The following is a 114336-nucleotide window of genomic DNA, read 5'->3' as shown; positions in this document are numbered from 1 at the left end:
ACGAGTTCGGCTTCGACGCGGACCAGCCCGAAGCCGGTCAGCACCGCGAGCGCGTCGACGGTCAGCCGCCGCACGCCGTCCTTGCCCCGGTAGGTCTTGGCCCAGCGCGGGAACCGTTTCAGCAGCTTCGCGGTGGCGTTGCGCAGGTAGTCGGTCGTCCGCGGTTCGTCGAGCACGTCGAGCAGCAGGAGCGCGGCGACCTTGGCGTTGCTGCCGTCGTCCGGGAACCGCTCGTCGGTGGCGATGCCGTCGACGTCGACGAGCAGCACCCCCTCGGCCCGCTCTTCGAGGACGAACCCGCCCTGTTCCGCGGCGCGGCGCAGCAGCTGGCGCCCGGTCGGCGAGCCGAGATACGCGCGCTCCTCGGCGGTGAGTTCGGCGAAGTACAGCACGGGATCGTCGACGAGACGGCGGAAGACCGCATGCCGGAGCCACAGGTTCCGCTGGACGTCGGACGCGTTCGGCGTGTCCTCGTGGCGGCCTGAGGAGAGGCCGTAGCGCTGCTCGTACGACACCGCGTCCAGCAGTTCCTCGAACCGCAGCGCGACGTCGTCGGCGGGCACGGCGAGCTGCGACGGCCCGACCGGGGCGGCGAGCAGGCGCAGCAGCAGTGTCGCGTCGACCCGGAACAGCACCTTCGCCGCGGTTTCGTCCACAAAGGACTCGGCGTCGCCGTCGGCCGTCGCGAGGACGCCGTAGGACTCCAGCAGTCTGAGGACGTCCACGAACGCGATGCGCTCGGCCCTGCTGGTGACGTCGAAGGTGGTGACGAGGTCGTCGGCGGCGCTCGCGCGGGCGACGCGGTCGGCGAGGAGGCCGATGGTGGTCACCGGCACGGTCAGGAGTTCGGCCGCCACCACGCAGAGCAGCACGTAGCGGCGGCGGTCGAACGCCGCGCGTCCGGAGCGCAGGCGCCGGGCCGGACGGGTGGGGTCGGCGGACGCGCGGACCTTGACCAGCCGCGCGTACCCGAGCCGCGGTTCGACGGTGAGCGTCCAGCCGCAGTAGTAGTCGAACCACTGCCGGATGGGTTCGCGGCGGCGGCGGATGAGGTCGAAGGTCTCGGGGGAGCCGCGTTCGCCGATCAGCGGCTTCGCCAGCAGGGCCCGGATCCCGCGCGCGACCTCCTCACGCTCCGCGATGACCAGTTGGTTCGTGAGGCTCACGCACCGCCTCCGGCCGTGCTGATCTCGATCTCGTAATCGGGCCCGCGGAAGACGCCGCTCGTCGTGGTGAGGCGCGCGACCGCGCCGTTGTGCGGCGGCCTCAGGATGATCTCGATCTGACCGTCGGACGTCGTGCTCCGGCGGGTGCCGCCGATGCCGGGGCTGCTGCCGAGCGCTTGGCCCAGCAGGTCCAGCAGCCGCTCGAAGACGGTGTGGTCCAGCTTCTCGAACGCCGAAAGCCGCACGACCCCGCCGGTGTCGAGCATGCTCCACGCCGCCTCGAGTTCGGCCCGTTCCGCGATCGCCTGCTGGACTCGTGCGGCCCGGATCGCGGTGACGTCGCGGACCCTTCCGGTCTTGGTGAATCGCTCGGTGCGGCCCGCGGACCGAAGCAGCTCGGAAACCTCGACCGGGGGCGCGTCGAGCCACGACGCCGTCGTGCTGACCACCTCGGGGTCGGCGTGGGCGAGATGCGCGTGCCGCGCGGAACTGAGCCCGAACATCGTGGACCACAGGCGATGGAGGTCCTCCTGCGCCGGGACGACGGTGAACCACCGCGCCAGCTCCCGGAAATCGGCGACCGCGCTGCTCGCGCGCCGCCGCGATTCGGTGATCCGGTCCAGGACCTGGAGAAGCGTGATGATCGCCCGCCGCGCGACCTGGTGGAGGTCCTCGACCCGCGGCGTCGCGCCGTCTTCGGGCAGGAACCACGCGCGGAGCCCGTCCCAGCGGGCCTTGCGCAGTTCCAGCCAGCGCGGGTCCGGCGCCGGCAAGCCGGCCCCGTTGAGCGCGCGGCGATGCACACGCTCGACGCCGTACTCGTCGATCTCCTTGACGCGGGTGCCGATGGTGTGGGTGTGCTGCTCCAGGTCGTTCAGGAACTGCTGCAGATACGCCACCGTGGACGCCTTGACCTCGTGAAACGTCGAGAGGTCCGCTTCCGCGCGCAGCAGGCGTTGCAGGTCGCCGTTGAACCGCTTCGTGTTGTCCCGGAACGTTTCGAGGTGGCTCTCGATCTCGGCGAGCGTGCTGAACACGCGCCTGTCGGTGCCGTCCTCCAGCTGCCTGACCAGCTCGCCGAGCCGCTCACCGAGCGCGTCGAGCGTCGCCGTCTGCAGCGCCCCGGACCCGGCGAGGACCTCGTTCGCGCGGATGATCCCGGCGAGTGCCGCTTCACCCTGTCGCGTGAGCGAGTACTGGAGATTGCGGCGCTCGTACTCGGACGCCGTCCGGTAGTCGCCCGCGTGATTCTGGACGACGTCGAGGTGGCTCTGGCTCCTCAGCTGGTCCAGCGCCTTGGCGAGGTCCTCGTCGTCCAGCGTCTCCAGCCAGCCGGCCTCTCGCAGCCGCGTGCGGATGTCGTCGATACCGAGCGCCGTCTCGAGCCGCTCGTTCGCCTCACCGAAGACGTGCAGGATCGCCAGGGGAAGCCCGGACTTGCTGCCGTCGGTGAAACGGAACATTTCGGGCGGTACACGGATCGGATCCATGCGGCCTCCGGCGGTGGTGCGTGGAGCTACACGTTAGGGGGTCACCCAGGCGAGTCCGAACGGCCCATCTTTTTCACGCTGTGTACTCACGTCGTGAACAGCTCAAGGTGCACGGTGGTCCCCTCGACGGTGACCTTCCGGACCACGCGGCGACCGTTGACGAGCCGGTCGTCCGCCATGACCCCAGGCGCGAAGTTCGACGCTTCGAGCAGCTTGGGCACGTCCTCCGCCGGAAGGGTCAGGACGACCTGGTACCTCGAGTCGATGCCCCGGTCGTACTTCGTCTCCAGCACCTTCCCGCTCGCGGGCATCGAGATCCCGCCGAATCGGAAGGCGTCCTCGGGTGACGGAGCTGGTTCTGGAGTGGCGCAGCCGGCCAGCAGGAGGGCGAGGACCGCGATCAGGAGCTTCACCTAGCGTGAGACGCACGGTGGGCGTAAGCGTTCCGTCACATCGGCGATCAAAAGCTCTCCGCGGTTGAGCGTTGAGGCCTCCAGTAGCTCGGCGAATGTCCCGAGCATCGCCCGATGCTCGGCGGCGCGTCCGGTGTTCCCGCGCCGTGCAAGTGCTCCGACCTGGCATCGAACAACCCGGGAGTCATGCCTTCGACCAAGGCCGCGGCCGCGCGCAGGTCCGAGCCGATCGAGCACCGGCCGGGAGGCGAGGCCGGCCGCAGCATGAACAGGGCGAGGCACTCCAGCGGTTCGGTTCTCACCGCGTAGCCGACAAAGCTGACCGGGTCCAGTGCGGGGTCCGGCCCGCCCCGCAACCGAAGTCCGTGACCGCCGGAAATCGAGAAGTACGGCACGCCCAATGCGGACACCATGACCGCGGCCGTGCGTCGCGCCGGCTGATCCGGGACTTCCGGTGGGACGGCCACGAGACGGACGCAGTGCCGAAGATCGTCCATCGCTTGCCTCCGCTGGTCGTCGCGTTGTCAGAGTTCGAGACCATGGAACGCGCGTTCTCGCCTCGGCGTGGGGCTGTGTGCTCGATCGGCAAGAAGTTTGCGGAACTGTCAAATTGCGATCCGGGCAACGTCCTACCGATGTGAGGCCCCGGTGCGGGACCATCGCCGGGGAGGTCGCCATGGACGCACTCCACCCGTTTTGGTCGTCACCCGAGGTGCTGCACGCCGCCGCGACGGCCCGGTACGGCTGGTTGGCCAGGGCCGTCCGGCGCGCTCGCCGGCTGACGCCGGCGCAGGTGGCGGGCCACTGTCATCTCTCCCTGAGCACGTTGTCGAGGATGGAGACGGGCCAACGCAAACTCATCGATGTCCATTACTTGCGGACCCTCTCCGAGGTACTCGAAATCCCGCCCCACCTCTTTGGTCTCGCACCCGCATTCACCGGCGCGGCGCAAATGCGCGAGGATGGCACGCCGGTTAATGTCGGCACTGCTATCCCCGGCGGACAGGACGGTGACGAGGCGATGCGGCGACGACAGGTGCTCGCGGGGCTGGTCGGTGTCACGATCGCGGGGGTCTTGCCTGGCACGGCGCGCGCGTCCACAGGCGAGGAATCTTTAGAGGCTTTGTTGCTGGCGAAGTCACAGTGCCCGGCTGTACCTGTGCCTCTGGTCTCGCTTTCCCAGGCGCTCGCCGAAGCGCAGAGAAAATTCGAAGCCTGCGAGTATGCGCATCTCAGCCGAGTGCTGCCTCAATTGATAGCCACCGCACACGCGAGCAAGGACGCGTCCGTCGGGCAAATGCGGGAACGGATGTCCGCGGCACTCTCCAGGGCCTATCTGCTCGGTTCGGAACTTGCGGTCAAACAACACCGCGATTGCGTCGCCCGCGTCGCCGCGGATCGGTCACACTCGGCGGCGGAGTCGAGCGGTGACCCGTTGGTGATCGCCGCGAGTTCCCGGGCCATCGCGATCGGAATGCGGCGGCACGCGCTCAGCGCTCCCGAGAAGATCGACAGGGACGCCGGTCTGAACGGTGCCATCACCATGCTCACCAGGACCGCTCTTGACCTGGGAGCCGATCAAGGCAGTCCTCCGGGGCGGCAACTCGCGTCCTACGGCTCGCTCTTGTGCACCGCGAGCTATTCGGCGGCCCAGAACGGGAACAGCGCCCAGGCCGTCGCGCTCATCGAAGAAGCAGAGGACGCCGCGCGGCGGTTGAAGGCCACCGGAAGCGGAATGGGCAACGCGCAATTCAACGCGACCACGGTCGCCGTCTATCGCATCGGTGTGCACACCACTCTCGGTGACACCGCCCGGGCGCTGACGTACTTCGACTCGGTCGATCCCCGGCGACTGCCGAGCGCCGAGCGGCGGGCACGAGCGTTCGTGGACGGCGCGCGAGCCTGGAAGGACCATGGCGACGTCGAGCAGGCCACGGACGCGTTGACCCGTGCCCGTGACTGTGCCCCTCAAGAGCTCGGCAGGCCATCGGTCCAGCGCCTCATCGCCGCCATGGTCGATTCACCCGGGCGTACCCCGGCCGCCCTCTTCGCGCTGGCCCGTCGGACGTAAGGGTTCCGTCACACTCGGGCGGGGATGACAGGGACGCCCGGACACGTTGTACTGGTTGTCAACGACCAGAGGAGATCAATCGTGACGGAAAAGGCTGTTCTCGCGGGCGGCTGCTTCTGGGGTATGCAGGACCTGTTCCGCCGGCACCCCGGAGTCGTCTCCACCAGGGTCGGCTACACCGGCGGCGACGTACCGAACGCGACCTACCGCAACCACGGCTCGCACGCCGAAGGCATCGAGATCGTCTTCGACCCGGCGCAGCTGTCGTACCGGCAGATCCTGGAGTTCTTCTTCCAGATCCACGACCCGACGACCCGCAACCGCCAGGGCAACGACATCGGCACCAGCTACCGGTCGGCGATCTTCTACACCGACGACACGCAGAAGCAGATCGCCGAACAGACGATCGCCGACGTCGACGCTTCCGGCAAGTGGCCGGGCAAGGTCGTCACCGAGGTGACCCAGGCCGGCGACTTCTGGGAAGCCGAGCCCGAACACCAGGACTACCTGGAGCGCATCCCGAACGGCTACACCTGCCACTACGTGCGGCCGGAATGGCAACTGGGCGAGCGCTGATCGTCGCGCTGCACGTCTCTTCCGTGCACGCTTACGAGGGCCGTCCTTCTGACGGCCCTCGGCCCGATCCTGCTCCGGTCTCGCGCGACCACGTCGAGGTGCGCGCGGGGCTGGGGCTGGTGGGGGACCGGTACTTCAACCATTCCGCACATCGCGAGGCCGCGGTGACGCTTTTCTCGGCGTCTGTGCCTGGTGATCCGCTGCTTGCTCGGCGGAACATCGTGCTGTCGGGGTTCGATGTGGATGCTGTGCCGCGGGGGTCTGTGGTCACGTTGGACTCTGGCGATGGTCCGGTGCGGTTCGAGGTGCACCGGCCCGCTAATCCCTGCGCTTGGATGGACGTCGTTTACCCTCGCGGGACTTTCCGGGCTTTGCGGGGGCGGGGTGGGAAGCGGTGCGTGCCGCTGGATGACGGTGTTCTACGCGTCGGGCCAGTGGAGATTCAGTACATGTGGTCGTGAGTGGTAAGTGTTGTTCTAACCCTCATTACCACTCACGACCCGCACGTCCTGGGCGCCCCGATCACCATCCGGCCGCCGGGGCTGGGAAGATCGGTTGCCGACCGGTGAGAAACGGGATCTAGCGAGTCATTTCCTCCAGGAACTCCTGGGTTTCGGGATCTTCGGAGAAGATGGCGGTGCCGCGCATCCCACGGGTGAGCAGGACCTTGTAGGTGTTCTTGATCAACGCGCCGAAATGCAGTTCATCGGCCTTCCGGACTTCGGTGTCCTTGGAGTTCTCGCGCACTGGGCGCCACATGCCGTCACGACGGACGAGGTCCTTGCCGAAGATCACGCCCGACCAGTCGTACTCGAAGCCCTGAGCGGTGTAGATGCACCCCACCTGTCCGAAACCGCGCTCATCGGTCGCCCAGTAGCTGGCCCCGGGAACGTCCGGCACCGTCTTCTCGCCTTTGGCGTTCCACGGTCGTTTCCATGCTCCGATTTGGACGTCGTCCACCAGACGAAGGCCATCGGAGGTCTTGACCGGATTGCTCCACGGCCAGCAGAAACCGGCCGCGAGCCGCCCGACCCCACCGTGCTGCGCCTGCTGGCGCAGTACCCAGGATTCCAGCGCCTCGGGTGACGAGGCGGTGGTCAAAGTGATGCCGTCGTCGAGTGGCCCCGCCAGTTTGCTCCACGGAATCGGTGGTTCGGCGGAACCGAGGCCGAGCAGCCTGGCGACCCAGGTGTCGTAGGAGACCGAGCCACCACACCGCAGCTGATCGTGCAGCCGGACGACCTCCACCTCGCAGCCGAGTGCTCGGGCAGCGGTGGCGATCTCCTTGAGAGACCCCATTTCACCGGGGCGCACAACCTGGTGCTCGTCAAGAAGGAAGACGGGGACGGTCGCCACGTTGACGAGTTCGTTCACCTGACGATCGGCGCGCTCGCGCCGCTCCTTCTTGGTGAACCTGTCGACGCCCTTCTCGCGGATGCGATGTGCTTCGTCGCAGATCAGGACATCCAGTTCGCGAGGCTCGCTGCCCACGTAGGCGTTGAAGTACTTGAACAAGCTCTGTACCCGGGTGTTGCCACGGCCCGCGTACTTACGCATGGTCATGGTGAAGGACTTCGAGCCGGTCGCGTGGTGGACTCCGAGACCGCGGCGAGCCAGTTCGCCGAGCAGGCTCAACGCGATCACGCTCTTGCCAGAACCAGGGCCGCCTTCGACGATCACGACCGTCCGGGTCTGTGCCGCCCGGGACCGCTCGACCGCGTGCAACACCAGTTCGTACGCGACCTTCTGTTCGTCCAGCAGAACGAACTGCTCGCGATCCCTGATCTCGGCCGCGGCCAGGTCCAGCAACGGTTTGGTGGGACGGTGGGTGAAACCGCTGAACTCGTCGCCGGATTCCACGTTCTTCCGCCTGCCGACCGAGGGATCGAGGACGGCGTTGAGGTGCTCGCCCATCGCCGCTTTGTCGTCCATGGTGAACAGGCGGCTGGCGGGATTGGGGTTGTTCTGAAGCAGACCGGCCACGTCTGTTCGGCGCGCGTTGTGCAGGTATGCCATGCCGTGCACCGCGTGCGGCCGATCCGCGAGCGCGGGGGTGTGGTCCACGAAATACTGGCGGTAACCGTGCACCTGCTGGGCCGGATGAAGATGGTGTCCTGGAAGCCCGGGAACATTGATCACCTCGGACAGGTACGACTCGGCCGTTGACCACTGTTTGAGCTCGATGAACACGAAAGAGCTCTGTCCAGTACGAGGGTGGACACCACATAGCACGACGTCGATCCGCTGCTTGCTGTGCGGCAGTTGATGCTCGAGAAGGACCTCGACGTCGCCGAGGCCGGCGTCCGCGAGATCCGTCAACAGGATGGGCAGGCTCTTCCGCCAGGAGACCACCTCACTGGTCCCCACCCTGCTGTCGAGCGTGAATCCGGCCTGGTCCTTAAGACGGCTGTGCAGGTGTCCCGCACGGGCTTCGATCAAGAGATCGGCCGCGCTACCGCGCGCAAGAGCCACTCGTCCCTCCCCCGGGCGTGTGGGTCGCCCAAGTGCTTCCCAGCTGTCGATCATAACCCGCTAGAGTGACGCTTGCCTTCACGCAAGAGTGTGGAAGGCCAAGTGGCGGTAACGGCCCTGGGGAGGGTGGCTTGCCGGTCAGTAAGACTGCGGATGACCTGCGAGAAGAACTTCGGCACGAACGCATTCTCATGGAACTCGCCCGGCATACGGGAGTCACCTACAAGGTGTCCGAACACCATGGTGAAATCGGTTCGTGGCGGAGAAGCCTTCCGATACTCGCCGAAATGTTGTGCGCCGCCGGCCTCGGTCATGTGCAGGTCCTGCTCGAATACCGGCTTCCGTACAGCCCGAAGCGTGTGGACGCCGTCCTCTGCGGGGTTCATCCGGAAACCAAGAGACCTTCTTATGTACTCGTCGAGCTGAAGCAATGGAGCGACGCGAAGGCGGTTGGCGCGGGCTTGGTGAGAGTTCGCGGCGGGAGGCGGCAACCGTACCTGCATCCGGCTGAACAGATCAGGCGATACTGCCGTCAATTACTCGACTTCATTCCCGCCTTCGCGCGAATCCCCGGACAGGTCAAAGGGGTCGCGTACTTGCACAATGCGGTACGGGGCAAGGACTGGACACTGGACGACTTCGAGTTCGACGACTTCGGTCAGCTCTACACGTCGGACCTCCAAGGCGACCTGGTCGCCGATCTGTGGTCGGTACTCGACACGGATCCGCGTACGGCCGACATGGCGATGGCTGCGGCCCATGAGTTGATCTCCGCGCCACCGGCCCCGGCTCGCAACCTGCTCAAAACGGCCGCCGATGCCTTGTCCGCCAGGGATGACTTCGTTCTGCTCGACGAGCAGCAGGTCGCCTACAAGACCGTGCTGGACGCGGTCGCGGAGGCGGAAACCGGCGACGGTAACCGGCGGAAGAAGGTCGTCGTCGTCAGTGGCGGGCCAGGGTCGGGCAAGAGCGCCATCGCCGTGACGCTCCTCGCCGCCCTCGCGCGGCAGAAGCGAAGAGCACTTCACGCGACAGGCTCGAAAGCCTTCACCGAGACCTTGCGGGAGAAGGTAACCGGCGATGACGAGCGATATGGCGAGATCTTCAAGTACTTCAACGAGTTCGGTTCGGCGCCGGCGGACGCGCTGGACGTCCTGATCTGCGACGAGGCCCACCGGGTCCGAGGCATGCCCGCTCGGCTGCACGGGAAGGTGCGGAGCCAGATCGACGAACTGATCGAGGTGGCCAAGGTGCCGCTCTTTCTGCTGGACGAACACCAAGTAGTGCGTCCTGGTGAGATCGGGACCAAGGGGGACATTCTCGCCATCGCCGACATCAAGGGCTGCGATGTGATCGAGATCAGCCTCGAGGGTCAGTACCGGTGTGGGGGCTCGGCGCGCTTCGACGAATGGGTGGTCCGCCTGCTGGGCCTCGGTTCGGGGCCGCCGGTGGCCTGGTCGGAGCTGGTCGAAGGAAGCGAAGACGAGTACGTGGTCGACTCGGTCGGGTCACCGCATGAACTGGAGAACTGGCTCCTTCGGCAGGCGAAGACCTTCTCGGGCACTGCGAGGATGGCAGCCGGTTTCTGCTGGGATTGGCGGGATCCGGTCGAGGTCGACGGAGAACTGAGACTGGTCGACGACGTGCAGATCGATGGATGGCGCCGTCCGTGGAACACCAAGCGGGGATTCGAGGTTCCAGGAGTTCCGTCCGCTTCCTTATGGGCCTCGGAGCCCGAAGGATTCGGGCAGGTGGGGTGCATCTACACCGCTCAGGGCTTCGAGTATGACTGGGCGGGTGTCATTTTCGGCGACGATCTGGTCATCCGGAACGGGAAGTGGTTGGCCCGCCCCGATTTCTCCTTCGATCGTTCCGTGAAGGACGCCGGAGCAAGTAAGTTCGACCGGTTGGTCCGGAACACCTACAAGGTGCTCATGACGCGTGGCATGCAGGGAGTGTGCGTCTACTCCAAGGACGATGAGACGAACGACTTCCTCCGGAAGTTCTCGAGGTAGCCACGGCGGCCGAAACCAGGGCGGTCGATGAGCGGGGTTCGACTCCGGTCACTCGGATATCGAGGACTGAGAACACCGCCGCGACGGCGGGCAGGATCGGTGAGAGTGCCCCCGGCAGGATTCGAACCTGCGACACCCGCTTTAGGAGAGCGGTGCTCTATCCCCTGAGCTACGAGGGCATGTACTGCCGGGCACAGCCTACCGGGTCACCGGGTCCGGCCGTGCGTGAGGTCAGGTCACGATGCGGCCGCCGAGGTGAAGTGCCCGGAGCACCCGAACGGCGGTTGCCCCCGAGCCCGAGAAGGAGCATGCGGCCGAGAAGAGACACTGGCCGACTAGTGACACTCGACCTGCGGATCCGCGGCCCGGCGGCCAGACTCGGGACCGGCAAACCAGGGCTGAATCGAGAGCTAGATCGACACAGATGACCCGCGAGGGTCACTCGTACGTGTCTGGTTTCGAAACCCTGAACAACAGTAGGTAATCTTCGTTAACGGGACGCGAGACGCCGCTCCCCCGGCTGCCGGAGGGCTTCGTTGATCAAGCTCATGTTCGCCGACGACGAGGAACTGGTCCGTTCGGGCCTGCGTGCCATGATGTCGGGCGCTGCCGACATCGAGATCGTGGGCGAAGCGAGCGACGGGAGATCAGCGGTCGAGGTCGCCCGGCGGTACCACCCTGACGTCGCGCTGCTCGACATCAAGATGCGGTCCCCTGACGATGGCATCCGCGCGCTCAGGGCCATTCTCGCGTTGCCGGATCCGCCGACCGTGGCCATGTTGACCACGTTCGACATCGACGACTACGTCAGTCTCGCGCTCAGGCTCGGGGCCAACGGCTTCCTGCTGAAGGACATCGACCCGGCGGCGCTGCTGCGGGCGGTCCGTGACCTGGCGCGCGGGGGTGCGGTGCTGGATCCGGGGGTCGCGGCGCGCATGGTCCAGTCGCATCGGGACGAGCAGCGGGCCGCGCAGCCGGCGCGCAAGCTGCTCGCGTCGCTGTCCGAGCGGGAGCGTGAGGTCGTCGGGCTGATCGGGCAGGGGTTGTCCAACGCGGAGATCGGCGGGCGCTTGCATCTGTCCGAGGCCACGGTCAAGGGCTACGTCTCGGCCGTCCTGTCCAAGATCGGCGCGGCGAACCGGGTGCAGGCGGCGCTGCTGGCCTACCGCGGCGGCCTGCTCGACCAGTAATGATCCTCACCGCGCTCGAGTTCCTCGGCTTGATCGCGTTCGCGGCTTCGGGTGCGCTCGCGGCGGTGCGGTCCAGGTTGGACGTCTTCGGGGTGGTCGTCGTGGGGCTGACCACCGCGCTCGGCGGCGGGATCATCCGTGACGTCCTGCTCGGGATCACGCCGCCGACCACCCTGCGGACGTGGCCTTATCTCGCGGTCTGTGGCGGGACGGCGCTGGTGGTGTTCGTGTTCCACCCGCAGATCGCGAAGCTGCGGCGCGGCGTGCTCCTCGCCGACGCGCTCGGGCTCGGGGTGTTCGCGACGGCGGGGACCACCATCGCGTTGAACGCGGGCGCGACTCCCTACGCGGCGTGCCTGATCGGGATGACGACGGGTATCGGTGGCGGCGCGGTGCGTGATCTCCTGCTGCGGGAAATCCCGCTCGTGCTGCGGAAGGAGATCTACGCGGTCGCGGCGCTCGCGGGGGCCGTGCTGGTCGTGATCGGTCACGCTCTGCGACTGCCGCCGGGCCCGGTGACGGCGGTAGCAGCTGCTGCCGTGGTGGGGGTCCGGATGCTCGCTTTGTGGCGCAGATGGAACGCACCTGTTGCGAAAGGGCCCGAGACCGGCTGAAACGTCTTCTGGACTGCCGGATTTCCTTTGTTTGTTCTGTGTGTGTTCTTAGGCGAGTCTCAGCACGCTGCGTAAGACTGTCGTCATGCGCATCCTCGTAGTGGACGACGACAGGGCCGTCCGTGAATCACTCAGGCGATCCCTTGAGTTCAACGGGTACCAGGTGGAACTGGCCGGGGACGGCGCGCAGGCCCTGGAAGCGATCATCGCCAACAGACCCGACGCGATGGTCCTCGACGTGATGATGCCGCGGCTCGACGGCCTGGAGGTGGCCCGACGGCTGCGAAGCACCGGTGACGACCTGCCGATCCTCGTGCTGACGGCGCGGGACACGGTGTCCGATCGCGTGTCCGGTCTCGACGCAGGCGCCGACGACTACCTCCCGAAGCCCTTCGCGCTCGAGGAGCTCCTCGCTCGCCTTCGCGCGCTTCTGCGCCGGGCGATCCCGGATCCGCAGGCGGGGCAGAACGCCGAGATCCTGTCGTTCGCGGATCTCACCTTGGACCCCGGGACGCGCGAAGTGCGCCGCGCCGGCCGGGAGATCAGTCTCACGAGGACCGAATTCGCGCTGCTGGAGCTGTTTCTCTCCTACCCGAAACACGTCCTGACTCGCAGCCGGATCCTGGAGGAAGTGTGGGGATACGACTTCCCGACGTCGGGCAACGCACTGGAGGTCTACGTCGGCTATTTGCGCCGAAAGACCGAGGCTGGGAGCGAACCGAGGCTGATCCACACGGTCAGGGGAGTGGGATACGTCCTGAGGGAAACCCCGCCGTGACGGACCCGGTCGAGGTCGCCGACGGATCCGAAAAGGATCCGCGCGGCGACCGCTGGGGCACGCGGCGCTTCTCGCTCCGCGGCCGGGTGACGCTGCTCGCGGCCGTTTCGGTGGCGGGCGCGGTGGCGTTGGTGTCACTCGGCGCGTATCTCGTCGTGAAGGAGAACCTCTACCAGCAGGTCGACGACAACCTGCTGGCCCGCGCGCAGGCCGCGGTCGACTCGCCGCAGGTGCAGACCGAGCTGCAGCAGGTGCCGGGCGCCTTCCTGGCCAGCGCGGACCTGCAGATCGGCCAGCTGACGGTCGGGGAGAAGGTCCGGCTGACCTATCCGCAGTCCGGAAGCCGCCCGCCCTACGGTCCGGACGAGATCGCGGTCGCTTCGGGGACCTCGCCGTTCTCCCTGCGCACCGACCCGAGGACCGACAGCCGGGTCGTCGCGCTCCCGCAGGGTGCGGGGCAGGCGATGGTGCTCGCCCAGTCGCTCGGCCCGACCAAACGCACCCTGAACGAACTCTCCGTCGTCCTGTTCCTGATCGGCGGCGCCGGGATCCTGGTCGCCGCGGCGGCGGGCACGGCGGTCGCGAGAGCGGGCCTGCGACCGGTCGACAGGCTGACGTCGGCGGCGGAACGCGTCGCCACCACGGGTGACCTGCGGCCGATCCCGGTCAGCGGCGACGACGAACTCGCCCGGCTCACGCAGAGTTTCAACACGATGCTCGGCACGGTCGCCGAATCGCAGGAACGGCAACGGCAGCTCGTCGCCGACGCCGGTCACGAACTACGGACGCCGCTGACGTCGCTTCGCACGAACCTGGAACTCCTGTTGTCCGCGAGCAGGCCGGGCGCGCGCACGCTGTCCGACGAGGACCGCAGCGACATCGAGGCCGACATCCGCGGCCAGCTCGACGAGCTGACTCAGCTGATCGGCGACCTCGTCGAACTCGCGCGCCAGGACGAGCCGCGGATCGAGCACGAGCGGGTCGAGATGGTCGACGTCGTCGAGCGCGCGCTCGACAGGGCACGCCGCCGGGCGGGTGAGATCGAGTTCGACGTCTCGCTCCAGCCGTGGGTGCTGACCGGCGACACCAGCGCGCTGGAACGCGCGGTGCTGAACCTGCTGGACAACGCGGTGAAGTTCTCGCCGGAGGGCTCGTCGGTCGGGGTCCGGCTGTATCCGGTCGGCGACGGCACCGCGGTGCTCGAGGTCGAGGACGCCGGGCCGGGGATCGCCGACGAGGACCTGCCGAAGGTGTTCGACCGGTTCTACCGCTCTTCCGAGGCGCGGACCCTGCCCGGTTCCGGGCTCGGCCTCGCCATCGTCCAGCACGCCGCGCAGCGCCACGGCGGCGACGTCTACGCCGGACGCGCGCCCGCGGGCGGCGCGCTGATGACCATGCGACTTCCGGGAGCCCCTGCCTGATGGGTGATTACGACAAGGGTCTCGAACTGCTGCGCCTGCTCGGCGGCGTCGAGGACCCCGCCGTGCTGCAGCTGTTCGAAAGCGTCCAGGCGACGGACTTCGGCGAGGAAGCCGTCGCCTTCGTCTACGGCGGCGTCTACCAGCGTCCGGGGCTTTCGCTGGCACAGCGGCAGCTGGTGACGGTCGCCGCGCTGGAAGCCTTGGGATACGCGGAAGCGCAGCTTCGGTTCCACCGGACAGCTGTGACGAACGTCGGCGGCGAGTTGGACTCCGACGACGAAACGACCAGGCGGCTCAGGCTGATCGCGGTGCACACGGCCAAGGGCGGGGTGGCGCCGGAGCTGGCCGACGTCCTCCGGGAAGCACGGGACGCGGGCGAGCTGCGGGAGGCCATCGAGGCGATCCTTCATCTCGCCGTCTACGTGGGTTTCCCCGCCGCCCTCAACGCGCTCGGCGCCGCCCGTACCCTGACGAGTGATGAGCACCGAGAACGCGCCTGAGCCGCCGCCCCGCCGTCTGCTGTGGACACTGCTGGTGGCCGCGGTCCTGCTGGCCGCCGACCAGCTGACCAAATGGTGGGCCGTCGACGCCCTCACCGACCGGGCGCCGATCCCGGTGATCGGCGACTTCATCCGGTTCCGGCTGCTCTACAACCCGGGCGCGGCGTTCTCGCTGGGTGCCGGTTCCACCTGGATCTTCGCGGTCCTGGCCGCGGCCGCGGTGGTCGCGCTGCTGTGGATCTCCCGCAAGGTCCGCTCGGCGGGCTGGGCGATCTCGCTCGGCTTGCTGCTCGGTGGCGCGACGACGCATCTGGGAGACCGGCTCTTCCGCGAGCCCGGCTTCGCGCGCGGTCACGTCGTCGACTTCATCGACTACAACGGCTGGTTCGTCGGGAACGTCGCCGACATCGCGCTGTTCTTCGGCGCGGTTTCGCTGTTCGTGCTCAGCTTCCGCAACGTGCCGATCGACGGCGTCAAGCAGACGGCGTCGGAGTAACGAGACAGAACTCGTTCCCTTCCGGATCGGCGAGGACGACGAGCCCGTCCTCGGGGTGCGCGAGCACCTTCGCGCCCAAAGCGACGAGCCGTTCGACGTCGTCGCCGGTCAGATCCAGATGCACGCGGTTCTTGGCGATCTTCCCCTCCGGGACCAGGTTGAAGAACAGCCGCGGTCCCGATGGTCCTTCGACCAGCACCGAAGGATCGTCTTCGGGACCGGAAAAGCCCAGCGAGCGAAGGCGTTCAAGCTCTTCTTCGTCATAGGGTGCGACTTCGTAGCCGTCGAGCGCCGCCGCCCAGAAGCGGGCCAGCGAAGCCGGGTGGTGGCAGTCGAAGACGACGTCGCGAAGCCTGGCCATGGCCTCATGGTGACAGGACACTTGGCTCGTCCTGCCATGTTTATTCGTGTAGGATTTTGTGTAGTTGATCCAGGGAGGGTTCTTGCTCGCGCGGCAACGACAGGCGGTGATCCTCGAAGAGGCGCGCCGGACCGGGGCGGTCCGGGTCAGCGACCTCGTCGCGAGGCTCGGCGTCTCCGACATGACGGTGCGCCGCGACCTCGACGTACTCGCCGGTCGCGGCCTGGTCGAAAAGGTCTACGGAGGCGCCACCTCCATCGTCGGCAAGAGCACCGACGAGCCCGGTTTCGAGGCCAAATCCGTCCGCCAGCGCGCGCAGAAGGAAGCGATCGCCGCCGTCGCGGCCGGGCTGGTCCGGCCGGGCACCGCGATCGGCATCTCCGCGGGCACCACCACGTGGACGCTGGCCAGGGCGCTCGACGAGGTCCCCGGCCTGACGATCGTCACGAACTCCATCCAGGTCGCCGACGTGCTGCGCGGCGCGAACCAGCCGGATCGCACGGTGGTCCTCACCGGCGGCGTCCGCACCCCGTCGGACGCGCTGGTCGGGCCGGTCGCCGTGCAGAGCCTGCGCTCGCTGCACCTGGACGTCGTCTTCCTCGGCGTGCACGGGATGGCCGACGGCCCCGGGTTCACCACGCCGAACCTCACCGAATCCGAGACCGACCGAGCGCTGGTCGAAGCGGGCCGCAGGCTGGTCGTGCTGGCCGACCACACCAAATGGGGCATCGTCGGGATCTCCACCATCGCCGGTCTCGAAGAGGCCGACGTCGTCGTCTCGGACGACGGTTTGTCCGACAACGCAAGGGAAACGCTCACCGAGCAGGCGGGTGAGCTGATGATCGCCGAAACGGCGGAGACGGCTGAGGCTGAAGAAGCGTGAAGCGCACGGTAAGGCACCTGGCCGATGGCCGGGAGATCATCTATTTCGACTCGCCTGGAGCGCCAGAGCGCACCGCCGAGGACACCCGTGACCTGCCGCAGGTCGCGGCGGCGTCGGAGATCCGGCGCGATCCGCTGACCGGCGAGTGGGTGGCGATGGCCGCGCACCGGCAGACGCGGACCTACAAACCGCCGGCCGACCTGTGCCCGTTGTGCCCCACGAAACCCGGGAAGCCCAGCGAGATCCCGGAACCGGATTACGACGTCGCGGTGTTCGAGAACCGCTTCCCCTCCTTCGCCCGCAACGTCATCGGTGACACGTCCACAGTGGACGGAGCGGGACTGGTGCCGATCGCGCCGGGCGTCGGCCGATGCGAGGTCGTCTGCTTCACCAGCGATCACGACGGTTCCTTCGCCGCGTTGACGGCCAAGCAGGTCCGCGCGGTCGTCGACGCCTGGGCCGACCGCACCGCCGAACTGTCCGCGATGGACGGTGTCGAGCAGGTCTTCCCGTTCGAGAATCGCGGCGAAGAGATCGGCGTGACGCTGCACCATCCGCACGGCCAGATCTACGGCTACCCGTTCGTCACGCCGAAGACCGAGCGGATGCTCGAGGTCGCCCGCGCGTACGAGGCCGAGCACGGCCGTCCGGTGATGGGCGACGTACTGGCCGCCGAGCGGGAATCCGGCGCGCGCGTCGTGGTCGCGGGGGAGCACTGGACGGCGTTCGTGCCGCCCGCCGCGCGCTGGCCGGTGCAGGTCCAGATCGTGCCGCATCGCCAGGTGCCCGACATCCCGGCGCTGTCGGACGCCGAGCGTGACGAGTTCGCCGACGTCTACCTCGAAGTCCTGCGCCGTTGCGACGGGCTCTACGAGCGTCCGCTGCCCTACATCGCGGCCTGGAACCAGGCGCCGGCGAAACGCGATCGCGAACTCGGCTGGCTGTACCTGGAGGTGTTCTCGGTCCTGCGGTCCAAGGACAAGCTCAAGTATCTGGCGGGTTCGGAGTCCGGGATGGCCGTGTGGATCAACGACGCCACCCCCGAGCAGATCGCGGACAGGCTGCGCGCCACCCGCTGACGGGGCCATACTTCATGTGCGATGCACAGCATTGGCTCAGGAACTTCTCAGGACCATCCCGCAAGGTAGAGACATGACCGAGAACGACCCCAGCGGCCAGAACGCCGAGCAGGCAAGGCCCGCCGGTGCTCAGCCGGACGCGGAGCAGAGCGCGGCCTGGGCCGCGCAGCCCGCCCCGCAGCAGCCTGACGCGACCGGGCTCGGCGGCCACGCCACTCCGCATACCGGAGCGCAGCAGGCCTACCCCCAAGAGCAGTACAACCCGTGGTCACCGCAGGCCCAGCAGACCCAGGCCCACGCGCAACAGCCCCATACGCAGCAGACCCAGGCGCAGCACGCGCCCTACGGTCAGCACGGCCAGCCGGGCCCGTCGGCCTACACGATCCCGCAGCAGCGGCAGACCTCGAAGTCCACTTCGGGGAAGCTGCTCGCCGGGGTCGCGGCGATCGCCCTGGTCGTCGGCGGGGTCGCGGGCGGCACGGTCGGTTTCCTGACCGGTGACGCCGGGGGCGGTGGCTCGGTGAACGCGCTCGACGCGCCGAAGCCCGCCCAGCAGACGGGCAACGTGCCTGCCGGTTCGGTCGAGTCGGTGGCGCAGAAGCTGTCGCCGAGCGTGGTCGAGCTGCAGGTCTCCGGGCGATCCGGGGCAGGCGAGGGCTCCGGTTTCGTGCTCAGCACCGACGGTTACGTGCTGACCAACAACCACGTCGTCGAGGTCGCCGCCAATGGCGGGCAGATCCAGGCGGTGTTCCAGGACGGCAAGAAGGGCGCGGCGACCATCGTCGGCCGTGACCCCACGACGGATATCGCGGTGGTGAAGGTCAGCGGCGTCAGCGGGCTGACCCCGGTGGAGCTGGGCCGGTCCGACGACCTGCGGGTCGGACAGCCGGTGGTCGCCATCGGTTCGCCGTTCGAACTGGCGGGCACGGTCACCTCGGGCATCGTCAGCGCGCTGAAGCGGCCGGTGAGCGCCGGTGGCGGCGGCGACCAGACCACGGTGATGTCTGCGGTGCAGACCGACGCGGCGATCAACCCCGGCAACTCCGGCGGGCCGCTCGCGAACATGGCGGGCCAGGTCATCGGCATCAACTCGGCGATCTACAGCCCGAAGTCCGCGCAAAGCCAGGGCGAGACCGGCGGCAACGTCGGCATCGGCTTCGCGATCCCGATCGACCAGGCGCGCCGCACGGCCGACGACATCATCAACACCGGCCAGGCGACGCAGACCTTCATCGGCGCACGCGTGCAGACGGCGCCGACGGGTGGAGCGCAGCTGGGTGAGATCTCGCCGGGCAGCCCGGCGGAGAAGGCGGGCCTCAAATCCGGTGACGTCGTGACGAAGCTCGACGACCGGATCATTCCGAACGCCGACGCGCTCGTCGCCGAGATCCGCACCCGGGCGCCGAACGACAAGGTCAAGTTCACCCTCGGCGGTGACAAGGTGGTCGAGGTGACCCTCGGCGGCCAGCCGGTCACGCCGAACTAGTCCGAGAATCCCCAGACGCTCGGCCGCAGTGCGCGGCCGAGACCAGCCCCGGCTCGAACCCCCAGCGGGCCGGAACCGAAGGCCACGTGTGACCGGCTGCCAATCCCGGTCACGCGTGGCCTTTTTCGTGGCTTCACCTTCGCCGCGTGAGGTGGGCTGAAGGGGCCCTTCGCCGCGTGGGATGAGGTGAAGGCGTCCTTCGCTGCGTGGGATGAGGTGAAGGCGTCCTTCGCTGCGTGGGGTGCCGTGGCCTGGGGTGAGGTGGGCTGAAGGGGCCCTTCGCCGCATGTGATGCAGGGAAAGGGCCCTTCGCCGCGTCGCATGAGGTGAAGGCGTCCTTCGCTGCGTGGGGTGCCGTGGCCTGGGGTGAGGTGGGCTGAAGGGGCCCTTCGCCGCATGTGATGCAGGGAAAGGGCCCTTCGCCGCGTCGCATGAGGTGAAAGCGTCCTTCAGCTCCGCCGGGCGAGACCGGCCACGAGCACGCCCAGCCAGACGACGCCGAGGGTGACGAGCAGGCCGGTGCCGGTGTCGGAGTCGTGCAGTCCCGGGTTCGTGGCCCCGCCGAAAGGGCGCCACAGCAGCGGCACCGCGAGCAGCGTCAGCACCCCGGTGAGGACCGCCCCCGTTTTGACCGGCGTCTTCCAGCGGTCCGGAAGGACCCCGCTCAGCGCGAGCCCGACGACGCCGACCAGCGGAGCGATCAGCAGGTCGTGCACGAGTGGCCCGCCGGCGAGCCAGCCGAGGGTCCCGAAGACGTCCGCGCGCAAGGGGAACGCGTATTCGGCGAACAGCACCGCGCCCCAGGCGAGCGCGCCCAGTCCGGGCAGGAACAGCAACAGCCGCAGCGTTTTCACAGCGTCTCCAACCGGGTGACCCATTTCGTCTGCAGGACGCCGGGCCGGTTCGGGGCGATGATCCGGCACGGGAAGCCGTGGTCGGCGTCGAGGACTTCGCCGTTGAGTTCCAGCGCCAGCAGGGTGAGGTCGTCGCCGGTGTGCTCGCCGGGCAGTTCGCTGATCCCGTAGATCCCGGCCTTCTCCAGCGAGAACACGCGCACCGGCGTACCGGGCGTGCTTCCGGCGTCCCGCAACAACTCCGGCAGCGAGACCCCGCTCCAGCGCGCGGACTGGCTCCAGCCCTCGACACAGGCGATCGGCAGTTCGGCCGAAGTCCGCGGCAGGGCGCGGAGCTGGTCCAGGGAATAGGTTTTCGTGCCGCCCGGCGTCACCACCGACAGACGCCAGCCCGGGTCGCGGGCGGCGTCCAGGACGCCGGCCGCCGCGGCCGTCCGGTTGACCGGTAAGCCCTGCGGTCCCTTGCCGCTGCGCCAGGACAAGCCGGAAACGTTACGCAGCAACGGAACCGTGGCACCCGCAGTGGCGACCACGGCGACACCGGCGGCCAGCCAGGTCGTGCGGAGGAAGGCACGCCGCGAGGGTTCGGGTTCCGTGGCGAGGGAGCGGCGGACGATGGGGAGTTTCACCGCGACGTGCACCAGGATCGAGCCGATCGCCACCCACGCGACGGCGTAGTGCAGCTGCGGGAAGTAGAACGTCCACGGGTAGTTCTGCGCGATGTTGAACAGGCCGGTGACGAGTTCGAAGAACGCCGCCATCGCGAGCACCAGGATCGAGAGGCGTTCCAGCGCGTGCGCCAGGCCGCGGATCGCCGGGCGTTCGAACAGCTTGGGGTAGACGCTCCAGAGTTTGGCCAACAGCAAGGGAATCGACGCGATCCCGGAGAGCACGTGCGTCCCCTGCGTGACCCGGTACAGCCAGACCGGGCGGCTCGGCCAGCCGAACCACGACGGCGGATGCTGGACGAGATGGCTCAGCAGGCCGGTGACGAAGCACAAGGTGAACGTGACGGCGAGTGCGAGCCCGATCCGGGACGTCACCCGTTCGGCATGCGCGGCGGAGCGGAACTTCATGACTTCTCCAGGCAGGCGAACCAGCGGTGGCCGCGACGGGTGGACCAGGCGACCCGGAACGCGGTCCGGGCGGCGAGTTCGGCGATCGCTTCGACGCCGACCCACGCCCAGGTGAACCAGGCGCCGTCGTCGTCGGGCCGCAGCCGGACCCGGTCCCGGCGGATGCCGCGGCCGGGTGGGTCGAGTTCGACGAGTACGGTCCCGCCGTCGGCGATCAGTTCGGCCACGCGCGACAGCAGCCGCGGGGGATCGCCGCCGATGCCGATGTTCCCGTCGGCGAGGAGGACGTGCCGCCAGCGCCCTTCGCCGGGGACACGATCGAAGACGTCTCGGCGGAGCGCGACGGCGCCCCTGGCGTGCGTGAGCCGGACGGCGGTGGCCGAGATGTCGACGCCGAGCGAGGCGACGCCGCGTTCGGTCAGCGCGGCGGTGAGCCTGCCGGGGCCACAGCCGATGTCGAGGGTCGGGCCCGCGCAGGCGTCGAGGAGGACGTCGTCGCCGTCGCACGGGATGGCCGTCCAGCGTTCCACCGGCAGGTCGACGCGTTCGCCGGTCGCCAGTTCCAGCCAGCAGCGGTGCCCGAGCAGGCCGCGGTCGAAGGCGGTCACCGGACTTCCGCGACCGCTCGGGCGAACCGGCCGTGCGGTGCCGCCGCCGCGACCCGCCGCGCGTCCGCCACGGTGTCCACATCGGACAGTGTGGGCAGGATGCCGGGGTGCAGGCCGACGTCGGTCAGCGCGCGCAGGGTCTCCCGGCCCGTGTCGGCGCGGGACATCGGGACCCCGGCGAGTGCCTTGGCGTGCAGGGGATCACTGAGCCCCAGCGCCCACCAGCCGCCGTCTTCCGCGAGCCCGAGGACGGCGTCCTCGGTGGCCAGTGGTCGCGCGGCCGCGGCCAAGGAGTCCGGGGTGACCTGCGGGGTGTCCATGCCGATCTGGAGGACCGGGAGGCCCGGATGACCCGCCGCCGTGTCGGCGTGGGCGTTGGCGAGGCGGACGTCGAAACCGTTGCCACGCTGGGGGATCACGGTCGTGCGTTCGAGGAGCGCGGCGATCTCCTCGCCGCGCGTGGCCTCGCCGAGCTCGCCGGTCAGCGCGACGACCACCCGTGCCCCGGGCGTCAGCAGCGCGGCTTCGAGCGTGTCTAGCAGGGAGGCGGCCGCGATCCCGGCGGCCTGTTCCGGCGTCGCGGGCGGGCAGAGGCGGGTCTTCGCGAACCCGGGTACGGGCGCCTTGGCGACGATCAGCAGGCAGAACGTCATCGGCTCAACACCCGCCCGAAATCCCTCGCGGCGCGCAGGGTGCCGCGCAGCGAACCGGAGACCTTCGACTTCGTGCCTTTGGCGCGTTCGCCGTAGGACACGTCGAATTCGGCGACCCGCCAGCCGGCACGCCGTGCCTTGATCAGCAGTTCGAGCGGGTAGCCGAAGGCGCGGTCGGTGACGCCGAGGTCGAGCAGCGCACGCCGCCGGACGGCGCGCAGCGGCGCGATGTCATGGACCGGCAGGCCCTTGAGCCGCAACAGGGTCGAGACCACCGCGTTGCCGGCTCTCGCGTGCCACGGCCAGACGCCGGGGCCGGTCGGCACCCGCCGTCCGACCGCCAGATCGGCTTCGACGAGACCGGCCACCAGTACCGGCAGTTCGGCGAGGTCGAGCGAACCATCGGCGTCGGCGAAGCAGACGACGTCCGCCGTCGCCGCCTCCAGCCCGGTGTGCACGGCGGCGCCGTAGCCGCGCCGCGGCTCGTGGACGACCTTCGCCCCGAGCCCGGCCGCCACTTCGGCGGAACCGTCGCTGGAACCGTTGTCGACCACGATCGCCCGATAGCCGTCGGGCAGGGCCGCCAGTACCCCCGGGAGGGCACCGGCCTCGTCGAGACAGGGAAGCACGACGTCGATCCGGTCATCGTTCACGAACAGCACGGTAAGTCCGGGGTGGACGGACGAAAACCCTTGCCGTGCTTACCGAATCATGACGTCCGCGAAGTTCTTACCGAGTGCTGACGGTTCGCTTCCTCAGCCCGCCCGGCGCGGACGACCCGGCTAAGGTGCCTCGTTTCACGGTTTCGCGATCAGCCGAGCCACGAACGCCCCGGCGATCGCGATCAGCACGGCACCGGCGATCCACGGCCACACCGGCATCGCGTCGTCGGTCGCCGGAGCGGCGACCGCGGTTTCGGTCCGCACCACCGGTTCGGCCGCCGCCGTCCCCGCACCCGCCGTGGTGAGCGTGAACGGAACCGAACCCGAAACCGGATGGCCGTCCGCGGACACCACGCGGTACTTCACCGTATAGATCCCGGCCGCCCCCAACGGCCGGAGAGGTGCGGACAGCTTCTCCCCGGTGACGACGGGCGCTCCGCCTTCCCAATGCGAAGAGCCGTCCGGGCCGAGTACGGCCAGTTCGGTGAAGCCGCGATCGAGCGGCTCGTTGAACACCAAGGTGACGGCAGCGGGCGGAGACGCGATCGAAGAATCCTTCGCCGGATCGCTCGAGACGAGCACGCTGTGCGCCATGGCCGGCTGGGCGACGGCCAGCGTCGTGAACAGCACGAGTGCGGCCAGGAAGGCACTGCGCGACCGATTCCGTGCCGATGGCGGGAAAAGCGACATGGTTCTTTCCTCACGAATGCGTCGACGACGGGAATGGGAGCCCATGGTCGGCGACGGAATGGTCGGCCGCGTTGCGGTGGCGGGGGTTCGCGCAACAACCGGGTTAACGAAAACTCACAGCCTTTCGGGAAAGAAGACCCGGAATCGGACACGGCGCGCCCGTGCTTCACTCGAATGGCCGTGCCGATCGGGCATTCGGCCGCCGAACTCACAGCCGTCCGGCCGTACGGAGCCGGGTTACTTTACCTGGGCTTCATGTGACGATCATGCCGGGTAACGCGGCACCTGGTTTTCTTCTGGCCCATCGAGCCCGTTCCCCATTCCCGCTCAATTCTCTCTTTCCGTATGGGAGGAAGCATTCGTGGCCTTGCGAGGAATCGCCCCGCGCCGTGATCAGCTGATCGCGGCCGGCCTCACCGGCGCCGTCGTGATCGTGGTCGGCTACGCCTCGGGCCTCGGGCTGAAACCCGGGACGGCCGCGGGAAGCCCGCCGGTACTCGCCCAGCCCCAGTCCCCGCCGTCCGCCGCCACGCCCTTGCCCGGCGGTGAACCACCCGCTCCCGCCCCGATCCCTTCCCTGCCCGCGGTTCCGGTCACCGACATCCCCGCCCCGGTGGCCCCGCCCGCGCCGCCACCCGGCGGCATCGAGGTCCCGCCCCCGCCGCCCGTCCCGGACCCCGTTCCCCCGCATCCGCATCCGGATCCGCCGTCGACCACGCCGCCCTTGCCGCCGCCGCCCGGTACCGAGCTGCCCGCCTGCCAACCCGGTGTGGCACAACAGGTTCTGGACACCGTGGCCGCGCTCCCGTTGCTCGGCGGGGTCACCGGCGGCCTCGGGGTGACGGGGGCGGACGGGCTCGGTGCGGCCCTGCTCGGGTACTGCCGCGCTCCCGACGGCACGGTCGTCCTCGAGAACCTCCCCGTCCCCGTGCCGGTCCGGTAAGTCATGGTCAAGACCTGGTACGTACTCGCCCGCTGTGTCGACTACTTCGGCATGACCCTGTTCACCGGTGGTCTGTTCTTCCTCGCGTTCCTCTGGCCGGACGGCGCAGCGCAAGGCCGGGCGCGCAAGGTCGTCGGGATCGGCTGGCTGCTCGGCTTCGCCGGCACCGTCGCGGGTCTCGGCCTCCAGGGCGCGTGGTCGGCCCAACGTCCGGCCGCCGATCTCTTCGACTGGGACCTGCTCGGGCAAGTACTCGACACACAGTTCGGCCGCGTCTGGTTCGCGAAGGCGTTGCTGTGGCTGCTGGCGGGGGTCGTCCTCGCGGATCTGCTGCAACGCGGCCGGGCCGCGGCGGGTTCGACGGCCTGGCGGGTCGGCGCCGGAGTGGTGACCCTCGGGCTGCTGCGCACGACCGGGCTGACCGGGCACGCGGTCGAGAGCACCCGGCCGCTGCTCACCCAGATCGCGGATCTCGTCCATCTCGCCGGGATCTGCGCCTGGATCGGCGGACTGGCCGTCCTGTTGTTCGGCGTCCTTTCCCGGCGTGATCCCGGGGAACTCGCCGCCGTCGTGCCGCGCTACTCCCGGCTGGCGATGCTTTCTGTGTTCGCGGTGATCGCGGCGGGTGTCGTCCTCGCGTGGCAGACGGTCGGCAGCTGGCATCGACTGTCCACAACGGACTACGGCAGGACGCTGCTGATCAAGCTGCTCGTCCTCGCGATCGTCCTCGTCATCGCGCAGGGCAGCAAGAGCTGGGTCTCCCGGCGACTGGACTTCGCGGTGGTCCTGCGCGGGGACGCCGCCACCGTCCGCCCCTTCGTCTATTCCGTCGCCGCCGAGACCGCGCTCGTCATCGTGGTCCTCCTCGCGGCGAGCCTCCTCGTCACGGCCAGCCCCGGCCGGTGACCGCCCTACAGAAAGGAGTGTCCTTCATGGACAACCCGGAGCCCAAGAACCCCGCCGCCGAGGCCCCGCCGGTGGTGCCCGCGCGGCGGACCTGGCCGGTGGCGGTGGCGATCCTCGCCCTGGGTGTCGCGCTGTTCAGCCTCGCCACCCTGCGGGGCGGGCAGCAGGCGGACACCGCCCAGACCGCCGACGTCGATCTCGCCGCGTTGTCCAAGCAGGGTCCGCTGGCGGTTCCGCTGTACCAGGGACTTTCCCAGGAGCAGGCGGCACCCGCGGCGGCACCGGCGGCGGCCAAGACGGTCGAGATGATGGGGTACAAGTTCAGCCCCGCGAGCCTTTCCGTCGCCGTCGGCGACACGGTGACGTGGACCAATCACGACACCGCGCCGCACAACGTCGTCATCACCGACGGCCCGGAGAAGTTCACGTCGCCGACGTTGCAGCAGGGGCAGACCTTCAGCCACACCTTCACCAAGGCGGGCGGCTACTCCTACTACTGCTCGATCCACCCGGACATGAAGGCGTCGGTCAAGGTGGAGGGCTCCGGCACCCCACCGACTTCACAGCCGACCCCGACGAGCGCCCCGCCGACCTCGACCAGCAGCACGCCGCCGACGTCTTCGCACTCGATGCCGCCGACCAGCCCCGGCGGGGGCTCCTGTGTGCCCAAGGGAGTGCTCCAGCCGATCATCGACCACATCAAGGCGGCACATCTGCAGACCTCACCGGGCCAGCAGGTGCAGGACATCCTCAACCTCGACCAGTACATCAAGACCCACACGGTGTGGCTGGAAACCGTGCTCGCCCCGGTGCTGGACGGTTCGGCCGACAAGGTCGTCGCCGACACGCTGGCCCCGATCATCGCGCACATCAAGTCCGCGCATCTGGAGACGTCGCTCGGCCAGCAGGTCACCGATCTGCTGAACCTCGACCAGTACATCAAGACGCATACGGTGTGGCTGGAAACCGTGCTCACCCCGTTGCTGAACCAGGCGAGCTGCTGAACCAGGCCGGCCGCTGAACAGGGGGCCCGGCCGGTAAGCGGCCGGCCGGGCCCTTCGCCAGTATCCACGTTCCCCTCCCGCGGAGACGAGCGATGTCCGACACCGAACTCCTGCCCGCCCCGGCCCGGTCCGGCCATCGGCTGCGCCCGGACCGCTGCGTCATCGAGCCGTCGATCAGGTTCCTGCGCTTCCCCTTGGCACGGGGCAGATTCGCCGCGACGGCGGGATACCTGGACATCGCCGAGGAACCGGCGCTCTTCGTCGAACTCGACGTCCCGTCGCTGCGTACCTATCCGCGGCCGCTCCGGCGGCCGATCCTGAAACGCTGTCCGGCCAAGGTGCTCACGTTCACCTCCGACGAACTCGTCGTCGACGAGAGGCGGGTGCTGATCGAAGGGCGGATCGGCGGCCGCGGCCTCGTACTGGAGGGAGATCTGCGCTACGTCGACGAAGAACGGATCGTCTTATGGGCCAAGGGAATCCTGCCCCGGCCGCGGCGCGCGCCCTGGTTCGCCCGCCGCGTCCACGTCGAGATCGCGATCGAGTTCGTCCGATGAGGCGGCTCACCGGATTCGCGTGTGCGGCGATTTTCCTGATCCTGCAAGCCATCTATCTCGCTCCGCCGTCGAAGGCGGCCACGCAGCAGGTGATGATGCAGGACTACGCCTACGGCCCGGCGTCGCTGACCGTACGGGTCGGGGACACCGTCACCTGGATGCAGCACGATCAGGCGCCGCACGACGTCGTCACGACGAGCGCGCCTGTCGCGTTCCGCAGTCCGCAACTTTCGGCCGGGCAGAGCTGGAGCTACACCTTCACGAAGCCGGGAACGTACTCCTATTACTGCTCGGTGCATCCGGACATGCGCGCGTCGATCACCGTGCTGGCCGCGGAGACGCCCACGAAACAACCGGCTCCCGCGCCCCCGAAGCAGACCACACCGGCCCGCCCCGCGACGTCGGCGCCCGCGAGTACGGCGGCGAGCGCACCGCCGTCGAGCACCGCGTCCCAGGCCCCGGCGGCTCCGGCGCCTTCAGGGACCGAGACCACCGCGCCCGCCCAGCCGGTCACCCAGCAGGCGGCGGCGTCGGAACCCTCGCTCGACCCGATGCTGCTGGTCGCCGGGATCGTCACGGCGGTGGCGGTGCTGTGCCTGCTCCTGGTGGCGTCGCGACCGGCGAGATGAGTCTTACCGAGTTCTGACGGACGGCGTCCGCGGGCCGTCGGACGCGGAAAACGCGGTTATGGTGCCGGTGATGTCCACAGTCACCGAGCCCGCCCCCACCGCGTCCGTCCGGAAGGGACACCGGGCCGACCTGATCGCCGTCGGGCTGGCCATGTTCGTGGTGGCCGCCGCGATCGCCGTCGGCCTCCACTACAACCGTCCCGGTTCCGGCGTGGTGATCTACGCCTTCGCGCCGCCGCTGTTCGGGCTGTGGTCACCGCACGTCGGCCCCGGGACGGTCGCCGCCGTCGTGCTCGCGCTCGTGGTCGTCACCAAAGGTCCCTCGCTCGCCGCCCGGCTGCGCTGGCGACCGCTGCTGGCGCTCGGTTACGTGGCCGCGCTGGCGTGGACGTTCTCGCTGGCGATGATCGACGGCTGGACCCGGGGCTTCACCGGCAGGCTCACCACCGAACACGAGTACCTGCACGAGGTACCGGGCATCACCGACATCCCGCGGATGCTGGCCGAGTTCTCCTCGCGCATCCTCGACTACCAGCCGAACTCGTGGACGACGCACGTCTCCGGGCATCCGCCGGGCGCGACGCTGGTCTTCGTCTGGCTCGACCGGCTCGGGCTGCACGGCGGCGCCTGGGCGTCGGCGCTCGTGGTCGTGGTCGGCTGCCTGGTCGTCGTCGCCGTCCCGGTGACGCTGTCCGCCCTGGGCAGGCAGGACGCGGCACGGACGGTCCTGCCGTTCGCCGTCCTGACCCCCGGCGCGATCTGGATCGGTGTCTCGGCCGACGGGCTCTTCGCCGGGGTGACGGCGACCGGGATCGCGCTCCTCGCGCTCGCGGCCCGGCGGCGGATCCTCGCCCTGCCCGCCGGAGTGCTGCTCGGTTTCGGGCTCTTCCTCTCCTACGGCCTCGTGCTGTTGGGCCTGCTCGCGCTCGCCGTCGTCGCGCTGACGCGCCAGTGGCGGATCCTGCTCCTCGCCGCGCTGGGGGTGGCCGCGGTCGTCGCGGCGTTCGCGGCCACCGGGTTCTGGTGGCTCGACGGCTATCACCTGGTGGTCGAGCGCTACTACCAGGGGATCGCCACGCTGCGCCCGTATTCCTACTGGGTGTGGGCGGATATCGCGGCGGTGCTGATCGCGCTCGGTCCCGCCGTGATCGCCGGGACGCGGCGGACGGGCGCGGCGTTCCTCGCCGGACCCCGGCGGTCGTTCCGGGACCCGGTCACGCTGATCGTGGCGGCCGCGGTGCTGACGGTCGCGTTCGCCGACCTGTCCGGCCTGTCGAAGGCGGAGGTCGAGCGCATCTGGCTACCGTTCGAGGTGTGGCTGCTGCCCGCGGTCGCGCTGCTGCCGTCAACGGGACGGCGGTGGTGGCTCGCCGCGCAGGCGGCCACGGCGCTGGTGGTGAACCACTTGGTGCTGACGAGCTGGTGAGAGGGATGCGATGACCGAGCAGGGCCGTGTGCTCGTGGTCGACGACGACGAAACCGTCCGGGACGTCGTCCGGCGGTACCTGGAGGTCGCGGGTTTCGACGTCGACGTCGCCGGGGACGGCACCGAGGGGCTGCGGCTGTTCTCCGCCACCGGCCCGGACCTCGTGGTGCTCGACGTGATGATGCCCGGGCTCAACGGGCTCGAGGTGTGCCGCCGGCTGCGGCAGGTGAGCCAGGTGCCGGTCGTCATGCTGACCGCGCTCGGCGAGGAGGAGAACCGGATCGCCGGGCTCCAGCTCGGCGCCGACGACTACGTCACGAAACCCTTCAGCCCCAAGGAACTCGCGTTGCGGGTGGCGTCGGTGCTGCGGCGGGCCCGGATGCCGAGGCCCGAACCGGCGGCCACCGAACTCGCCGACGGTGACCTCCGCCTGCAGATGACCGCGCGGCAGGCGAGTATCGGCGGCGTCGAACTTCCCCTGACCAGCAGGGAATTCGATCTGCTCGCGTTCTTCCTCGCGCATCCGGGGGTGGCGTTCTCCCGTGCCGATCTGCTGGAGAAGGTCTGGGGCTGGGACTTCGGCGATCAGTCCACTGTGACCGTCCATGTGAGACGGTTGCGGGAGAAGATCGAGAAGGATCCGGCGAAACCCGTCCGGGTCGCCACCGTATGGGGTGTCGGCTACCGGTACGACCCGGTGCGGCCATGATCGGCGCGGGTGAGTCGTTCGGCGAGATGCTGGCGCACGCCTGGCACATCCTGCCGTTCGCCCTGCTGTTCGCGTTGCCGGTGGTGCTGCTCGGCGGGCTGGTGTTGTACCTGCTCAGACGCGGTTCGCTGGCGGGCACGATGACGACCCTCGTGCTGATCCCGGTGCTCGCGACCCTGGTCGCGGTGCTCGGCATCAGCGGGTTCATGTTCACCCCCGCGCTGACCACGATGACGCTGGTCTGCCTGCTGGTCGCGCTGGTGACCGTGCCCGCCGCGCTCGTGCTCGGCCGGGTCATCGCGCGCCGCAGCGTATGGGAGCGCGAAGCACGGGAACGGGAACGCGCGGCCGAAGCGTCGAGGCGCGAACTCGTCGCGTGGATCAGCCACGACCTGCGGAGCCCGCTGGCCGGGATCCAGGCGATGGCCGAGGCGGTCGCGGACGGTGTCGTCGCCGAGCCCGGCGAGGTCGCGGAGTACGCCCGGCGGATCAGCGGGGAGACCACGCGGCTTTCGGGCATGGTCGGCGACCTCTTCGAGCTGTCGCGGATCACCGCCGGCGCACTGGAGCTGACCATGGCGTCCGTGCCGCTGCGCGACGTCGTGAGCGACGCGGTCGCCGCGCAGGCGCCGCTCGCCGGGCAGAAACGGGTGCGGATGGTCGAGCACGCCGACGCCTGGCCGGTCGTCTCCGGAAGCGATCCGGAGCTGGCGCGGATCGTGCGCAATCTGGTGTCCAACGCCGTCCGGCACACCCCGCCGGACGGGACGGTCGCGGTCCAGCTCGGTATCGAGGGCGGCGAGGCCCTGCTGGCCGTCGACGACGGCTGTGGCGGGATCCCCGACGACGAGATCGGCCGCGTCTTCGACGTCGCGTTCCGCGGGACGCGGGCGCGGACGCCCGAGCGCGGCGGGCTGGCGAGCGGTGGCGGGCTCGGGCTGGCGATCGCGAAGGGGCTCGTCGAGGCTCATCGCGGCCGGATCGGCGTCCGCAATCACGGCCCCGGCTGCCGCTTCGAAGTCCGGCTGCCGCTCTCGACGTCCTGACCGTGTCAGTGCCGTGTCACCGCGGTGTCAGCGCGCCCGGCGAACGTAGCGGCCATGACGACTTCAGCGATCACAGCCAAGAACGACAAGCGCCGGGCCATCCGGCGAGTGGGGGTCACGGCGTTGGCGGCGGCGTTGCTGGCCGGGGCGGCCCTGCCGGGGGTGGCGGCCGCGGACACCGCCGGGAAGGATCGCCCGGAGCTGCGGGCGATGGTCCAGGAGATCGCCGCCTCGGGTTTCGCCGGAGCGCAGCTGCGGGTGCACGACGCGCGCGGCGACTGGACCGGCAGCGCCGGGGTGCGCAAGCTGGGCGAGGCCGCGAAACCGCCGACGAACGGACGGTTCCGGATCGGCAGCAACACCAAGACCTTCGTGTCCACCGTCGTGCTGCAACTGGTCGGCGAGGGCAAGGTGGGCCTGGACGCGCCGGTGGCGGACTACCTGCCCGAGTTCGGCCTCGACCGGCGGATCACCGTGCGGATGCTGTTGCAGCACACCAGCGGATTGTTCGACTACACCGGCGCGATGCTGCCCGACGGGACGATCGTGCCGGGAATCCCGTTGCAGGGCAAGGAATTCCTCGACAACCGCTACCACACCTACCAGCCGGAGGAGCTGGTGCGCTTCGGCCTGTCCAAACCGCCGCTCTTCGCGCCGGGGACGGACTGGACCTACACGAACATCAACTACGTGCTGGCCGGGCTCGTGATCAAGAAGGTCACCGGGCGTCCCTACGGCGACGAGATCGGACGGCGGATCCTGCGGCCGCTCGGGATGCGGGACACCCTGGTGCCGGGCACGTGGCCGGGGATCCCGGGGCCGCACGCCCACGGGTATTACCGCTACCAGGAGGCCGGGGAGTGGAAGACGGTCGACATCACCGAGCAGAACCCCTCCTGGGCGTCCAGCGCGGGTGAGCTGATCTCGACCACCAAGGACCTCCACACGTTCTTTTCCGCGCTGCTGGGCGGACGGCTCCTGCCGGCCCCGCTGCTGGCCGAGATGCGCAAACCGCATCCGAAGGGCGGCTACGGCCTCGGGCTGTACGTCCAGGAGTCGAGCTGCGGAACCGTCCTCAAGGGCATGGGCGGCTTCCACGGCTACGGGACGCTGATGGCCAGCACGCCTGACGGCAGCAGGACCTACGAGCTGTCGATGACCTACGGGGACTCCGCGGCCGACCTGGGGCAGGCGTACAACAAGGCGGACCAGATGCTCACCGACAAGGTGCTCTGCGGCAAGTGACCGGGGCCCGGAGGTGAAGGGCGCTTTCCCCGCATGCGACGTGGGGAAAGCGCCCTTCACCGCGTGAGATGAGGGGAAAGGGCCCTTCGGCAACCGGGGCTCAGAGGCGAAGGAAGCCCATGTCCGGGAAGTGGGCCGGTGCGATGATCGCGCCGGTCTCTTCGGCTTCGGCGAGGAACCGTTGCCGGGTGCGGAGGGCGAGGTCCGGGTCGACGTCGCTGAGGAAGCTCACCCGCGTGTCCGTCAGCTGCGCGGGCGTGTGCAGGACGTCGCCGAGCAGCAGCAGGCGTTCGTCGTCCGCGGTGATATCGAGGACGTAGTGGCCTGGCGTGTGGCCGGGAGCGTGCCTGGCCACGATGCCGGGGGCGATCGGGACGTCGTCGCCGCTGATCGCCTCGGTCAGGCCCGCGCCGCGGGCGGTCTCCATGCCGACCCGGCCCCATTCGCCCGTCCCGGCCGGTTCGATCAGGGCCTCCCAGTCGAGCTGCCCGAACACGACCCGCGCGCCGGGGAAGGTCAGCTCGCCTTCCGGGGCGATCCAGCCGATGTGGTCGTTGTGCAGGTGGGTGAGGAAGACCGTGTCGATCTCGCCCACCGGGCAGCCCGCCTTGTCCAGCGCGGCCGCGAGGTCGCCGCCTGTGCCCATCGGCGGGGTGGGATCGCCCTTGGCGGGCGTCATCCCCTGGGGGAAGGCGAATTCACGCGGGCCGAGTCCGGTGTCGACGAGGATCGTGCGCCCGTTGCCGCGGATCAGGTACGCGCCGGTCGGGACGTGCACGGTGCCATCCTCGTCGAGCACGTCCGGGTGGGCGTCCGGGTCGAGACCGGGGAAGAAGGCGAGCGGCAGCCTGATCAGGCCGTCGCCCAGTGCCTCGATCTCGATGTCGCCGACGGTGATGCCCACAAAACCCCCAAGGTCGTTCCACGTTGTCCGCGAACGACAACCGCGCGGAGGCCCGGTCTGTTCCCGGTTTCAGAGGCTTGCCGGTTCCCGCAGCTCAGCGGTGGCGAAGCCGGCGATGCCTTCGGCGAAACCGGTCTCCGCCTTGAACCCGAGCAGCCGTTCCGCGCGTCCCGGGTCGGCGACCACGTGCCGGACATCGGCGGGCCTCGCGCCACCGGCGATCACCGGTGCCGGGCCACCGCACGCCTTCGCGAGTTCGTCGGCGAGTTCGCCGACGGTGTGCGGCTCGCCGGAGCAGACGTTCAGCGGCGTGAGTTCGCCTTCGGGGCCTTCGGTGTGAAGCGCGAGGACGTTCGCCCGCGCGACATCGTGGACGTGGACGAAGTCGCGCTGCTGCTTCCCGTCCTCCAGCACCCGGGGCGCCTCGCCGCGCAGCAAGGAGGAGCGGAACAGCGACGCGACCCCGGCGTACGGGGTGTTTTGCGGCATCCGCGGTCCGTAGACGTTGTGGTAGCGCATCGCCCAGACCGTTCCGCCCGTTTGGCGCGCCCACGCCGCCGCCAGATGCTCCTGAGCGAGCTTCGTGGCCGCGTAGGTGCTTCGCGGCTGTAGCGGGGCATCCTCGGGGACGAGTCGCCGGCCGAGTTCGCTCCCGCAGGTGGCGCAGGCCGGCTCGAAGCGCCCGGCGTCCACATCGGACCGTTCGCGCGCCGACGGCGGGACGATCCCGTGCGTCGGGCACTCGTAGCGGCCTTCGCCGTAGACGACCATCGACGAGGCGAGCACGAGTTTCCGTACCCCGGCGGCGTGCATCGCGGCGAGCAGTACGGCGGTGCCGTGGTCGTTGTTGAGCGTGTACGACGGCGCGTCGGACGGGTCGATCCCGTGCCCGACGACGGCGGCCTGATGGCAGACCGCGTCGACGCCCTCCAGCAACCCCGCGACGAGGTCCGGGTCGGTGATGTCGCCGCGCAGGAACCGGTGGCGCTCGGTGTAGCCGGGCGGGCGCGACGAACCGTGCGCGGTCCTCAGGAGGTTGTCGAGGACGACGACCTCATGGCCCTGATCGGACAGCAGATCGGCGATATGGGAGCCGATGAACCCGGCCCCGCCGGTTACCAGTGTTCGCACCCTCCCGACGCTAGGGGCGATCTTCGGCTTCGGCCCCGCATCCGCCGTTCACGTCAGGGAATCGTCACAACTCGTGGCCCGTGACACCGCGGGAGCGAAGATCAGCCGAAACCGGATACGGTGTGCGTATGGAACGGAGCGCACAACGGCTGGGCCGCGCACTGGTGGTCATCGTGGACGATCGCGTCGCCCATGGCGAACACGAGGACAACACGGGACCGCTGGTCACGGAGCTGCTCGAAGAAGCGGGCTTCATCGTCGACGGTGTCGTGGTGGTCGAGGCCGAGACGGCCGCGATCCGCAACGCGCTCAACACCGCGGTGATCGGCGGCGCCGACCTCGTGATCACCGTCGGCGGCACCGGGGTCTCCCCGCGCGACCGCACGCCCGACGCGACGGCCGGTGTGCTCGACCGCCCGATCCCGGGCATCGGCGAGGCACTGCGCGCGTCCGGCCTCGCCGCCGGCGCGGTGGACGCGGGTATCTCCCGCGGGCTCGTCGGCGTCTCCGGCAGCACGCTGGTGGTCAACCTCGCGGGTTCGCGCGCGGCCGTCCGCGACGGCATGGCGACGCTCTCGTCGCTGGTGCCGTACGTGATCGACGAGCTTTCCGGTCTCGAAGAGGCCTAGCTCTTGGGGGCGGGTCCGGGCTCAGTCCCGGGCTCGTCCTTCTTGTCCTGATGCAGCTTGTCCTGGTGCAGCACCCCTTCCACCTTCTCGGTGACCTTGCCGATCTTGTCCTCGAACCGGCCGCCGGTGACCTTGTTCGCCCCGGCGGAGGCCACCGTGACGCCCTTGGCCGCGACGTCGCCCGCCTTCTCGGCCAGCGGCCCGGCCTTCTCGCGGACTTCGCCCGCGACCTCTTCCGCTTTGTGGATGGCCTGCGCGGCCAGCCCCTTCGCTTTGTCGACAATGCTCATGCGCTGATGGTCCCACTGGTCGGCGGGACCCGCGACCGGTGCGAAAATGGACGTCATGCCAGGTGAAGACGAAGACAAGCGCCCTTCGAAGGCGGCCTCGGAGGCACGCCGCCGGGTCGACGAGATCTTCGGCGACGTCCTGCCGGACACGACCTCCGACGAGCGGGAGCCGGGCCGACGGACCCCGGACTCCGACTCGTGGTACCTGGAGAACCGGCCGCCTCACCACGACCGGTGATCCGGCTCAGCCCTGGCGGTTCTGCTGGGCGCGCAGCAGGTCGCGGATCTCGGTGAGCAGCTCGACGTCGGTCGGCTCCGTCGGACCCGCCTCTTCACCGCGCTTGCGACGCTCCTGGATGTGCTTGACCGGCAACACGATCACGAAGTAGACGACGGCGGCGACGAGCACGAAGTTGATCGCCGCGTTGATCACGCCACCGAAGTCGAGGAACGTGGCGTCGTTCGCGCTGAGGATGTTGAAGCCCAGCCCCTTGGCGGCGTCCGAACCGCCGATGGTGTTGATCAGCGGCTTGATCAGGCCGTTCGTGAACGCCGTCACGATCGACGTGAACGCGGCGCCGATGACCACCGCGACCGCGAGATCGACGACGTTCCCGCGCATCAGGAAGTCCTTGAAACCCTTGAGCAAGACGCTCTCCTCTTTCACCTGGGACGGTGCCGACCGTCCCGTCCGTACCGGGGGGACGCAGGCGCCCGCCGGGGCAGGCGCGAGCTAGCGGAGGGTAACCGTTATGGACCGTTCCAGCGAGGTGGCCGCCACCCGTGTCGCGATCGCGGACGGCAGGGAAAGCAGCACCAAAGGTCCCTTGCTCCCGGCTTTGGGGCTCCTCGTCCCGGCGGCCTCCTGCTCGCCGACGGCCGCCACGACGGCCGCGCTGGCCAGCACAGACGCCTCCCGTCCGGCTTCGGCGGCCGCGACGACGTCGACCCGCTGACCCGGCCGCAGGAGTTCGGCGACCCCGGCGTCGGCGAGTCTCACCGGGACGGCCGAACTTTCTGGATCACCCGTTCCGGGGATGGCCGCTCCCAGCAGGCGGACGTCGGTCAGCGGCTCACCCGGCCGCGCCGCTCCGACGAGCAGCCGCCCCTCGGCCGCGATGGTCTGGCCGAGGGCGCCCTGTGGACGGACGTCCTCCGGGAGGTCGACGAGCTTGAGGTCTCCGGGCCGCAGTAAGGCCCCGGCGGGCAGGTCACGGGCGGCGACCACGGTCGCGGTGCCGGGCGTGCCGCGGGCCGAGGCGGGTAGGAAGAGCGCGACCAGGCCGCTGAGCAGCAGGGACAGGGCGAGCCAGCGGCGGAGCAGCCGCGCGGGCCTGCCGTGGAGTCTTCGCAGGACGGGCAGATCGTGGAGCACGGGATTCCCCCTCGTCGATCGGTGATGATCTCGACGCTAGGGGCCGGTGCCGGACCTGGAAAGAACGAAAACCCCCGGTTGTGGATAACCGGGGGCCTGTGGACAACTCGGGACGTCAGGAAGCGGCGGCGGCCGTTTTCGTCGTACCCGTGGAGGAGGATGCCGGGCTCTTGCTCTCCGACTTCGACTCGGTCTTCGACTCCGACTTGGTCTCGCTCTTGGCCGGGGCCGAGGTCGTGCTGGCCTTCGAGTCGCGCGAGTCGGTGCGGTAGAAACCGCTGCCCTTGAAGACCACGCCGACCGAGCTGAAGACCTTGCGAAGCGGGCCCGAGCACTGCGGGCACACGGTCAAGCTCGCGTCGGAGAACGACTGCACGGCCTCGAAAGCGTGGTCGCATTCCTTGCAGGCGTACTGGTAGGTGGGCACTGCTGCTCCTTCGTGCATTGGCACTCAGCCGACAAGAGTGCTAACACAACACGGTACCGGGGCATTCCGGCGCAGGTCAAACAAGGTTTCCCAAGGTCACATGACGGCCTGGTCACGCTACTTGTCCCGTGCCTGTTCCGGGCCGAGCCGGAATCGGACATGAGCCTGGTCGGTGGCCCCGGTGCGGTGCGCAGGAGGCGAAATCGGCCTCGGCCTGTGTGATTCCGAATAATCTAGCCAGTCTAGATGTTGTATATCTAGAGGGGCTAGATTAGCCTGCGTGGTGAAGGCTATGAAGTACCGGGATGTGCGGCGGGCCCTTCTTGATGAAGGCTGCACTCACAAGTCGACCCGGGGGAGTCATGAGAAGTGGGTTTGCCCGTGCGGTCGGCATCAGGCGATCGTGCCCCACCACAAGAACGTCTCACCCGGTGTCGTGGACGACGTCATCAAGAAGCTCACGTGTCTGCCGGAGGGGTGGCTGCAATGACCGATACCTACATCGTCTTGGCCAAGCGCTGGAAGCGCGGGTGGGAACTTCATATCGACGGCGTCGGTGTCACGCAGGCGGGCACCTTGTCCAAGGCGGAGGCCGTCGCCCGCGAGTACATCGCGTTCGCCCTCGATATCGAGGAGGAGAACTCGTTCGACGTGGACGTCGTTCCCCAGCTCGAAGCCGAATTGGCGGAGCAGGTGAGGTCGGCTCGCGCCGAAGTGCGGGACGCGGAGCGCAGGCAGCGCGAGGCCGCGGCGAAACAACGTGAAGTGGCGAAGAAACTCGGAAGCGCCGGTTTGTCCGGACGGGAGATCGCCGCGGTGCTGGGGATGACACCGCAGCGGGTGAGCCAGTTGATCGGTGGCTCCGGCAGGGCGGGCACCGCGAAGCGCACGGCCGCCGTCGGCAAAGTGACCCGTGTGATCAAAGGGAAGAGTGCGACCGCGGGCGGTTGAGTCGCCGACCCCGCGGCGAAAGGAAGTCGCCATGTCGAAAGACGGCGAGGATCCCTTCGGCGGCAGAAGTCCGACAAGCCATGAGCATATGACCGGCTTGCCCTGGGACGCGTCGTACCGCGAAGGCCCCGCTCCTTGGGACTTCGGCGGACCGCAGCCGGCGGTCGTCGAGGCGGCAGGCCGGTTCACTGGCGACGTGCTCGACGTGGGCTGCGGCTCCGGCGAGAACGCGCTCCATCTCGCCTCGCTCGGTCTCCGGGTGCTGGGCGTCGACGTCGCCGAGACGGCGCTGCGGCGCGCACGGCGAATGGCCGGGGAGCGTGGGCTCGACGCCGAGTTCGCGACGGCGGACGCGCTCCGGCTGGAGCGGCTTGGGCGCGGATTCGACACCGTGCTCGATTGCGGGCTCTTCCATACCTTCGACGCGGACGAGCGCGTCCGGTACGTCAAGAGCCTCGAAGCGGTCACCAAGGGGACGCTGTTCATCCTGTGCTTCAGCGACGAAGGCGAGAACACCGGGCCCCACCCCGTAAAACGGGAAGCGCTGACGGCCCCCTTCGGTCGAGGATGGCGGGTGAAGACCATCGAAAAGGCGCGCGTCCGGACCAGGTTCCACGACGAGAACGGCGCGCCCGCCTGGTTCGCGACGATCGAAAGAGAGCCGTCGGATGAGTGAGTTGCGGGGTTTGCTGGCCGAGGTCGCCGCCCGGGTGGCCGATTACCGCGAAAGCGTGGCCGGGGCGCCGGTCTTCCCGGAGGACACGACCGGTGTCCGGGAGAAGCTCGGTGACCTGCCCGACAAGCCCGCCCCGCCCGCCGACGTGATCCGGCGGCTGGCCGACGCCGTGGAGCCCGCGCTGGTGGCGACCACCGGGCCGAGGTACTTCGGCTTCGTCGTCGGTGGCGCGCTCGACGCCGCGACGGCGGCCGACATGCTGACGACAGGGTGGGACCAGCCCGCGTTCAACAAGGTCACCTCACCGGCCGCCGCGATCGTCGAGGAGGTGGCGGGCGAATGGCTCAAGGACGTCCTCGGGCTGCCGTCCACCGCTTCCTTCGGATTCGTGACCGGCGGGCAAGGCGCGAACACCGTCTGCCTGGCCGCCGCCCGTCATCACGTACTGGCCAAGGCCGGGTGGGACGTCGAGCGCCGCGGACTGAACGGGGCGCCGCCGCTCCGGGTCGTCGCCGGCGAGGGGCGCCACGCCACGATCGACTGTTCCTTGCGCCTCCTCGGTCTGGGCGCCGACGCCGTCGATCCGGTACGCGCGGACGCGCAGGGCGCCATCGACGTCACCGATCTCGAACGGGTGCTCGACGGGCCCGCAATCGTTTGCCTTCAGGCCGGGAACGTGAACAGTGGCGCCTTCGACGACTTCGGGGCCGCGATCCGGATCGCCCATGAGCACGGTGCCTGGGTCCACGTCGACGGCGCGTTCGGGCTGTGGGCCGCCGCCAGCCCCGCATTTCGTCCTCTGGTGGCGGGAGTGGACCAGGCCGACTCCTGGGCGGTCGACGGGCACAAGTGGCTCAACGTCCCCTACGACAGTGGGTACGCCTTCTGTGCCCACCCCGAGTCCCACCGGGCCGCGATGTCGGTCACGGCCGCCTACCTGACCGGGCAGGGAGACGGTGGCGTGCGCGCGCCTGGCGACTTCGTGCCGGAGTCCTCGCGCCGGGCGCGGGGGTTCGCGACGTGGGCGGCGCTCGGCGAGCTGGGCCGCTCGGGGCTCGCCGAGCTGGTCGACCGCTGCTGCGCTCTGGCCCGCCGGTTCGCCGAACGGCTCGAAGCGATCGAAGGTGTCACGGTCGTGAACGACGTGGTGCTGAACCAGGTGCTCGTGAGTTTCGGCGACAAGACGGACGAGGTGGTTGAAGCCGTACAGCGGTCCGGCGAATGCTGGCTGGGCGCGACCACCTGGCACGGGCGGCGGCTCATGCGGATCGCCGTGTCCAACTGGACCACCACGGAAGCCGACGTCGACCGCGGTGTCGCCGCGATTCAAGCGGCTTGGGCGTCCGTGGCGGCCAAGGGGTAGGCGTAGCTCGCCCCGCCGAGACGTCGCGCGGTCGCGTGCAGGGCGGCGTTCGCCTCACGCATCCGTCGCAGCGTCGCGAGATCGCCGGGCGGCGCGGTGCGCTGGACACCGAACAGCACGGTGTACGGATCCCGTGCCTTCGGGACGTGGGGCGCGGCGACACGCGCCGTCGGGAACAGATACAGCAGCACGCTCCCGCCGACGCCGAGCAGCTCCGGTGTCAGGTCCGCCAAAGCGTCACCGAGCACCTTTTCGGCCTGAGCGCCGGGAAGCAGGACGTTCGCCCTCGGATGCGGGTGGTACCACGAACCGGCCGATCGCAGCTGTGCCTCGATCGGCCGGAGCCGGTCGACGAACTCCCGGTAGGTCACCTCGAAGATCTCGGCGGAATCGTGGCGGAGGTCGTCGATCGGCGGCGACTGCGGGGAAACCGCCTCCAGCACGAAACGCCAGCGTCCGTCCGCGTACTGCGCCTGGCCGTCGACGTGCTCGAAACGGAGTTCGTCCACCAGGCGCCGCTGATCACCGAGGTAGGCGCCGAGATCGTGGTAGGTCAGGCGATGCCGCCGGACCGTCGAAGGCGCCCGGGTCAGCGCGACGGTGGCGCGCGTGATGATCCCGTGCCGTCCCTGCGTCCCGCGCACGGCGTCGAAGAGGTCCGCGTTGCCGGTGGGCGAACAGGTCACCAGTTCGCCGTCGGGGGTGACGACGTCGAGATCGTGGACGTTGTCGGCCTGCGAGCCGAACCGGTGACTCGCGCCGCCGAAACCGCCGGTGGACAGCAATCCGCCGACGGAAAGCTCCAGATAGTCCGGAAGTACCGGCGGGACGGTGCCGGTGCGCAGGGTCGCGTCGACGACGGCGCGCCAGCGTGCCCCGGCGTCCACACTGATCCGGTCGGGGCCGAACGGGCGGACCCCGCCGAGTGTCGACATGTCGATGACGATCCCGGCGCTGACCAGGGCCTGTCCGTCGACGGAATTCCCGCCGCCGCGGGCCACGACCGGGATGCGGTGCGTCCGGCCGAACTTCACGAGCGCCGCCACGTCGACCGCGGTGGCCGGGAAGGCGACGGCGAGCGGCCGCCGGTGGACGTGGCCGCCGAAGTCCCGCTCAGCGTCCGCGAGGTCACGGTCGCGGACGCTGAGCGTTCCGGCGAGTTCGGGCAGCGCCACGGCTCCGCGTCCGGGGATCGGCAGCCGGCGTTCGAAATCGTGGTGTGCCACGGGATGCGACCTCCGGTCCGGGGAACGGCCCTCTCCTCGGCAACGACGGTAACGGCCCCGGACGGGGTCCGGCCTCTTCCGGATTGCGAGCCGTTGCGGACTGGCCTACGGGAACGTTCTCCGTCCAGGGTCGTGAGTGGTAATGACGGTTCTAACCCTCATTACCACTCACGACCTACCTGGCCCTTATGCGGCGAGGGCACCCTTCGGCTCCTCGGCGTTGATCTTCTCCCCGCCTCGGTTGATGACGTCCTTCTCGCGCCCGGAAACCACCAGATAACCCTCGGGTGTCAGCCGGACGATGTCGCCGGTGTCGTACCAGCCGCCGTCGACGAACGATCGCGCGTTCAGCTCGGGGGAGCGGTAGTAGCCGCGCGTGGTGTACGGGCCGCGGACCAGCAGTAACCCGGGCTCGCCAGGCGCCACCGGGACGCCTTTTTCGTCCACGAGCCGGATTTCGTCCGCAGGTGAGATCGGCTTGCCCTGGGTGTGCAGGATCAGTTCGTCCGGATCGTCGAGCCGGGTCAGGCACAGAAGTCCTTCACCCATCCCGAAGACCTGCTGCAACGTGCAGCCGAGCTTCGGCCGCACCTGCGCCGCCAGCGAAGGATCCAGTTCGGCAGCGCCGATCTGGATCATCTCCAAAGTGGACAGATCGATGCCCGGTTCCGAGTCCAGGTACTCGATCCAGCGATGCAGGATCGCGGGCACCGCGGACGTCGCGGTGATCCGCTCGCGTTCGATCAGCGGCAACGCGTGGTGCGGGGCCGGAGACGGCGCGATGACGACCCGGCCGCCGGAGAGCAGAGCGCCCAGGATTCCCGGCCCGGTATTGGCGAATCCGTGCCCCAGCGGCAGTACCGCCAGGTACGAGGTGTCCGGGCCGAACCGGCAGATCTCCGACGCCGTCTTGATCATGTAGCTCAGGTCGTTGCCGCTGCGGGGGATCAGCTTCGGCAGCCCGGTCGTCCCACCGGAGAGCAGGAAGGTCGCGACGGCGTCGCCGCCCGGAGCGGCCGCGTCGAGCGCTTGCGAGACCTCGACGGGTTCGTCAGCGACGAACAACGCCCGGAGGTCGATGTTGCCGGGATGGAGATCATCGCCCGCCACGAACACGAGCCCATCCGGCATTACTTCACTGGCGAGCACCTGGTGGTCGAATCCTTTGTGGACATCCGGCACGACGATCGCGCTCGCCTCCGCGTTGGCGATGATGCCCCTGATCTCGTGCGCGCGGAACTGCGGCATCGTCCACACCGGGACGGCGCCGAGCCGTAGACAGGCGACCGTGGTGAGGACGAACTCCCAGCAGTTCGGCAACTGGATGACGACCCGGTCGTCGGCGCCGATACCCGCCGCGCTCATCCGGATCGCCGCGCCGTCGGCCTTCGCCAGCAGCTCACCGAAGGTCAGCCGCACGCCCCCGTCGACAAGGCAGACCTCGTCCGGGTACTTGCGCGCGGTCTCGGCCAGCCACGTCCCCAGCGACCGGCCTTCCCAATAGCCCTCGGCGAAATAGCGGTCCGCGACGCTTCTCGGCCACGGCACGACTCCCGTCCCGGTCGACCGACCCGCTGATGCCGGCATGACTCCTCCTCGATATGGGTCCCGATCGGACACTCCCACGGGCCCCGCACGTGGGCGTCTCGAAGCTTGCGCTCGCACTCGGGGATCGCTCGAGGATCTCGCGCAAGCAGTCGAGGAGATGCCGGAGACGGCCGTCAGGGCAGAAGCTTTCCCTACATAGACGCGCCGGGATTTTGTGTTGTCTCCGATCGGGCGACCTATTTCGAGGAGCGAGGACTTGAGCGAGTACAAAGCACCCGACGAAGCCATTGCGATAATCGGTATGAGTTGCAGGTTCGCTCCAGACCTCGACTCTCCCGAGAAGTTCTGGGATTTCCTCGCAGATGGCAAGAGCACCGTCAGCGACATGCCCGAAAAGCGGTGGAAGGCTTACGCCGCGGGCAGTCCCCAGGCCACGGCCATTCTGAGGGGGACCACGATCCGTGGTTCCTTCCTCGACGACATCGAGGGGTTCGATGCCGACTTCTTCGGCATTTCTCCGCGTGAGGCGGACTTCCTCGACCCGCAGCAGCGATTCATCCTGGAACTGGCCTGGGAGGCGCTGGCGGACGCGGGTGTCCCGCCGCTTTCGCTGCGCGACTCCGACGCCGGTGTGTTCGTCGCCGCGAACTCGAACGACTACGGCCGCCGCCTGCTGGAGGACATTCCCCTCACCGGCGCGTACGCGGTCAACGGCACGACGTTCTACGGGATCGCGAACCGCGTTTCCTACTTCCTCGACGTCCGCGGCCCGAGTATGGCCGTCGACACCGCCTGCGCGGGTTCGCTGACGGCCCTGCACATCGCGGCGCAGAGCCTGCGGGCAGGCGAGACGTCGATCGCGCTCGTCGGTGGCGTCAACATCATGGCCACCCCGGCGCTGAACGTCGCGCTGGAAGGCGCGGGCGCGATGTCGCCGGACGGCACGAGCAAGGCCTTCGACAAGAACGCCGACGGCTACGGCCGCGGTGAGGGCGCCGGCGTCATCGTGCTGAAGCTCCTTTCGGAGGCGGTCCGCGACGGCGACCCGATCCAGGCCGTGATCCGCGGCAGCGGCGTCTTCCAGGACGGCCGCTCCGAGGGCATGATGGCGCCGAACGCCGACGCGCAGGCCCAGATGCTGCGCGAGGTCTACCAGCGGGCGGGTGTCGATCCGTCCACTGTGGACTACATCGAGGCGCACGGCACCGGCACCCCGACCGGTGATGGCGAAGAGGTGGAGGCGCTCGCCGCCGTCATCGGTGCCGTGCGGTCGGCGGAGAACCCCTGCCTGGTCGGCTCGGTGAAGCCGAACATCGGGCACGTCGAGGGCGGTTCCGGTATCACCGGCGTGATCAAGACCGTGCTGGCGCTGCGCAACGAGCAGATCCCGCCGAGCCTGCACACCGAGCCCAACGACGCCATTTCGGCTCCGGACTCGGGTCTGAAACTGGTCGCCGAGAACACCCCGTGGCCCGCGGGCGGCAACACCCGCCGTGCCGGTGTCTCCAGCTACGGCGTCGGCGGCACCATCGCCCATGTCGTCCTCGAAGAGGGCCCCGTGCCGGAGGAAACCCGGCCACGCAAGGACGGCGACGACGGCACGCGGAAGGTCTTCCCGATCTCCGCCATGTCGGAAGCGGGTCTCCGCGGGCTGGCCGGTTCGGTCGCGGACTGGATCGACGCCAACCCCGGCGCGTCGCTCGGCTCGATCGGGTACACGCTTTCGCAGCGGCGTTCGCATCTTCCGCAGCGGGGCACGGTCATCGCCGCCTCCACCGAACAGCTGGCCGAGCGGCTCCGCGCGATCGCCGTCGACGAACCCGCTCCGGGCATCCTGCTGGCCCGCGCGGGGCAGCAGAGCGACGGCGCGGTGTGGGTCTTCTCCGGGCACGGTTCGCAGTGGTCCGGCATGGGCCGTCAGCTGCTCGCCGAGCACGCCGGATTCGCCGCCACGATCGACTCGCTGGCCGGCGTCTTCCAGGAGGAGCTGGGCTGGACGCCGCGGGAGGCCATCCTCGACGGCGGCCCGTGGACCGCGGCACACGTCCAGGCACTGACCTTCGCCATGCAGGTCGGTCTCGCCGAGGTGTGGCGCAGCCGGGGTGTCAAACCGGGCGCGATCATCGGGCATTCGGTCGGCGAGATCGCCGCAGCGGTGGCCGCCGGGACGCTCGACGTGCTCGAAGCCGCCCGCTTCGCCTGCCGCCGCGCGGCCGCGTTGCAGCGGCTGGAGGGCGACGGCGGCATGGTGCTGGCGAGCCTGTCCTTCGCCGACGTCCAGGCCAAACTAGGTGACCGCCCCGACCTCGTCGCGGCGATCTCCGCGAGCCCGACGTCGACCGTCGTCTCCGGCGACAAGGGCGCGATCGCGGAACTCGTCACGCGGTGGCGTGAAGAGGGTATCGACATGCGGGTCGTCGACACCGACATCGCCTTCCACAGCACCCACGTGGACGCGGTGCTCGAAGAGGTCGCGGCCGCGGCGCGGCAGCTCAACCCGCGCACGCCGTCGGTCAGCCTCTACAGCACCGCGCTGACCGATCCGCGCTCCGACGTCGCCCGCGACGGCGATTACTGGGCGGGCAACCTGCGCAACCCCGTCCGTTTCGCCGAAGCGGTCGAGGCGGCGTTCTCCGACGGGCACCGGGTGTTCGTCGAGATCTCGTCGCATCCGGTCGTCTCGCACTCCATCATCGAGACCGCCGAGAGCCTCGGTATCGACGACCTGGCGGGCTGCGCCACCCTGCGGCGCGACACCGACGAGGTCGGCACCCTGCTGCACAACCTCGCCAAGCTGCACGCCCAGGGCGTCGAGATCGACTGGACGTGCGACTTCCCCGAGGGTGAGCTGCTGGGCATCCCGGCCGCGGCGTGGCAGCACCGTCCTTATTGGATCTTCCCCGAGGGTTCGGGTTCCGCGGGTCTCGGGAGCGGGCATGACCCGGAGAGCCACAGTCTGCTGGGTGGCCGGATGACGGTAGCCGGCGCGCCTTCGCGGCAGGTCTGGCAAACCCGGCTCGACATGGACAGTCGTCCGTACCCGCAGAGCCACGGCCTGGTCGGGGTCGAGGTCACCCCGGCGGCGTCGATCATCAACACCTTCGCCCTCGCGGCGGAGGAAGAGGTCGCGCCGGCGCTGACCGACATCGTGCTGCGCACCCCGCTCGCCGTGCAGCCGGCCCGCATCGTCCAGGTCATCAAGGAGGGCCGGTCGCTCACGCTCGCCACGCGGGTAGCGGACGAGACCAGCGCCGAGGACGACGAGTGGATCACGCACACCACCGCCTCGATCGACACGAGCGCGAAGGTGCCGGAGGGCCGGATCGAGTTCGCCACGATCCGCGACCGCCTGCCCAACGGCTCGCTCACCAAAGCCGACGAGATGTTCGGCCGGATGGGTGTCGAGGGCTACGCGTTCCCGTGGGACATGAGCGAGCTGTACTACGACGACGTCGAGCAGCTCGCGCTGATGGACTGCGTCGCGCCGCCCGCGAAGCTGGCGACGAGCTGGGCGCACGTGATCGACGCCGCGCTCACGATCAGCGCGATGGTGGTCTCGCCCGGCCACGCCACCGTGCTGTGGATGTCGCGCGGCATCGAGAAGGTGGCGTGGAAGGGTGAGCCGCCCGCGCGGATCATCGTGCACGCCGTGCGCTCGCCGAAGTCGCCGGAAGACACCGTCGACGTGCTGGTGGCCAACGAGAACGGCGACATCGTCTCCGAGGTCATCGGCCTGAAGTTCGCCGCCGTCGAGCATTTGGGTACCGCGGTCCTGCCGCGCGACCTGGTGCACGAGATCTCCTGGCACGAACTGCCCGAAGCCACGCTGGCCTCGGATCTCGACCAGATCGTCGTGGTGGGCCCGCCCGCCACGACCGGCACCCTGGTCGAGCAGTTCACCGCGGCCGGCGTCACCGCCAGCGCGGTCGAGGTCGCCGTCGACGGCGAACCGCTCGACCTCACGGCGGAACTGTTCGCGAACCCGGGCGCGGTCGTCGTCGCGCCTTCGCGAGCGGCGGAAGGCGAGCGGCTGGAGGACGCGACCGAACGCGCGACGTGGTCGCTCCTCCGCACCGCGCAGCGGCTCGCGGAACTGCGGTCGACGTCGAAGGGTGAGGTCGCGACCCAGCGGATCTGGGCGCTGACCGGCGGCGTCCGCCAGGGCACCGACGAACGTTCCGTCGCGCACGGCCCGTTGTGGGGTGTCGGCCGCATCATCGCCGGAGAGCATCCGGAACTGTGGGGCGGCACGATCGACGTCGAGCACCCCGCGGCGCCGGACCTCGGTGCGCGGCTGATCGAGGTCTTCCGCGGCCCGGCCGGTGACGAGGACGTCATCTCGCTGACCGGTGGAGGCGCGGAAGTGGCCCGGTTGAGCCAGATCACCCGCAGCGCGGACGGTTCCCCGCTGCACTGCTCGCCCTCGGGCACGGTGCTGATCACCGGTGGTCTCGGCGGGCTGGGGCTCGAGGTCGCCCGCTGGCTGGTCGACCGCGGCGCCCGCCGTCTGCTGCTGGCAGGCCGCCGTGGCCTGCCGCCGCGCGTGGAATGGCCTTCGGTGACCGACCCGGACGTGCGGCACCAGATCGACAGCGTCCTCGGGCTCGAAGCGCTGGGTGTCACGGTCGGCGTGCTGGCGCTCGACATCACCGACGAGGACGCGGTCGCGTCGGCGCTGGTGCCCGGCGCGCTGGGTCTCCCGCCGGTGACCGGCGTCATCCACGCCGCCGGTGTGGTCAACGACGCGCTGGTGGACAAGGTCGACCAGGACGGGCTGCGCGACGTGTTCGCGCCGAAGGTCGGGGGTGCGCTGGTACTGCACCGGCTGTTCCCGGCGGGGTCGCTCGACTTCTTCGTCCTGTTCTCCTCGTGCGGCCAGTTCGCCCGCCTTTCCGGGCAGGCGAGCTACGCGGCGGCCAACTCGTTCCTCGACGCGCTGGCCACGCACCGCAACTCGGGCGGCACCCACGACACCATCAGCCTCGGCTGGACGGCGTGGCGCGGTGTCGGTCTGTCGCAGGACATCGCGACGACCATGCTCGAAGCGAACTCCCGTGGCCTGGAAGCCGTTTCCGCGTCGGAGGCGTTCCGGGCGTGGGCGTTCGGTGACCGGTTCTCGTCCGACTACCAGGCGGTGCTGCGGGTGCTGCCGACGCCGCCGCACCAGCGGAAGCTGCCGATGTTCCGCGAACTCACGGTGGTCGACGAGAGCACCGAAGCCAACGCGGGCAACGGGTTCACCGTCGACTTCGCGAACATGTCCGAAGAGGACACTCGCGAAAAGGTCACCGGCGACGTCCGCGAACAGGTGGCGGCGGAGCTGAACCTGGAGGCGGGTGACATCGAGCTGAAGCGGCCGCTGGTCGAACTCGGTGTCGACTCGGTGATGACGGTGGCGCTGCGGGTGCGGTTGCAGCGGCGTTACGGGCTGGACCTCCCGCCGACCATCCTGTGGGCCAGGCCCACCGTGGCCGCGATGGCCGACCACATCCACACCGGCCTCGCCGAACTGGCCGGGGCGGGCGAAAACCAGGCCGAAGCGGCCTGATCTCCCCAGTCGAAGGGCGTGGGTGGCCTCGATGGCCGCCCACGCCCTTCGGCGTCCGTAGTTCCTCCAGAGAGGCGCGCTCATGGCCATCGAACCGATCACGCGATTCCTGCTCGCCGTCGGGGCGATCCTGCTGGTGAGCCATTTCTGCGGGGAGGTCCTGCGAAGGATCGGCCAGCCGCCGGTGCTCGGCGAGATCGTCGGCGGCCTCCTGCTCGGCCCTTCCGTGCTCGGGCTGATCTGGCCTTCGGCCGGGGCATGGCTCTTCCCTGCCGACGTCCTGTCCAGTTTGGACAGAGCGGCGCAGCTCGGTCTCGTCGTGTTCATGTTCCTGCTCGGCTGCGAACTGCGCACCGACCGGATCGAGCGGAAGTCCCTGGTCGGCGCGGTGGTACTGGGCGGGATGGGGCTGCCGTTCGCCGCCGGGATCGGCGTCGCGTTCGCGGCGGCGTCCGTACTGGCGGGCGCGGACGCCCCGAAAGCCGGCTACGTGCTGTTCTTCGCGCTCGCGCTGGCCATCACGGCGCTGCCGGTACTGGCCAGGATCCTGGTCGATCTCGACCTCGACCGGACCGGGCTCGGCGCGCTTTCCCTGACCAGCGCGGCGATCGGTGACGGCATCGCCTGGCTCACCCTCACCCTGATCCTGGTGGGCATCGGGCAGCACGGCGGCGGGAACGTCGTCATGACGGCGATCCTGGCCGTGGTGCTCGTGGTCTTCACGCAGCTGGTCGTGCGCCGGATACTCGGCAGGCTGGTCACCAGGATCGAGTCCGACAAGGTGATGACGGTACTGCTGCTCGTCGGCGCGATCGGTTTCGCCGTGCTGACCCAGATGCTCGGACTGCACGCGTTGCTCGGCGCTTTCCTGTTCGGGACCGCGGTCCCGCGTGATTGCCCCGTCGTCGAGCGGATCAGCGCGCAATTGCGCGGCTTCACCGTCGTCGTGCTGCTCCCGTTGTTCTTCGCGCTGGTCGGGCTGAGCACGTCGATCGGCCTGCTGGGTACGGATCTCTCGCATTGGCTGCTGTTCGCCGGGATCTTGGTGGTGGCCCAGCTGACCAAGTTCATCGGTGCCGGCGGCGCGGCCAGGCTGGCGGGATTGCCCGGCAGACAGGCGATCCAGCTCGGCACGCTGATGAACTGCCGCGGTGTCACCGAACTCGTCGTCGCCACCATCGGGTTGAAATACGGACTGGTCAACCAGCTGGGGTTCACGATCCTGGTTCTGGTCGCCGTGGTCACCACGGCGGTCACGGGACCGTTGATGCGGTTCCTCACCCGCCGGGAAAAGGCGGCCTCGAAGCCGGAGGTCTTCGAGATTGTCGGCAATTGAGAAGACGTACCGCTCCGCGACCGACTGTCACGCTCGGTATCCGAGTCATCAGGAAATCGAAGGGTGGAGGAGCGGTGCAACCACATCCCTGTGACTGCAGCCCGATGTGCGTGTTACGGGCGACCAATCCGATGCGGATCCGGCCGACCCGCACCGGCGGCAAGACCTTCGCCTCGGCATCGGCTTACCGGAAGGCCGAGCCGGGGAGCGCGGATCTCGCGGGCCGGATCGTCCGGTACGTCGTCCTGGCCCACGATCCCGCGGTACCGGACGTCGCCGCCGACTACTGGATGCACAGCGAACGCTTCTACCGTGCCGTGGTCGACCCGCTCGAAGCCGTCATCGGCCACGATCCGGTGTACCGGCGGCTCGTCGCGCGGCCGACCGACACCTTCGCCGAACGCCGGCTCGAAGAGCGTGTCGTCGCGCTGCTCGACGAAAACCCCGAACTGGCCGGAAAACTGGCCCCTGCGGCCGATGCCGCGGACGACAACGTCTACATCAACTACTTCCGCGGCAGGCTCTACGAACCGGAAGCCGGGCCCGCCGGTCTCGACCGGCTGGTCGAACTCGCGAACGGCGTGCGGTCACGGCCGTCCGGCACCGGCGACGAGATCCTCGTCGTCGTCCCACTGTCCGATCGGGACGGCGCGGGCCGGATCCGTAACCTGACCGCCTGCCTGCTCGCGTTGCGCGACCAGACCTTCCCGGCCGACCGGTACCGCGTCACCGTCGTCGAGTTCGACGGGAAACCGCGCTGGAAGCACGTCGTCGAGCCGCTGGCCGACCACTACGTGCACATCAAGGGCGAGGGACCGTTCAACAAGTCCTGGACGCTGAACGTGGGCGTACGCGAAACCCTCGGTGCGGCGAAGACCCTGTGCCTGCTCGACGCGGACATCCTGGTGGACCGGGAATTCCTGGAGCGCAACCACGCGCGTTTCGCCGACCGGCGCGCCGACGCGCATCTGCCGCATACCGAAATGCTGTCGCTGGACGCGCCGTCGAGCGATTGGCTGATCGAACGGCGATGCGGCGAGAAGACCCCGGAGGCGCCGCTGGCCGGGGCACGCGGACTGCTGTTGCGCGACGTCCCCGGCGCGTGCCTGTGGACGCGGCCGGAGATCTTCCACCGCATCGGCGGCTTCGACGAACGCTACAAGGGCTGGGGCGGCGAGGACGAGGACATGCTCTACCGCATCTCCGCGGCGGGCGATGTCACACAGTACGACGACGTCTTCCTGCACCTCGCGCACCGGCGGCCGCCGATGCGCGACGCCGAGGGGAAACCGTTCAACGCGCACGTGGAGGTGGGCAGCTGGACCGGCGAGTCCGGTTTCGGGGACACGTCCGGCGTGGCGAGCGGCGATGAGTAGCGGGGTGGGAATCCACCCGGTGAAGAAAGTGCGGCGGCAACGGATCGCGATCTCGGGGATCTTCCTGATGGTCGGGATCATGCTCGGTTCCTGGTTCGCGCGGGTACCGCAGCTGCGGATCGAACTCGGGCTGAACTTCGCGGAACTGGGTCTGGTGCTGCTCGCCCAGACCGTCGGTGTGCTGATCGCGATGCAGCTGGCGGGTCATCTGTCGAACCATCTCGACAGCCGCGCGGTCATCCGCGTCACGTCCCTTGTCCTGCCGTGGTTCCTGCCGCTCATGGCGGCGATGCCGGGCGCGATCACCGCCGGGCTCGGGATGCTGACGTGGGGTGTCATCGCCGGCCTCCTCGACGTGTCCATGAACGCGCAGGGCGTCGAGGTGGAACGGCGGGCGCGGCGGCCGGTGCTCAACAGCCTGCACGCGGTCTGGGGCATCGGGGCCTTGCTCGGCTCGGGCGGCACGGTGCTGGCGGTGCGCGCGGGGTGGTCGCTGAGTTCGCATTTCTGGGTCGTTTCGGCGGTGCTCGTCGTCATCGCGTTGTCCAGCGGACGCTGGTTGCTGACCGAGGCGCGTACTTCTTCGCCCGCGGAGAAAAAGGAACCGAAGGTCGGTTTCCTGACCGGCTGGACTCGCGCGGTGATCGTCCTCGGTGGCCTCGGCGCGGCCGTCGCGCTGTGCGAAGGCGCGGTGTCCAGCTGGGGTGGCGTTTTCCTGAGCGAGCAACGCGGGGCGGCGGCGAACATCGCGTCGCTGGGCTACTTCGCGTTCATCGTGGCGCAGACCGGGACCAGGCTCGTCGGTGACCGCCTGCACCGGCGATTCGGCGCCGTGGCACTGGTCCGCTGGAGTATGGCGATGACCGGGGCGGGTGTCCTGGTGGCCGTCGCCGTGCCGAGCGTGTGGTTCGGCCTCGCCGGGCTCGCGATGGCCGGAATCGGGCTCGCCGTGGCGATCCCGATCATCTCCAGCGCGGTCGGGCACGGCACGAAGTCCAACACCAGCCTCGCGATCGCGCGGTACAGCACCTTGCACAACGCCGGCGTGCTCGCGGGTCCGGCGATCTTCGGCTGGCTCGCCCAGGAGTTCGGGATCAGTGCGGCGCTGACGTTGCTGTTGGTGCCGCTCGGGGTGATCGCCGCCTTCGCCGCGGCCACGGCTCCCGCTTCGGTACGTGCGGCGGCTTCGACGACGGAGCCGGTGATTTCCCGGGCCGCGTAGAACCGCATTCAGTCCTCTGATGGCGTTCACTCGCGTTCCGGACGCAGGCCAGTGCTGTTACAGCCGCACCATCAGGCACAGCGGCTGCGCGTGAAGGCATCCTTCCCTCGGCTCACCCTCAGTCGCCGTTCTGGGGGCGGACGTCGTCTTTCACTGTGTGGATTTTGTTGCGTTAGATGAATCAAAATCCACACAGTGCCACACGCCCGTCCCTATGCGACCAGATCCGAAAGGGGAAGGAGGCCTTCACGCGTTCACGTACCTGCCACCCGGCCATCGGCACACCTGTAGCAGCATGGAAGAGGACACCTTCCGGGTGGGCTCGGGACACTGGAGCGGACGGAAGAACCACCGGTGTGCGAGGAGAAACAGACGTGACCACGACTGAACGCCCCACTGCAACGCCCGCCGACCAGGCCGCCGTCGCGGCGCTGCCGCAGCGCATCATCGCCGCGTGGGGTGCCCACGACGCCGATGCCTTCGCCTCCGTGTTCAGCGACGACGCCACCATGATCATCACCGGCGTGCACGTCAAGGGCAAGAAGCAGATCCGCGACTTCATGGCGGGCGCCTTCGCCGGTCCCTACCAGGGAACCCAGGTCGTCGGCACCCCGTTCGAGCTGCGGCAGATCGGTCCCGACACGATCCTGCTGCTGACCGAGGGCGGCGTCCGGAGCAAGACGGAGACCGAGGTCAAGCCGGAGAACGTCGTCCGCGCTTCCTGGCTCGCCGTGCGCGAGGACGGCGAATGGCGGCTGGCCGCCTACCAGAACACCCCGCGGGACTGAAGCGATGAGCCACGAGGCCGTCATCGCCGATCTCTCGGCCGAGGCCGGGAGCTTCGAGGACCTGCTGACCGGACTGTCCGAAGAGGACTGGGCCAAGGCCACCCCCGCGGTGGGCTGGTCCATCGCGCACCAGGTCGGCCATCTCACCTTCGTGTACCGCATCGCGGCACTGGCCGCGTCCGCCCCGGAGAAGTTCACCGCGATGACCTCGACGATCGGGGAGCGCGGTGGCTTCGACGCCGTCGTGGCGGCCACCGCCGCCGAGCATCTCGCCGAAGGCCCCGCGGCACTGCTGGGGCACTGGCAGGCGGCACGGAAGGCCGCGGTGGGCGCGCTCGCCGCCGTCCCCACCGAGTCCACGGTGCCGTGGCTGGTCAACCCGCTTCCGCCGACCGTGCTCTGCGCGGCCGGGATGATGGAGGCCTTCGCGCACGGTCAGGACATCGCCGATGCGCTGGGCATCCGCCGCGAGCGGACCGACCGGCTTCGCCGCATCGTCGATTTCGTCGCGCTCACCTGGCAGTTCGGCTACGAGTCGAACGGACTGACACCGCCGTCGAAGCCGTTCCGATTCGAGGTGTCCAGCCCGTCCGGGGAGACCTGGTACGCGGGTGCGGACGACGCGGAGACGGGACTCATCACGGGTCCGGCCGAGGACCTGGTGCTGCTCGCGACCCGCCGTCGCCATCGCGACGACCTCGACCTCAAGGGCGACACGGCGGCGGCCGACGAGTGGCTCGGAATCGCACAGGCCTATCGCGGCCCCAAGGGTGCCGGACGCGCTCCCGGCCAGTTCCAGCACTGAGGCCACCTGGCGGTCCAGCCGGAAAACACCTACTACCGATGAGGAAGACGCATGTCGGACGATTCAGGCCGCGTCGGGCTCCGGGCACTGGCTGATCTGGCGTCCCCGATGGCGATCCGGGTGGCCGCGACACTGAGGGTCGCCGACCACGTCGCGGAGGGCCGGGACACCGCGGAGAAGATCGCGTCGTCGACCGGCACCAACACCGGCGCCATGGATCGGTTGCTGCGGCATCTGGTCACCATCGGGCTGTTCACCAGGGACGACGCGGGCACCTACGCGCTGACCCCGGCCGGTGAACCGCTGCGGGAGGACCACCCGAAGTCGCGGCGGGCCTGGCTGGACATCGCGGGCGCGGTCGGCCGGGGTGACCTCGCGTTCGTCGATCTACTGCACACGGTCCGGACCGGGGAGCCCGCGTACGTGGAGCGCTACGGCACTCCCTTCTGGGACGATCTCCGGTCCGACCCGGTGCTTTCGGCGTCGTTCGACGCACTGATGGGCCACCACATCGAACTCGACAACGACGAGATCGCGGTCTCGTACGACTGGGCGAAACTCGGTCACGTCATCGACGTCGGCGGCGGGAGTGGCGCGTTGCTCGCCACGCTGCTCCAGGCGCATCCCGGACTCCGCGGCACGGTGCTGGATCAGCCGGGCCCGGTTTCGGGCGCGCGCCGGACCTTCCAGGAGCGCGGGGTGCAGGATCGGGGATCGGCCGTGGAGGGCGACTTCTTCGAGCCGCTGCCTTCGGGCGCCGGGGGTTACGTCCTGTCGGCGATCATCCACGACTGGGACGACGAACCGGCCGTCGCGATCCTGCGCCGGTGCGCCACGGCGGCGGGTGAGCACGGTGTCGTGCTGGTGCTGGAGAACGTCGGCACCGACGGCGAATCGCCCAACACCGAGATGGACCTCCGCATGCTCACCTACGTCGCGGGCAAGGAGCGCGGCCTCACCGAACTCCGGTCGCTCGCGGAGCGCGCGGGTCTGGTGGTGCGCGCGGTGCATCCGGTCGGGGACCGGCCGACCGTGTCGATCGTCGAGCTGGTCCGCGGCTGATGTCACGGGTACTGGCGCTGTCGGTGACGGCCAAGGACGTCGTCGCCGACGATGTGGTCGTCCTCGGCCTGGAGCATCCCGGTGGCGAACGCCTGCCCGACTGGACGCCCGGTGCTCACATCGACCTAGTGCTGCCGGGCGGGATCACCCGCCAGTATTCGTTGTGCGGGGACCGCTGGGACGCTCACCGCTACCGGGTCGGGGTCCTGCGGGAGCCGGACGGACGAGGCGGGTCGGCGTACGTGCACGACCGGCTCCGGCTCGGCGACGGCGTCGGCGTCGGCCGACCGCGCAACAACTTTCCTTTGGTACCTTCGGAAAGCTATCTGTTCTTCGCCGGCGGAATCGGTATCACGCCGCTGTTGCCGATGATCCACCAGGCGGAACTGCTCGGCACGGACTGGCACCTGGTGTACGGCGGCCGCCGCCGGGCGTCGATGGCTTTCCTCGACGAACTCGCCCGCTACGGCGACCGCGTCCACCTCGTACCCGAGGACGAACTCGGCAGGCCCGATCTGCACGCCTGGCTGGGTGAGGTGCGCGACGGCGTCAAGATCTACTGCTGTGGCCCGCCAGGACTCATCGAAGCCGTCCGGATCGCTTGTGCCCACTGGCCTCCGACGGCGTTGCGGGTCGAGCGGTTCTCGGCGCGGGAACAGGCACCGGTGCGGGACGCGCCGTTCGAGGTCGTGCTGTCCAGACAGGGAAAAAGCGTTGTCGTCTCACCCGGCGTCACCGTCCTGGACGCCGTGCGCACGGCGGGGGTGCACGTGCTGGCCTCGTGCATGGAGGGCACCTGCGGCACCTGCGAGACCGCCGTCGTCGACGGTGTGGTCGACCACCGTGACGCGCTGCTCACCGACCACGAGCGGGCGACGGGCGACTGCATGTTCCCGTGTGTGTCCCGCTCGTGCGGCGACCGGCTGGTGCTGGATCTCTGACACCGACGGAGGAATCGTGACCGCGACAACCGGCGTCAGGCCGTCGTTGCCGACGTTCGACATCGACCCGTTCAGCCACGAAGTGCTGGCGGACCCGCATCCGCACGAGGCACTCCTGCGCGACGCGGGGCCGCTGGTCTATCTGAGCACCTACGGCGTGTACGCGATCGCGCGCCATGAACACGTGAACGCCGCTTTGCGGGACTGGCAAGGCTTTCAGTCCGGTGCGGGAGTGGGGCTGTCGAACTTCCGCACCGGCAAGATCTGGCGGCCGCTGAGCGTGGTGATCGAGGCCGACCCGCCGCATCACGACGCCCCGCGCCGCGTGTTGGCGGAGTTGCTCAGCGCGCGTTCGCAACGACGGTTGCGTACTGAGTGGACAGTCGTCGCGGAGTCCATGGTGGACAGTATGCTGGCCGGCCGTCCGGTGGTGGAATTCGATGCCGTTCCGTCGCTCGCCGAGGCGTTCCCGCTGCGGGTTTTCCCGGACGCCGTCGGAATTCCCGAGGCCGGACGCGAGAACCTGCTGCCCTTCAGTGACTTTCTGCTCAACGCCTTCGGCCCCCGTAACGACCTCGTGGCGGCGGGCGCGGTGGGAGCGCGGGAACGTTCGGTATGGGTCAACGCCCACTGCGAACGGGAAGCGCTCGCCGAGGGCGGCTTCGGGGCTCAGATCTGGGCGGCCGCCGACCGTGGGGACATCACCCACGAACAGGCGCCGCTGGTGGTCCGTTCGCTCTTCGCGGCGGGCGTCAACACCACGGTTCACGCGCTCGCGTCGATGCTCTACGCCTTGGCGACGCACCCCGAGCAGTGGGAGCGGCTGCGCGCCGAGCCGGAGCTGGTGCACGTCGCGCTGGACGAGGCGGTGCGCTGGGCGTCACCCGTTCAGTCGTTCTTCCGCACCACTACCGGTGATGTCCAGGTCGGCGACGCGACGATTCCCGACGGCGAGAAGGTCCTGTTGAGCGTCGGAGCCGCCAACCGTGACCCGCGGCGCTGGGCCGCTCCGGACACGTTCGACCTGTCTCGTGATCCTTCAGGGCACGTCGGTTTCGGGTTCGGCGTCCACCAGTGCGTGGGCCAGCATCTCGCCCGGCTGGAGGCGGAATGCCTGCTCACGGCCTTGGTGGAGCGGGTCGCGAGCATCGAGCTCGTGGGGCGGGGACGGCGGCGGCTCAACAACACGATCCGGGCATGGGACTCGCTGCCGGTGCGGGTCCGGACGACCGGGCCGGGGCATGGGGCATGAGGATCACATGTCGCACTCATGTCCTGTTCACTAGTGACGGAGAGTACCGGCTGCCACACTTTCAAGTGCCTGCCAGAGGCGGCGTGGCCGTGTCGGCCCGCTGAGCGTCGCGCCACGCGCCGGAAAAGATAATTTAGGGAGACGAGCGTGACCACAATCAACTCGAGTTCGAGTCCGGAAGGGGTCGAGTCCCCCAAGGCGGCGGATCCGCGCCGATGGTGGGCCCTCATCCTCCTCTGCGGGCTGCAGGCCATGATCCTGCTGGACATGACCGTCGTGAACGTGGCGCTGCCGCGGATCCAGCAGGATCTCGGCTTCACCGAATCCGGCCTGGCCTGGGTCGTCAACGGCTACGTACTGATGGCCGGCGGGCTGCTGATCCTCGGCGGCAGACTGGCCGACGTGTTCGGACGGCGCCGCCTGCTGCTGACCGGCGTGGCCATCTTCGCCATTTCCTCGGCGCTGTCCGGTTTCGCCGTCGCGCCGTGGATGATGGTCATCGGCCGGTTCGGCCAGGGCATCGCCGAGGCGATCGCCGCCCCCGCGGCACTCGGCCTGATCGCGCTGCTGTTCCACGACCCGAAGGAACGCACCAAGGCGCTCGGGCTGTGGGGCGGCATCATCGCTCTCGCCGGCACCTTGGGATACGTCATCTCCGGTGTCCTGACCGACCTCGCGTCCTGGGAATGGCTGTTCTTCATCAACCTTCCGGTGGCGGCCGTAGTGCTGATTCTCCTGCCGCGGCTGGTCAATGAAAGCCGCATGGTGCGCGAGAACAACGCCGGGCTCGACATCGCCGGCGCGCTCACCCTGACGCTGGGTCTCGTCGGCGTCGTCTACGGCCTGCTGCACGCCGCCGAGCACCCCTGGGGCTCGGCGCTGGTGATGGTGCCGCTCATCGGCGGGGTGGTGTTGCTCGTGGCGACGGTGCTCATCGAACGCCGGGCGAAGAACCCCCTTATCCCGCTGGACTTCTTCGCCAACCGGACCCGCTCGGCCATCAACTTCGTGACGTTGTTCTTCATGGCGGCGTTCATTTCCTACACCTTCATGATGACGTTGTTCGCCCAGAAGATCCTGGGATACTCGCCGCTGCAAGGTGGTCTGGCGTGGCTGCCGCTCGGACTCGGGATCGGCGCGGGCATCGGCCTCGGCACCGGACTCATCCCGAAGCTCGGGGTCAAGGTGGTCGCGTCCGTCGGGTACGTCGGCGCGGGCGCGGGACTGTTCATCACCAGTATGGTCGACCTCGATTCCTCTTACGTGGGCGGGCTTATGCCGGGGATGATCGTGTTCGGGCTGTTCGCCGGCGCCACCATGCCCGCCGCGACCAACGCCGCGCTGCACGGCGTCACCGTCCAGGACTCCAGCCTGGCGTCGGGCGTGCAGAGCACCATGCAGCAGGTCGGTTCGGCACTCGGCCTCGCCGTGCTGGTGACGGTCGCCATCCGGTACGCCGGGGACGCGATCGCGACCGGCACCGACCCGCGGATCGCCGCGACCGAGGGCTACACGCTGGCGTTCCGTATCGGCGCCGCGCTGATGGTGCTCGGCGGTATCCTGATCGCGGTGCTGTTCGAAAAGGTCGCCACCGAACTGCGCGACCCGACGGCCGAGCGCCTCGAGGTCGAGGACGCGGCATGATGAATTCGTTGTAACCGGTCCTGCGGGGAGGTTCTCGACCTCCCCGCAGGCTTGTCCCGTTTTTGAAGTCCGGAGAACAAGGAGACCGAACCCCATGCCGGCTGCACCCAAAAGCCCGGAGAAGATCGACCACCAATTCACCTTGCCGCTGATCAAGGAAAACGGAAGCGGCTGGATCTGTGTGGTAGTGCCCAAATCCGGCGAGCTCTTCGGGACCAGGAAGGCCGTCAAGATCGGCGGTACCATCGACGGTCAGGACTTCCAGGCGACCATGCTGCCGCTCGGCGACGGGACGCACATGATGCCGGTCAAGGCCGCCCTGCGTAAAACCCTGAAGAAGGACGTCGGTGACGACGTCAAGGTCCACCTCAGCCAGCGTTTCAGCTGATCCTTTGAGAAAGGTGTGAACAGTAATGACCGACGCTAGCGCCACTCCGGCCTGGTTCGACATCTCCACCCCGGATTCCGAACGGGCGCGGAAGTTCTACAACGAAATGTTCGGTTGGAACGTCCTCGCGCTGGACGGCACCTACGCGCTGGTGGGCGCCCCGGACAGCCCGCCCACCGGTGGCATCGGCCAGGCGGGGCCGGACAGCCCGTACCTCGGCGTGGTCGTCTACTTCCCGGTCGACGACGTCGACGCGGCGCTGGAGCGGGCCGAAAAGCTCGGCGGCAAGCGCACTCTGGAGCCGGTCGACACCCCCAACGGCCGGATCGCGGCGTTCACCGACCTCGACGGCTACAACATCGGTATCAAGAGCTCTTCCTGAACTTTCGGCGGGAGACCCGGTTCGGGCCTCCCGCCGGGTGATGCGCGTGAAGGCCTCCTTCCCTCGGCTCAGCCGAGGGAAGGAGGCCTTCACGCGCATTCGTGGTGAGTTGGTGAGCCTGCTGGGGCAGGGAGCCGTCGGGCAGGTGAGCCGGGATCCAGGCGCCCCGTTTTGAGTAACGCGCACGGTTTCGTCACGGGACCCCTCACGTAGCCCGCCGACTTCGCCGGAAACCCTGTCCGTGAAGGCCTCCTTCCCTACCCTCACGGTAGGGAAGGAGGCCTTCGCTACCTGGCGACCTACGTGAGGCTCCCTCACGAGACCGGGGCCTGTCCACAAAGGACAGTTTTCGGCGACTTGGCGTCCAGTTGATGCCTGAAGGCACGTTCCTGAACGGGGTCGTGAGTGGCAAAGAGCGTTCTAACGCTCCTTACCACTCACGACCACCTCGCGAAACCGCACAAACGACCCAAGCCGGACACTTGTCTTCAGAAGAGTGTCTCTCGGAGCCCGCGGCCCGGCTTCCGCCAGCCAGTCCGGACGCTCGCCCGGGCACGACATCTTTGCCTCACCCCTCAGTAAGGCACCAAAAAAGCCGGAAGGGCCACAGCGCCGGGAACCGGCACCGTGACCCTCCCGGAGTTCCCGGGCGTCACGATTCGAAGTACTCCATCAAGGTGGGCGCCCATGCCTTCTGGTCGAACAGGTGGTCAAAACCCTCCCGCGTAAGGAGTTCACCGCGAGGTATCTCCTCGGCGATCCTCGCGCACGCGTCGTGGATCTCCTTGATCCCGTCGTCCCCTCGCATGAGCAGCGTGGGCACGGTGATCTTCCGGATCTCCTCGTACGGGATGTCCAGGTGGTCCTTGCTGATCATCGCGTCGTAGTACGTCGACGGCGCCATGGACTCGAACGCCTGCCAAGCCGGATGGCTCTTGAAGTGTTCGATGTTCTCGTCCTTGATGAATCCGACGACGTCCCGCGCGAAGATCGTGACGACCTCTTCGCGACGGTCCTCGGCGATCAGCTGCTTGAGCTTCGCCACCTGCTCGGCCGTGGCCGTCTGGGACCAGTACGGGGGTTCGTACAGGGCGAGTTTGACCATCGGCGCGCCGCCGGCCGCGGCCAGCAGCGCGATGACGCCGCCGGTACAGTTGGCGAAGACGTGACACGGTTCGCCGACGGCTTGGAGCACCGCACGCAGGTCGTCGATCTCGAGCTGGATCGTCCACTGGTCCGGATCGCCGTTGCCGCTCTCGCCACGGCCGCGCCGGTCGTAGTTGAAGACGCGGAACCGTTCGGACATGGCCGTCGCGAGCGGCGTGAACATGGCGCGGTCGTTCAGTCCCGCACCGACCACCACCACGGCCGGGCCGGTGTCCCCGAAACGCTCGTACGCGATCAGCGTGCCGTCCGCCGACACCGCCTTTTCCAGCACGCTTTCGTGTGCCGCGTAGTCGACGTTGAGGTCACCGAGGATCCCGCCTCCGCTCTCCGCCGTTTTGTCTGCCATGTTCGGACTCCTTCGACTGCTACGGGGGTCAGACGGCGACCGCGGACTTGCCCTTGAGCAGGACAGGAAGGCTCTCGTGGCCGTTGACCACGAAGCTGCCCTGTCCGACGAGCTCGGAGCGGTCGACCGCGAGTTCGATGTCGGGGAAACGGTCGAACAGGGCGGGGATGCCGGTCATCCACGCGCTCTTCGCCAGGCGGGCGCCGATGCAGTAGTGCACACCGAAGCCGAACGAAAGGTGCGTCTTGTCCTCCCGCAGCGCGTTGAACTCGTCCGCCGTTTCCCCGTGGATCTTCGGGTCGCGGCCGACACCGGCGAAGTCGACGAGCATGACGTCGCCCTTGGCGATCTTGACGCCGCCGAGCTCGACGTCTTCGGTGGCGAAGCGGAACGGCAGGTGCGCGACCGGCGACTCCACCCGCAGGGTCTCCTCGAACACGTCCTCCCAGGAGATCTCCCCGGCCTTGACCTTCGTGAGCAGCTCACGGTCGGTCATCAACGCGACCGAAGCGTGCGCGAGCGCGTTGACCAGGGTCTCGGAGCCGGCGCCCAGCAACAGGTGCAGGGTGCCGATCATCTCGGAGTCGCTCAGCCGCGAACCGTCCTCCTCCTTGGCCGCGATCATGCCGGTGGTGAGGTCGTCGCCCGGGTTTTCGCGCTTGTACTGCACCAGGTTGGAGATCGCCACCTGCCAGTTCGCCAGGTTCGCCTCCGCGACCTCGGCGCTGATGCGGGTGTCGATGTTCTTGTGACCGCCTTCGAGCACCTCCGCGCGGACGTCCACCGGAACGCCGAAAAGGTCGCACATCAGCCGGGTCGGCAGCTCCATGTGGAAGCGGCCCTTGATGTCCACGACCTCGTCGGGGGCGGTGGCGGCGAGGTCGTCGAGCAGCTCGTTGACCGTGTTGTCGATGTGCTCCTGCATCGCGTCGACCCGGCGCTGGGTGAACGCCTTCAGGAGCAGCTTGCGCAACCGGGCGTGGTCGGCGCCGTCCTGCGTCGCCATGGTGTCCATGGCGGCCCAGGTGATCAGCGGCCAGCCGTCGGAGATCTTGCCGTTGATGTAGTCGGGCCAGTTACGGCGCGGGTTCTTGGAGAACAGCGCCTCGTTGCCCATGATCTCCTTGGTGAGCTCGTAGTCGTGCACCGACCAGGCGAGCACGCCGTCCGGGAGCTCGACCCGAGCGATCGGGCCCTGCTCACGCAGACGAGCGGTCTCGCCGTGCGTGTCGGTGCCTTCGGGGTTGAGGACGTAGGGGCACACGGCGTCTGACATGAGACACGACCTCCAGTGGTGGTCCATTTTGGTGACCGATTGGCTTTTCAAGCTAAACCCGGTTTCGGCGGCTTTACGTCTTCGGAATTGCGGGCCTGCCATGGGCTTTCGCACCAGTTCCTCCTCCTGGCAGTCCTGGAGAAGAAATCCGGGGTCCGCGCGCCGTAATCTCACAAATGATCAATAAAACGGCGCGGTAGGCGTCAAAGAACCCTTTCCGTCACGCCCGACTTCAGGAGAGCGCACATGGACATCGAACTCGTCCCGCCGCCGGCCACCCCGATCCCCGAAACCCCGCCGGGTCTGCCGGGTCTGCACCACGCCACCATCACCGTCACCGACGTGGACCGCAGTGTGGCCTGGTACAGCGAGATGCTCGGCATGGTGCAGTGGATGAAGGAGGAGTTCCCGGGTGGTCGCGCCGCGGGTCTGATGCGCCCCGGCACCCAGGTCTTCCTCGGGCTCGCTTCGCACGACGGCAACGAGGGTGAGGCGTTCGGCGCGCACCGCACCGGACTGGACCACCTCACGTTCGCGGCCACCGATCGCGAAGAACTCCGTGCCTGGCACGCCTTCCTGGTCGGCAAGGGCGTCGAGTGCAGCGACCTGCGTGAATACACCGAGCCGCTTCCGTTCGCGCTGTTCACCTTCACCGACCCGGACGGCGTCGCGCTCGAGATCTTCCACGTCGAGGGGTAGGGCCATGACCGACGCACCACTTGCCGTCGTGACCGGGGCTTCCTCCGGTATCGGCGCGGAGTTCGCCCGGGTCCTGCTCGACCGCGGGTACCGGGTGCTGGCCGTGGCCCGTCGCGCGGACCGGCTCGCCGCGCTCGCGGAGGGCACCGACGGGCGGCTGATCCCCGAGGTCCAGGACCTCACCGCGGACGGTGCGATCGAGAGTGTCGCCGCCCGTGCCGAGGAACTCGGCGGCGCCGATCTGCTCATCTGCAACGCCGGCCGCGGGTTGCAGGGCCGGTTCGTCGAGACGGCCCGGTCCGAGACCCTCGAGATGTTGCGGCTCAACGTGCTCGCGAGCGTCGACCTCGCCTCCCAGGTGGTACCCCGGATGGTCGAGCGCGGCTCGGGCGGGGTGATCGTGGTGGCGTCGTCGCTGGGCTTCTTCGCGACACCGAACCTCGCCGCCTATGGCGCCAGCAAAGCGTTCCTGCTGTCCTTCGCCGAGTCGTTGTCCACCGAGCTGAAGGGCACCGGGGTCCAAGCCATGGCGCTGTGCCCGGGGCCGACCATCACGGAGTTCAGCGAGGTCGCCGGCCTCGGTGACGCGGTGGAAAAGACCCCCGGGCACACGACCGCCGCCGAAGTGGTGGCGGGCGCGCTCCGGGCCTGGGACGCCGGCCGCGTGGTCACCGTCCCCGGCACCGTCACCCGGTTGATGACCGCGGCGCTCGACCACGCGCCGCGCGCCATCGCCCGCCGCGTGATGGAAAAGGTGTTCCGTTCCCCGGAAGAAGCGACGCAGATCCCGGCGGCTTAGCGGATCTGATCTGGGTCAGGGCCCGGTTCGGCTTTGCCGGACCGGGCTTCTTCTGGCGTGTCAAGGCTTTTCGCCCGATCGGTACAGGCATGTGGCCTGTAGCAGAATGGCTGGCTATGACCACGACCCATACGCTTGACGTCCCGGGCGCACGCCTGCGCTATGAGGTTCGCGGCGCGGGACCGCTGTTGTTGCTCATGGGCTCGCCGATGGGCGCAGCGGCCTTCGAGCTGCTGGCCGACGAGCTCGCGAACGACCACACCGTGCTCACCCACGACCCGAGGGGCATCTCGGGCAGCCCGGTCCACGACCCCGACGAGGACTCCACCCCGGAGAAACGCGCGGACGACGTCGCCGCCCTCATCGACGCCGTCGGCGCCGAGTCCGCCGACGTGTTCGGCACCAGCGGCGGCGCGATGACGGTCCTCGCGCTGGCCGCGCGGCATCCCGGCCGGGTGCGGACGGTCGTCGCGCACGAGCCGCCGGTCCTGGAACTCCTGCCCGACGCGGACGAACAGCGGGCCGGGGTCGACGACGTCGTCGACACCTTCCATCGGCACGGGCCGATGGCGGCGTTCGCGAAGTTCGCGGCTCACTCCGGCCTGGACACCGAAGAGCAGGGTTCCCCCGGTGCCGTCGGCCCGTCCTCGGAGCAGGACCTCGTCGACGGCGCCCGGTTCTTCGCCCACGAGCTCCGTGCCACCACCCGGTACGTGCCCGACGTCGACGCACTGACCGCGGGCCCCGGCAGCGTGGTCGTCGGCATCGGGGCGGATTCCGGCGGTCTGCAGACGTTCCGTACGTCCCACGCACTGGCCGGGCGCCTCGGCGAGCCTCCGGTCGAGTTCCCCGGCGGGCACACCGGCTTCCTGCCCTACCCTGAAGAATTCGCCCAGGTGCTGCGCAAGGTCCTCAGCACAGGGTCGTGACGCGCGTGAAGGCCCCCTTCCCTCGGCTGGTCACTCAAAACCATGGCCGAGGGAAGGGGGCCTTCACGCGCTGTCAGGCTGGGGTGCCGAAGCCGAAGGAGCCGACAAGGGCGCCGCCGGAGAAGACCGGGCCACCGGGGGCGCGGGAGCGGAACTCGCGCTGGAACTCCTGGAACGCCGTTGACGCGTTCAGCGGATTGTCGTCACCGTCGACGTAACCGACATGGATGAAGCTCACCCCGTCGTCGAGCCGGAATGACGCGTAGCTGAGGCCGTCCGGTCGTTGCTCCGCCAGCTGGGCGAAGACCGCCTCCACCAGTTTCTGGTTCTCGTCGGCGGCTTCCGGTGTCGTCTCGTACCGGACGACGAACGCTGAACCCATTTCTTGTTTCCTTCCTTACCGCTGTGCCTGGGCGGCCCGCCGGAACGACCGCAGGTCGTCGACGAACAGATCGGGTTCCTCCATCGCGGCGAAGTGGCCACCACGGTCGAATTCGTTCCACTGCACGATATTCGGCAGTGCCTGCTCGGCGAGGCTCCGGATCGGCTGGGCGAGGTCGTGGGCGTACACGGCCACGCCGACCGGGCCAGGAATCGGCGGCAGCGGCTGCGGTTCGCCCCCGGAGGTGGGCATGAACTCCACGTTGTCGCAGTAGATGTGCCCCGACGAGCCGGCCGTGCCGGTCAGCCAGTACAGCGTGGCGTGGGCGAGGAGCGTGTCGCGGTCGATGGCGTCCTCGGGCGTCTTGTCCGAATCGCTCCACTCCTTGAACTTCTCGACGCTCCAGGCGAGCTGGCCCACCGGCGAGTCGGTCATGCCGTACCCGACGGTCTGCGGCCGCGTCGACAGCAGGCTCATGTAGGCCGAGCCCTGGGATCCGAAGTGCGCCAGGCGCTCCAGCCGGGCGAGGTCCGACGGCGGGAGCGAACCGAGTTCGGCCGGATCGCCGGTCGGCGGCGCGAACAGGAAGTTGACGTGGGTGCCGAGGACGTGCTCGGCGTCGATCAGGCCGAGCAGGAGCGTCACCGTCGCGCCGAGGTCGCCGCCTTGCGGGATGTACTTGTCGTAGCCGAGCGTGGACATCAGCTCGGCCCAGGCGCCCGCCACCCGGGGCAGCGTCCAGCCGTGTTGCTTGAGGGGGCTGGAAAAACCGAAACCGGGCAGCGACGGGATGACCACGTGGAAGGCGTCCGCCGGGTCGCCGCCGTGCGAGCGCGGGTCCGTCAGCGGGCCGATCACGTCGAGGAATTCGAGGAACGATCCCGGCCAGCCGTGGGTGAGCAGCAGTGGCACCGCGTCCGGCTCGGGGGAGCGGACGTGCAGAAAGTGGATGTCCTCGCCCTCGATGGTGGTGACGAACTGGGGGTAGGAGTTGATCCGGGCTTCCAGCGCGCGCCAGTCGAAGCCGCCGCGCCAGTACTCGGTCAGCTCACGCAGGTAGCCCAGCGGGGTGCCACGGCTCCAGCCGACGTCAGGGGTTTCGGCGGGCCAGCGCGTGGCGGTGAGCCGCGCGTGGAGGTCGTCCAGGTCCTCCTGCGGGATTTCGACGCGGAACGGGCGCATCACGTGGTCCTCATTTCTGGCTCCGGGGAAAGGAAATGGGACACCCGGCGCGTGGAACGCGGTGGTCGTCCATGTCGGAAGCTACAACCCCGGAGCGGGTGGGCGCAGCTCTCTGCGTGCTCCGAGCAGGAACGGAGAACCGCGTTGACGTCGCAACGAAGGAGAAGAGGAGCGCCTTTCCCCGGATCTAGCGTTGCGGCGTAACCGCTCACACCGCAGTCCAATGGGAGGACGTCCATGGGAACCAAGATCGGCGATCACGCCGTGGTGCTCGGGGGCAGCGTGGCGGGCATGCTCGCCGCCCGCATGCTTTCGGACTCCTACACCCGAGTGACCGTCATCGATCGCGACGACCTCACCGCCGCGGGCACCGGACTGCGCCCGGCGATCCCGTGGGCCGTCCACATCCACGCCCTGCTCGAACGCGGCCGCCAGATCATCGAGGACCTGTTCCCCGGGTTCGTCGAAGACATGCTCGCCGTCGGCGTGCCCGTCGGTGACTACGGTTCGACCTGCCACTACTGCTTCAACGGCCAGATGTTCGCCGAGACGGAGACGGGGATGGCCTGCGTGGCCGCGAATCGTCCGGTGATCGAACACTTCCTCCGCAGCCGGACCCTGGTCCGCCCGGGAGTCTCCCTCCGGGAGAGCACCGACATCGTGGGACTCGAAGCGTCCGAAGACCGGAGCCGGATCATCGGCGTCCGCGTCCAGGGCCGGAACAGCGGCGCCGAAGAGGTCATCACCGCCGACCTGGTCGTCGACGCCACCGGCCGCGGCTCACGTTCTCCCCGCTGGCTCGAGGAACTCGGCTACGAGCGGGCACCGGAGGAGAAGGTCCAGATGGACCTGACCTATACCACCATGGATTTCGTCGGCCCGTTGGAGTACGACCCGCTCGGCGACGACATCGCACTCGTCCCGACCGCGACACCGGCGTTCCCGCGGGGGGCGATCTTCGCGCGGCTGGCCGACCGCTACGCGCTCACGCTCACCGGAATCAACGGTGACCGTGCGCCCACCGATCGCGAGGGATTCCTCGCCTACGCCAAGAGCTTGCCGCGTCCGGAGGTCTACGAAGCCGTTCGTGACGCGGAACAGCGTTCCCCGGCGGGAAGTTTCCGTTTCCCCGCAAGCATCCGACGGCACTACGAGCGGCTCCGCCGGTTCCCGGCCGGGTACCTGATCATCGGCGACGCGGCGTGCATCTTCAACCCGGTCTACGCCCAGGGCATGACCGTCGCCGCGCTCGGCGCGACCGTGCTGGGCAAGCATCTCGCCAAGGGTGTCGAGCCGGTCCCCGCCGCCTACTTCCGTGACCTCGCGAGCGTCACCAACGCGCCGTGGACGATGTCCGCCGCCGCCGACCTCGGGTATCCCGAAGTGCGCGGCAAGCGGACCGTCGCCACCAAGATGGCGAACCTCTACATGCCGAGGGTCCAGGCGGTGGCGGCGAACGACCCGCTGGTGGCGCGCGCGTTCATCCGCACGATCTCGCTGATCGACTCACCGCAGTCGCTGATGAAACCGTCGATGATCGGCCGGGTCCTTTTCGGACCCGGTGCGCGCGGCAAGCTCCAAAACCCGGCCAACGCGACGGTCGCGCCCGTGGTTTCGCTCCCGCCTTCGGAGAAGGCGGCGCAGAACGACGCCGAGCGGCCCGCCGCCTGACGCCTGCTCGTTCATTTCTTCGTCCGAGGTTCGAGGAGTTCCCGGTGACCCAGTTGAGATCAGCGGGCCGGCAGTCGAGCACTGCCGGTACCGCTGTCACAAGATTCCCCTTGGTGGTGCTGGTCCTGTTGTGCGCCGCCAACTTCACGGTGCTCCTGGACTCGCAGAGCGTCATGCTCGCGCTTCCCTCGCTCACCGCCGACCTCGGCATGAGCGCCGGCACCGCGCAGTGGGTGCTCAGCGCCAAGCTGCTCACCTTCGGCGGTTTCCTGCTGCTGGGCGGCCGCGCGGCCGACCGGCTGGGTCGCCGCCGGGTCTTCATGACCGGAACAGTGTTGTTCATGATCAGTTCCGGGGTCTGCGGGTTCTCCTGGAACGGTGAAGTGATGATCATCGCGCGGGCACTGGGCGGCGCGGCGGCGGCACTGATGGTGCCCACCGCGCTGTCGATCCTGATGAACGCGTTCCCGGAAGGCCGCAGCCGCAACATGGCGCTCGCGGGCTGGGCAGGCATCGGCGGGATCGGCGCCACCGCGGGTCTGCTGATCGGCGGCCTGCTCACGCAGTCGCTGGGCTGGCAGTGGGTGTTCATCATCAACGTGCCCATCCTCGCGCTCGTGGCGCTGTTCACGCCGATGTTCGTGCGGGAAAGCCGCGGCGCGCAACGGGAAGGCACCTACGATCTCGCCGGCGCGCTGACCAGTACCGTCGCGATGGTCGCGATCATCCTCGCGGTGAGCCAGGCGACCGATTCCGGCTGGGGCAGCGCGTCCACCCTCGGCCTGTTCGGCATCGCCGCGCTGCTGGTGGTGTTGTTCCTGGCCATCGAGCGGCGGTCGTCCTCGCCGCTGTTGCCCCTTGCCCTGCTGCGCAAGGGTTCCATGGCCGGTGGCAACCTCGTCGCGCTGACCATGGGCATGACGGTGTTCGGGCTTTCGGTGACGATTTCCCAGTACGCGCAGATCGTGCTCGGATACGGGCCGCTGAAGTTCGGTGTGATGCAGTCCGTGATGCCGATGCTCGCCTTCGCCGGTGCCTACGTGGGGCAGACCGTGGTGACCAGGATCGGCTTCCGCCCGGTGGTCGGAGTCTGTCTGGTGCTGATGGGCGCGGGTTGTTTCCTGCTCTCCTTCGTGCGTGCCGACGGCAGCTACGTGCCCGACATGCTCTGGGGCCTCGTCGTGTTCGGACCCGGCCTCGGGGCCGGCACGGCCGCCGCCTCGGTGGCCGCACTGGCTCGGGTGCCCGAACGCGCCAGCGGTGTCGCCTCCGGCCTCAATGTCGCCGCCTTGCAGGTCGGCGGGGCCTTCGGTGTCGCGGTGGTCACCTCGGTGACCACGATGTTCACCCCGGCGCCGGGCGGACCCGCCGAGCTGGCGCAAGGGCTGGGAGCGGCGTTCGTCGCGTGCGTGGTGTTCGTCGTCATCGGACTGGTGGTGACGCTGACCATGTTGCGCGGCAAGGCGCGGACCGCGGACGTCGAGCAGCTGCCGGTCAAGGAGAAGGACCTACCTCTCGCGAGCTGATCCACGGCGAAGTGCCCCGCCCCGCCCCGTCCACACGGGGCGGGGCACTTTGCCGTTGCCGTGTTTCTCAAGTACGTCGGTGCGGCTCTGCTCCGCAAAGAGGGTCGTGAGTGGTAATGAGGGTTAGAACCGTCATTACCACTCACGACCCGCTCGGCCAGGAACGTGCTCAGCTCTTGGCACCCAAGGCGTGGAGTGCCTTCAGGTAGTCCATGTGGTCCGGGAGACTGGCCGAGTAGATCTCGCGTTCCTTGTCGATCTGTTCGAACATCTCCCAGGCCGCGGCGTCGTTCATCAGATCGACCGACGGCGGCGCCTTCTTGAAGTCGAAGTCCATTCCGGACAGGATCGCCCAAAGGCTGCGGGTTTCGAACAGCCGGAGCTGACTGCCGTCAGGGATGATCACGCTCTCCGCGTACTCCGTGAGCTTTTCCGCCAGGCTGTCCGGGATCGGGGCCTCGCGGACAGCGCGCCAGAACTCGGTGTCGTCGCGGTCGGTCAGGCAGTAGTGCATGACGATGAAGTCGCGGATGTCCTCGAAGGCGCTGACCATGGTTTCGTTGTAGCGCTTGGCGCGGCGCTCGTCGAGGTCGGTGTCCGGGAAGTGCAGGACCAGCAGGGCGAGCTGGTATTCGATCAACGCGATCGTCGTCGACTCGAGCGGTTCGACGAAGCAGCTGGACAGGCCGACGGCCACGCAGTTGTTCACCCAGGAGCGACGGTTGTGGCCGACGCGCATCTTGATGTGGTTGCCCTCCACGTCGTGGGCGCGGGTGCCGAGGAAGTCGCGCAGTTCCTTCTCCGCCTTGTCCGGGGTGGTCAACTGTCCTGAGTAGACATAGCCGGAGCCCTCGCGTTCGAACAGTGGGATCTCCCAGATCCAGCCTTCGTTGCGCGCGGTCGCGGAGGTGTACGGCCGGAGTCCGTCGGGGTGGTGATCCGACGGCAGTGCGATCGCGGAGTCGCAGAGCAGCACGTCCTTCTCGCTGATGAACGGCTCGTTCAGCGTCTGGTTGATCAGCAGGCCGCGGAAGCCCGAGCAGTCGAGGAAAAGGTCGGCGGTGAGTTCGGCGCCGGTTTCGGTGACCACCTTTTCGATGTGGCCGCGAGAGTCGAGCGCCACCGTTTTGACGTCGGCGATCACGTGGTGCACGCCGCGGCCGGTGGCCAGTTCCTTGAGGTAGCCCGCCATGAGTGCCGCGTCGAAGTGGTACGCGTAGCGGAATCCCGGATTCGGCCCGTCGGAACCGGGCATGGGTCTTGGTGCTTTGTTGAGCTCGCACAGGCCCTGCAACGGCATGCCCGCGTCACCGAAGGTATCGCGCAGCCGCGTGTCGCCCGACAGCTTCTGCTTCAGCCAGAAATGAGCCAGTGAGACGCCGCGGCCGAAGCGCTTGTGGAAGGGCTTCTCGTAATTCGGCACCGGCGGTTCGGGGACGGTGAAGAACGGGTGGAAGTAAGTGTGACTTTCCTTGCCGGGGTGAGGTTTACGCCAGTCGTTGAGCCGGACGGCGGATTTGAACGCCGCATTGCAGCGCGGCATCCATTCTTCTTCCTTCATTCCCAGGAACGCGAACGTGGTCCGAAGTGTCGGCACGGTGGCTTCGCCGACGCCGATCCGGCCGATCCGCTCCGACTCGACGAGTGTGATGTCCACCTTCTCGCCGAAGGCGCGGTTCAGGTACGCGGCGGACAGCCAGCCGGCTGTACCACCACCGACGATGACGACCTTCTCGACTGGACGTGCCACGGGGGTGCTCCTTCGCGAGCGGCGGGAATGACGGGTCTGGAATCATTCTCGGCAGCGGATCCGGCCTTGGCACCTTCTGCGGTGCGCAGGGAAAACAGGGAAATCGGAGAATTTCCCCTGAAGTCGTGCGCATGTCAGATTCAAACACCCGGTGCCATGGCCCGATCCGCGGCTCGGCGGCGCTCGCGAGGGAGCCGACGCGCTGGGCCCGCTACCCCGCTGCCCGTGCGATGTCCGCGCGCAGGGCCTTCTTGTCCACCTTGCCGATCGGGGTGAGCGGCAGGGCGTCGATCGTGACGAGCCGCGCGGGGAGTTTGAACTTGGCGGATTCGGCCGCGATCATCACTGACCACACGTCGGCGAGCTCGACCTTCGTCCCCTCGGTCACCACGACGAAGAGACAGACCTGCTCACCGAGTTCACGATCCGGCATGGCGACCGCCGCCGCGTGGGTGACGCCGTCGAGCTGCAGCGCGAAGGTCTCGATCTCTTCGGCGCTGATCTTCTCGCCACCTCGGTTGATGAGGTCCTTCTCCCGGCCGGTGATGATCAGGTAGCCCTCCGGTGTCCGCCGGACGATGTCCCCGGTGTGGTACCAGCCGTCGTCGACGAACGAGCGGGCGTCGATCTCCGGCGAGCGGTAGTAACTCCGGGGTGTGTACGGCCCGCGGACGAGCAGGACCCCGGGCTCGCCCGGCGCCACCGGACGGCCCTCCTCGTCGATGACGCGGAGTTCGTCGTCCTCGCTGATCGGCCTGCCCTGGGTGTGGTTGACGATCTCCGGCGGGTCATCGAGCCGGGTGACGCACAGAAGTCCTTCGCCCATCCCGAAAACCTGCTGCAACCGGCAGCCGAGTTTCGGTCCGATCTCCTCGGCGTCCTCGGCGGACAGCCGTGCCGCGCCGACCTGCACCACGTCCAGCGAGCTCAGATCGGTACCGGGGTGCTCCTCGTGGTGCCGCATCCAGCGCTGCACGATCGCGGGCACCGCGGAAGTCGTCGTGACGCCTTCCTGTTCGATGAGTGCCAGCGCGAGTTCCGGCGCGGGGGAGGACGCGATGACGACCCTGCCGCCCGCCAGGAGTGCGCCGATGACGCCCGGCCCGGTGTTGGGGAACCCGTGGCCCAGCGGCAAAGTGGCCATGTACACGGTGTCCGATGTGTACTCGCAGAGTTCGATCGCCCGCTTGATCATGTAGCTGAGGTCGTTGTGCGTGCGGGCGACCAGCTTGGGCAGCCCGGTGGTCCCGCCGGAGAGCAGGAACATCGCGATGGCGTCCCCGGCGGGCGCGGCGGCGTCGAACGCCGTGGCGAGTTCACCCGGGTTTTCGGCGGGCGCGAGCAGGTCCCGGAGGTTGACGCTGTCGTCACGGATGTCGGTGCCGGTGACGAAGACGTGCTCGGCGCTCGGCACCAGGCCGACGACTTCGTGGGCCAGCGCCTGGTGGTCGAAACCCTTGTACGTGTCGGGCACGACGATCGCCCTGGCCTCGGCGTGCGCGACCACTCCGGAGAGTTCGTGCATCCGGTGCTGCGGCAGCGCCCACACCGGAAGCGCGCCGAGACGCAGGCAGGCCACCGAGATGACGACGTGTTCCCAGCAGTTCGGCAGCTGCACGACGACGCGGTCGTCGGGACCGATGCCGAGCTCGCGCATGCGGGCGGCCGCGCCGTCCGCGCGTTCCAGCAGTTCGCCGAAGCTGATCCGGGTCTGCCCGTCGACGAGGCAGATCGCGTCCGGGGTCTTGCGGGCGGCGTCCGCGAGGTGCGAGCCCAGCGAACGCCCCTCCCAGTAACCGTTCGCGACGTAGCGGGCGACTGCCTCCGCGGGCCAGGGAGCGACTCCCGTCCGGCTCGGTTCTACCGCGGTCTTGGGCATGATGGCTCCCGGGTTCGAAGGACGACTCTGCCATCGACCGTAGGCAGACCGGGCATCCGGGACGTCTTTGTGCTTGCGAAATGCGGAATCGGTCCGCTGGGTGTGGTGACGGCACCAGGTCGCAAATCAGGAGTAGTCGCGGGTGACGCACCGGGCCGAACCTGTCGTAGAGCGGGGGAGTTTGCCCTCGCGTTGGGTTCTTCGGTGAGCACGGAAAAGGGCCGGCGATCGCCGGCCGGAATCTCTGTCGTGTCCGGCCGGTGCGGGAAGAGGAGCGAGGACTTGAGCGAGAACGCAGCATCATCTGACGAAGCGATTGCCATCATAGGTATGAGTTGCAGGTTCGCGCCCGACCTCGACTCGCCGAAGAAGTTCTGGGAGTTCCTCGCCGACGGCAAGAGCACGGTCTCCGACATGCCGGAGAAGCGCTGGAAGTCGTACGCCGCCGGCAGCCCGCAGTCCACCGCCATCATCCGGGACACCGTGCTGAAGGGCGCGTTCCTCGACGACATCGAGGGCTTCGACGCCGACTTCTTCGGGATTTCACCGCGGGAGGCCGATTTCCTCGACCCGCAGCAGCGGTTCATGCTCGAACTCACCTGGGAGGCGCTGGCCGCCGCCGGGGTTCCGCCGCTTTCGCTGCGTGGCAGCGACGCCAGTGTGTACGTCGCCGCGAACTCCAACGACTACGGCAGGCGGCTGCTGGAGGACATCCCCAACACCGGTGCCTACGCGGTGAACGGGACGACGTTCTACGGCATCGCCAACCGGGTCTCGTACTTCCTCGACCTCCGCGGGCCGAGTATGGCGGTCGACACCGCGTGCGCGGGATCGCTGACCGCGCTGCACCTGGCGGCGCAGGCCCTGCGCGCGGGTGAGACACCGCTCGCGCTGGTCGGCGGCCTCAACATCATGGCCACCCCGGCGCTCAACGTGGCGCTCAACGGGGCAGGCGCGATGTCGGAGGACGGCCGGAGCAAGGCGTTCGACACCGACGCCGACGGGTACGGCAGAGGTGAGGGCGCCGGTGTCGTCGTGCTCAAGCTCCTCTCGGACGCGCTGCGCGACAACGACCCGATCCAGGCGGTCGTCCGCGGCGGCGGGATCTTCCAGGACGGCCGGTCCGACGGCATGATGGCCCCGAACGGCGAGGCGCAGGAGCACATGCTCCGGGAAGCCTACGAGCGCGCGGGAATCGATCCCTCCACAGTGGACTATGTCGAAGCGCACGGCACCGGAACGCCGACCGGCGACGGCGAGGAGATCAAGGCGCTGGCCAAGGTCTTCGGCGCGGGCCGCGCGGCGGGTGAGCCCTGCCTGATCGGTTCGGTGAAGCCGAACATCGGGCACGTCGAGGGCGGTTCCGGTATCACCGGGGTGATCAAGACCGTGCTCGCCCTGCAGCATGAACAGATCCCGCCCAGCCTCCACAACGAACCCAATCCCGCCTATGGCTGGGAGACCAACGGTCTGCGCCTGGTCGGCGAACTCCGGCCGTGGCCCGCGGGCGAGCAGCCCCGCCGCGCCGGGGTGTCCAGCTACGGTGTCGGCGGCACGATCGCCCACGTCATCCTGGAGGAGAGCCCCACGCTCGGCTGGCACGACGAGGTCGAGCAGGCGTTGCCCGCCGCGGACGCCCGGATCCCCGGGGTGTTCGGCGTGTCCGCGATGTCGGAAGCCGGACTCCGCGCGCTGGCCGGTTCCGTGGCCGACTGGGTGACCGAACACCCCGGAACCCCGCTGTCCGAGATCGGCCACACGCTGGCGCTGCACCGTTCGCACCTGTCCCAGCGCGGCGCCGTCGTGGCGGATTCCACCGGGCAACTGGCCGAACGGCTCCGTCAGCTGGCCGACGGCCAGACCGCGCCCGGTGTCTTCTCCGCGCGGACGGTGTCCGGCAACGCGGCCGACGTCGTCTGGGTGTTCTCCGGGCACGGCGCCCAGTGGTCCGGCATGGGCAGGCAACTGCTCGCGCGGGACGCCGCGTTCGCGTCCACGATCGACGCGCTGGCGGAGGTGTTCCAGGAGGAACTCGGCTGGACCCCGCGGGAGGCGATCCTGGACGGCGGCCCCTGGACCGCGGCACACGTCCAGGCGCTGACGTTCGCCATGCAGGTCGGCCTCGCCGAGGTGTGGCGCGGTCACGGCGTCGAGCCGGTGGCGGTCATCGGGCATTCGGTCGGCGAGATCGCCGCGGCGGTGGCGGCCGGGACACTGGACCTGCTCAAAGCCGCCCGCTTCGCCTGCCGCCGCGCGGCCGCGTTGCAGCGTCTTGAGGGCGAAGGCGGTATGGCCATGGCCGCACTGTCCTTTGAGGACGCACGTCAGCGGCTCGCGACGGAGAACGGCGTCGAGGCCGCGATCTCGGCCAGTCCGCATTCGACGGTCATCTCCGGTGACAAGGACGCGATCGCCAGGGTCGTGGAGCAGTGGCGTGCGGACGGCATCGAGATGCGCGTCGTCGACACGAACATCGCCTTCCACAGCAGCCACGTGGACGCGGTGCTCGCCGAGGTCGAAGCGGCGGCACAGGAGCTCGACCCGCGGACACCGAAGATCAGCCTCTACAGCACCGCGATGACCGACCCCCGGTCCACCGTGGCCCGTGACGGTGCCTACTGGGCGGCGAACCTGCGTCAACCGGTGCGCTTCGCCGAAGCCGTCGAGGCGGCGCTCGCGGACGGGCACCGCGGGTTCATCGAGATCTCCTCGCATCCGGTGGTCTCGCACTCGATCATCGAGACCTGCGACCACCTCGGTATCGAGGACACCGCCGGAACGGCCACGCTGCGGCGCAACGCCGACGAGGTCGAGACGCTGCTGAGCAACCTGGCCAGGATGCACTGCCTCGGCGCGGTCGTGGACTGGAAGCTGGACTTCCCGGCCGGCCGCCTGCTCGACCTGCCGGCCGCGGCCTGGCAGCACCGTCCTTATTGGATCTTCCCCGAGGGTGCCGGTTCCGCGGGCCTCGGCAGCGGGCACGACCCGGAGAGCCACAGCCTGCTGGGCGGCCGGATGACGGTGAGCGGCGCGCCTTCGCGACAGGTCTGGCAGACCCGGCTCGACATGGACACCCGTCCGTATCCGCAGAGCCACGGCCTGGTCGGCGTGGAGGTCACCCCGGCGGCGTCGATCATCAACACGTTCGCGGAGGCCGCGGGCGAGGATGATTCGCCCACCCTGACCGACATCGTGCTCCGCACCCCGCTCGCGGTCCAGCCGCCGCGCGTGGTGCAGATCGTCCGTGAGGGCCGGTCGCTCTCACTGGCGACCCGCATCGCGAACGACGGCGCGGCGGACGAAGGCGACGAGTGGATCACGCACACCACCGCCACCATCGACTCGTCGGCGAAGCGCCCGGCCGGCCGCATCGACGACGCGGTCATCCGGGCCAGGCTGCCGGTCGGCTCGCTGACCAAGATCGACGACATGTTCGCCAACATGGGCGTCGAAGGCTACGCGTTCCCCTGGACCCTCGACGAACTGCGCCGTGACCAGTACGAGCAGCTCGCCCTGATGGTCGTCGAGCCGGCCCCCGCGACGCGGGCGACCAGCTGGGCGCACGTCATCGACGGCGCGCTGACCATCAGCGCGGCGGTCGTGTCGCCCGGTGACGCGACGGTGCTGTGGATGTCGCGCTCGATCGAGAAGGTGTCCTGGCACGGCGAACCACCCGCCAGGGTCATCGTGCACAGCACGCGTTCGCCGAAGTCGCCGCACGACACGGTCGACGTGTGGGTCGCCGACATGAACGGCGACATCGTCTGCGAGGTCCTCGGCCTGAAGTTCGCCGCCGTGGAGCACCTGGGCACCGAGGTCCTCGCGAGAGACCTGGTGCACGAGATCACCTGGCGGCCCGTCGAGCCCGCGGTGGGCAGCGAGCCGCTGGAGCAGCTCGTGCTGGTCGGCGACCCGGACGTGACGGCGCGGCTGGCGAGCCAGTTCGCGGACGCCGGGATGCCGAGTGTGCGGGTCGGCGACGAACCCGACGAGCTGCGGCCGGAGTTGTTCGGCCGGTCCGGCGCCGTTCTCGTCGTGCCTTCGCTCGGGGAGCCGGGTGAGGATGTCGAGAAGGTGGCGGAGCGGGCATCGTGGACGCTCATCCGCACGGTGCAACGGGTCGCCGAGATCCAGGCCAGTGCGGCCGGACAGGTCGAGCCGCAGCGGGTGTGGGCGCTGACCCGCGGCGTGCGGCTGGCGATCGAAGAGCGGTCGGTCGCACACGGCCCGCTGTGGGGCATCTCCCGGATCACCGCGGGCGAGCACCCCGAGCTGTGGGGCGGTGCTGTCGACATCGGCGACGTCACCGGTGACACGGGCTCGCGGCTGCTGGACCTCTTCCGGGGTTCGGCGGGCAGGGGCACCGAGGACGTCATCTCCCTGACCGCCGGCGCCACGGAAGTCGCCCGGTTGAGCCAGATCGAGCGCAGCGCGGACGGTTCGCCCCTGCAGTGCTCGCCGTCGGGCACCATCCTCATCACCGGCGGACTCGGGGCACTCGGCCTCGAAGTCGCCCGGTGGCTGGTCGACCGGGGAGCACGCAGGCTGCTGCTCGCCGGCCGCCGCGGCCTTCCGCCCCGGGCGGACTGGGACACCGTCACCGATCCCGACGTCCGGCGTCAGATCGACAGTGTCCTCGGGCTCGAGGCGCTCGGGGTGACCGTCGGCGCGGTGGCGCTCGACATCACCGACGCCGACCAGGTCGCCGCGGCGCTGGCCCCCGGTGCCCACGGGCTCCCGCCGGTGCGGGGTGTCGTGCATGCCGCCGGTGTCGTCAACGACGCGCTGGTGGACAAGGTCGACCAGGACGGCCTGCGGGACGTGCTGGCCCCCAAGGCCAACGGCGCGATGGTCCTGCACCGGCTCTTCCCGCCGGGCAAGCTCGACTTCTTCGTGATGTTCTCCTCCTGTGGCCAGTTCGCCCGGCTCTCCGGGCAGACCAGCTACGCGGCCGCCAACTCGTTCCTCGACACGCTGGCCGCGCACCGCAACTCCGGCGGGCACACCGAGACGATCAGCCTCGGCTGGACGGCTTGGCGTGGAGTCGGCCTCTCGGAGGACATCGCGACCACGATGTTCGAGGCCAACTCGCGGGGGCTGGAGGCCGTCTCGGTGGCCGAAGCGTTCCGGGCATGGGCGTTCGCGGACCGGTTCCAGGCGGACTACCAGGCAGTGCTGCGCGTACTGCCGACCCCGCCGAACCTCCCGCGGGTCCCGATGTTCCGCGAGCTCACGGCTTCCGACGCGGCCGCCGGCGACACCGGCGGCCAGGGACCGGGGCTCGACCTCGAAGGCCTTTCCGACAGCGAGGCCCTCGAAAGTGTCACGGCGGACGTCCGTGAGCAGGTGGGCGCCGAGCTGAACCTCGACGCGGCCGATGTCGAGCTGAAGCGGCCATTGGTCGAACTCGGCGTCGACTCGGTCATGACGGTCGCGCTCCGCGTCCGGCTCCAGCGCCGCTACGGCCTGGACCTCCCGCCGACGATCCTGTGGGCCAGGCCCACCGTGGCGGCACTGTCCGAGCACGTCACGGAATCGCTCCGCCCGGCCGCGGAGGCGGAGGCGGCGTAGGCCGATACCGGCGAAAGCCCGCCACCGGCGAAGGAAAGGCCCTCGGTACCTGCTTCGGTACCGAGGGCCTTTCCTGTGTGACTCGTCTTTGTTCACCCACTGGTGCGGCTGGTGGTCGGGTGGCAACCCTTCCGACGATGCGGGAAATCAGGACACTCACCGTCCCAATTCCTACATCGTCGAACGGGTCACGCCAGTTGCGAAGCTTGACTAACAGAGGATCGGGGACATTCCCCGGGACCCGGTACACCCCGAGTGTGGAGGATTTGGGACGTTCAACGTCCCAAATCCTCCACACTCGCACCCGCAGGCACCAGCGATGCCACATCCGGACCACCAAGAACAGCACTGACCAGCAGCCCGCCGACTTTGCCGGGACCCTGTCCGTGAAGGCATCCTTGCCTACCCTGACAGTAGGGAAGGGGGCCTTCACGCGCATCAATCGGCGAGCCCGCCGCGAACACCCCACCTATGCCTTACCTCGCAAGCCCTACGCGATCGACAGGGCGTGGGTGCGCATCCAGGTGTCGACTTCCAGCAAAGGGATCAGCAGATGGGCGGTGCTGACATGGGTCATCGTCACGCTCTGGCCACCGGCCAGATCGCGGACGCGCTGGTGGTCCAGCAGGCCGGCGAGCGGGGAGGCCGGGTCGTCGAGGAGACCCAGCACCGTGTCGCGGATCGCCGCCTCGTGCGCGGGGGCGTGCATGGCCGGGTAGCCGGACTTCGGACGGGTGAGGACTTCGGTGGGCAGGAGGTCCGCGGCGGCCATCCTGAGGAGGCTCTTCTCGCGGCCGTCGGCCGTCTTCATCGACCAGGGGACGTTCCACACGTACTCGAGCAGGCGGTGGTCGCAGAACGGTACGCGGACCTCCAGCCCGACAGCCATGCTCATCCGGTCCTTGCGGTCGAGCAGCATCGCGAGCGGGCCGTGGAGACTGAAGAACAGAACCTCCCGCATACGCGCGTCGAGACGGCTTTCCCCGGCCACGTGTGGCACCTGTGCGCGCAGGGTGGAGTAGCAGTCCGCTTCGAATTCGGCTGGGCGTAAGGCTTTCCGCAGGTCCGGGTGGAGGCAGTCCGCGAGGCGGGGTGCGTCGCCCATCCACGGGAAGCGGTCGCGCCAGACGGTCTGCTCGTCGTGGAACCACGGATAGCCGCCGAACACCTCGTCCGCCGCCTCGCCGGACAGCGCGACCGTCGAACGCTCGCGCAGCGCGGCGAACATCAGGTACATCGACGCGTCGAAATGGCCGAGACCGGGAAGGTCGCGGGCGCGACGGCTGAGCGGGATCGCCTGCTCGACGGCCGCGGTGTCCATGACGACGTCGTGGTGATCGGTCCCGAGGTGTTTGGCCGCCAGTGCCGCGTAGGGCGCGTCACGCTCCGGCCGCAGCGCGGTGGGGCGGAAATCGTCCTCCTCGCCCTCGAACCGGACGGAGAAACTCGACAGTGGTCCTTCGTCGGACCGGTTGAGGCTTCGCGCGGCGAGCGCGGTCACCGTGCTGGAGTCCAGGCCGCCGGACAGCATCGTGGCGCGCGGAACGTCCGCGACCAGTTGACGGTCCACAATGTCCTCAAGCAGCTCGCGGACATTGTGGACGGTGGTGTCGAGGTCGTCCCGGTGCTCCCGGCTCGTCAGCCGCCAGTACGGGTACTCATGGCAGCCGCGCCGGTCGATCTTGACCACGTGGCCCGGCTTGACCTCGCGCAGCCCGTTCAGCGGGGTCTGGCCGGGTACGGCGAGCCGCGGATTGAGCAGGATCGGCAGCGCGTCAGCGGACAACGTCGCCCGGTAGGCCGGATTCGCCATGATCCCCTTGGGTTCCGAAGCGAACAGCACCCCGGCCGGTTGCGGCGCGTAGTACAGCGGCTTCACGCCGAGCCGGTCGCGGGCGAGCACCATCTCGTCGCGCACCGAGTCCCACACCGCGAAGGCGAACATCCCGTTGAACCGCTCGACGCAGCCGGCACCCCACTCGAGGTAGGCACGGAGCAGGACTTCCGTATCCGACGCGGTGCGGAAAGTGTGTCCCAGAGCGGAAAGCTGAGTGCGCAGTTCGCGGAAGTTGTAGATTTCACCCGCGTAGGCGAGGACGACGGGCGCACGATCCGGCCCCAGCTCCGCCCGCATCGGCTGGGCGCCACCGGCGACGTCGATCACCGCCAGCCGCCGATGCCCGAGCGCGGCATGGGTGCCGAGCCAGGTGCCGCGGTCGTCGGGGCCCCGTTCGCGCATCGTATCGGTCATCACGTCGAGGACGCGCTGTTCGGCGCGCAGATCCCTGGAGTAGTCAAGCCATCCGACGAAACCGCACATCAGTCACTCGCTTTCGCACCGGGTGCCGCCGACACCAGCGGCAGCACTGCCTTCTCGAACGCCCGCTGGTCGCCGGCGAAGATCCCGTCTTCCCGTGGATACGGCACCACGACGTCGGTGAACCCCAGTTCGCCGCAGCGCCCGACGACATCGGCCAGCCGGCCGGGGGAGGCGTAGGGGGCGTCCGTCACGCGGCTGAGGTGGACGAGCCTGCGCGGCGTCCGGCCCGATGTCGCGCAGGCCGCGGCCAGCCGGTCCAGTTGGCGTGCCCAAGTCGCGAAGGCTTCGTCGTCGGTGCGCCAGCCCGGTCGCGCCGCGTCGCCGGTGGTGATCCAGACATCGCCGAGTTCCGCCGCGAGCCGCATCCCGCGCGGTCCCGCCGCCGCGATGGCCAGGGGAGACCGGGGCCGCTGGGCACAACCGGGCGCGAGGTTGACGTCTTCGGCGGTGTAGTACTGGCCGTGGAAGGTCGTCGAATGGTTACGCAGCAAGAGGTCCAGCAGTCTCACGAACTCGCCGAACCGCTCGCCACGCTCCACTGTGGAGGGAACCGGCGCGCCGAGTTCCTTGTTGTCCAGGTCCCTCGCGCCCGCGCCGACGCCGAGCACGAACCTGCCCTCGCTGAGCTGGTCCACCGCCATCGTCTGTTTGGCCAGCAGCACCGGGTGCCGGAAGTTCGGCGACGCGACCAGCGTGCCCAGCCCGATCCGGTTCGTCACCGCCGCCGCGGCCGCCAGCGTCGTCAGCGCGTCGAACCACGGCTCGTCGCGCGGGGTCCGCCAGGTCAGGTGGTCCGGGACCCAGGCATGGGCGAAGCCGAGCCCCTCGGCCCGGCGCCAAACTTCGAGCACGCTCCGTCCGGGATGCTCCGGCAGGACGAGTACGCCGAGCCGGACGGCGGCCGCCATTTCAGGCCTCCACCGATCGCCTGTTCAGCGCCCAGTCGCCCACCAGCTTCGTTCCGGCGCCCGCGACCAGGAAGACGACGGCGAGCACGAACCAGCCCGTGACGCCCCACTCGACCAGCAGGACCGTCATGATCCCCGGGGCGAGCGCGATCGCCGCCGCCTGACCGGTGTTGAACAGGCCCTGGTACTCGCCGTGCGCGTCGTCTGGCGTCAGCCCGACCGAGAGCCCGAAGCCGCTGCCCATGAAGAAGAGTTCGCCTGCGACGTGGATGGCGGCCGCGACGATCAGCACGATCAGGACGAAGGTGCCTGTGGCGTGGTAGCTGGCCGCGAAGACCAGACAGGACGCCGTCAGCAGGATCCCGGCCCACAGGCCCAGCCGCCCGGCGCCGCGCACGGTCGCGCCCGCGCGGGAAACGCGGTTCTGGAACAGGACGATCATCACCGCGTTGAAGCCGATGAGCACGCCCATCACCCATGGCGGCGAGCCGGTGTGCGCGGCGATCCACAGTGGAACGCCGGCGGTCAGCATGCCGAAGCACAGCGCCAGCAATCCGTTGAGACAGGTGATCAGCAGATACGGCCGGTCCTTCAGTACGAGTACCCCGCGTTTGATCTTGAGGTCGCGCAGCGAAGACACGTGCGGCACCCGCCGCAGCAGTGCCGCACAGCCGAGGTTCGCGATTCCGCAGAACACGATCAGCGCGAGATAGGCGGCCCGGGTGTCGATCGACAGCACGATCGCGCCGAACCCGGCGCCGACCACGATCCCCGCCTGCGTCATCACCCGGGTGGTGGAGATGCTTTCGAGCCGCTCCTGGCCGGTGGTCAGCCCGGAGATCACCGCGATCCGGATCCCCGGCGCCGCGCGCTCGCACGCGACCATCACGCAGGTCACCAGCGCGATCGGCCAGAAGTCCCGCACGAACAGGTAACAGAGCATGGCGATGCCTTCGACCAGCTGCAGTCCGAAAAGGACTTCACGGGCGCCCACCCGGTCGGCCAAGTACCCGAACGGGCCACCGGCGAACATGCCGACCAGACCCGCGGCCGTGATGCCGATGCCGAACTGGGCCGTCGTCAGCCCCGCTGACTGGGTGAAGAACAGGGCCCAGCAGGTGAACCACGCGCCCTTGCCGACCGACAGCACCAGCGAGGCCAGGTAGATCGTGCCCACCGGCCGCCGCCACCAGTCCAGCGTCGTGTAGCCCGGCCTGCCTGGGACCTGCTTGACCTTGGTCACCCTCGCTCCTTCGCCAACTCTCGGATCTTGGCGCCGAACCGGGCGGCGTGGTCGCCGAGATCGGCCTCCACCCTCGGCGGTACCGGGGGCTCGGCACCTTGCAGCACACAGTGGATGAACACCGGCGAGGAGCAGCGGGCCAGCACGCCACGCAGCAGCTCCGACAGTTCGCCGTCGGTGTGGACCCGGTGGACCTCCAGGTAACCACAGTCCCGGGCGAGCGCGCCGAGGTCGGGCCGCGACGGGACAGCCTGGCCGCCCGTCGAGGCATACTGGCCGTCGTCGAGGACGATATGCGCCAGCGGCAGCGAATCGTGTGCCCCGGCGGTGATCAGGCCGACCGGGTTCATCAGCACGGCGCCGTCGCCGTCGACCACCAGGGTCGCCAGCCCGCTCGCCTGCGCGATGCCGATCCCGACCGAGGACGCGAGGCCCATCGAACCGGTCATGTAGAAATGGTTCGCCCGGTCGTCGAGTCCGCTGGCGATCCGGGACGAAAAGCCGGTGGTGAACACGATCGGCTGGACCGAGGTCGCGTCGAGGATCGCTTGGATGGCTTCGGTCTTGTTCATGCGTGCCACCCGAAGAGCGGCGGCGGCACCAGCAGTGCGGCTGTCCGGCCCTGCCGCTGGACGACGTCCGCGGCCCAGCCGGCCGACTCCGCGAGATTCTGGTCGCGCCCGAGTGTGGTGGTCGCGACCCCGAGACCCGCCAGCAGCGGCTCGGTGAGCCTGCCCATCACCAGGTTCTCCTGCGTCGGGTCGGGGTCCACCCCTCGGAGGCTGACGATCAGCAGCATGCCGAGGCGGTAGGGCTCGACGAGTGACGCGAGCGCGTTGACCGACTGGCCGAGGCCGGAGTTCTGCATCAGGACCACCGGATGCCGCCCGGCGAGCACGGCGCCCGCGGCGATACCGACCGCGTTGTCCTCCCTGGCGACGGTGAGGAGCCCGGCGTGGTCGTCCAATGCACGGTAGAGCGGTGCGAGAATCCCGCACGGCGTACCGAAGAACGGGCCGAAACCCGTGCTGGTCAGATCGTGGCACAGCTGGTGTGCGACATCGACGGCTTCGGGAGCCTGAGTTGTGGTCGTCATCGGCGGGTCGTCCGTTCGGTAGGGGGAGTGACCGGCAGTCCGGCCAGGAACTCGTCCAGGTCGACCAGGCGGGTGGCGTGGACACCGGGGCCGTCGCCGCGGATGTTCTCCTTGGCGGGCCGGGTTCCGTCGAAGAAGTGGACCGCGACGAGCCGGTCCGCGCTGTCGACCGTGAGCATCGGGGTGGCGACCAGGAGATCGCGGACCAGCGGCGTGTCCCTGGTCGCCCGCAGGTGCACCCGGTAGTCGCGGTAGTGGTTTTCGGCGTGGACCAGGGTGGGATGGAACCGGCGCTTGAACTGGAAGACACCCTTGCCGGGGTAGGGATCCGCGCTGGAGAAGTCGATGCGCGAGACCCGGTTGCCCGCCGCCCATTCCATCGCCAGGTAGTACACGGCCTTCACCGCGCCGCTGCGGTAGTGGGTTTCGTCCCCGTCGAGCACACCGAGCAGCCGCATGCGCATGACCTTGCCGCCGTCCTCCAATCTGGCCAGGACACCGGCGACCCGTTTGTCGCCCTCGGTCACGAACAGCAACCGTCCTTTGTGGAACAGCTCGTGCGTCGCCACGTCGAGGTCGACACTGCGGGCGCTTCCACCGTGCCTCGAAGCCATGGTCGGCAGGTGCATCCGCTCGTAGAAGAACAGGAGATCCTCTTCACCGGTGCCGACCTCGGCCGTCCATTCGTACTTCCGCCGCAGCTTCGCGAACTGCCGCCGCTCGTTGGCGGACACCGTCTTGTGCATGGCTTCGGCGTCACCGACGATGTCCAGCAGCTGGTGCACGCGGAAGGGGAGCAGTACCGAGTGTGCCGTGGGAAGGTCGAGCGCCCGTCGTCGCGAGCAGCCGAGGGCGACGAGGTCGGCGTCCGGTGAGCCGTGGCGCAGCCGCCGCCAAGTGACCGGCGGTCCGGCCACTGTGGACACTCGTCCGGCCAGTGCCGACTGTTGTTCCGCCAGGTACGGCAAGATGTAGGTCAGGCCGGACGGCAGCCCTTGGTAGGCCACGGACAGCGAGCGGTCGGGGACGGTGGACAGCACCGACGTGAACCGTCGGCCCGGCAGGCCGGTCCACAGCTGGTGACCGCGAGCCCAGGCTCCCGTACCCGCGGTCCACTGGTACTTCAGGCGGGCGAGTGCGGGCGCGAGGGAGACCATCAGGCGGCCTTGGTGATCGAGCTGACCGGTCTCACGGCTTCGGCGATCACCGCGGAGAGATCGGCGGCGTCGGCGACCGTGCGCACCGCGTGGTCCGGTAGCGGCCGGTAGTCCGTGGCGCTGTAGGAACCGGAGCCGTGGACGACGACCTCGTCGGCGTCGAGCAGCCCCCGGTCGATGGCGTTGAGGACCCCGGTCATCGCCATCACGAGCGACCATTCACGCACTACCCGTGGATCCGCGGGCAGGGTGACCCCGGCGTTCCCGAGCAGCGCGCGAGCCTCGGCGTAGCGGCCGAGGCATTCGTTCAGGGACACCACGATCCCGCCGCCGCCCTGACGCCGGATGAGTTCGTTCATGGCGGGCGACGTCGCGGGCGAGCGGGTGTAGAACGTCGTTTCGAGGTTCTCGGCGGGATCGAACGTCGTCCGCGGATATCTCGGTGTCGTTTCCTGGTGGAACAGACCGGTTCCGGGGTCGGCGCGATAGTCCGGCGGCGTCATGCCGTGCAGGCTCAGCACCATGTCCGGAGTGGCCAGGTGCTGCACGAGGAAGTACTGCGAGGTCTCCGTGACGTCCGGCAGCAGCGTCGTCCCGAAGTGGTGGCCCAGCAGGCCGAAGGCACTGGACACCGAATGCGCGTGCGCCCTGGTGACCCCGGGGCGCAAGGGCGCGGTGGCGTGCTCGGCGAACGCGCGGGCGGTGTCGGCGACCTGGTAGTTGGCGAGATCGAGGGTGTGCCACAGCCGGACCCCGCTGGTGCGGAAGAGTTCCCGGGCGCTGTTCCGCAGGGCCTGCTTGGCGATTTCCTTGACGTGCGAGGGCTGCTCGGGATCGAGCACGCACATCGGATTGCGCGCGGCCAGCCAGGCGTCGTCGGACAGCGTCGAGGCCCACAGCTTCGGCCGGGCCGCGTCGGGGACCAGCGTGACGATCTGGAGGTCGTCAGGCCGGGCCAGCCCGTACCGGTGGGCGCGCAGCACCGCGTCGCGCAGCGCGGTCGCCTTGTTCGCCGACGACGGCGTCAGGATCATCACCCGTTCGCCGGTCCGGTCGATATGCCGGACCGCCCTGGCCACGATCACCAGTGAAGCCAGGGTCTTGACCGTGCGGGTCCCCGGATTCGCCATCAGATCGAGCAATACGAGCCGTGCGGGGCCGGCGGTGCCGAGTTCCGCGAATCTGAGCTCCGCCACCGAAAAGAATTCGGTCAGTTCGGGCGTCAGATCCGGCAGGGCGAACTCGGGTTCGAAATCCTCGACCGCGGAACGGGACCTCCGCACCACGGCCATCGCCTGCCGTATCCCCTCGTAGAACGCGGCGGCGGGGACGGTCGTCGGTTGGTTCCAGGCGACAGACATGGCCTCGTCCCTCGGCTCGACAATGGGCTGTGCCGAGAATCATCGTCCCGCCAGGCGGACACGGGCGTCTCCGAAAATGCGCGGTGTCCGGTCGGGTTCCGATGCCGTTAAGGCCCTCTTTCCCTGCTTCTCAAGGGGGTGGATTCACACGGGGTTCGCACCAGGTGGTGTTTGTTGCTTTGGAAGTAGCGCGGTCGAGAATTCCTGCGAACCGGTCGTCGAGCGGCTGCCGCGACGGGCTGCTGCTGTACTTCGCTGCTGTACGGGCAGCAAAAAGGCCCTTCCCATGTCCCTGGGAAGGGCCTTTCGACCTGTTGTGGAGCTGAGGGGAATCGAACCCCTGACCTTCTCGATGCGAACGAGACGCGCTACCAACTGCGCTACAGCCCCTGGTGAAGCTTGCCCCTTGTTTGAAGCTCCATGAGCCTATCAGTGGCTCATGGAGCCCCAAAACGGGGGGTCACTCTCCGGCGGCCCGGCGGAACGGCCTGGTCCCGGGCTCGTCGAGCTCGTGGAAGGCCGGGTCCTCGTCGTCGAGGTCGACGACGACGGCTTGGCGCCGGATACGGGACATCGGGGACGGTTTGCGCTCCACGACCTCCGGACGTTCGGCGGCGACGACCTCGATGTCCTCGTGGGATTCGTCGTCGTCGTCGATCGACGGGCGGCGCGGGGCGCGGGTGCTGTTGTAGCGGGCGAGGCGGCGCTGCCGGATCTCGTTCTCGATCCGCACCTGGCGGCGCAGGTAGGCGAGGTAGCCGATGAGGACGGCGTCGACAACGCCGTTGGCCCACCAGACCATCGGCGTCAGGAAGCCGGCGACGACCGCGGTGGTGACCACGAGTACCAGTAGCGCGATGACGACCCGTTGCCGGAACGCGTACTTGGCCCGCGCCGCGATGTCCGCCGCCTCGGGGTCGAAGCCGCCTCGGCCGGGCCGGTAGCCCGCGCTCTGGCGTTCTCTTTCGGTGCGGGGCGCGCGAGAGGGCTGCGGAAGCGGTTCGGCTTCCGGTTCCTCGTCTTCGAGGTCGGCGTCGAGTTCCGCCTCGAGCTCGGCCAGGTCGTCTTCTACCGATGGTTCCGTGTTCTCCGCCATGGCGAACTCCTCCGGTCCCTCGTGGCGTGTGCTCCCGCTCCGCACGACTCGCGCCGCCAAGGCCGAGTCGGCCGTCCGCGCGACCTGCTGGCGCTTGCGGGCGACCATGGGCACGAGAACGACGAGCCATGCCGCTGCGAGCGCGACGATGATCACCGAACTGGGCATCTCCCGTCACCTCCCCCGATCCACTGCTGTAGTCACGCTAGCCACAACAGTCACACACGACGCGCAGACTCGCCGGTTTCGATCACGGAAAATGCATCACCAAATTAGGTGAATCTCACAGTTTGTGGTAACGCGGTCACTGAAACGGCCCCGTGATGGGGTCAAACGCGCTCCGCGAGGCCCTTCGCGACGAGCCGGGACACCAGTCCGTGACCGGTCTCCTCCTTGGTGATGGCGTAGCAGAAATGGTCCCGCCAGCCGCCCGCGACGTCGAGATAGCGCTCGAAAAGGCCCTCTTGCCGGTACCCCGCTTTGGTGAGAACCCGCAGGCTGGGGGTGTTTTCGGGGCGGACGGTCGCCTCGAGGCGGTGCAGCCCGCCGAAATCGAAGACATGGTCGGTGACGAGGGCGACGGCGCCGGTCGCGACGCCGCCGCGGACGATGTCCGATGACACCCAGTAACCGATCCAGGCGGACCGGAGCGAAGCCCGGATGACGTTACCCACAGTGATCTGCCCGGCGAAGCGTCCATCTACCGTGATGGTGAACGGGAGGCATTGCCCGCGCCGGGCCAGTCCGCGCAGGGCGACCCATTGCGACGGCCACGACCAGAACGCGTTGCGATCCGGCCAGGGCCCGACACCGGTCGGTTCCCACGTCTCGAGGTGCTCGCGGTCCCGCAGCCGGATGCGGCTCCAGTCGCCGGCGTCCCGCAGCCGGACCGGCCGGACGGCCAGTACCCCGGCGGGCACCCGGAGCGGCCCGAGTTTCGCGGGCCAGCCCGGGTGCCTGCTCTCGATCGGATACGCGACGCCGGAAATCGGTGCGCCCATTACGCTCGCTGGGCCAGGAAGGTCACCTTGACCTGCTCGCCCGCGGCGACCTCGGTGAGGTCCTCGTCGATGTTGATCAGGCAGTTCGCCTCGGCCAGCGACGCGAGCAGATGCGCGCCGGAAGTGCCGAGTGGCTGCACCAGGTACTCGCCGTTGCCCTCGTCGCGCAGCAATTGCCCGCGCAGGAAGCCCTTCCGGCCCTTGGTCGAGGTGATCGGGGAGAGCAACCGCGCGCCGACGATCCGGCGATGCGGGTTACGGGTGCCGCGCGCGGCGCGGATGAGCGGGCGGACCAGGACCTCGAACACGACGAGCGCGCTCATCGGGTTGCCGGGGATCAGGAACGTCGGCACCGAATCGGGGCCGAGCCTGCCGAAACCCTGCACCGAACCGGGGTGCATGGCGACGCGGGTCATATCGATGTGGCCGAGGTCGGACAGCGCCGCGTGCACCTCGTCGCCCGCGCTCCCGCCGGCGCCGCCCGCGACGACGACGATCTCCGACATCAGCAGGCGGCCTTCGACGATCTCGCGCAGCCGTTTCGGGTCACCGGGCACGATGCCGACGCGGCTCACCTCGGCGCCCGCGTCCCGCGCGGCGGCGGACAGGGCGTAGGAGTTGACGTCGTAGACCTGCCCGACCGACGGGGTGCGGTCGATGTCGACCAGTTCGTCGCCGACGGACACGATCGAAACCCGCGGCCGCGGGTAGACGAGCACCTTCGCGCGGCCGACCGCGGCGAGCAGGCCGACCTGGGCCGAGCCGATGGTGTCGCCCTTGCGCACGGCGACGTCACCGATCTGCACGTCTTCGCCGGTGCGGCGCACGTAACCGGCGGACGGCACCGACTTGTGCACGGTGACCTTGGCCTGGTGACCGTCGGTGTAGGCGGTCGGGACGACGGCGTCGGCGAGGGTGGGCAGCGGCGCGCCGGTGTCCACCCGCACGGCCTGGCCCGGTTGCAGCCGCCGCGGCTGGCGCGAACCGGCCGCGATCTCACCGACCACCGGCAACACCACCGGCTCCTGGCCCGCGGTGCGGACGTCGACACTTCGCACCGCGTAACCGTCGACGGCCGCCTGGTCGAAACCGGGCAGCGCGTGTTCGGCGACGACCTCTTCGGCGCACAGGAGGCCTTGGGCCTCGGAGATGGCGACCCGGACCGGGCGCGGGCGTACCGCGGCGTCCAGGGTCAGCGCGATCTGATCCTCGACGGAACGGAAGGGTCCCGCGTCTTCGGTCTCGGCCGCTTCGGCGATGGGCTCCGTCATGACTGCGGGATCTCGATCCGTTCGTTCGACCAGGCACGCGATGAAGGCCCGTCGGTGAACTGAAGTTCACCACCGTTACCAGGAGTGATGCGGTCCGAAGCCGTGGAAATCGCCCGATCGGGCAAGCTCCTCATGGTTCGTGCCGCCGGGGTGGTCGCTGCGCCTGTCATAGGCGTGAAGCCTAACCTGGCCACGTGGGCAAGCCCGGCAATGAGCACCTGAGCAAAGCGGAGTGGCGTTCCCGGATAACCGCCGAACGACGTTCGCAGGTGCCGGAAGACCGGGCCCGGGAGGCGGTTTCGCTGGCCGCCGCGGCCGCTCTCCTGCCGGGTGCGGTCGTCTGCGCGTACGTCCCCTTCGGGACCGAACCGGGCTCGGCACTGCTCCTTGATCAACTAGCCGACCAGGGCAAACGAGTGCTGCTGCCGATCGTCCCCGCCGAACCGGGGCCGCTCGGCTGGGCCGCCTACGAGGGACCGTCGAGTCTCGCGCCGGGCCGGCTTCGCGGACTGCTCGAACCGACGGGCCGACGGCTCGGTCCCGACACGCTGGGGACGGCCGATCTGGTGCTGATCCCCGCGTTCGCGGTCGACGACGAGGGCGTCCGGCTCGGCCGCGGTGCCGGGTACTACGACCGGTCGCTCTCCTTCGCCGCGCCGGGTGCCGCGCTGATCGCCGTCGTCCGGGACGCCGAACTCGTGCACGCGCTGCCGTCGGAACCGCACGACGTCAGGATGACCGGAGTGCTGACCCCGGATCAGGGGGCGGCCCCGCGACCGGTAATACACTGACGCCCCGACGCAGTGGTTCAGAAAGGGCACAATGAGCTCTGACGCGCACCTGTCCGATCAGTTCGCCGAAACGCTGTCGAAAATGCGTTCCGCCGGGGCACACGCCATGGAACTGGCCGCCCTGCGAAGGCGCATCGAGCAGCTGTCGGAACCCGGCGCCGGTGAATTGCCGGGAAACGAACTCGAACCTCTCGATGACATCAGCAGGCTCGTGGATCTGCCCGAGCCGGACGCCGGGGAAGCCCGCCGGGTCCTGGACCGCACCGCCGTCCTCAAACTCAACGGCGGACTCGGCACGAGCATGGGGCTCACCGGGCCGAAATCGCTGCTGGAAATCAAACCGGGCAAGACGTTCCTCGACGTCATCGCGATGCAGGTGCTCTCGACCCGCGAGAAGTACAACGCCCGGCTTCCGCTGATCCTGATGAATTCGGCGGGCACGCGCGAGCCTTCGCTCGAGTTGCTGAAGAAGTATCCCGATCTCGCCGACGAGGTCATCCCGGCCGACTTCCTACAGGGCCGCGAACCGAAGATCACCGCCGACGGGCGGCCCGTCGAGTGGCCCGCCAACCCGGAACTCGAATGGTGCCCGCCGGGACACGGCGACATCTACATCGCGCTCGCGGTGAGCGGGATGCTCGACCTGCTGCTGGCACAGGGCATCCGCTGGTGCTTCGTGTCCAACGCCGACAACCTCGGCGCGCTCCCGGACGCCCGGATCGCCGCGTGGCTCGCCAAGGAGAACATCCCCTTCGCGATGGAGACCGTGCTCGGCACCGCGGCCGACCGCAAGGGCGGGCATCTCGCGCTGCGCGCGGGCCGGATCGTGCTGCGTGAATCCGCGCAGGTCCCCGACGGCGACGACTCGTTCGGCGATGTCGCCAAATGGCGTTTCTTCAACACCAACAACATCTGGTTCGACCTCGAACGGCTGAAGGAACTGCAGGACGCCGATCCGGCGGCCCCGGTGCTGCCGCTGATCGTGAACCGGAAGACCGTCGATCCGGCCGATTCCGCCAGCACCCCGGTGATCCAGCTCGAAACGGCGATGGGCGCGGCGATCGGCTCGGTCGAGGGCGCGCGGGCCATCGAGATCCCGCGCAGCCGGTTCGCGCCGGTCAAGACCACCGACGACCTGCTCGTCGTCCGCTCCGACGCCTACGTGCTCGACCCCGGCGGGGAGCTGATCCCGGAGTTCACCACCCCGCCGGTCGTCTCGTTGAGCAAGGAGTTCTACAAGCTCTTGCCGGACTTCGACGCGCGTATCCCCTCCGCCCCTTCGCTCAAGGAGTGCACGAGCCTTGAAGTGGAAGGCGACGTCACCTTCGGCAAGAACGTCGTCGTCCGGGGCGACGTGAAGGTCACCGGACCGAAAACCATTCCGGACGGCGAAGTCCTCTAGCCACGCTGGGCGATGAACACGTACTCGCGTCCTGGACGGTCCGGGGCGTCCCGGACGTCCAGGACGCGGAAGCCGTGTTCGCCCAGCAAGGCCTCCAGGTCTTCGCGCTCGCGGAACCACAGGGTCGAATCCGAGGTGACGACCTCCCCGTCGGAGAACCGGTAGGTGTACCGGAACGAGACGAACGGCAGGTTCACCTCGGTGACCTCACGCCACTGCTCGACCTCGCCGACGCCCGGGACGTCACGCGTGTCGTGCGCGGTGTCGACGGCCCAGTCCTCCCAGACGCGGCGACCGGGACGCCGGATCTCGAACACCAGGTGCCCACCCGGTGCCAGCGCGGTGTGGATGCCTTCGAGAGTCCGCCTCCATTCGTCGTCGGTCAGGAAGACCTGAGCCACGTTCCCGGTCATCACGGCGAGATCGGCACCCACCTCGCCCACCGTTCCGGCGTCACCGTGGATCCAGGTGATCTTCCCTTCCGGGTCCTTGGCCTTCGCGATCTCCAGTGACGCCTCGGCCGGATCGACCCCCACGACCTCGATCCCGCGTCCGGCCAGGAGAACGGCCAGGCAGCCGGTACCGCAGCCGACGTCGAGCACTCTCCTGGCCCCGAGCTCGCCGATGATGGCGAGATAGTGGTCCAGATCGTCGCGAGCGCCGTCGAAAGCGTCGTAGATCGGTGCGAGCCGGGCGTGGGCGAAGAGCGCGTCAGGCATTCGGCGACGATAGTTCCGGTACGCGTGCGGGTGCGAGGGATTTACGGCCCGGCTGCCAGAGCCGTTCTCCCAGCAGCGCGAGGAACGCGGGCAGGAGCACCCCGCGGACCAGTGTGGCGTCGATCAGCACGGCGACCGCCATTCCGACGCCCATCATCTTGTACTCGATCGCGCTCAGCGTGATGAAGACGCTGAACACGCCCACCATGATCACCGCGGCGCTGCTGACCACCCCCGCGCTGGTGCCGGTGCCGCGGATGATGGCGGCGACGGCGCCGTCGGCCCGGCGTTCACGGATCCGGCTGAGGATGAAGATGTGGTAGTCCATGCTCAAGCCGAGCAGCAGGACGAACATGAACATCGGCAGCCAGCCGACCACCCCGCCGTACGGGGTGAAACCCAGCAGTGAAGCGAAATGCCCGTCCTGGAAGATCCAGGTGAGCACGCCGTAGGCCGCGCCGATCGAGAGCAGGTTGAGCGCGATCGACACGAGCGACACCGCCACGGACCGGAAAGCCAGCAGCAGCAACACGAACGCGGCCAGCAGGACGAACCCGAAGACCAGCGGCATCCGCTCGATGACCCGGTCGGCGAAGTCGCGGGCGTTCGCCGTGCGTCCCGACACCGCGTACTCGACGTCCGTCACCTCGCCGACCGTCGCGGGCAGCAGCTCGGTGCGCAGTTTCGCCAGCGCGGCGTCGGCCTCGGCGTCCCGGCCCGCGCCGGACAGCGGTACGCGGAGGACCACCGCCTCGTCGACATTCGCGACCGCGAGGGGTTTGTTCAGCGCGCCACCGGTTTCGCCGATCCGCCGGTCGAGATCCGCGATCGCCGACCGCAACGCCGGACTGTCGACCGGTCCGCCGCCCTTCGCCGTGAGCACCACCGTCGCCGGATAGACGACCCCGGGAAAGGCTTCCTGGGTGCGGACGGCGGCGTCGATCGTCGCCAGCGATCGCGGCAGGCTTTCCGCCGGTGTCGGATCCTGCAGCCGCATACCGAGCGCGGGCAAGGTGAGCAGGATCAGCAGCGCGGTCGCGAGCCCGCCCCACAGCGCCGGCCGCCGGGTGACCACCCGTGCCGTCGCGGACCAGAACCGCGAGTTCTCCGCGGCGGTGCGCCGCTTGCCCAGCCAGGGGATCCGGCCGCGATCGACCTTGTCGCCCAGCAGTGAGAGCAGCGCGGGCAGCACGGTGACCGCGCCGAGCACGGCCAGGCCGACCACGAACGCCGTGCTGATCGCTAGTCCGGTGAAGTTGTCGAGCCCGGTGATCGCCAGCCCGCTCACGCACAGCACGACCGTGACGCCGGAGACGACCACGACGTGTCCGGACGTCCTCGCCGAGACCCGGATCGCGTCGTCGACGGAGTGGCCCCGCGACCGTTCTTCTCGTTGCCGCCTGAGGAAGAACAGCGAGTAGTCGACACCGACCGCCATCCCGATGAGGAGGGTGATCACCGTCGTCGCGCTGTTGATCGGGGTGAGGTCGTCGACGACGGAGAGGAACCCGAACGTCGCCGCGACACTCGTGCCGGCCAGCAGCAACGGGACCGACGCGGCGACCAGCGCGCCGAACACGATCAGCAGGATCACCAGCGTCAGTGGCAGGGAAAGGAACTCCGACCGCTGGACGTCCTGCCGGATGCCCTTGTCGACCACGGAGGAGAGGCTGAGATCGCCGGAGAGGCCCAGCCGCACCGACGGATGCCGGGCCGAAACCTCCTCGACCCGCGCCGCCGCGGTCTCGAAGTTCGAGCGGATGTCCCTCTCCCCGCCCGCGATCGAAAAGCCGACCAGACCGGACCGGCCGTCACCCGAGACCCGGTCGGCGCCTTCGGTGGCCAGCGGCGACCGGACCTCGGCGACGGCGCCGGACCGGGTGAGCGTGGTGACCAGGTCCTCGGTCGCCCGCCTGACCTGCTCGTCGGCGGCGAAGGGCGGCGAACCGGGGTTCTTCGCCTCGACGAGAACGTTCTCGCGTAAGGGATCGAAGGTGTTCTGGGCGTTCAAGGCGGTCTGCGCGCGGCCGGATTCCCCGGGATCGGTACTGCGACGGCTTTCGCCGTCCAGCAGCGTTCCCGCCGCCAGGGCGATCAGTACCAGGGCGACCCAGCCGACGAGGGTGAGCGCGCGATGCCTCAGGGACCAGGTGGCGATCCGCTCGGTCACCGGAGCGCGCGAGTTGTTTTCGGGCAGCATGAACTACAGTCCTTTGCGTGAAGGAGTGAGATGCCTCGGGCGAGGTTTTTGCTTCTTCTTTCCTGGGCCGTCGAGTTGCCGCTCGGCGGCCCAGGGCCTTTTCACACCGGTGTACGGGTGGTCAGTCGACCTCCTTGAGCATCCGCTCGACCGACCCCACGCTCTTCTGGAGATCGGCGAGACGTCCGTCGAGTTCGGTGAGTTTGCGTTCGTTCTCTTCCTGCGCCTGGACCGCTTTCTCGGCGAGCCTGCGGTATTCCTGTTCCCGCGCGAGCGCGCCCCTGGCCCGGACGGTCGCGCCGAACTGCCAGACGACCACCGTGATCACCACGGTGAGGAACACGAAGATGCCGACCAGTCCGGCGACCTCCTGCCATTGATGCCACTTCACGGTCGTTCCCCCTGCTCGCCGTCCTGTGTGGAAGTACCGAGTGCCGAAGTACTGAGCGTCGGCGCCGCGGCGGCGATGGCGTCCGGGCTCAGCTCGACCAGGAACGGTTTCACCTCGTAGAACTTCATCGCCTTCCCGTCCTCCGACAGCTCGAGGGTGGCCGACACGAGCCCGGCCGCCTCCAGTTTGCGCAGGTGGAGCTGCATGAGCGCCCGGCTGATGCCGAGTTCTCGCGCCAGCTGGCTCACGTACGCGCGCTCCGCGCGGAGCGCCGCGACGATCCGCAGCCGGTGCGGATTCGCCAGGGTCCCCAGCAGTCGCAGCAACTCGTCGCCGGTCGGTCCGGTGGCGGTCATGCCGAGCTCCTGCACATGCCAAAGAAATCTAGCAGGTGCCGACTTCGGCTACCAGGTGCTCCATCCAGACGTTCGGTTCCACGTAGACACCGACGTCCAGTGCCGAGGAGGCGAGTACCGGCGCGATCCCGCCCGGAACGGCCGTGAGACCGTCCCGGAGTTCCACGCCGGTCCACGCCTTCCACTGCGCGAAGGTGCCCGTGACCGTCATCGCGAACGGCGCCACCTTCACGAACCGGGCGCCGAGCCGCTCGTGCGTGCGCAGCCACGGATCCTCGGGCAGTCCGTCCGGACGACGGCGGCCAATGTAGTCCTCAAAGGACAGTCCGGGTTCGTTCTCCTTCCCGGCCGGGCGGACCGGCGCGACGAGGTTGCGCATCCCTTTCGTCAAGGCGCGCTCTTTCAATGCTGCCAACGCTTTTGTGGCCAGGCCGGCACCGCGGCGGCCTGGCGTGACCATCACGTCGAGTGCCATCAGCGTATTCGTCTCACGGGTGCTCATCAGGTCTTCCGCGGCCCAGATCAGGGCGGCGTCCCAGCCGTGGTCCGGCAGTTCCGGGCGTTCGGCCGTCGGGAAGCCGACCGGGACGGCGGCCGCTCTCGCCACCGGGACGCCGTCCTCCAGTAGGACGAGGAAGTACTCCGGCCAGCGAGCGGCCAGATGGGACGATTTCGCCAGCAGGCCAGTCTGGTCGTGCTTGAGGAATTCGCCGCCGACACCACCGAGGCCGAGCGCGGGCTCGCGCAGCTCAGGCCGGGTGGCCAGGTCTTCGATCACGATCATGTCCTCAGTAGACCCGAGGACACCTGCTCTCACGAGGTGGTTTTCAGATGACCTAACGTACCGGCAGCGCGCGCCGCCGTCCAGTGAGGCCGGTGGTGTTGAGGTTGGCACGCTCGCCGGCGGAGTGCCCGTCGAGATAGCCACTGCCGGACAGCCGCCTCGGCGGTGCCGAGCGCAGGTCGCCGTACTGTTCGTCGTACGCCTGCTTGACCATCGCCGTCCGGTCCTGGATCACCAGTTCGGCGGAGCGGTGGCCCGGCGTGGCGCCATGCGTGCGGGCCGCGGTGTCTTCACTGTTGCGGAGCCGTTCGTAGACCGCGCCGGAGAACCCGTGCAGCCAGGTGCGCCGGTACGCGGCCAGCGATTCGCCGGCGAACACCCGGTTCTCCGGACGGACCCTGGTCAGCTGGGTGGTCGCCTGCAGCAGCAGGCTCGTGTACAGCAGTTCGACCCGCTCCAGATCGGACCGGAAACCGAACACCGTCACCGCGGTGACGGACTGGCCCAGCCGGTGCAGCAGGGCGCGGCACCGCAGCGGATGCGCGATGTTCGTCAGCAGTCCCGCCTTGTCCCGGCTGTACGGGTTGTCGATCCGGATCGAGACCTGGGTGATCTCGTCGGCCTTCGCCCCGGATGCGGCCAGCAGTGCCTGGTCGATGCCGTACCGGGCGATCAGTTCGGCGGCCTTGGTGTTGTACGACTCGGCTTCGGCCTCGGTGACGGCCGGATCCTCCGCCTTGGCGAGAAGTTTCCGGACGCGTGCGAGCAGCGTGTCATGGTCGGGCATGGCCCCCCTTCCTGATTGGGTTGGAGTGGGTCACCCTAGGAGAGGGGTCCGACAATATTCGACCAGATGTTCGGAACCCGGCAAGGGGGTGGCATGTCGGCCGAGGTATCGGTGGTCGGTTCCGGTCCGAACGGGCTCGCGGCGGCGGTCCTACTGGCCAGGGCGGGACGGTCGGTCGAGGTCCACGAGGCGGCGGCCGTGATCGGCGGGGGAACGCGGACGGCACCGTTGTTCGACGACGACGTCCGCCACGACATCTGCGCGACCGGGCATCCGATGGCCGCCGCGTCCCCGTTCTTCCGCTGGTTCGACCTCGCCGCGCACGGGGTCGAACTCCTGCGGCCCGAAATCGCGTACGCGCATCCGCTCGACGGCGGCCGGGCGGGGCTCGCGTACGAGGATCTCGACCGGACCTGTGACGCACTCGGCGCGGACGGCCCCCGGTGGCGCCGCTTGCTGGGCCCGCTCGCCGAACGCAGCCAGGACCTGACCGAACTCCTGCTCGGCGACCTCCGCCATCCACCCCGTGCCCCCCGGGTCGCCGCACTCCTGCCCGCCCGGATGGCGATGCTCGCCTCCGGGCTGGAGCGCCGCCTGTTCACCGGTGCGGAGGCGCCCGCGCTGCTCTCCGGCGTCTCCGCGCATGTGATGAGCCGTCAGCCTTCGCTCGCCGCTGGCGGCGCGACGCTGTTGCTCGCCCATCTCGCGCACGCGACCGGCTGGCCGATCGCCCGCGGTGGCAGCCAGACCATCACCGAGGCACTCGCCGCCGACCTCCGCGCGCACGGCGGGAGGATCCACACCGGCAGCCGGATCACGGATCTGCGGCAGCTGGCGAAGTCTCGCACGGTGATTCTCGACATCGCCCCGCGCGGTTTCCTCGACATCGCCCGCGATCTGCTGCCGCCGCGATACCGGAAGGCGCTGGAGTCCTATCGCTACGGACCCGGCGCGGCGAAGGTCGATTTCCTGGTGTCCGAACCGGTTCCGTGGTCGGTGCCGGAGGTCGGCAAGGCGGGCACCGTCCATCTCGGCGGGACGCGTGACGCGGTGTACGCCGCCGAAAACGCCATCGTGCGCGGAGAAGATCCGGACGACCGCTTCGTACTGCTGTCCGATCCGATGGCGATCGACCCGTCCCGCGGGCTGCCGGGCAAACGGCCGGTGTGGGCGTATTGTCATGTGCCGAACGGGGATCCGCGCGATGTCACCGACATCGTGCGGAGGCGGATCGAGCGGTTCGCGCCCGGGTTCTCGGACACGATCTTGGCGAGCCGATGCCTCCCGGCCGCCGAACTCGAGGCGTACAACGCGAACTACCCCGGCGGCGACGTCGCCACCGGGGCGGTGAACCTGCGGCAGGTGCTCGGACGGCCCGTCGCGCGGTGGAACACGCACCGGACCCCGCTCGGCGGTGTCTTCCTGTGCTCGGCCGCCACGGCGCCGGGACCGGGCGTACACGGGATGGGCGGCTGGTACGCGGCGAAAGCCTTGCTGGGCAAGGACTTCCGGCGGGTGCTCGGCTGAGCGAGCACCCGCCGGAAGGTCATTGCTGGATCGGCTCGCCGTCGGTACCGCAGATGTAACCGCCGTTGATACAGGTGCTCACCCGGCGCTGGAGTTCGTTCTGGTTCCAGGCGTTGAAGAAATCGCCGTGGAACGTGTACCCGGGCGCGTTGGTGACCAGGGCGCCGTCGCGCGTCCCGGCGAGGGTGAGCCCGCCACCGTTCACCGGATAGGTGATCAGCAGCTCGACTCGCGGTACCACCTTCGGATAACCGGCCGGGCAGGTCTGCCCGAGCGCGAAAGCCATGTGGTCGCGGTGGTTCGGCGAGTCGAGCCGGACCCCGTCCCAGCAGGTCGGAAAGTCCAGATAGGTCTGGAGTTTCGAACCGGGAGGGCAGGTCAGGAAGTCCCGGCTGGACTCGGGCGCGCCCAGGCAGGACCAGCGGGCGTACGGATTTTGGTCGGGATTGGTCGCTCCCGCGTTGCCGATGACGTAACGCAGCCCGCGCGGCGGCGCGATCGCGTTCCCCATCTGGGTGATGCCCTGGTAGTAGACGGTGACGCGGTCCGGCGCGATCGGTTGCCCGTTCTTGTACAGCGTCGGCGTCCAGTACGAGGAAAGGTCCACGACCGGATCGCAGTTCGTGGTGCCCGCGCTCAGCGATTCGAGGGTGGAACCGGCGTTCGCGGTCCGGTTCCCGTAGAACTCGTGGATATGGGAGACCCCGGCTTGACCGGGGAAGACGATCGGGTCGTCACCCTTCCGATGGGAACTGAAGCAGTCGGCGCGGAACTCCGAACCGCGCACCGGGGCCAGCGCCTGCTGGGCGACGATCGCCCCGGTCTGCTCCGCGGACGGCACGAAGAAGTGGGCGCTGTGGTTCACCTTGCCGTCGTGGGTGCCGTGTCCGAGTGGGACGGCAGGCATCGCCACGGCGATCAGCACGAGTACGGCGGCCACCGCTCCCGTGACGCCGAACAGGTTCCGGGTTCTCATCGCACGCTCCTCTGCTTGGCGGAGAGACGGAGACGGCGGATATGTTGCTACCGGCAACAAACCGGCGTCTCCATGAGAACCCGTGCGAATGGTCTGGACAAGCGGCCGTCAGGGTGAGGGGATCCCGCTGACCGGGCCGAGATAGGCGTCGAGCGTGACGGCGAGGGCGCTCTCCGGGGACGGCGCGAAGCTGGCGCCCGCCAGCCCGCCCCAGAGCCACAGCTGGGCGAGGCCATGCAGCGACGCCCACAGCGAGGCCGCGAGCAGCCGCGGATCGGTGGCGGGATGCCATCCGTCGTCTTGGACGTCGCCGACGAGCACGGCGAAGAAGTCGAACACCGCGCTGCTCACCCGCGTGAGTTCGGGATCCGCCGGATCGATGAGGTCGCGGCGGAACATCAGCTCGAACATCGCCGGATTGGCCAGCGCGAAGTCGAGATAGCCGTGGCAGGCCGCGATGAGCCGTTCGCGTGGCGTCGTGGCCGGCAGGCCGGTGCCGCGGTCGAGCAGTTCGGTGTAACCGCGGGTGGCGACGGCCGAGAGCAGGGCCGCGCGGCCGGTGAAGTGGCGCAGGGGCGCACCGTGCGACACGCCTGCCGCCTTGGCGATCCCACGCAGCGTCACGGCCGCGACGCCTTCCTCGGCCAGCAGGTTCGCCGCCGTGTCGATCAGGCGGGTTCGGGCGCCCACGACCGGGTCTCCTCGAGGACGGGAAGGAGGTCGGGGCGCTTGGGCAGGAAGCCGTCGCCGGGCTGGCGGCCGATGAGCCGGTTGCGGAACCGGCTGAACGCGACCGGGAGCACCTCCCGCGTCATCCAGCGCAGATCGGCCCGCAGGCCGGGGCGTCCGGCCGAACCCGGGAGCGGTGCGAGCCAGGCCGGGTCGTGGTCGACACCGAGCTTGCCGAGTACGTGGCCGGCCAGGCGCCGGTGACCCTGTTCGGACAGGTGCAGCCGGTCCGGGCCGAAGTAGCGGGAATCGTGCGCGGCGTGGTCCGGCCAGAGGTCGACGAGCGTCGCGCCGTAGCTGACGGACGCTTCGCGGACGGCGTCGTTCAACGCGGTGATGCGCGGTCGCATGCGGTGGCCCATCGGCATGCGGTGGGAGATGTCGCTGAGGGTGAAGGTGACGACGGCGGGCGCGATCTCGGTGCAGGCGCGGATGGCCGTGTCGACGCGGCGGGCGATGGTCCGCGCGTCCCAGCCGCGGCTCATCACGTCGTTTCCGCCGCCGAACAGCGCGATCAGATCCGGCTGGAGCCCGCGTGCCGCCGGTGTCTGCTCGGCGTGGATCTGGTCGAGCCTGCGGCCGCGGACCGCGAGATTGGCGTAGCGCAATCCGGGCTCGTCCTCGGCGAGGCGTCCCGCGACGAAGTCCGCCCAGCCTCGGTAGTGGCCACCGGACGGATGCGGGTCGGCCAGCCCTTCGGCGCAGCTGTCGCCGAGCACGACGAAACGTTGGTAGCCCATCCAGATCTCCGTAACCGCGAGTTCACCTTGTAGACACTGTCTATCAAACTCACGTAGACGCTGTCTACTCAGTGGTTCAGGCGGCTCCGATGCGCGCACGCGACGGCGCGTCGCGGATCGTCTTCCGGGAGCACCCGGCACAGTGCGTCGACGATCTCGACGTCGTCGGCACCGCACGAGGTCTCCCAGTACGACCAGAGCGCCGTCGCGTCCCGGCCGCCGAGCACGACCCGCCGGACCGACGCGGTGACCGACTCGCGCTCCTCGCGCACGGCCGGCGACTCCGACTCGGCCAGCAGCGGACCCCGGAAAGCGACGGCGGCGCCGGTGACGTCACCTCGTTTGAGGGCGGCCCGGACGCGGAGGAAGTCGGCGTCGACGTCGGCCGAGAGCCGGTACGGCCGCGTCCGCACGATGTCCGAGCCGAGTTGCGTCCGCAGCCGGTGGATCTCCGCGCGCACCGTCACCGGGTTGCCGCTCTCGCCGTAGAGCAGCAGGGCCAGCCGTTCCGCCGAGAGACCGCCGGGATGCAGGGCGAGCAGGGTGAGGATCTCCGCGTGCCGCAAGGTGAACGGCACCTCGCGACCGTCCACTGTGGTCGACGGCGGACCGTCGGTGAGGAATTCCAGCGCGAGCCGCGGCCGTCGTGCCGGGCCCCGGTTCCGCAGTCGCAGCAGGTAACCCTCGCTCAGCGGCTCCACCGTGCCGAGTCGTCCGTCGGGCAGCGTGACCTCGCCGCCGCCCCACCGGATGTCCACAGTGGAGGGAAGATCACCACAGGATTCGGCCGCCAGCACCCGTCCCTGCGCCGACAGCAGGGCTCCCGGCGCACCGCGCAGAGCTTCCAGGTGGGTCATGTTCGCGAGTCGCAACCGTTCGTCTCGCATCGCGAGCCGGGCCCGCAGTTGGCCTTCGGCGAGCTGGGCCGCCGCCGTGACCAGCGCGAGCATCGCGGGATGGACCGTCCGCAGTGGACCGCTGACGTCGATCGACCCGAGCAGCGCGCCGGTCTCCGGATCGTGCACGGGCGCCGCCGCGCAGGTCCAGCCGTGATAGGTCCGCACCAGATGCTCGGCCGAGTAGATCTGCACCGGCTCCCCGGTGGCGAGCGTGGTGCCCATCGCGTTCGTCCCGATGACGTCTTCGCTCCAGCGGGTGCCTTCGGCGAGCATCACGCCGTCCGCGCGCCGGAGTACGCCCGACGCGCCTTCGCGCCACAGGATGTGCCCGGCCGCGTCGGTCACGATCATCATGTGCTCGGCGTCGTCGGCGATGCTCACCAGCGTCTGCCGCAGGATCGGCAGCACCGGCGCCAGCGGATGCTCCTCGCGAAGCCCGTTGAGTTCGCTGGAGTCGTAGACCAGCGGGGCGACGCCCGTGTCCGGGTCGACGTGCGCGGCGAGCGAGCGATCCCACGACGCCGACACGATCGACCTGGGCGACCGCGGCGCGGGACCACCGGAGAGGACGGCGTCGTGGACGTCCTTCAGCAGCCGCGCGTACGCCTGAGGGTCACGCGGCGACGCCTCACCACCGGGCCGCTCCGCCACATTTCCGAGAATAGGTGACCCGCCTCACTTCGTTGCAACGTGCGTGCAACCTCTCCCGGCCTACCTTCGCCGCCATCCGTCACCCCTAGCGATGAGGCAGGAAAGATGGCCAAGTACGCGGCACCGAACACCGAAGGCGGCGTCGTCAGCTACGAGTCGCGCTACGACCACTACATCGGCGGCGAGTACGTACCGCCCGCGAGCGGCCAGTACTTCGAGAACCCGACCCCGGTGACCGGGCAGGTGTTCACCGAGGTCGCCCGCGGCACCGCCGCCGACATCGACCGGGCGCTCGACGCGGCCGAAGGCGCCGCCGCGGCCTGGGGCCGGACGTCGGTGGACGAGCGGGCGAACGTCCTGCTCCGGATCGCCGACCGGATGGAGCGGAACCTCGAAGCGATCGCCGTCGCCGAATCGTGGGAGAACGGCAAGCCGGTCCGCGAGACCCTCGCCGCCGACATCCCGCTCGCGATCGACCACTTCCGCTACTTCGCCGGCGCGCTGCGCGCCCAGGAGGGCGGCATCTCGCAGATCGACGACAACACCGTGGCGTACCACTTCCACGAGCCGCTCGGCGTCGTCGGCCAGATCATCCCGTGGAACTTCCCGCTGCTGATGGCGGTCTGGAAGCTCGCGCCCGCGCTCGCCGCCGGCAACGCGATCGTGCTCAAACCCGCCGAGCAGACCCCGGCGTCGATCCATCTGCTGATGTCGCTCATCGGCGACCTGATCCCGCCGGGCGTCCTGAACATCGTCAACGGCTTCGGCGTCGAGGCGGGCAAACCGCTCGCTTCGAGCTCTCGCGTGCGGAAGGTCGCGTTCACCGGCGAGACCACCACCGGGCGGCTGATCCTGCAGTACGCCAGCGAGAACATCATCCCGGTCACCGTCGAACTCGGCGGCAAGAGCCCGAACATCTTCTTCGACGACGTCGCCGCGGCCAACGACGCCTTCTACGACAAGGCGCAAGAGGGCTTCGCGCTCTTCGCGCTGAACCAGGGCGAAGTCTGCACCTGTCCGTCGCGGGCGCTCATCCAGTCCGGCATCTACGACCGGTTCCTCGGGGACGCCGTCGAGCGGGTCAAGAAGATCAAGCAGGGGCACCCGCTCGACACCGAGACGCAGATCGGCGCGCAGGCGTCCAACGACCAGCTGGAGAAGATCCTTTCCTACATCGACATCGGCGTGAAGGAGGGAGCGAAGATCCTCACCGGCGGCGAGCGCAGCGACCTCGGCGGCGAACTGTCCGGCGGGTACTACGTGCAGCCGACGGTGTTCGAGGGCGACAACAAGATGCGGATCTTCCAGGAGGAGATCTTCGGCCCTGTCGTCTCGGTGGCGAGGTTCGACGACTACGCCGACGCGCTCAAGATCGCCAACGACACGCTGTACGGCCTCGGCGCCGGTGTCTGGTCGCGCGACGGCAACACCGCGTACCGCGCCGGCCGCGACATCCAGGCGGGCCGGGTGTGGGTCAACAACTACCACGCCTATCCCGCGCACGCGGCCTTCGGCGGCTACAAGGCGTCCGGGATCGGGCGCGAGAACCACAAGATGATGCTGGATCACTACCAGCAGACCAAGAACATGCTGGTGTCCTATTCGGACAGTGCGCTCGGGTTCTTCTGATGGCCGAGCGGGTCGGTTCGACACCGGCCGCCGCCGATCTGCTGCGGCGGCTGGTGTCGCTCCATGGCCGGGTGATGTTCCATCAGTCCGGCGGATGCTGCGACGGGAGCGCCCCGATGTGTTACCCGGCGGGCGAGTTCCGCACCGGGGCGTCCGATGTCCACCTTGGTGACCTGAGCGTCGAAGGCATCGACGACGTTCCGGTGTGGATGTCGGGACCCCAGTTCGAGTACTGGAAGCACACGCATCTGACCATCGACGTCGTGCCCGGCCGGGGGAGCGGATTTTCCTTGGAGGCGCCCGAAGGCGTTCGCTTCCTGGTCCGTTCCCGGCTGTTCAGCGACGAGGAATCGGCGGAGCTGAACGGCCCAGCAACGCGATGAGCCGTTCGCCCGGACCGGCGTCCGGCGGTGCCTCGACAGCGTGGTCGAAGGCGCCGCCGGGCCCGCGTACCGGCGCGACGTCGGGAAAGCGGCTCGCCACGCCCAAAGCGGCCGTGGCCAGTTCGTCGTCCCAGCGATGCTCACGGCCGAGGGCGACGTCGAGGTCCCAGCCGTGGACGAGGTTGTCGGCGAAGAGGACGGCCAGGACGTTCTTGCCCGGCAGCGGGCCGAATTTGCCGAAGTCGAAGGTCTTCTTCAGTGCCTGCTCGTCGAAGGCGGCGAGAAACTCGGCGGAGCTTTCTTCATAGGCATTGACGAGGTTGTCGGGTGTCGTCGAGCGGGTCGTGCGGGGACGGCCTGCCGCCCGCGCGGCCGCCCGCTCGTTGTTGTCGATCAGGTGTTCCACGATGTCGCGGACGGTCCACTCGGCGCAGGGGGTCGGGCGGTCCCAGTCGTCCGCGCCGATTCCGGCGATCGTGGTTCCGGTGGCGTGATGGGCCCGGGTCGTCAAGGCGAGGAAGTCCATGGAGGTAAAATATACGAACGATCGTGCTATATTCTAGGGTGTGAGCACTCTGGAAGTGAACGAGGTCTTCGTGGGGCGGCCGTCGGTGCTGGGGACGAAGCGCGATGTCCCGGTGTACAGCGCCATCGCGAAATCGCGGGTGGAGACGCCCGTTCTGCGGCTCGGCGAGATCAATCTGGCGGGTGACGACCAGGCGGATCGCACCGTCCACGGTGGCGTCGACAAGGCGGTTTACGTCTATCCCGCCACGCACTACGCGGCCTGGACGGAGCAGGGTTTCCCGGTGGCCGCGGGCGATTTCGGGGAGAACGTGTCGGTGGCGGGGGCCGACGAGTACGACGTGCGCGTCGGCGACATCTGGGCTTGGGGAGACGCGCTGGTCCAGGTCTCCCAGCCGCGGACGCCGTGTTTCAAGCTCGCGATGAAGACCGGCCGCAAGGACGTCATCCCGGCGATGATCGATTCCGGCCGCAGCGGGTGGTACCTGCGCGTACTGCGGACGGGTGAGGTTCCGACTTCGGGACGCATGACGCTCGAAGAATCCGATCCGGCGAACCCGACGATCGCCGAGGTGTATGTCGCGTCGTTCACCAACGTCGCCCAATTGACCGATGATCGCCAGGCCGCTTATTGGGCGCTGCTGGACCGGGTGCTCGCGGCGCCCGCGCTCTCCCGGCAGTACCGTGACGGCCTGGAATCGGCGAAACGGCGTCGGGAGGAACGGCATGCCGGTTGACGGCCGGGTGGCCCGCGGCGACGCGACGAGGCGGATCGTGCTGCGGCGTGCCGTCGACATCGCCTCCGTCGAAGGGCTCGACGGACTGTCCCTCGGCAGGCTCGCCACCGAGCTCGAATTGAGCAAATCCGGGGTGTTCGCGTTGTTCGGCTCCAAGGAGGACCTGCAGCTCGCGGCCGTCGAAACGGCGAGCGCGATCTTCGCGGAGAACGTCGTCGTCCCGACGATGGAGGTCGAGCCCGGGATCGCCCGGTTGCGCGCGCTGTGCGCGAACTGGCTGGACTATTCGGAACGCCGGGTGTTCCCCGGCGGCTGTTTCTTCTTCAACACCGGCGCCGAGTTCGACGCGCGGACCGGCCGGGTCCACGACGCGGTCGCGAAAGCGAGCCGGGCCTTCGCCAAGTTCATCCGGTCGACGGTCATGGAAGCCCGGAAGGCCGGGCAGCTGCGTGAATCCGTCGATGTGGACCGGCTGGCCTTCGAACTGCACGCCCTCGGCCGGGCCGCGAACGCGGACTCGGTCATGTTCGGCGGCGCGGAGCCGTACGCGCTGGCGCGGGCCGCGATCACCGCCCGCCTCGACGCCGCGGTCGCGCCATGAAAGGTCCTTTCCTGGCAAAATTTGCCAGGAAAGGACCTTTCATGGCATTCGCGAGGCGCTACTTCCAGTCGACCTGAGTGGACCGGTAGAAGTCGATTCCCTGCTGAACCCACCGCGGGCTCTGCTTCGCCAGCCGGAGCCGGTACGCGTCCCAGGTCCGGGAAGCCTTCGGCGACCAGCCGATCTCGGCGTAACCCGGCAGCCTCGGGAACGCCATGAACTCGATGTCGTCACTGGTGACCAGCGTTTCCGACCACAGCGGCGCCTCGACCCCGGCGACGTTCTGCTCCGTCACACCCTTCAGGTACGTGGCCGGATCCCAGTCATAGCCCGTCTTGACCTCGATCAAGCCGGCCCAGTCCAGGCCGAGGCGCGTTTGCGGGTTGTACTTCATGTCCAGGTACGCCTTGTTGGCGGGCGACATCAGGATCTTGTTGCCCCGTTGCGCGGCCGCCGCGACATTGGCGTCCGTGTCGGTCGTGCCCCAGTACTGCGGGATGGCCGAAGCGGGCGGGTTCGTCTTGGCGATGTCGTGCCAGCCGGTGATCTGCTTGCCGTACTTCGCGACGATCGGCTGGACCTTCTTGGCGAAGGTCTGGTAATCCGCCGGGGTGGTCGCGTGCGCCTCGTCGCCGCCGATGTTGAGGTACTTCCCGGGGGTGATCGCGGACAGTTCGCGGAGGACGTCGTCCACGAACTTGTAGGTGATGTCCTTGTTGATGCACAGCGAGCTGTAGCCGACCTCGGTGTCCGTGCGCGGCGGCACCGCGACACCGTCGCAGTTCAGCTCGGCGTAGGAGTGCTGGGCCGCGTTGGTGTGCCCCGGCATGTCGATCTCGGGAACGACCGTGATGTGCCGCGAAGCCGCGTAGCGCACCAGGTCCTTGTACTGCTCCTGCGTGTAGTACCCGCCGGGAGCGCCGCCGACGGCGGTCTGCCCGCCCACGGTCGCCAGCTTCGGCCAGCTCTTGATCTCGATCCGCCAGCCCTGGTCGTCGCTCAGGTGCAGGTGGAGCGTGTTGATCTTGTACTGCGCGATCTGGTCGATGTAGAGCTTGACCTGCGCCGGGGTGAAGAAGTGCCGGGCGACGTCGAGCATCGCGCCGCGGTAGCCGAAGCGCGGGTAGTCGAGCACGGTGCCGCCCGAGACCACCCACGAACGGTGCTGGACCGTTTTCGCGTCGATCGCCGACGGGAGCAGCTGACGCAATGTCTGCACGCCGAGGAAGAGGCCCTTGTCGGTGTTCGCCTTCAGTGTCACGCCGGCGGGGGACACCTTGAGCTGGTAGCCCTCGGTGCCGACACGGCCGCCCGCGTGGCCGGTTTCGAGCGAGATGGCGGGTCCGCCGCCACGGTGCCCGGCCACGACGGGCAGCCGGTAGCCGGTGGCGGGCCGGAGCAGCCCGGCCAGGTAGTCGGCGACCTGCTTGCCGTCGCGGTCGGTGCGGATCACGGTCGCGGGGCTGAGCCGGAAGTCGGCGCGGGGGTCGGGTTTCGCGTCGACCGGCGCGGGGACGACGTCGGCGACCGTCCGTTCGGCCTTCGCGTACCGCTCCGCCGCGGGATCCGCGCTCGCCGCGGCGGGCAGCCCGAGGGTCACGAGACCCAGGACGGCCACACCGAGCACGGTGGTGGACAGGCGTTTACTCATGGAGCACCTCCGGTCGGGGAACTGGAGACTCTCTTCTCCTAGAGGTATAGACCAATAGGGCAAACGCGACAACACCCGATCGGACTACGACGGCGTACCGGTCACCGGTTCACTCGCCGCGTAACACCGCTTTCAGTGCATCGAGAACGCTCGCGTCCTCGATCGTCGAGGGCACCTGTTCGTCGCGGCCGTCGGCGATGCCCCGCATGGTCTTCCGCAGGATCTTGCCGGAGCGCGTCTTCGGCAGCGCGTCCACAATGGACACGTCACGGAACGCGGCGACCGGGCCGATGTCGCGCCGCACCAGCGCGACCAATTCGGCCTTGAGCGTTTCGGCGTCGGCGTCGACCCCCGACTTCAGCACCACGAAACCACGCGGAAGCTGCCCCTTGAGCTGGTCCCGGACCCCGATCACCGCGCATTCGGCGACGGCGGGATGCGACGCCAGCACGGCCTCCATCGAACCGGTCGAAAGCCGGTGACCCGCGACGTTGATGACGTCGTCGGTGCGGCCCATGACGAACAGGTAGCCGTCTTCGTCGACGTATCCGGAGTCACCTGTCAGGTAGTACCCGTCATACCGCGAAAGGTACGCCTCCCGATACCGCTCGTCGTCCTGCCAAAGTGTCGGCAACGAACCCGGCGGCAGGGGCAGCCTGATCGCGATCGCGCCTTCCTTCCCGGCCGGGAGCGGCTCGCCCGCCTGGTCCAGGATCCGCACGTCCCAGCCCGGCACCGGTTTCGTCGCGGAACCGGGTTTGACCGGCATCGGCTCCAGACCGCGCGGATTCGCCGCGATCGGCCAGCCGGTCTCGGTCTGCCACCAATGGTCGATCACCGGGACCCCGAGCTTCTCGTGCGCCCAGTGGTAGGTCTCCGGATCGAGTCGTTCCCCCGCCATGAACAGCGTCTTGAACCCGCCGAGCTGGTATTTCTTCATTTCGTCCGCGTCCGGGTCGACCTTCTTGATCGCCCGCAACGCCGTCGGCGCGGTGAACAACGCCTTCACTCCGTGGTCGGCGATGACGCGCCAGAAAGCGCCCGCGTCAGGCGTGCCGACCGGCTTGCCCTCGTACATCAGCGACGTCGATCCGATGAGGAGCGGCGCGTACACGATGTAGGAATGGCCGACGACCCAGCCGACGTCGGACGCCGTCCACCACACGTCACCGGGCTCGATGTCGTAGATCGTGCCCATCGACCAGGCCAGCGCGACCGCGTGCCCGCCGTTGTCGCGCACGACGCCTTTCGGTTTCCCCGTGGTACCCGAGGTGTACAGGATGTACAGCGGATCGGTCGCGGCGACCGGTACCGGATCGGCGGGAACCGCCTTCGCGACCAGTTCGTGCCAATCGACGTCGCGTTCGCCGAGTTCGGCGCGGGCCCGCTCTCGCTGCAGCACGACGACCTTGTCCGGCTGGTGTGCCGTTCCCGCGAGTGCTTCGTCGATGATCGGCTTGTACTCGACCACCCGGGTCGGTTCGATTCCGCACGAGGCCGCCACGATCACCTTGGGTTTCGCGTCCTCGATCCGCGCCGCCAGTTCCTTGGGCGCGAACCCGCCGAACACCACCGAGTGCACCGCGCCCAGCCGGGCACACGCGAGCATCGCGACGGCGGCCTCGGGCACCATCGGCAGGTAGACGATGACGCGGTCGCCCTTCCCGACGCCGAGCGAGGCGAGCGCGCCGGCGAACCGGGCGACGTCGTCCAGCAATTCCGCGTAGGTGAACCGGCGGACCGAACCGGTCACCGGGGAGTCCCAGATCAGCGCCGTCCGCTCGCCGCGGCCGTCCCGCACGTGCCGGTCGAGCGCGTTGAACGCCGTGTTCAGCTCCCCGTCCGGGAACCAGCGGTAGAAGGGCGCTTTCGACGCGTCGAGCGCCCGTGTCGGCGGGCGGGTCCACTCGATCGCTTGTGCGGCTTCGAGCCAGAAACCCTCCGGGTCTTCGAGGCTCCGCTGGTACGACTCCGCGTACATCGAATGCTCCTTCGCGCTCGGATACGGACCCCATCATGGACTTCCGGCAGCGCTAATGCCTGGTGGTAACGGCGAGGAGACGGCCGCGACAACCCGGCAACCCTGTGAGGGCGTAGAGCGTCCTAAGCTGAACTAGGGAAAAACGGCCGGAAACGGCCTTAACTAGCGAGGGGAGCGGGGTCCATGGGACTAGCGAGCGCGCTGCTTTCGTTCGCGCACGGCCTGTTCGGGCCAGGTATCTGGCCTGGGGACTGGGTGTGGGCGACGAGCACCGCGGGAGCGCTGGTCGCGTTGCTGCCCGCACTGGGGGCGATGATCGTCGCGATCATCCGCAAAGGCACCGGCAATCGCTACGACGTGGTGACCCTGTCCGTCTTCGGCGGGATCGGCGTCGTCGCCGTCTTCCTCCTGCCGTGGCTGCTGGCCACCGGTGTTTCGCAGACCTATCAGGAAGCCGCCTCGACGAAATCGGGCGGGCAGTCCGGTTTCTCCGGCAGTGACCTGTCGACTTTCAACACGGAATACAACCCACTGGTCGGCGCGCAGAGCGAGTACCTCGGGCGTGGCCAGAACGTGTACGAGGTCCTGTTCTATCCGAACGGGATGCAGCTGAGCTACATCTTCTACCTGATCCTGCTGGTCGGTCTACCCGCGCTGTCCTTACTGTTCGTCATGCTGCAGGCACGGACCGCGTTCCGTCGCGGCCCGAAGTGGCCTTCGCGCTTCTTCTGGATCCCGTTCGTGCTGATGGTGCTGGCGAGCGTCGGCATGGGCGCGAACACCGCCGTGCACTTCTGGCTCGGCTTCCTGCCGCTCAGCGTGCTGGGCCTGATCCCGGTCGCGCTGGTCGGCCCGCCGCCGTGGTCGGTGATCAACCGGCCGGAGCCGCAGCCCCGGCCGAAGGTCGAGCCGTACCGCCCGGAGCCGCCCGCCCCGAAGCCGCAGCAGCAGCTGCCCCCGCCGCCCAAGCAGTACCCGGCGACCGCGCTGGCGCAGACACCCGAACCGCCCGCGTTGGCCGCGATGCCGGGTCCGGTCCCGGCGCCCCCTGGTTCCCGCAACTCCGGCGGCAGCCGCTACAACCGCGTCCGGCGGCTCGGCCACGGTGGTTTCGGCACCGTCTGGGAAGCGGTCGATACCCAGCTCAACCGCACTGTCGCGCTGAAGATCGCGCACGCGCCGGACCGGGACACCGAGGAGCGGATGCAGCGCGAGGCCCGTGCGCTGGCCGTGGTGAACCACCCCAACTGCGTCCGCGTGTACGACCTCGTCGAGGAGCCCGACGGGCTCGCGCTGGTGATGGAATACCTCGAAGGCAGGTCGCTGGCCGAGATCGTCGACTCGCAGGGCCCGCTCGACGACATCGCCGCCGGGCGGCTCTGGTCGACCATGGCCGGCGCGCTCGCCGCGGCGCACGAGAAGGGTGTGCTGCACCGCGACCTCAAGCCGTCGAACATCATCCTCGACCGCAACGGCCTCGCGCATCTCATCGACTTCGGCATCGCCCGCAGCCAGGGCGACTCGAAGATGACCGCGACCGGGATGATGATCGGCACGCCGGACTTCGTCGCCCCCGAGCAGGCGATGGGTTCCCCGGCGAGCCCGGCGTCGGACGCTTGGCAGCTCGCGGCGACGGTCAGCTACGCGTTGTCGGGCCAGCCGCCGCGCGGCACCCGGGAGACCCCGATGGCCGCGCTGATGGCCGCCGCCCGCGCCGAACCGGTGTCGAAGCTGCCGAACCGCAGCGCCCACGCGCGGATCCTCATCGCGTCACTGGACCAGGAACCCCGCCGCCGTCCGACGCTAGCCGCCGTGCGGCGCGACGTCGAAGGCTGGCTGGCCCGCGCGGGTAAATCGCCGGACGGCCCGGTGACGCAGATCGTTCCGCGCCGCCCGCCGCAACCGCACCACCAGCCGCAGCCGCAGCGCCACCCGCGCTGACCTGCGCAAAGAGAGCAAGGGACCTTTGCTGTCGTTAGTTAGTGTGCTAACGAACGCTAGCAAAGGTCCCTTGCTCTCTCACTTGATGATGACCCAGGTCCCCCCGCGCCAGCCCATGGTGAAGATCTTGGGGTCGCCGTCCATGATCGTCGCCTTCGGCGCGATCGCCTCGGGCGGGACGATCACCTGGTCGGGCCCCTGACTCTTCACCTTCGCCCGGTCGACCCGGGTGACTTTCAGATTCTTCAAATCCGCGGGCGTGAACATCTCGAACTGGATCGGGGTAAGGCTGCGGCACTCCTTCATCCCGCCGTCGAACGCCGGCGCGGTGATCCGGCAGACGGTGTCGAGGTCCTTGTCGCCCAACGCGTGGTGGTACTCCTCCATCACGGTCGCGGCCCCTTCCGGGGTGTGCGCCACCGCGCCGCCGGTGGCGGGTTTGGTGACCGTCGCGGCGGTCGCCGAAGGAACTGTCGCGCTGGGAGTCGTAGTCGACGTAGGCGCGCTCGAGCTGCTGCTCGGCGCCACCGAAGTGCTCGGAACGACCGAAGGCTGCGGTGCCGCGGTTCCCGGTGTCTGCTCTTCGCAGCCCGCGAGCAAGGACAGTGCCGCTGCCGCGCAGGTCATTCCGAGCGGTCGGATAGTCATGGTGCCCCCTGTCGAACTGCTACTGACCAGGAGAGAGTAACAACTAATGCCCAAGTGTCACACTTGAATCGGGAAATCAGCCGTCACCGTTGATCAGGGCGAGCATCGACACCGACAAGATGAGCTGGGCGGATACGCAGGTCCGGTTCATCGCTTCCTTCTTCTTGCCGATGAAGTCGACCTGCACGACCTGGCCGTTGCTCAGCTGGACGCTCAAGGCGCAGGTCTCCTCGGTCTGCTCGAACCTGGCCTTCAGCGTGCCGAACATCCCGTTCCGCACCTCCGCGCCTTGTTTCGGCGGCACGGCCTCGAGACCGCCCGTGCCGGTCGTGTACATCCCCACGGCCTTCGCGTAGGCGACTTCGTGAGTGCAAGTCGGCCCAAGCGGGCTCTCGCCCTTCTGCGCGCCTTCGCGGCCGGCGTTGATCCCGGCATAGTTCGTATGAGTGAACTTGACGACCTCACAGATGTCGGCGTCCTTCAGGGCCTCCGCGGGCGGCTCTTGAACAGTGCCCGGCGCGGGCTTGCCACCGGCGAGCGGCACGAATTTCTTCAGCACCACTTCGGCGACCTTCTTCGCCAGTTCACAGTGTTCGGCGCGACTGCCGGCTTCGTCGCTGTCGACGTCGTAGGCGTCGACAGCGATCGAGGCGTAGGCGCGGACATCCATGTTGACCGAGCAGAACGTCGCCGGTTCCGGATCGAAGGCGTAGGTCCGGCCCTTGATCCCGGCGATCTCCACCGGTTCCATCACCGGGGAGTCCTGCGTGATCCAGCTGTACGGGCTGTAGGCGTGCACCTGCGCGCCCTTGTTGTTCGGGAACACGAACTGGCAGCCGCTGAGCACGCCCTTGGTGCTGATCAGGCCGAGCGGCTGCAGGTCGGGTTTGACCGCGTCCAGCCAGGTACAGCCTTCTTCACCCTGCCTGGACGGCAGGGCCAGCGGCTGATCGAGCACCTGATCGCTGAAACCCGATCCGTCGGCGGGCGGCTTGTACTTCGGATACTTCGTTTCACTCGCACCCGGTGCCGAACCTTCGCGGAAAGCCGTGCCGTCGATGGCGCTGGAGCATCCGGTGAGCAGAAGGGCGATGGCCACGAAATACGGCCAACGAGACATGGTGACCCCCCGTAGTCCTCAATTTCGGACGGGAGTCTAAGTCGCTTTCAGCGGCTTCGCTGGGTCTTGGGTCAACCGGTCGTGGTCACTTCCAGGACGGGAGCCACAACTCGGCGTTCCAGTGCTCGTTCGTGATCGCGTTGCCGTTGAGGATCGGCCACAACCAGGCGAAATTGGCCACGACGAGGCCCACGTAGAGGGCGACGACGAGCAGACCGGTGCCCCGCCGCTCGAATCCGCGTTTCGCGCTGCCGA

General features: G+C 68.9%; 105 protein-coding genes and 2 tRNA genes (2 of these 107 running past the window's edge). 53 read left to right on the top strand and 54 right to left on the bottom strand.

All coding sequences use genetic code 11. The annotated features are described in order from the left end of the window. The 3 genes from L324_RS32195 to L324_RS32185 all read right to left on the bottom strand — a co-directional run. Positions 1-1166, bottom strand: partial view of a TIGR02678 family protein gene (locus tag L324_RS32195; protein WP_037317623.1) — the 5' portion only. 67 nt of this gene lie to the left of the window's left edge; only the first 1166 of its 1233 coding nucleotides appear in the window; it begins with the start codon at positions 1164-1166; its stop codon lies off the left edge, out of view. Then, positions 1163-2656, bottom strand: a complete 1494-nt coding sequence (locus L324_RS32190; RefSeq protein WP_037317620.1) for a TIGR02677 family protein — start codon at positions 2654-2656, stop codon at positions 1163-1165. The genes L324_RS32195 and L324_RS32190 overlap by 4 nt, the downstream gene beginning before the upstream one ends. 86 nt (positions 2657-2742) lie before the next feature. Continuing rightward, complete coding sequence (locus L324_RS32185; protein WP_037317617.1) at positions 2743-3069, bottom strand: hypothetical protein; 327 nt, start codon at positions 3067-3069, stop codon at positions 2743-2745. A 676-nt stretch (positions 3070-3745) separates the two neighbouring features. Between L324_RS32185 and L324_RS32175 the strand changes: the two genes are divergently transcribed. Next, positions 3746-5140: a helix-turn-helix domain-containing protein gene (locus tag L324_RS32175; protein WP_081736561.1), complete on the top strand. Its 1395-nt coding sequence runs from the start codon at positions 3746-3748 to the stop codon at positions 5138-5140. 81 nt (positions 5141-5221) lie between these two features. Next, on the top strand, positions 5222-5716 hold the full coding sequence (msrA, locus tag L324_RS32170) for a peptide-methionine (S)-S-oxide reductase MsrA (RefSeq protein ID WP_037317611.1): 495 nt from the start codon (positions 5222-5224) through the stop codon (positions 5714-5716). Between the two features lie 579 nt (positions 5717-6295). Here the strand turns inward: msrA and L324_RS32165 are convergent. Beyond that, entirely contained in the window at positions 6296-8188 is a 1893-nt protein-coding gene (locus L324_RS32165; protein ID WP_037317609.1) for a DUF2075 domain-containing protein, read from the bottom strand. Positions 8189-8238: 50 nt separating this feature from the next. Beyond that, positions 8239-8574, bottom strand: coding sequence for a hypothetical protein (locus L324_RS43010; RefSeq protein WP_162531619.1), 336 nt, complete (start codon positions 8572-8574; stop codon positions 8239-8241). 210 nt (positions 8575-8784) lie between these two features. On the opposite strand from L324_RS43010, the gene L324_RS32160 reads away from it, so the two are divergent. Further along, on the top strand, positions 8785-10203 hold the full coding sequence (locus L324_RS32160; RefSeq protein ID WP_235783712.1) for a DNA/RNA helicase domain-containing protein: 1419 nt from the start codon (positions 8785-8787) through the stop codon (positions 10201-10203). 106 nt (positions 10204-10309) lie between these two features. Here the strand turns inward: L324_RS32160 and L324_RS32155 are convergent. After that, positions 10310-10382 (bottom strand) — tRNA-Arg (locus tag L324_RS32155). Between the two features lie 357 nt (positions 10383-10739). Here L324_RS32155 and L324_RS32150 point away from each other — a divergent pair. From L324_RS32150 to lspA, 6 genes are all read left to right on the top strand, one after another. Then, positions 10740-11393, top strand: coding sequence for a response regulator (locus L324_RS32150; protein WP_037317606.1), 654 nt, complete (start codon positions 10740-10742; stop codon positions 11391-11393). Then, positions 11393-12007, top strand: coding sequence for a trimeric intracellular cation channel family protein (locus L324_RS32145; protein WP_037317604.1), 615 nt, complete (start codon positions 11393-11395; stop codon positions 12005-12007). Before L324_RS32150 ends, L324_RS32145 begins: the two co-directional genes overlap by 1 nt. 85 nt (positions 12008-12092) lie before the next feature. Continuing rightward, positions 12093-12785, top strand: coding sequence for a response regulator transcription factor (locus L324_RS32140; protein WP_037317602.1), 693 nt, complete (start codon positions 12093-12095; stop codon positions 12783-12785). After that, complete coding sequence (locus tag L324_RS32135) at positions 12782-14206, top strand: sensor histidine kinase (protein ID WP_037317600.1); 1425 nt, start codon at positions 12782-12784, stop codon at positions 14204-14206. Before L324_RS32140 ends, L324_RS32135 begins: the two co-directional genes overlap by 4 nt. Then, complete coding sequence (locus L324_RS32130; RefSeq protein WP_037317597.1) at positions 14206-14706, top strand: carboxymuconolactone decarboxylase family protein; 501 nt, start codon at positions 14206-14208, stop codon at positions 14704-14706. Before L324_RS32135 ends, L324_RS32130 begins: the two co-directional genes overlap by 1 nt. Further along, the gene (lspA, locus tag L324_RS32125; protein ID WP_037317594.1) at positions 14684-15202 is read left to right on the top strand and encodes a signal peptidase II; all 519 of its coding nucleotides are present in this window, start codon (positions 14684-14686) and stop codon (positions 15200-15202) included. The genes L324_RS32130 and lspA overlap by 23 nt, the downstream gene beginning before the upstream one ends. Here lspA and L324_RS32120 read toward each other — a convergent pair. Further along, positions 15180-15563, bottom strand: a complete 384-nt coding sequence (locus L324_RS32120) for a VOC family protein (protein WP_037317590.1) — start codon at positions 15561-15563, stop codon at positions 15180-15182. The two genes, lspA and L324_RS32120, sit on opposite strands and share 23 nt — an antisense overlap. An 82-nt stretch (positions 15564-15645) precedes the next feature. On the opposite strand from L324_RS32120, the gene L324_RS32115 reads away from it, so the two are divergent. From L324_RS32115 to L324_RS32105, 3 genes are all read left to right on the top strand, one after another. Then, positions 15646-16446, top strand: coding sequence for a DeoR/GlpR family DNA-binding transcription regulator (locus L324_RS32115; RefSeq protein WP_037318807.1), 801 nt, complete (start codon positions 15646-15648; stop codon positions 16444-16446). Next, complete coding sequence (galT, locus tag L324_RS32110) at positions 16443-17525, top strand: galactose-1-phosphate uridylyltransferase (RefSeq protein WP_037317588.1); 1083 nt, start codon at positions 16443-16445, stop codon at positions 17523-17525. Before L324_RS32115 ends, galT begins: the two co-directional genes overlap by 4 nt. A 73-nt stretch (positions 17526-17598) precedes the next feature. Then, positions 17599-19011, top strand: coding sequence for a S1C family serine protease (locus tag L324_RS32105; protein ID WP_037317585.1), 1413 nt, complete (start codon positions 17599-17601; stop codon positions 19009-19011). A gap of 449 nt (positions 19012-19460) precedes the next feature. On the opposite strand, the gene L324_RS32100 is transcribed toward L324_RS32105, so the two are convergent. The 6 genes from L324_RS32100 to L324_RS32075 form a co-directional block, all read right to left on the bottom strand. Then, positions 19461-19865 (bottom strand): hypothetical protein, encoded by a 405-nt coding sequence (locus L324_RS32100; RefSeq protein ID WP_037317582.1) that lies wholly within the window; start codon positions 19863-19865, stop codon positions 19461-19463. Next, positions 19862-20941, bottom strand: coding sequence for a molybdopterin-dependent oxidoreductase (locus L324_RS32095; protein WP_037317578.1), 1080 nt, complete (start codon positions 20939-20941; stop codon positions 19862-19864). The genes L324_RS32100 and L324_RS32095 overlap by 4 nt, the downstream gene beginning before the upstream one ends. Beyond that, a complete protein-coding gene (locus L324_RS32090; protein WP_037317576.1) occupies positions 20938-21549 on the bottom strand; it encodes a methyltransferase domain-containing protein in 612 nt (203 codons plus the stop codon). The genes L324_RS32095 and L324_RS32090 overlap by 4 nt, the downstream gene beginning before the upstream one ends. Continuing rightward, on the bottom strand, positions 21546-22202 hold the full coding sequence (locus L324_RS32085) for a TIGR04282 family arsenosugar biosynthesis glycosyltransferase (protein WP_037317573.1): 657 nt from the start codon (positions 22200-22202) through the stop codon (positions 21546-21548). The genes L324_RS32090 and L324_RS32085 overlap by 4 nt, the downstream gene beginning before the upstream one ends. Next, positions 22199-22855, bottom strand: a complete 657-nt coding sequence (locus L324_RS32080) for a glycosyltransferase family 2 protein (protein ID WP_081736559.1) — start codon at positions 22853-22855, stop codon at positions 22199-22201. Before L324_RS32080 ends, L324_RS32085 begins: the two co-directional genes overlap by 4 nt. 144 nt (positions 22856-22999) lie before the next feature. After that, complete coding sequence (locus L324_RS32075; protein ID WP_063624623.1) at positions 23000-23554, bottom strand: copper resistance CopC family protein; 555 nt, start codon at positions 23552-23554, stop codon at positions 23000-23002. 361 nt (positions 23555-23915) lie between these two features. Between L324_RS32075 and L324_RS32070 the strand changes: the two genes are divergently transcribed. From L324_RS32070 to L324_RS32030, 9 genes are all read left to right on the top strand, one after another. After that, positions 23916-24497, top strand: coding sequence for a hypothetical protein (locus L324_RS32070; protein ID WP_235783734.1), 582 nt, complete (start codon positions 23916-23918; stop codon positions 24495-24497). A gap of 3 nt (positions 24498-24500) precedes the next feature. After that, entirely contained in the window at positions 24501-25403 is a 903-nt protein-coding gene (locus tag L324_RS32065; protein WP_037317570.1) for a CopD family protein, read from the top strand. 26 nt (positions 25404-25429) lie between these two features. Beyond that, entirely contained in the window at positions 25430-26407 is a 978-nt protein-coding gene (locus L324_RS32060; protein WP_037317567.1) for a cupredoxin domain-containing protein, read from the top strand. A gap of 92 nt (positions 26408-26499) precedes the next feature. Next, on the top strand, positions 26500-26964 hold the full coding sequence (locus L324_RS32055) for a hypothetical protein (RefSeq protein WP_037317564.1): 465 nt from the start codon (positions 26500-26502) through the stop codon (positions 26962-26964). Further along, on the top strand, positions 26961-27593 hold the full coding sequence (locus L324_RS32050) for a cupredoxin domain-containing protein (protein ID WP_037317561.1): 633 nt from the start codon (positions 26961-26963) through the stop codon (positions 27591-27593). The genes L324_RS32055 and L324_RS32050 overlap by 4 nt, the downstream gene beginning before the upstream one ends. Before the next feature lie 58 nt (positions 27594-27651). Then, positions 27652-29019 carry a hypothetical protein gene (locus tag L324_RS32045; protein ID WP_037317558.1) on the top strand — a complete coding sequence of 456 codons (1368 nt, stop codon included), beginning with the start codon at positions 27652-27654 and terminating at the stop codon, positions 29017-29019. A gap of 10 nt (positions 29020-29029) precedes the next feature. Continuing rightward, a complete protein-coding gene (locus L324_RS32040) occupies positions 29030-29728 on the top strand; it encodes a response regulator transcription factor (protein WP_037317556.1) in 699 nt (232 codons plus the stop codon). Continuing rightward, entirely contained in the window at positions 29725-30774 is a 1050-nt protein-coding gene (locus L324_RS32035; RefSeq protein ID WP_037317554.1) for a sensor histidine kinase, read from the top strand. Before L324_RS32040 ends, L324_RS32035 begins: the two co-directional genes overlap by 4 nt. Before the next feature lie 54 nt (positions 30775-30828). Then, on the top strand, positions 30829-32019 hold the full coding sequence (locus tag L324_RS32030; protein WP_037317551.1) for a serine hydrolase domain-containing protein: 1191 nt from the start codon (positions 30829-30831) through the stop codon (positions 32017-32019). 100 nt (positions 32020-32119) lie between these two features. On the opposite strand, the gene L324_RS32025 is transcribed toward L324_RS32030, so the two are convergent. Beyond that, positions 32120-32923, bottom strand: coding sequence for an MBL fold metallo-hydrolase (locus tag L324_RS32025; protein ID WP_037317548.1), 804 nt, complete (start codon positions 32921-32923; stop codon positions 32120-32122). Positions 32924-32992: 69 nt separating this feature from the next. Beyond that, the gene (locus L324_RS32020) at positions 32993-34054 is read right to left on the bottom strand and encodes an NAD-dependent epimerase/dehydratase family protein (protein WP_037317545.1); all 1062 of its coding nucleotides are present in this window, start codon (positions 34052-34054) and stop codon (positions 32993-32995) included. 128 nt (positions 34055-34182) lie between these two features. On the opposite strand from L324_RS32020, the gene L324_RS32015 reads away from it, so the two are divergent. Beyond that, positions 34183-34683 (top strand): MogA/MoaB family molybdenum cofactor biosynthesis protein, encoded by a 501-nt coding sequence (locus L324_RS32015; RefSeq protein ID WP_005155592.1) that lies wholly within the window; start codon positions 34183-34185, stop codon positions 34681-34683. Here the strand turns inward: L324_RS32015 and L324_RS32010 are convergent. Further along, positions 34680-34973 carry an Rv0909 family putative TA system antitoxin gene (locus L324_RS32010; protein WP_037318797.1) on the bottom strand — a complete coding sequence of 98 codons (294 nt, stop codon included), beginning with the start codon at positions 34971-34973 and terminating at the stop codon, positions 34680-34682. The genes L324_RS32015 and L324_RS32010 overlap by 4 nt on opposite strands. Before the next feature lie 55 nt (positions 34974-35028). Here L324_RS32010 and L324_RS32005 point away from each other — a divergent pair, with 55 nt between their 5' ends. Further along, positions 35029-35211 carry a hypothetical protein gene (locus L324_RS32005; protein ID WP_037318795.1) on the top strand — a complete coding sequence of 61 codons (183 nt, stop codon included), beginning with the start codon at positions 35029-35031 and terminating at the stop codon, positions 35209-35211. 6 nt (positions 35212-35217) lie between these two features. Here the strand turns inward: L324_RS32005 and mscL are convergent, their stop codons facing one another. From mscL to L324_RS31990, 3 genes are all read right to left on the bottom strand, one after another. Beyond that, a complete protein-coding gene (mscL, locus tag L324_RS32000) occupies positions 35218-35622 on the bottom strand; it encodes a large-conductance mechanosensitive channel protein MscL (protein ID WP_037317542.1) in 405 nt (134 codons plus the stop codon). 84 nt (positions 35623-35706) lie between these two features. After that, positions 35707-36348: an SAF domain-containing protein gene (locus tag L324_RS31995; protein ID WP_037317540.1), complete on the bottom strand. Its 642-nt coding sequence runs from the start codon at positions 36346-36348 to the stop codon at positions 35707-35709. Positions 36349-36463: 115 nt separating this feature from the next. Beyond that, positions 36464-36775, bottom strand: coding sequence for an FmdB family zinc ribbon protein (locus L324_RS31990; protein ID WP_037317537.1), 312 nt, complete (start codon positions 36773-36775; stop codon positions 36464-36466). 292 nt (positions 36776-37067) lie between these two features. Between L324_RS31990 and L324_RS41850 the strand changes: the two genes are divergently transcribed. The 4 genes from L324_RS41850 (at position 37068) to L324_RS31975 (ending at position 39765) form a co-directional block, all read left to right on the top strand. Then, positions 37068-37265, top strand: a complete 198-nt coding sequence (locus L324_RS41850) for a type II toxin-antitoxin system HicA family toxin (protein WP_235783729.1) — start codon at positions 37068-37070, stop codon at positions 37263-37265. Then, complete coding sequence (locus tag L324_RS31985; protein ID WP_051174212.1) at positions 37262-37726, top strand: hypothetical protein; 465 nt, start codon at positions 37262-37264, stop codon at positions 37724-37726. The genes L324_RS41850 and L324_RS31985 overlap by 4 nt, the downstream gene beginning before the upstream one ends. An 88-nt stretch (positions 37727-37814) precedes the next feature. Then, positions 37815-38402 (top strand): class I SAM-dependent methyltransferase, encoded by a 588-nt coding sequence (locus L324_RS31980; RefSeq protein ID WP_037317534.1) that lies wholly within the window; start codon positions 37815-37817, stop codon positions 38400-38402. Beyond that, positions 38395-39765, top strand: coding sequence for a pyridoxal phosphate-dependent decarboxylase family protein (locus L324_RS31975; RefSeq protein ID WP_037317531.1), 1371 nt, complete (start codon positions 38395-38397; stop codon positions 39763-39765). The genes L324_RS31980 and L324_RS31975 overlap by 8 nt, the downstream gene beginning before the upstream one ends. On the opposite strand, the gene L324_RS31970 is transcribed toward L324_RS31975, so the two are convergent. Both L324_RS31970 and L324_RS31965 read right to left on the bottom strand, forming a co-directional pair. Then, positions 39729-40991, bottom strand: coding sequence for an FAD-binding protein (locus L324_RS31970; RefSeq protein ID WP_051174210.1), 1263 nt, complete (start codon positions 40989-40991; stop codon positions 39729-39731). The two genes, L324_RS31975 and L324_RS31970, sit on opposite strands and share 37 nt — an antisense overlap. Positions 40992-41177: 186 nt before the next feature. Next, a complete protein-coding gene (locus L324_RS31965; protein ID WP_235783711.1) occupies positions 41178-42578 on the bottom strand; it encodes a (2,3-dihydroxybenzoyl)adenylate synthase in 1401 nt (466 codons plus the stop codon). A gap of 175 nt (positions 42579-42753) precedes the next feature. Between L324_RS31965 and L324_RS31960 the strand changes: the two genes are divergently transcribed. The 12 genes from L324_RS31960 (at position 42754) to L324_RS31905 (ending at position 59283) form a co-directional block, all read left to right on the top strand. After that, the gene (locus tag L324_RS31960; protein WP_268871966.1) at positions 42754-48087 is read left to right on the top strand and encodes a type I polyketide synthase; all 5334 of its coding nucleotides are present in this window, start codon (positions 42754-42756) and stop codon (positions 48085-48087) included. 82 nt (positions 48088-48169) lie between these two features. Continuing rightward, positions 48170-49423 carry a cation:proton antiporter domain-containing protein gene (locus L324_RS31955; protein ID WP_051174208.1) on the top strand — a complete coding sequence of 418 codons (1254 nt, stop codon included), beginning with the start codon at positions 48170-48172 and terminating at the stop codon, positions 49421-49423. Between the two features lie 104 nt (positions 49424-49527). Continuing rightward, positions 49528-50799 carry a glycosyltransferase family 2 protein gene (locus L324_RS31950; protein WP_037317526.1) on the top strand — a complete coding sequence of 424 codons (1272 nt, stop codon included), beginning with the start codon at positions 49528-49530 and terminating at the stop codon, positions 50797-50799. 19 nt (positions 50800-50818) lie between these two features. Continuing rightward, positions 50819-52021 carry an MFS transporter gene (locus L324_RS31945; RefSeq protein ID WP_037318782.1) on the top strand — a complete coding sequence of 401 codons (1203 nt, stop codon included), beginning with the start codon at positions 50819-50821 and terminating at the stop codon, positions 52019-52021. A 374-nt stretch (positions 52022-52395) separates the two neighbouring features. Further along, the gene (locus L324_RS31940; protein WP_037317523.1) at positions 52396-52809 is read left to right on the top strand and encodes an SgcJ/EcaC family oxidoreductase; all 414 of its coding nucleotides are present in this window, start codon (positions 52396-52398) and stop codon (positions 52807-52809) included. Between the two features lie 4 nt (positions 52810-52813). Beyond that, positions 52814-53614 (top strand): TIGR03084 family metal-binding protein, encoded by an 801-nt coding sequence (locus tag L324_RS31935; protein WP_037317520.1) that lies wholly within the window; start codon positions 52814-52816, stop codon positions 53612-53614. A gap of 51 nt (positions 53615-53665) precedes the next feature. Further along, positions 53666-54676, top strand: coding sequence for a methyltransferase (locus L324_RS31930; RefSeq protein WP_037317517.1), 1011 nt, complete (start codon positions 53666-53668; stop codon positions 54674-54676). Next, on the top strand, positions 54676-55617 hold the full coding sequence (locus L324_RS31925) for a PDR/VanB family oxidoreductase (protein WP_037317514.1): 942 nt from the start codon (positions 54676-54678) through the stop codon (positions 55615-55617). Before L324_RS31930 ends, L324_RS31925 begins: the two co-directional genes overlap by 1 nt. A gap of 16 nt (positions 55618-55633) precedes the next feature. Further along, complete coding sequence (locus tag L324_RS31920; RefSeq protein ID WP_037317511.1) at positions 55634-56869, top strand: cytochrome P450; 1236 nt, start codon at positions 55634-55636, stop codon at positions 56867-56869. Between the two features lie 147 nt (positions 56870-57016). Further along, on the top strand, positions 57017-58513 hold the full coding sequence (locus L324_RS31915) for an MFS transporter (protein WP_037317508.1): 1497 nt from the start codon (positions 57017-57019) through the stop codon (positions 58511-58513). A gap of 94 nt (positions 58514-58607) precedes the next feature. Continuing rightward, positions 58608-58901, top strand: coding sequence for a DUF1905 domain-containing protein (locus tag L324_RS31910; protein WP_037317505.1), 294 nt, complete (start codon positions 58608-58610; stop codon positions 58899-58901). A gap of 25 nt (positions 58902-58926) precedes the next feature. Next, entirely contained in the window at positions 58927-59283 is a 357-nt protein-coding gene (locus L324_RS31905; protein ID WP_037317503.1) for a VOC family protein, read from the top strand. A 652-nt stretch (positions 59284-59935) separates the two neighbouring features. Here the strand turns inward: L324_RS31905 and L324_RS31900 are convergent. Beyond that, positions 59936-60796 carry an alpha/beta fold hydrolase gene (locus L324_RS31900; protein WP_051174206.1) on the bottom strand — a complete coding sequence of 287 codons (861 nt, stop codon included), beginning with the start codon at positions 60794-60796 and terminating at the stop codon, positions 59936-59938. 28 nt (positions 60797-60824) lie between these two features. After that, positions 60825-62072, bottom strand: a complete 1248-nt coding sequence (locus L324_RS31895; RefSeq protein WP_037317500.1) for a cytochrome P450 family protein — start codon at positions 62070-62072, stop codon at positions 60825-60827. 246 nt (positions 62073-62318) lie between these two features. Between L324_RS31895 and L324_RS31890 the strand changes: the two genes are divergently transcribed. The 3 genes from L324_RS31890 (at position 62319) to L324_RS31880 (ending at position 64499) form a co-directional block, all read left to right on the top strand. Next, positions 62319-62771: a VOC family protein gene (locus tag L324_RS31890; RefSeq protein ID WP_051174204.1), complete on the top strand. Its 453-nt coding sequence runs from the start codon at positions 62319-62321 to the stop codon at positions 62769-62771. Between the two features lie 4 nt (positions 62772-62775). Beyond that, a complete protein-coding gene (locus L324_RS31885) occupies positions 62776-63570 on the top strand; it encodes an SDR family NAD(P)-dependent oxidoreductase (protein ID WP_037317497.1) in 795 nt (264 codons plus the stop codon). Between the two features lie 116 nt (positions 63571-63686). Beyond that, entirely contained in the window at positions 63687-64499 is an 813-nt protein-coding gene (locus tag L324_RS31880; protein ID WP_037317494.1) for an alpha/beta fold hydrolase, read from the top strand. 73 nt (positions 64500-64572) lie between these two features. Here L324_RS31880 and L324_RS31875 read toward each other — a convergent pair whose 3' ends face one another. Then, complete coding sequence (locus tag L324_RS31875; RefSeq protein ID WP_037317491.1) at positions 64573-64881, bottom strand: hypothetical protein; 309 nt, start codon at positions 64879-64881, stop codon at positions 64573-64575. A gap of 15 nt (positions 64882-64896) precedes the next feature. Next, on the bottom strand, positions 64897-66063 hold the full coding sequence (locus tag L324_RS31870) for an epoxide hydrolase family protein (protein ID WP_037317488.1): 1167 nt from the start codon (positions 66061-66063) through the stop codon (positions 64897-64899). 237 nt (positions 66064-66300) lie between these two features. On the opposite strand from L324_RS31870, the gene L324_RS31865 reads away from it, so the two are divergent. Continuing rightward, the gene (locus tag L324_RS31865; RefSeq protein WP_037317485.1) at positions 66301-67734 is read left to right on the top strand and encodes an FAD-dependent oxidoreductase; all 1434 of its coding nucleotides are present in this window, start codon (positions 66301-66303) and stop codon (positions 67732-67734) included. Positions 67735-67847: 113 nt separating this feature from the next. After that, the gene (locus L324_RS31860; protein ID WP_235783709.1) at positions 67848-69260 is read left to right on the top strand and encodes an MFS transporter; all 1413 of its coding nucleotides are present in this window, start codon (positions 67848-67850) and stop codon (positions 69258-69260) included. A gap of 169 nt (positions 69261-69429) precedes the next feature. Here the strand turns inward: L324_RS31860 and L324_RS31855 are convergent, their stop codons facing one another. Then, entirely contained in the window at positions 69430-71010 is a 1581-nt protein-coding gene (locus L324_RS31855; RefSeq protein WP_037317478.1) for a tryptophan halogenase family protein, read from the bottom strand. A gap of 211 nt (positions 71011-71221) precedes the next feature. Then, complete coding sequence (locus L324_RS31850) at positions 71222-72889, bottom strand: (2,3-dihydroxybenzoyl)adenylate synthase (RefSeq protein WP_037317475.1); 1668 nt, start codon at positions 72887-72889, stop codon at positions 71222-71224. 249 nt (positions 72890-73138) lie between these two features. On the opposite strand from L324_RS31850, the gene L324_RS31845 reads away from it, so the two are divergent. Beyond that, positions 73139-78460, top strand: a complete 5322-nt coding sequence (locus L324_RS31845; protein ID WP_268871964.1) for a type I polyketide synthase — start codon at positions 73139-73141, stop codon at positions 78458-78460. A gap of 490 nt (positions 78461-78950) precedes the next feature. Here L324_RS31845 and asnB read toward each other — a convergent pair whose 3' ends face one another. From asnB to glp, 11 genes are all read right to left on the bottom strand, one after another. After that, the gene (gene asnB / locus L324_RS31840) at positions 78951-80780 is read right to left on the bottom strand and encodes an asparagine synthase (glutamine-hydrolyzing) (protein WP_037317472.1); all 1830 of its coding nucleotides are present in this window, start codon (positions 80778-80780) and stop codon (positions 78951-78953) included. Then, complete coding sequence (locus L324_RS31835; protein ID WP_037317469.1) at positions 80780-81688, bottom strand: LLM class flavin-dependent oxidoreductase; 909 nt, start codon at positions 81686-81688, stop codon at positions 80780-80782. Before L324_RS31835 ends, asnB begins: the two co-directional genes overlap by 1 nt. Before the next feature lies 1 nt (position 81689). Beyond that, positions 81690-82931 (bottom strand): MFS transporter, encoded by a 1242-nt coding sequence (locus L324_RS31830; RefSeq protein ID WP_037317466.1) that lies wholly within the window; start codon positions 82929-82931, stop codon positions 81690-81692. Next, positions 82928-83503: a thiamine pyrophosphate-dependent enzyme gene (locus L324_RS31825; protein WP_051174202.1), complete on the bottom strand. Its 576-nt coding sequence runs from the start codon at positions 83501-83503 to the stop codon at positions 82928-82930. The genes L324_RS31830 and L324_RS31825 overlap by 4 nt, the downstream gene beginning before the upstream one ends. Then, positions 83500-84027 carry a thiamine pyrophosphate-binding protein gene (locus tag L324_RS42570; protein WP_051174201.1) on the bottom strand — a complete coding sequence of 176 codons (528 nt, stop codon included), beginning with the start codon at positions 84025-84027 and terminating at the stop codon, positions 83500-83502. Before L324_RS42570 ends, L324_RS31825 begins: the two co-directional genes overlap by 4 nt. After that, positions 84024-85184, bottom strand: coding sequence for a GNAT family N-acetyltransferase (locus tag L324_RS44155; RefSeq protein WP_037317464.1), 1161 nt, complete (start codon positions 85182-85184; stop codon positions 84024-84026). Before L324_RS44155 ends, L324_RS42570 begins: the two co-directional genes overlap by 4 nt. Next, on the bottom strand, positions 85184-86545 hold the full coding sequence (locus tag L324_RS42910; RefSeq protein ID WP_051174199.1) for a DUF6002 family protein: 1362 nt from the start codon (positions 86543-86545) through the stop codon (positions 85184-85186). The genes L324_RS44155 and L324_RS42910 overlap by 1 nt, the downstream gene beginning before the upstream one ends. A 317-nt stretch (positions 86546-86862) precedes the next feature. Beyond that, positions 86863-86935 (bottom strand) — tRNA-Ala (locus L324_RS31805). A 70-nt stretch (positions 86936-87005) separates the two neighbouring features. Beyond that, on the bottom strand, positions 87006-87809 hold the full coding sequence (gene sepX / locus L324_RS31800; protein ID WP_037317462.1) for a divisome protein SepX/GlpR: 804 nt from the start codon (positions 87807-87809) through the stop codon (positions 87006-87008). Positions 87810-87970: 161 nt separating this feature from the next. Further along, positions 87971-88642, bottom strand: a complete 672-nt coding sequence (locus L324_RS31795) for a GNAT family N-acetyltransferase (protein WP_037317459.1) — start codon at positions 88640-88642, stop codon at positions 87971-87973. Further along, positions 88642-89913 carry a molybdotransferase-like divisome protein Glp gene (glp, locus tag L324_RS31790; RefSeq protein ID WP_037317457.1) on the bottom strand — a complete coding sequence of 424 codons (1272 nt, stop codon included), beginning with the start codon at positions 89911-89913 and terminating at the stop codon, positions 88642-88644. The genes L324_RS31795 and glp overlap by 1 nt, the downstream gene beginning before the upstream one ends. Before the next feature lie 218 nt (positions 89914-90131). On the opposite strand from glp, the gene L324_RS31785 reads away from it, so the two are divergent. Then, a complete protein-coding gene (locus tag L324_RS31785; RefSeq protein WP_051174256.1) occupies positions 90132-90704 on the top strand; it encodes a 5-formyltetrahydrofolate cyclo-ligase in 573 nt (190 codons plus the stop codon). A gap of 31 nt (positions 90705-90735) precedes the next feature. Further along, positions 90736-92106 (top strand): UTP--glucose-1-phosphate uridylyltransferase, encoded by a 1371-nt coding sequence (locus L324_RS31780; RefSeq protein WP_037317451.1) that lies wholly within the window; start codon positions 90736-90738, stop codon positions 92104-92106. Here the strand turns inward: L324_RS31780 and L324_RS31775 are convergent. The 6 genes from L324_RS31775 to L324_RS31750 all read right to left on the bottom strand — a co-directional run bounded on the left by L324_RS31775 (position 92103) and on the right by L324_RS31750 (position 97343). After that, positions 92103-92825 (bottom strand): class I SAM-dependent methyltransferase, encoded by a 723-nt coding sequence (locus tag L324_RS31775; RefSeq protein WP_037317449.1) that lies wholly within the window; start codon positions 92823-92825, stop codon positions 92103-92105. The two genes, L324_RS31780 and L324_RS31775, sit on opposite strands and share 4 nt — an antisense overlap. After that, entirely contained in the window at positions 92818-95025 is a 2208-nt protein-coding gene (locus L324_RS31770; protein WP_037317446.1) for an MMPL family transporter, read from the bottom strand. Before L324_RS31770 ends, L324_RS31775 begins: the two co-directional genes overlap by 8 nt. Positions 95026-95146: 121 nt before the next feature. Beyond that, a complete protein-coding gene (locus L324_RS31765; protein WP_037317443.1) occupies positions 95147-95416 on the bottom strand; it encodes a hypothetical protein in 270 nt (89 codons plus the stop codon). Beyond that, positions 95413-95772 (bottom strand): ArsR/SmtB family transcription factor, encoded by a 360-nt coding sequence (locus L324_RS31760; RefSeq protein WP_037318764.1) that lies wholly within the window; start codon positions 95770-95772, stop codon positions 95413-95415. Before L324_RS31760 ends, L324_RS31765 begins: the two co-directional genes overlap by 4 nt. Positions 95773-95800: 28 nt before the next feature. Continuing rightward, the gene (locus tag L324_RS31755) at positions 95801-96556 is read right to left on the bottom strand and encodes a GNAT family N-acetyltransferase (protein WP_081736535.1); all 756 of its coding nucleotides are present in this window, start codon (positions 96554-96556) and stop codon (positions 95801-95803) included. A gap of 52 nt (positions 96557-96608) precedes the next feature. After that, the gene (locus tag L324_RS31750; protein ID WP_037317440.1) at positions 96609-97343 is read right to left on the bottom strand and encodes a DUF2786 domain-containing protein; all 735 of its coding nucleotides are present in this window, start codon (positions 97341-97343) and stop codon (positions 96609-96611) included. A 93-nt stretch (positions 97344-97436) separates the two neighbouring features. Between L324_RS31750 and L324_RS31745 the strand changes: the two genes are divergently transcribed. Further along, on the top strand, positions 97437-98870 hold the full coding sequence (locus tag L324_RS31745) for a phytoene desaturase family protein (RefSeq protein WP_037317436.1): 1434 nt from the start codon (positions 97437-97439) through the stop codon (positions 98868-98870). 19 nt (positions 98871-98889) lie between these two features. On the opposite strand, the gene L324_RS31740 is transcribed toward L324_RS31745, so the two are convergent. The 4 genes from L324_RS31740 to L324_RS31725 form a co-directional block, all read right to left on the bottom strand. After that, positions 98890-99846 (bottom strand): DUF1996 domain-containing protein, encoded by a 957-nt coding sequence (locus L324_RS31740; RefSeq protein ID WP_051174197.1) that lies wholly within the window; start codon positions 99844-99846, stop codon positions 98890-98892. A 108-nt stretch (positions 99847-99954) separates the two neighbouring features. Further along, positions 99955-100536 (bottom strand): TetR/AcrR family transcriptional regulator, encoded by a 582-nt coding sequence (locus L324_RS31735; RefSeq protein ID WP_037317433.1) that lies wholly within the window; start codon positions 100534-100536, stop codon positions 99955-99957. Next, positions 100515-101315, bottom strand: a complete 801-nt coding sequence (locus L324_RS31730; protein ID WP_037317430.1) for an SGNH/GDSL hydrolase family protein — start codon at positions 101313-101315, stop codon at positions 100515-100517. The genes L324_RS31735 and L324_RS31730 overlap by 22 nt, the downstream gene beginning before the upstream one ends. A gap of 68 nt (positions 101316-101383) precedes the next feature. Then, positions 101384-102865, bottom strand: a complete 1482-nt coding sequence (locus L324_RS31725) for a helix-turn-helix domain-containing protein (protein WP_037317427.1) — start codon at positions 102863-102865, stop codon at positions 101384-101386. Between the two features lie 105 nt (positions 102866-102970). On the opposite strand from L324_RS31725, the gene adh reads away from it, so the two are divergent. Beyond that, on the top strand, positions 102971-104494 hold the full coding sequence (adh, locus tag L324_RS31720) for an aldehyde dehydrogenase (protein ID WP_037317424.1): 1524 nt from the start codon (positions 102971-102973) through the stop codon (positions 104492-104494). Further along, positions 104494-104877 carry a DUF779 domain-containing protein gene (locus L324_RS31715; protein WP_037317421.1) on the top strand — a complete coding sequence of 128 codons (384 nt, stop codon included), beginning with the start codon at positions 104494-104496 and terminating at the stop codon, positions 104875-104877. Before adh ends, L324_RS31715 begins: the two co-directional genes overlap by 1 nt. Here L324_RS31715 and L324_RS31710 read toward each other — a convergent pair. Continuing rightward, positions 104831-105403, bottom strand: a complete 573-nt coding sequence (locus L324_RS31710; RefSeq protein WP_037317418.1) for a TIGR03086 family metal-binding protein — start codon at positions 105401-105403, stop codon at positions 104831-104833. The two genes, L324_RS31715 and L324_RS31710, sit on opposite strands and share 47 nt — an antisense overlap. Before the next feature lie 40 nt (positions 105404-105443). Between L324_RS31710 and L324_RS31705 the strand changes: the two genes are divergently transcribed. Both L324_RS31705 and L324_RS31700 read left to right on the top strand, forming a co-directional pair. After that, positions 105444-106139: an MOSC domain-containing protein gene (locus tag L324_RS31705; protein WP_152547060.1), complete on the top strand. Its 696-nt coding sequence runs from the start codon at positions 105444-105446 to the stop codon at positions 106137-106139. Further along, complete coding sequence (locus tag L324_RS31700) at positions 106129-106740, top strand: TetR/AcrR family transcriptional regulator (protein WP_037317415.1); 612 nt, start codon at positions 106129-106131, stop codon at positions 106738-106740. Before L324_RS31705 ends, L324_RS31700 begins: the two co-directional genes overlap by 11 nt. Positions 106741-106798: 58 nt before the next feature. On the opposite strand, the gene L324_RS31695 is transcribed toward L324_RS31700, so the two are convergent. Together L324_RS31695 and L324_RS31690 are read right to left on the bottom strand one after the other, a co-directional pair. Beyond that, positions 106799-108391, bottom strand: coding sequence for a beta-N-acetylhexosaminidase (locus tag L324_RS31695; protein ID WP_037317412.1), 1593 nt, complete (start codon positions 108389-108391; stop codon positions 106799-106801). Between the two features lie 109 nt (positions 108392-108500). Continuing rightward, positions 108501-110372, bottom strand: coding sequence for a propionyl-CoA synthetase (locus L324_RS31690; protein ID WP_037317409.1), 1872 nt, complete (start codon positions 110370-110372; stop codon positions 108501-108503). Between the two features lie 183 nt (positions 110373-110555). On the opposite strand from L324_RS31690, the gene L324_RS31685 reads away from it, so the two are divergent. Next, on the top strand, positions 110556-112313 hold the full coding sequence (locus L324_RS31685) for a serine/threonine-protein kinase (RefSeq protein ID WP_037317406.1): 1758 nt from the start codon (positions 110556-110558) through the stop codon (positions 112311-112313). Positions 112314-112391: 78 nt separating this feature from the next. Here the strand turns inward: L324_RS31685 and L324_RS43765 are convergent, their stop codons facing one another. The 3 genes from L324_RS43765 to L324_RS31665 all read right to left on the bottom strand — a co-directional run. Beyond that, entirely contained in the window at positions 112392-112961 is a 570-nt protein-coding gene (locus L324_RS43765) for a hypothetical protein (RefSeq protein ID WP_235783707.1), read from the bottom strand. Between the two features lie 76 nt (positions 112962-113037). Beyond that, positions 113038-114081: a DUF3558 domain-containing protein gene (locus L324_RS31670; RefSeq protein WP_037317400.1), complete on the bottom strand. Its 1044-nt coding sequence runs from the start codon at positions 114079-114081 to the stop codon at positions 113038-113040. Positions 114082-114166: 85 nt separating this feature from the next. Continuing rightward, positions 114167-114336, bottom strand: partial view of a dolichyl-phosphate-mannose--protein mannosyltransferase gene (locus L324_RS31665; protein WP_037317397.1) — the final stretch only. Its footprint extends 1402 nt past the window's final position; only the last 170 of its 1572 coding nucleotides appear in the window; its start codon lies beyond the right edge, outside the window; its stop codon occupies positions 114167-114169.

The organism is Amycolatopsis orientalis DSM 40040 = KCTC 9412, from assembly GCF_000478275.1.
GTDB lineage: Bacteria > Actinomycetota > Actinomycetes > Mycobacteriales > Pseudonocardiaceae > Amycolatopsis > Amycolatopsis orientalis.
Note: the sequence above shows the minus strand (reverse complement) of the source record. Positions and strands in the feature narration are given on the sequence as shown.

What these genes read in the sequence shown, in the direction of transcription:
- L324_RS31730 (WP_037317430.1), bottom strand. Translation starts at nt 101,315, where the DNA reads ATGGGCTACCAACGTTTCGTCGTGCTCGGCGACAGCTGCGCCGAAGGG.
- L324_RS32005 (WP_037318795.1), top strand. Translation starts at nt 35,029, where the DNA reads ATGCCAGGTGAAGACGAAGACAAGCGCCCTTCGAAGGCGGCCTCGGAG.
- L324_RS32085 (WP_037317573.1), bottom strand. Translation starts at nt 22,202, where the DNA reads ATGACGTTCTGCCTGCTGATCGTCGCCAAGGCGCCCGTACCCGGGTTC.
- L324_RS42910 (WP_051174199.1), bottom strand. Translation starts at nt 86,545, where the DNA reads ATGTCTGTCGCCTGGAACCAACCGACGACCGTCCCCGCCGCCGCGTTC.
- L324_RS43010 (WP_162531619.1), bottom strand. Translation starts at nt 8,574, where the DNA reads ATGAACCCCGCAGAGGACGGCGTCCACACGCTTCGGGCTGTACGGAAG.
- L324_RS43765 (WP_235783707.1), bottom strand. Translation starts at nt 112,961, where the DNA reads ATGACTATCCGACCGCTCGGAATGACCTGCGCGGCAGCGGCACTGTCC.
- L324_RS31985 (WP_051174212.1), top strand. Translation starts at nt 37,262, where the DNA reads ATGACCGATACCTACATCGTCTTGGCCAAGCGCTGGAAGCGCGGGTGG.
- L324_RS31975 (WP_037317531.1), top strand. Translation starts at nt 38,395, where the DNA reads ATGAGTGAGTTGCGGGGTTTGCTGGCCGAGGTCGCCGCCCGGGTGGCC.
- L324_RS32140 (WP_037317602.1), top strand. Translation starts at nt 12,093, where the DNA reads ATGCGCATCCTCGTAGTGGACGACGACAGGGCCGTCCGTGAATCACTC.
- L324_RS31825 (WP_051174202.1), bottom strand. Translation starts at nt 83,503, where the DNA reads ATGAACAAGACCGAAGCCATCCAAGCGATCCTCGACGCGACCTCGGTC.
- L324_RS31750 (WP_037317440.1), bottom strand. Translation starts at nt 97,343, where the DNA reads ATGCCCGACCATGACACGCTGCTCGCACGCGTCCGGAAACTTCTCGCC.
- L324_RS32045 (WP_037317558.1), top strand. Translation starts at nt 27,652, where the DNA reads ATGGTGCCGGTGATGTCCACAGTCACCGAGCCCGCCCCCACCGCGTCC.
- L324_RS31875 (WP_037317491.1), bottom strand. Translation starts at nt 64,881, where the DNA reads ATGGGTTCAGCGTTCGTCGTCCGGTACGAGACGACACCGGAAGCCGCC.
- L324_RS31935 (WP_037317520.1), top strand. Translation starts at nt 52,814, where the DNA reads ATGAGCCACGAGGCCGTCATCGCCGATCTCTCGGCCGAGGCCGGGAGC.
- L324_RS44155 (WP_037317464.1), bottom strand. Translation starts at nt 85,184, where the DNA reads ATGGTCTCCCTCGCGCCCGCACTCGCCCGCCTGAAGTACCAGTGGACC.
- glp (WP_037317457.1), bottom strand. Translation starts at nt 89,913, where the DNA reads ATGACGGAGCCCATCGCCGAAGCGGCCGAGACCGAAGACGCGGGACCC.
- L324_RS31910 (WP_037317505.1), top strand. Translation starts at nt 58,608, where the DNA reads ATGCCGGCTGCACCCAAAAGCCCGGAGAAGATCGACCACCAATTCACC.
- lspA (WP_037317594.1), top strand. Translation starts at nt 14,684, where the DNA reads ATGAGCACCGAGAACGCGCCTGAGCCGCCGCCCCGCCGTCTGCTGTGG.
- L324_RS31775 (WP_037317449.1), bottom strand. Translation starts at nt 92,825, where the DNA reads ATGCCTGACGCGCTCTTCGCCCACGCCCGGCTCGCACCGATCTACGAC.
- L324_RS32050 (WP_037317561.1), top strand. Translation starts at nt 26,961, where the DNA reads ATGAGGCGGCTCACCGGATTCGCGTGTGCGGCGATTTTCCTGATCCTG.
- L324_RS31880 (WP_037317494.1), top strand. Translation starts at nt 63,687, where the DNA reads ATGACCACGACCCATACGCTTGACGTCCCGGGCGCACGCCTGCGCTAT.
- L324_RS31950 (WP_037317526.1), top strand. Translation starts at nt 49,528, where the DNA reads ATGTGCGTGTTACGGGCGACCAATCCGATGCGGATCCGGCCGACCCGC.
- L324_RS32190 (WP_037317620.1), bottom strand. Translation starts at nt 2,656, where the DNA reads ATGGATCCGATCCGTGTACCGCCCGAAATGTTCCGTTTCACCGACGGC.
- L324_RS32010 (WP_037318797.1), bottom strand. Translation starts at nt 34,973, where the DNA reads ATGAGCATTGTCGACAAAGCGAAGGGGCTGGCCGCGCAGGCCATCCAC.
- L324_RS31690 (WP_037317409.1), bottom strand. Translation starts at nt 110,372, where the DNA reads ATGTACGCGGAGTCGTACCAGCGGAGCCTCGAAGACCCGGAGGGTTTC.
- L324_RS32035 (WP_037317554.1), top strand. Translation starts at nt 29,725, where the DNA reads ATGATCGGCGCGGGTGAGTCGTTCGGCGAGATGCTGGCGCACGCCTGG.
- L324_RS31870 (WP_037317488.1), bottom strand. Translation starts at nt 66,063, where the DNA reads ATGCGCCCGTTCCGCGTCGAAATCCCGCAGGAGGACCTGGACGACCTC.
- L324_RS31900 (WP_051174206.1), bottom strand. Translation starts at nt 60,796, where the DNA reads ATGGCAGACAAAACGGCGGAGAGCGGAGGCGGGATCCTCGGTGACCTC.
- L324_RS31780 (WP_037317451.1), top strand. Translation starts at nt 90,736, where the DNA reads ATGAGCTCTGACGCGCACCTGTCCGATCAGTTCGCCGAAACGCTGTCG.
- L324_RS31760 (WP_037318764.1), bottom strand. Translation starts at nt 95,772, where the DNA reads ATGACCGCCACCGGACCGACCGGCGACGAGTTGCTGCGACTGCTGGGG.
- L324_RS31795 (WP_037317459.1), bottom strand. Translation starts at nt 88,642, where the DNA reads ATGGGCGCACCGATTTCCGGCGTCGCGTATCCGATCGAGAGCAGGCAC.
- L324_RS31890 (WP_051174204.1), top strand. Translation starts at nt 62,319, where the DNA reads ATGGACATCGAACTCGTCCCGCCGCCGGCCACCCCGATCCCCGAAACC.
- L324_RS32040 (WP_037317556.1), top strand. Translation starts at nt 29,030, where the DNA reads ATGACCGAGCAGGGCCGTGTGCTCGTGGTCGACGACGACGAAACCGTC.
- sepX (WP_037317462.1), bottom strand. Translation starts at nt 87,809, where the DNA reads ATGCCCAGTTCGGTGATCATCGTCGCGCTCGCAGCGGCATGGCTCGTC.
- adh (WP_037317424.1), top strand. Translation starts at nt 102,971, where the DNA reads ATGGCCAAGTACGCGGCACCGAACACCGAAGGCGGCGTCGTCAGCTAC.
- L324_RS32145 (WP_037317604.1), top strand. Translation starts at nt 11,393, where the DNA reads ATGATCCTCACCGCGCTCGAGTTCCTCGGCTTGATCGCGTTCGCGGCT.
- L324_RS31670 (WP_037317400.1), bottom strand. Translation starts at nt 114,081, where the DNA reads ATGTCTCGTTGGCCGTATTTCGTGGCCATCGCCCTTCTGCTCACCGGA.
- L324_RS32130 (WP_037317597.1), top strand. Translation starts at nt 14,206, where the DNA reads ATGGGTGATTACGACAAGGGTCTCGAACTGCTGCGCCTGCTCGGCGGC.
- L324_RS31865 (WP_037317485.1), top strand. Translation starts at nt 66,301, where the DNA reads ATGGGAACCAAGATCGGCGATCACGCCGTGGTGCTCGGGGGCAGCGTG.
- L324_RS31715 (WP_037317421.1), top strand. Translation starts at nt 104,494, where the DNA reads ATGGCCGAGCGGGTCGGTTCGACACCGGCCGCCGCCGATCTGCTGCGG.
- L324_RS41850 (WP_235783729.1), top strand. Translation starts at nt 37,068, where the DNA reads ATGAAGTACCGGGATGTGCGGCGGGCCCTTCTTGATGAAGGCTGCACT.
- L324_RS31905 (WP_037317503.1), top strand. Translation starts at nt 58,927, where the DNA reads ATGACCGACGCTAGCGCCACTCCGGCCTGGTTCGACATCTCCACCCCG.
- L324_RS31965 (WP_235783711.1), bottom strand. Translation starts at nt 42,578, where the DNA reads ATGCCGGCATCAGCGGGTCGGTCGACCGGGACGGGAGTCGTGCCGTGG.
- L324_RS31710 (WP_037317418.1), bottom strand. Translation starts at nt 105,403, where the DNA reads ATGGACTTCCTCGCCTTGACGACCCGGGCCCATCACGCCACCGGAACC.
- L324_RS31740 (WP_051174197.1), bottom strand. Translation starts at nt 99,846, where the DNA reads ATGAGAACCCGGAACCTGTTCGGCGTCACGGGAGCGGTGGCCGCCGTA.
- L324_RS31930 (WP_037317517.1), top strand. Translation starts at nt 53,666, where the DNA reads ATGTCGGACGATTCAGGCCGCGTCGGGCTCCGGGCACTGGCTGATCTG.
- L324_RS31685 (WP_037317406.1), top strand. Translation starts at nt 110,556, where the DNA reads ATGGGACTAGCGAGCGCGCTGCTTTCGTTCGCGCACGGCCTGTTCGGG.
- L324_RS31850 (WP_037317475.1), bottom strand. Translation starts at nt 72,889, where the DNA reads ATGCCCAAGACCGCGGTAGAACCGAGCCGGACGGGAGTCGCTCCCTGG.
- asnB (WP_037317472.1), bottom strand. Translation starts at nt 80,780, where the DNA reads ATGTGCGGTTTCGTCGGATGGCTTGACTACTCCAGGGATCTGCGCGCC.
- L324_RS32065 (WP_037317570.1), top strand. Translation starts at nt 24,501, where the DNA reads ATGGTCAAGACCTGGTACGTACTCGCCCGCTGTGTCGACTACTTCGGC.
- L324_RS31755 (WP_081736535.1), bottom strand. Translation starts at nt 96,556, where the DNA reads ATGATCGTGATCGAAGACCTGGCCACCCGGCCTGAGCTGCGCGAGCCC.
- L324_RS31835 (WP_037317469.1), bottom strand. Translation starts at nt 81,688, where the DNA reads ATGGCGGCCGCCGTCCGGCTCGGCGTACTCGTCCTGCCGGAGCATCCC.
- L324_RS32175 (WP_081736561.1), top strand. Translation starts at nt 3,746, where the DNA reads ATGGACGCACTCCACCCGTTTTGGTCGTCACCCGAGGTGCTGCACGCC.
- L324_RS32030 (WP_037317551.1), top strand. Translation starts at nt 30,829, where the DNA reads ATGACGACTTCAGCGATCACAGCCAAGAACGACAAGCGCCGGGCCATC.
- L324_RS32120 (WP_037317590.1), bottom strand. Translation starts at nt 15,563, where the DNA reads ATGGCCAGGCTTCGCGACGTCGTCTTCGACTGCCACCACCCGGCTTCG.
- L324_RS31745 (WP_037317436.1), top strand. Translation starts at nt 97,437, where the DNA reads ATGTCGGCCGAGGTATCGGTGGTCGGTTCCGGTCCGAACGGGCTCGCG.
- L324_RS31925 (WP_037317514.1), top strand. Translation starts at nt 54,676, where the DNA reads ATGTCACGGGTACTGGCGCTGTCGGTGACGGCCAAGGACGTCGTCGCC.
- L324_RS31700 (WP_037317415.1), top strand. Translation starts at nt 106,129, where the DNA reads ATGCCGGTTGACGGCCGGGTGGCCCGCGGCGACGCGACGAGGCGGATC.
- L324_RS32075 (WP_063624623.1), bottom strand. Translation starts at nt 23,554, where the DNA reads ATGTCGCTTTTCCCGCCATCGGCACGGAATCGGTCGCGCAGTGCCTTC.
- L324_RS32015 (WP_005155592.1), top strand. Translation starts at nt 34,183, where the DNA reads ATGGAACGGAGCGCACAACGGCTGGGCCGCGCACTGGTGGTCATCGTG.
- L324_RS32105 (WP_037317585.1), top strand. Translation starts at nt 17,599, where the DNA reads ATGACCGAGAACGACCCCAGCGGCCAGAACGCCGAGCAGGCAAGGCCC.
- L324_RS32060 (WP_037317567.1), top strand. Translation starts at nt 25,430, where the DNA reads ATGGACAACCCGGAGCCCAAGAACCCCGCCGCCGAGGCCCCGCCGGTG.
- L324_RS31885 (WP_037317497.1), top strand. Translation starts at nt 62,776, where the DNA reads ATGACCGACGCACCACTTGCCGTCGTGACCGGGGCTTCCTCCGGTATC.
- L324_RS31980 (WP_037317534.1), top strand. Translation starts at nt 37,815, where the DNA reads ATGACCGGCTTGCCCTGGGACGCGTCGTACCGCGAAGGCCCCGCTCCT.
- L324_RS32055 (WP_037317564.1), top strand. Translation starts at nt 26,500, where the DNA reads ATGTCCGACACCGAACTCCTGCCCGCCCCGGCCCGGTCCGGCCATCGG.
- L324_RS31955 (WP_051174208.1), top strand. Translation starts at nt 48,170, where the DNA reads ATGGCCATCGAACCGATCACGCGATTCCTGCTCGCCGTCGGGGCGATC.
- L324_RS31770 (WP_037317446.1), bottom strand. Translation starts at nt 95,025, where the DNA reads ATGCTGCCCGAAAACAACTCGCGCGCTCCGGTGACCGAGCGGATCGCC.
- L324_RS42570 (WP_051174201.1), bottom strand. Translation starts at nt 84,027, where the DNA reads ATGACGACCACAACTCAGGCTCCCGAAGCCGTCGATGTCGCACACCAG.
- L324_RS31895 (WP_037317500.1), bottom strand. Translation starts at nt 62,072, where the DNA reads ATGTCAGACGCCGTGTGCCCCTACGTCCTCAACCCCGAAGGCACCGAC.
- L324_RS31695 (WP_037317412.1), bottom strand. Translation starts at nt 108,391, where the DNA reads ATGAGTAAACGCCTGTCCACCACCGTGCTCGGTGTGGCCGTCCTGGGT.
- L324_RS32095 (WP_037317578.1), bottom strand. Translation starts at nt 20,941, where the DNA reads ATGAAGTTCCGCTCCGCCGCGCATGCCGAACGGGTGACGTCCCGGATC.